The organism is Agromyces sp. NSFZ, from assembly GCF_056156205.1.
In genome coordinates, this window is sequence record NZ_CM149585.1 from 4154590 (window position 1) to 4264289 (window position 109700).

General features: G+C 70.4%; 117 protein-coding genes (1 of these 117 running past the window's edge). 37 read left to right on the top strand and 80 right to left on the bottom strand.

Annotated features, from left to right (window positions below):
* The 4 genes from ACVFI9_RS19820 to ACVFI9_RS19835 form a co-directional block, all read right to left on the bottom strand.
* Positions 1 to 97, bottom strand: the 5' end (the start) of a protein-coding gene (locus ACVFI9_RS19820) for a hypothetical protein (protein WP_474763893.1). 836 nt of this gene lie to the left of the window's left edge; the window shows 97 of its 933 coding nt (coding positions 1-97); it begins with the start codon at positions 95 to 97; the stop codon falls past the left edge of the window.
* A 370-nt stretch (positions 98 to 467) separates the two neighbouring features.
* Entirely contained in the window at positions 468 to 1208 is a 741-nt protein-coding gene (locus ACVFI9_RS19825) for a hypothetical protein (protein ID WP_474763894.1), read from the bottom strand.
* 1 nt (position 1209) lies between these two features.
* Positions 1210 to 1863, bottom strand: coding sequence for an RNA polymerase sigma factor (locus tag ACVFI9_RS19830; RefSeq protein ID WP_474763895.1), 654 nt, complete (start codon positions 1861 to 1863; stop codon positions 1210 to 1212).
* 82 nt (positions 1864 to 1945) lie between these two features.
* The gene (locus ACVFI9_RS19835; RefSeq protein ID WP_474763896.1) at positions 1946 to 3313 is read right to left on the bottom strand and encodes a hypothetical protein; all 1368 of its coding nucleotides are present in this window, start codon (positions 3311 to 3313) and stop codon (positions 1946 to 1948) included.
* A gap of 181 nt (positions 3314 to 3494) precedes the next feature.
* Between ACVFI9_RS19835 and ACVFI9_RS19840 the strand changes: the two genes are divergently transcribed.
* Positions 3495 to 4682: a molybdopterin-dependent oxidoreductase gene (locus ACVFI9_RS19840; protein ID WP_474763897.1), complete on the top strand. Its 1188-nt coding sequence runs from the start codon at positions 3495 to 3497 to the stop codon at positions 4680 to 4682.
* Positions 4679 to 5143 carry a hypothetical protein gene (locus tag ACVFI9_RS19845; protein ID WP_474763898.1) on the top strand — a complete coding sequence of 155 codons (465 nt, stop codon included), beginning with the start codon at positions 4679 to 4681 and terminating at the stop codon, positions 5141 to 5143. Before ACVFI9_RS19840 ends, ACVFI9_RS19845 begins: the two co-directional genes overlap by 4 nt.
* Here the strand turns inward: ACVFI9_RS19845 and ACVFI9_RS19850 are convergent.
* The 3 genes from ACVFI9_RS19850 to ACVFI9_RS19860 are packed head-to-tail and all read right to left on the bottom strand — an operon-like array spanning position 5113 to position 7099.
* Positions 5113 to 5796 (bottom strand): class I SAM-dependent methyltransferase, encoded by a 684-nt coding sequence (locus ACVFI9_RS19850; RefSeq protein WP_474763899.1) that lies wholly within the window; start codon positions 5794 to 5796, stop codon positions 5113 to 5115. The genes ACVFI9_RS19845 and ACVFI9_RS19850 overlap by 31 nt on opposite strands.
* A complete protein-coding gene (locus ACVFI9_RS19855; RefSeq protein WP_474763900.1) occupies positions 5793 to 6434 on the bottom strand; it encodes a TIGR04282 family arsenosugar biosynthesis glycosyltransferase in 642 nt (213 codons plus the stop codon). Before ACVFI9_RS19855 ends, ACVFI9_RS19850 begins: the two co-directional genes overlap by 4 nt.
* Positions 6431 to 7099 (bottom strand): glycosyltransferase family 2 protein, encoded by a 669-nt coding sequence (locus ACVFI9_RS19860; protein ID WP_474763901.1) that lies wholly within the window; start codon positions 7097 to 7099, stop codon positions 6431 to 6433. The genes ACVFI9_RS19855 and ACVFI9_RS19860 overlap by 4 nt, the downstream gene beginning before the upstream one ends.
* 105 nt (positions 7100 to 7204) lie before the next feature.
* Here ACVFI9_RS19860 and ACVFI9_RS19865 point away from each other — a divergent pair, with 105 nt between their 5' ends.
* Positions 7205 to 7948: a response regulator transcription factor gene (locus tag ACVFI9_RS19865; RefSeq protein WP_474763902.1), complete on the top strand. Its 744-nt coding sequence runs from the start codon at positions 7205 to 7207 to the stop codon at positions 7946 to 7948.
* On the top strand, positions 7935 to 9080 hold the full coding sequence (locus tag ACVFI9_RS19870; RefSeq protein ID WP_474763903.1) for a sensor histidine kinase: 1146 nt from the start codon (positions 7935 to 7937) through the stop codon (positions 9078 to 9080). The genes ACVFI9_RS19865 and ACVFI9_RS19870 overlap by 14 nt, the downstream gene beginning before the upstream one ends.
* On the opposite strand, the gene ACVFI9_RS19875 is transcribed toward ACVFI9_RS19870, so the two are convergent.
* Together ACVFI9_RS19875 and ACVFI9_RS19880 are read right to left on the bottom strand one after the other, a co-directional pair.
* Positions 9070 to 10146: an NAD-dependent epimerase/dehydratase family protein gene (locus ACVFI9_RS19875; RefSeq protein ID WP_474763904.1), complete on the bottom strand. Its 1077-nt coding sequence runs from the start codon at positions 10144 to 10146 to the stop codon at positions 9070 to 9072. The genes ACVFI9_RS19870 and ACVFI9_RS19875 overlap by 11 nt on opposite strands.
* Positions 10143 to 10940: an MTAP family purine nucleoside phosphorylase gene (locus tag ACVFI9_RS19880; protein ID WP_474763905.1), complete on the bottom strand. Its 798-nt coding sequence runs from the start codon at positions 10938 to 10940 to the stop codon at positions 10143 to 10145. Before ACVFI9_RS19880 ends, ACVFI9_RS19875 begins: the two co-directional genes overlap by 4 nt.
* A gap of 173 nt (positions 10941 to 11113) precedes the next feature.
* Between ACVFI9_RS19880 and ACVFI9_RS19885 the strand changes: the two genes are divergently transcribed.
* Together ACVFI9_RS19885 and ACVFI9_RS19890 are read left to right on the top strand one after the other, a co-directional pair.
* Positions 11114 to 11779 carry a dienelactone hydrolase family protein gene (locus ACVFI9_RS19885; protein WP_474763906.1) on the top strand — a complete coding sequence of 222 codons (666 nt, stop codon included), beginning with the start codon at positions 11114 to 11116 and terminating at the stop codon, positions 11777 to 11779.
* Positions 11776 to 12687 (top strand): cation diffusion facilitator family transporter, encoded by a 912-nt coding sequence (locus ACVFI9_RS19890; protein WP_474763907.1) that lies wholly within the window; start codon positions 11776 to 11778, stop codon positions 12685 to 12687. Before ACVFI9_RS19885 ends, ACVFI9_RS19890 begins: the two co-directional genes overlap by 4 nt.
* A gap of 87 nt (positions 12688 to 12774) precedes the next feature.
* Here the strand turns inward: ACVFI9_RS19890 and ACVFI9_RS19895 are convergent, their stop codons facing one another.
* Together ACVFI9_RS19895 and ACVFI9_RS19900 are read right to left on the bottom strand one after the other, a co-directional pair.
* Positions 12775 to 13419 carry a DUF305 domain-containing protein gene (locus ACVFI9_RS19895; protein ID WP_474763908.1) on the bottom strand — a complete coding sequence of 215 codons (645 nt, stop codon included), beginning with the start codon at positions 13417 to 13419 and terminating at the stop codon, positions 12775 to 12777.
* 84 nt (positions 13420 to 13503) lie between these two features.
* Positions 13504 to 13977, bottom strand: a complete 474-nt coding sequence (locus ACVFI9_RS19900) for a hypothetical protein (RefSeq protein ID WP_474763909.1) — start codon at positions 13975 to 13977, stop codon at positions 13504 to 13506.
* A 118-nt stretch (positions 13978 to 14095) separates the two neighbouring features.
* Between ACVFI9_RS19900 and ACVFI9_RS19905 the strand changes: the two genes are divergently transcribed.
* Positions 14096 to 14221, top strand: a complete 126-nt coding sequence (locus ACVFI9_RS19905) for a hypothetical protein (protein WP_474763910.1) — start codon at positions 14096 to 14098, stop codon at positions 14219 to 14221.
* A gap of 101 nt (positions 14222 to 14322) precedes the next feature.
* Positions 14323 to 14478 carry a hypothetical protein gene (locus ACVFI9_RS19910; protein ID WP_474763911.1) on the top strand — a complete coding sequence of 52 codons (156 nt, stop codon included), beginning with the start codon at positions 14323 to 14325 and terminating at the stop codon, positions 14476 to 14478.
* 32 nt (positions 14479 to 14510) lie between these two features.
* On the opposite strand, the gene ACVFI9_RS19915 is transcribed toward ACVFI9_RS19910, so the two are convergent.
* The 11 genes from ACVFI9_RS19915 to ACVFI9_RS19965 form a co-directional block, all read right to left on the bottom strand.
* Positions 14511 to 15125: a DUF2202 domain-containing protein gene (locus ACVFI9_RS19915; protein ID WP_474763912.1), complete on the bottom strand. Its 615-nt coding sequence runs from the start codon at positions 15123 to 15125 to the stop codon at positions 14511 to 14513.
* A 40-nt stretch (positions 15126 to 15165) separates the two neighbouring features.
* Complete coding sequence (locus tag ACVFI9_RS19920) at positions 15166 to 15732, bottom strand: DUF4395 domain-containing protein (protein WP_474763913.1); 567 nt, start codon at positions 15730 to 15732, stop codon at positions 15166 to 15168.
* 11 nt (positions 15733 to 15743) lie between these two features.
* Positions 15744 to 15899 carry a hypothetical protein gene (locus tag ACVFI9_RS19925; protein ID WP_136708963.1) on the bottom strand — a complete coding sequence of 52 codons (156 nt, stop codon included), beginning with the start codon at positions 15897 to 15899 and terminating at the stop codon, positions 15744 to 15746.
* Positions 15900 to 16116: 217 nt separating this feature from the next.
* On the bottom strand, positions 16117 to 17775 hold the full coding sequence (locus tag ACVFI9_RS19930; protein ID WP_474763914.1) for an FAD-dependent oxidoreductase: 1659 nt from the start codon (positions 17773 to 17775) through the stop codon (positions 16117 to 16119).
* 68 nt (positions 17776 to 17843) lie between these two features.
* Entirely contained in the window at positions 17844 to 19376 is a 1533-nt protein-coding gene (locus ACVFI9_RS19935; protein WP_474763915.1) for a multicopper oxidase family protein, read from the bottom strand.
* A 62-nt stretch (positions 19377 to 19438) separates the two neighbouring features.
* On the bottom strand, positions 19439 to 21172 hold the full coding sequence (locus ACVFI9_RS19940) for a SulP family inorganic anion transporter (RefSeq protein ID WP_474763916.1): 1734 nt from the start codon (positions 21170 to 21172) through the stop codon (positions 19439 to 19441).
* Between the two features lie 96 nt (positions 21173 to 21268).
* Positions 21269 to 21646 (bottom strand): thioredoxin, encoded by a 378-nt coding sequence (trxA, locus tag ACVFI9_RS19945; protein WP_474763917.1) that lies wholly within the window; start codon positions 21644 to 21646, stop codon positions 21269 to 21271.
* Positions 21647 to 21730: 84 nt separating this feature from the next.
* Positions 21731 to 22141: an NUDIX hydrolase gene (locus ACVFI9_RS19950; RefSeq protein ID WP_474763918.1), complete on the bottom strand. Its 411-nt coding sequence runs from the start codon at positions 22139 to 22141 to the stop codon at positions 21731 to 21733.
* A complete protein-coding gene (locus ACVFI9_RS19955) occupies positions 22138 to 22917 on the bottom strand; it encodes an FAD:protein FMN transferase (RefSeq protein ID WP_474763919.1) in 780 nt (259 codons plus the stop codon). The genes ACVFI9_RS19950 and ACVFI9_RS19955 overlap by 4 nt, the downstream gene beginning before the upstream one ends.
* Before the next feature lie 6 nt (positions 22918 to 22923).
* Positions 22924 to 23391 carry an FMN-binding protein gene (locus ACVFI9_RS19960; RefSeq protein ID WP_474763920.1) on the bottom strand — a complete coding sequence of 156 codons (468 nt, stop codon included), beginning with the start codon at positions 23389 to 23391 and terminating at the stop codon, positions 22924 to 22926.
* Positions 23391 to 24788, bottom strand: coding sequence for a ferredoxin reductase family protein (locus ACVFI9_RS19965; RefSeq protein WP_474763921.1), 1398 nt, complete (start codon positions 24786 to 24788; stop codon positions 23391 to 23393). The genes ACVFI9_RS19960 and ACVFI9_RS19965 overlap by 1 nt, the downstream gene beginning before the upstream one ends.
* A gap of 119 nt (positions 24789 to 24907) precedes the next feature.
* Here ACVFI9_RS19965 and ACVFI9_RS19970 point away from each other — a divergent pair, with 119 nt between their 5' ends.
* From ACVFI9_RS19970 to ACVFI9_RS19980, 3 genes are all read left to right on the top strand, one after another.
* A complete protein-coding gene (locus ACVFI9_RS19970; protein ID WP_474763922.1) occupies positions 24908 to 25219 on the top strand; it encodes a hypothetical protein in 312 nt (103 codons plus the stop codon).
* A 103-nt stretch (positions 25220 to 25322) separates the two neighbouring features.
* The gene (locus ACVFI9_RS19975) at positions 25323 to 25694 is read left to right on the top strand and encodes a rhodanese-like domain-containing protein (RefSeq protein WP_474763923.1); all 372 of its coding nucleotides are present in this window, start codon (positions 25323 to 25325) and stop codon (positions 25692 to 25694) included.
* A 14-nt stretch (positions 25695 to 25708) separates the two neighbouring features.
* Entirely contained in the window at positions 25709 to 26194 is a 486-nt protein-coding gene (locus ACVFI9_RS19980; RefSeq protein WP_474763924.1) for a hypothetical protein, read from the top strand.
* On the opposite strand, the gene ACVFI9_RS19985 is transcribed toward ACVFI9_RS19980, so the two are convergent.
* From ACVFI9_RS19985 to ACVFI9_RS20005, 5 genes are read right to left on the bottom strand one after another with little or no spacing between them, the layout of a single operon-like run.
* Positions 26181 to 26567: a hypothetical protein gene (locus tag ACVFI9_RS19985; protein WP_474763925.1), complete on the bottom strand. Its 387-nt coding sequence runs from the start codon at positions 26565 to 26567 to the stop codon at positions 26181 to 26183. The two genes, ACVFI9_RS19980 and ACVFI9_RS19985, sit on opposite strands and share 14 nt — an antisense overlap.
* Positions 26564 to 28438: an alkyl/aryl-sulfatase gene (locus ACVFI9_RS19990; RefSeq protein ID WP_474763926.1), complete on the bottom strand. Its 1875-nt coding sequence runs from the start codon at positions 28436 to 28438 to the stop codon at positions 26564 to 26566. The genes ACVFI9_RS19985 and ACVFI9_RS19990 overlap by 4 nt, the downstream gene beginning before the upstream one ends.
* Positions 28439 to 28462: 24 nt before the next feature.
* The gene (locus ACVFI9_RS19995; protein WP_474763927.1) at positions 28463 to 28825 is read right to left on the bottom strand and encodes an alpha/beta fold hydrolase; all 363 of its coding nucleotides are present in this window, start codon (positions 28823 to 28825) and stop codon (positions 28463 to 28465) included.
* 51 nt (positions 28826 to 28876) lie between these two features.
* Positions 28877 to 29623 (bottom strand): phosphatase PAP2 family protein, encoded by a 747-nt coding sequence (locus ACVFI9_RS20000; protein WP_474763928.1) that lies wholly within the window; start codon positions 29621 to 29623, stop codon positions 28877 to 28879.
* Positions 29620 to 30414 carry a phosphatase PAP2 family protein gene (locus ACVFI9_RS20005; RefSeq protein ID WP_474763929.1) on the bottom strand — a complete coding sequence of 265 codons (795 nt, stop codon included), beginning with the start codon at positions 30412 to 30414 and terminating at the stop codon, positions 29620 to 29622. Before ACVFI9_RS20005 ends, ACVFI9_RS20000 begins: the two co-directional genes overlap by 4 nt.
* 324 nt (positions 30415 to 30738) lie before the next feature.
* Here ACVFI9_RS20005 and gadC point away from each other — a divergent pair, with 324 nt between their 5' ends.
* From gadC to ACVFI9_RS20020, 3 genes are read left to right on the top strand one after another with little or no spacing between them, the layout of a single operon-like run.
* The gene (gene gadC / locus ACVFI9_RS20010; protein ID WP_474763930.1) at positions 30739 to 32217 is read left to right on the top strand and encodes a glutamate/gamma-aminobutyrate antiporter GadC; all 1479 of its coding nucleotides are present in this window, start codon (positions 30739 to 30741) and stop codon (positions 32215 to 32217) included.
* On the top strand, positions 32214 to 32663 hold the full coding sequence (locus tag ACVFI9_RS20015) for a hypothetical protein (protein WP_474763931.1): 450 nt from the start codon (positions 32214 to 32216) through the stop codon (positions 32661 to 32663). Before gadC ends, ACVFI9_RS20015 begins: the two co-directional genes overlap by 4 nt.
* Positions 32660 to 34015 carry a M20/M25/M40 family metallo-hydrolase gene (locus ACVFI9_RS20020; protein WP_474763932.1) on the top strand — a complete coding sequence of 452 codons (1356 nt, stop codon included), beginning with the start codon at positions 32660 to 32662 and terminating at the stop codon, positions 34013 to 34015. The genes ACVFI9_RS20015 and ACVFI9_RS20020 overlap by 4 nt, the downstream gene beginning before the upstream one ends.
* Positions 34016 to 34105: 90 nt before the next feature.
* Here the strand turns inward: ACVFI9_RS20020 and ACVFI9_RS20025 are convergent, their stop codons facing one another.
* Entirely contained in the window at positions 34106 to 35440 is a 1335-nt protein-coding gene (locus tag ACVFI9_RS20025) for an APC family permease (protein ID WP_474763933.1), read from the bottom strand.
* A 138-nt stretch (positions 35441 to 35578) separates the two neighbouring features.
* Between ACVFI9_RS20025 and ACVFI9_RS20030 the strand changes: the two genes are divergently transcribed.
* Positions 35579 to 36160 carry a YdeI/OmpD-associated family protein gene (locus ACVFI9_RS20030; protein WP_474763934.1) on the top strand — a complete coding sequence of 194 codons (582 nt, stop codon included), beginning with the start codon at positions 35579 to 35581 and terminating at the stop codon, positions 36158 to 36160.
* A gap of 13 nt (positions 36161 to 36173) precedes the next feature.
* On the opposite strand, the gene ACVFI9_RS20035 is transcribed toward ACVFI9_RS20030, so the two are convergent.
* From ACVFI9_RS20035 to ACVFI9_RS20055, 5 genes are all read right to left on the bottom strand, one after another.
* Positions 36174 to 37640, bottom strand: coding sequence for a DUF2252 domain-containing protein (locus ACVFI9_RS20035; RefSeq protein WP_474763935.1), 1467 nt, complete (start codon positions 37638 to 37640; stop codon positions 36174 to 36176).
* 2 nt (positions 37641 to 37642) lie between these two features.
* Positions 37643 to 38482, bottom strand: coding sequence for a class II glutamine amidotransferase (locus ACVFI9_RS20040; protein WP_474763936.1), 840 nt, complete (start codon positions 38480 to 38482; stop codon positions 37643 to 37645).
* A 22-nt stretch (positions 38483 to 38504) separates the two neighbouring features.
* Positions 38505 to 39062, bottom strand: coding sequence for a dihydrofolate reductase family protein (locus ACVFI9_RS20045; protein ID WP_474763937.1), 558 nt, complete (start codon positions 39060 to 39062; stop codon positions 38505 to 38507).
* A 32-nt stretch (positions 39063 to 39094) separates the two neighbouring features.
* A complete protein-coding gene (locus ACVFI9_RS20050) occupies positions 39095 to 40354 on the bottom strand; it encodes a serine hydrolase domain-containing protein (RefSeq protein ID WP_474763938.1) in 1260 nt (419 codons plus the stop codon).
* Between the two features lie 163 nt (positions 40355 to 40517).
* Positions 40518 to 41879 carry an ATP-dependent DNA helicase gene (locus ACVFI9_RS20055; protein ID WP_474766327.1) on the bottom strand — a complete coding sequence of 454 codons (1362 nt, stop codon included), beginning with the start codon at positions 41877 to 41879 and terminating at the stop codon, positions 40518 to 40520.
* Between the two features lie 143 nt (positions 41880 to 42022).
* Here ACVFI9_RS20055 and ACVFI9_RS20060 point away from each other — a divergent pair, with 143 nt between their 5' ends.
* Positions 42023 to 43069, top strand: coding sequence for a hypothetical protein (locus tag ACVFI9_RS20060; RefSeq protein ID WP_474763939.1), 1047 nt, complete (start codon positions 42023 to 42025; stop codon positions 43067 to 43069).
* A gap of 53 nt (positions 43070 to 43122) precedes the next feature.
* Here the strand turns inward: ACVFI9_RS20060 and ACVFI9_RS20065 are convergent, their stop codons facing one another.
* From ACVFI9_RS20065 to rpmB, 5 genes are all read right to left on the bottom strand, one after another.
* The gene (locus tag ACVFI9_RS20065; protein WP_474763940.1) at positions 43123 to 45090 is read right to left on the bottom strand and encodes a bifunctional copper resistance protein CopD/cytochrome c oxidase assembly protein; all 1968 of its coding nucleotides are present in this window, start codon (positions 45088 to 45090) and stop codon (positions 43123 to 43125) included.
* A 103-nt stretch (positions 45091 to 45193) separates the two neighbouring features.
* Positions 45194 to 45481 (bottom strand): HU family DNA-binding protein, encoded by a 288-nt coding sequence (locus ACVFI9_RS20070; protein WP_474763941.1) that lies wholly within the window; start codon positions 45479 to 45481, stop codon positions 45194 to 45196.
* A 366-nt stretch (positions 45482 to 45847) separates the two neighbouring features.
* The gene (rpsN, locus tag ACVFI9_RS20075; RefSeq protein WP_474763942.1) at positions 45848 to 46153 is read right to left on the bottom strand and encodes a 30S ribosomal protein S14; all 306 of its coding nucleotides are present in this window, start codon (positions 46151 to 46153) and stop codon (positions 45848 to 45850) included.
* Between the two features lie 3 nt (positions 46154 to 46156).
* Entirely contained in the window at positions 46157 to 46324 is a 168-nt protein-coding gene (gene rpmG, locus ACVFI9_RS20080; RefSeq protein WP_021760158.1) for a 50S ribosomal protein L33, read from the bottom strand.
* A complete protein-coding gene (gene rpmB / locus ACVFI9_RS20085; protein ID WP_056727420.1) occupies positions 46324 to 46560 on the bottom strand; it encodes a 50S ribosomal protein L28 in 237 nt (78 codons plus the stop codon). Before rpmB ends, rpmG begins: the two co-directional genes overlap by 1 nt.
* A gap of 362 nt (positions 46561 to 46922) precedes the next feature.
* On the opposite strand from rpmB, the gene ACVFI9_RS20090 reads away from it, so the two are divergent.
* Positions 46923 to 47315, top strand: a complete 393-nt coding sequence (locus ACVFI9_RS20090; protein WP_474763943.1) for an MmcQ/YjbR family DNA-binding protein — start codon at positions 46923 to 46925, stop codon at positions 47313 to 47315.
* A gap of 28 nt (positions 47316 to 47343) precedes the next feature.
* Here ACVFI9_RS20090 and ACVFI9_RS20095 read toward each other — a convergent pair whose 3' ends face one another.
* The 5 genes from ACVFI9_RS20095 to ACVFI9_RS20115 are packed head-to-tail and all read right to left on the bottom strand — an operon-like array spanning position 47344 to position 51399.
* Positions 47344 to 47748, bottom strand: coding sequence for a Fur family transcriptional regulator (locus ACVFI9_RS20095; protein ID WP_474763944.1), 405 nt, complete (start codon positions 47746 to 47748; stop codon positions 47344 to 47346).
* A complete protein-coding gene (locus tag ACVFI9_RS20100; RefSeq protein WP_474763945.1) occupies positions 47745 to 48587 on the bottom strand; it encodes a metal ABC transporter permease in 843 nt (280 codons plus the stop codon). The genes ACVFI9_RS20095 and ACVFI9_RS20100 overlap by 4 nt, the downstream gene beginning before the upstream one ends.
* On the bottom strand, positions 48587 to 49459 hold the full coding sequence (locus tag ACVFI9_RS20105) for a metal ABC transporter permease (protein ID WP_474763946.1): 873 nt from the start codon (positions 49457 to 49459) through the stop codon (positions 48587 to 48589). The genes ACVFI9_RS20100 and ACVFI9_RS20105 overlap by 1 nt, the downstream gene beginning before the upstream one ends.
* A 52-nt stretch (positions 49460 to 49511) precedes the next feature.
* Complete coding sequence (locus ACVFI9_RS20110) at positions 49512 to 50330, bottom strand: metal ABC transporter ATP-binding protein (protein WP_474763947.1); 819 nt, start codon at positions 50328 to 50330, stop codon at positions 49512 to 49514.
* A gap of 4 nt (positions 50331 to 50334) precedes the next feature.
* The gene (locus tag ACVFI9_RS20115) at positions 50335 to 51399 is read right to left on the bottom strand and encodes a metal ABC transporter substrate-binding protein (protein WP_474763948.1); all 1065 of its coding nucleotides are present in this window, start codon (positions 51397 to 51399) and stop codon (positions 50335 to 50337) included.
* Positions 51400 to 51517: 118 nt separating this feature from the next.
* Between ACVFI9_RS20115 and ACVFI9_RS20120 the strand changes: the two genes are divergently transcribed.
* The gene (locus tag ACVFI9_RS20120; RefSeq protein ID WP_474763949.1) at positions 51518 to 52003 is read left to right on the top strand and encodes a GNAT family N-acetyltransferase; all 486 of its coding nucleotides are present in this window, start codon (positions 51518 to 51520) and stop codon (positions 52001 to 52003) included.
* A gap of 18 nt (positions 52004 to 52021) precedes the next feature.
* Here ACVFI9_RS20120 and ACVFI9_RS20125 read toward each other — a convergent pair whose 3' ends face one another.
* From ACVFI9_RS20125 to ACVFI9_RS20140, 4 genes are all read right to left on the bottom strand, one after another.
* On the bottom strand, positions 52022 to 53518 hold the full coding sequence (locus ACVFI9_RS20125) for a dihydrolipoamide acetyltransferase family protein (RefSeq protein ID WP_474763950.1): 1497 nt from the start codon (positions 53516 to 53518) through the stop codon (positions 52022 to 52024).
* Positions 53519 to 53591: 73 nt separating this feature from the next.
* The gene (locus ACVFI9_RS20130) at positions 53592 to 54575 is read right to left on the bottom strand and encodes an alpha-ketoacid dehydrogenase subunit beta (RefSeq protein ID WP_474766329.1); all 984 of its coding nucleotides are present in this window, start codon (positions 54573 to 54575) and stop codon (positions 53592 to 53594) included.
* Between the two features lie 92 nt (positions 54576 to 54667).
* Positions 54668 to 55801: a thiamine pyrophosphate-dependent dehydrogenase E1 component subunit alpha gene (locus tag ACVFI9_RS20135; protein WP_474763951.1), complete on the bottom strand. Its 1134-nt coding sequence runs from the start codon at positions 55799 to 55801 to the stop codon at positions 54668 to 54670.
* Positions 55802 to 55817: 16 nt separating this feature from the next.
* On the bottom strand, positions 55818 to 56981 hold the full coding sequence (locus tag ACVFI9_RS20140; RefSeq protein ID WP_474763952.1) for a histidinol-phosphate transaminase: 1164 nt from the start codon (positions 56979 to 56981) through the stop codon (positions 55818 to 55820).
* Between ACVFI9_RS20140 and ACVFI9_RS20145 the strand changes: the two genes are divergently transcribed.
* Complete coding sequence (locus tag ACVFI9_RS20145) at positions 56980 to 57363, top strand: phage holin family protein (RefSeq protein ID WP_474763953.1); 384 nt, start codon at positions 56980 to 56982, stop codon at positions 57361 to 57363. The two genes, ACVFI9_RS20140 and ACVFI9_RS20145, sit on opposite strands and share 2 nt — an antisense overlap.
* Here ACVFI9_RS20145 and ACVFI9_RS20150 read toward each other — a convergent pair.
* The 3 genes from ACVFI9_RS20150 to ACVFI9_RS20160 form a co-directional block, all read right to left on the bottom strand.
* Entirely contained in the window at positions 57338 to 58840 is a 1503-nt protein-coding gene (locus tag ACVFI9_RS20150; RefSeq protein ID WP_474763954.1) for a hypothetical protein, read from the bottom strand. The genes ACVFI9_RS20145 and ACVFI9_RS20150 overlap by 26 nt on opposite strands.
* The gene (locus ACVFI9_RS20155) at positions 58837 to 59166 is read right to left on the bottom strand and encodes a hypothetical protein (protein WP_474763955.1); all 330 of its coding nucleotides are present in this window, start codon (positions 59164 to 59166) and stop codon (positions 58837 to 58839) included. The genes ACVFI9_RS20150 and ACVFI9_RS20155 overlap by 4 nt, the downstream gene beginning before the upstream one ends.
* A gap of 119 nt (positions 59167 to 59285) precedes the next feature.
* Positions 59286 to 60203, bottom strand: a complete 918-nt coding sequence (locus tag ACVFI9_RS20160; protein WP_474763956.1) for an aminoglycoside phosphotransferase family protein — start codon at positions 60201 to 60203, stop codon at positions 59286 to 59288.
* Positions 60204 to 60291: 88 nt separating this feature from the next.
* On the opposite strand from ACVFI9_RS20160, the gene ACVFI9_RS20165 reads away from it, so the two are divergent.
* Both ACVFI9_RS20165 and purB read left to right on the top strand, forming a co-directional pair.
* Complete coding sequence (locus tag ACVFI9_RS20165; RefSeq protein ID WP_474763957.1) at positions 60292 to 60819, top strand: low molecular weight protein-tyrosine-phosphatase; 528 nt, start codon at positions 60292 to 60294, stop codon at positions 60817 to 60819.
* Positions 60816 to 62195: an adenylosuccinate lyase gene (purB, locus tag ACVFI9_RS20170; RefSeq protein ID WP_474763958.1), complete on the top strand. Its 1380-nt coding sequence runs from the start codon at positions 60816 to 60818 to the stop codon at positions 62193 to 62195. The genes ACVFI9_RS20165 and purB overlap by 4 nt, the downstream gene beginning before the upstream one ends.
* A gap of 48 nt (positions 62196 to 62243) precedes the next feature.
* Here the strand turns inward: purB and ACVFI9_RS20175 are convergent, their stop codons facing one another.
* The 4 genes from ACVFI9_RS20175 to ACVFI9_RS20190 form a co-directional block, all read right to left on the bottom strand.
* The gene (locus tag ACVFI9_RS20175; RefSeq protein WP_474763959.1) at positions 62244 to 62516 is read right to left on the bottom strand and encodes an ABC transporter ATP-binding protein; all 273 of its coding nucleotides are present in this window, start codon (positions 62514 to 62516) and stop codon (positions 62244 to 62246) included.
* The gene (locus ACVFI9_RS20180; protein WP_474763960.1) at positions 62513 to 63100 is read right to left on the bottom strand and encodes an HdeD family acid-resistance protein; all 588 of its coding nucleotides are present in this window, start codon (positions 63098 to 63100) and stop codon (positions 62513 to 62515) included. Before ACVFI9_RS20180 ends, ACVFI9_RS20175 begins: the two co-directional genes overlap by 4 nt.
* A gap of 128 nt (positions 63101 to 63228) precedes the next feature.
* Complete coding sequence (locus ACVFI9_RS20185; protein WP_474763961.1) at positions 63229 to 63894, bottom strand: response regulator; 666 nt, start codon at positions 63892 to 63894, stop codon at positions 63229 to 63231.
* A gap of 17 nt (positions 63895 to 63911) precedes the next feature.
* Complete coding sequence (locus ACVFI9_RS20190) at positions 63912 to 65894, bottom strand: sensor histidine kinase (RefSeq protein ID WP_474763962.1); 1983 nt, start codon at positions 65892 to 65894, stop codon at positions 63912 to 63914.
* A 153-nt stretch (positions 65895 to 66047) separates the two neighbouring features.
* Between ACVFI9_RS20190 and ACVFI9_RS20195 the strand changes: the two genes are divergently transcribed.
* Entirely contained in the window at positions 66048 to 66986 is a 939-nt protein-coding gene (locus tag ACVFI9_RS20195) for a CPBP family intramembrane glutamic endopeptidase (protein ID WP_474763963.1), read from the top strand.
* Between the two features lie 59 nt (positions 66987 to 67045).
* On the opposite strand, the gene pntB is transcribed toward ACVFI9_RS20195, so the two are convergent.
* From pntB to ACVFI9_RS20220, 5 genes are all read right to left on the bottom strand, one after another.
* Positions 67046 to 68389, bottom strand: a complete 1344-nt coding sequence (pntB, locus tag ACVFI9_RS20200) for a Re/Si-specific NAD(P)(+) transhydrogenase subunit beta (protein ID WP_474766331.1) — start codon at positions 68387 to 68389, stop codon at positions 67046 to 67048.
* Positions 68390 to 68497: 108 nt separating this feature from the next.
* The gene (locus tag ACVFI9_RS20205; RefSeq protein ID WP_474763964.1) at positions 68498 to 70054 is read right to left on the bottom strand and encodes a Re/Si-specific NAD(P)(+) transhydrogenase subunit alpha; all 1557 of its coding nucleotides are present in this window, start codon (positions 70052 to 70054) and stop codon (positions 68498 to 68500) included.
* A 379-nt stretch (positions 70055 to 70433) separates the two neighbouring features.
* Positions 70434 to 71810: an aminomethyl transferase family protein gene (locus ACVFI9_RS20210; RefSeq protein WP_474763965.1), complete on the bottom strand. Its 1377-nt coding sequence runs from the start codon at positions 71808 to 71810 to the stop codon at positions 70434 to 70436.
* A 122-nt stretch (positions 71811 to 71932) separates the two neighbouring features.
* Positions 71933 to 72607 carry a response regulator transcription factor gene (locus tag ACVFI9_RS20215; protein ID WP_474763966.1) on the bottom strand — a complete coding sequence of 225 codons (675 nt, stop codon included), beginning with the start codon at positions 72605 to 72607 and terminating at the stop codon, positions 71933 to 71935.
* Complete coding sequence (locus ACVFI9_RS20220) at positions 72604 to 73845, bottom strand: sensor histidine kinase (protein WP_474763967.1); 1242 nt, start codon at positions 73843 to 73845, stop codon at positions 72604 to 72606. Before ACVFI9_RS20220 ends, ACVFI9_RS20215 begins: the two co-directional genes overlap by 4 nt.
* Positions 73846 to 73950: 105 nt before the next feature.
* Between ACVFI9_RS20220 and ACVFI9_RS20225 the strand changes: the two genes are divergently transcribed.
* From ACVFI9_RS20225 to ACVFI9_RS20245, 5 genes are all read left to right on the top strand, one after another.
* Positions 73951 to 74424, top strand: coding sequence for a GNAT family N-acetyltransferase (locus tag ACVFI9_RS20225; RefSeq protein ID WP_474763968.1), 474 nt, complete (start codon positions 73951 to 73953; stop codon positions 74422 to 74424).
* Between the two features lie 301 nt (positions 74425 to 74725).
* The gene (locus ACVFI9_RS20230) at positions 74726 to 74848 is read left to right on the top strand and encodes a hypothetical protein (RefSeq protein WP_474763969.1); all 123 of its coding nucleotides are present in this window, start codon (positions 74726 to 74728) and stop codon (positions 74846 to 74848) included.
* Between the two features lie 42 nt (positions 74849 to 74890).
* Positions 74891 to 76327 (top strand): MBL fold metallo-hydrolase, encoded by a 1437-nt coding sequence (locus tag ACVFI9_RS20235; RefSeq protein ID WP_474763970.1) that lies wholly within the window; start codon positions 74891 to 74893, stop codon positions 76325 to 76327.
* A 9-nt stretch (positions 76328 to 76336) separates the two neighbouring features.
* Positions 76337 to 76639 carry a rhodanese-like domain-containing protein gene (locus ACVFI9_RS20240; protein ID WP_474763971.1) on the top strand — a complete coding sequence of 101 codons (303 nt, stop codon included), beginning with the start codon at positions 76337 to 76339 and terminating at the stop codon, positions 76637 to 76639.
* A gap of 73 nt (positions 76640 to 76712) precedes the next feature.
* Complete coding sequence (locus ACVFI9_RS20245; protein WP_474763972.1) at positions 76713 to 77501, top strand: sulfite exporter TauE/SafE family protein; 789 nt, start codon at positions 76713 to 76715, stop codon at positions 77499 to 77501.
* A 12-nt stretch (positions 77502 to 77513) separates the two neighbouring features.
* On the opposite strand, the gene ACVFI9_RS20250 is transcribed toward ACVFI9_RS20245, so the two are convergent.
* On the bottom strand, positions 77514 to 78803 hold the full coding sequence (locus tag ACVFI9_RS20250; protein WP_474763973.1) for an MFS transporter: 1290 nt from the start codon (positions 78801 to 78803) through the stop codon (positions 77514 to 77516).
* Positions 78804 to 78820: 17 nt separating this feature from the next.
* Here ACVFI9_RS20250 and ACVFI9_RS20255 point away from each other — a divergent pair, with 17 nt between their 5' ends.
* Positions 78821 to 79591, top strand: coding sequence for an ArsR/SmtB family transcription factor (locus tag ACVFI9_RS20255; protein WP_474763974.1), 771 nt, complete (start codon positions 78821 to 78823; stop codon positions 79589 to 79591).
* Between the two features lie 90 nt (positions 79592 to 79681).
* Here the strand turns inward: ACVFI9_RS20255 and ACVFI9_RS20260 are convergent, their stop codons facing one another.
* The 5 genes from ACVFI9_RS20260 to ACVFI9_RS20280 form a co-directional block, all read right to left on the bottom strand.
* Positions 79682 to 80446: an ABC transporter permease gene (locus tag ACVFI9_RS20260; protein ID WP_474763975.1), complete on the bottom strand. Its 765-nt coding sequence runs from the start codon at positions 80444 to 80446 to the stop codon at positions 79682 to 79684.
* A complete protein-coding gene (locus ACVFI9_RS20265; protein WP_474763976.1) occupies positions 80443 to 81243 on the bottom strand; it encodes an ABC transporter ATP-binding protein in 801 nt (266 codons plus the stop codon). Before ACVFI9_RS20265 ends, ACVFI9_RS20260 begins: the two co-directional genes overlap by 4 nt.
* Positions 81240 to 81614, bottom strand: coding sequence for a DUF1048 domain-containing protein (locus ACVFI9_RS20270; RefSeq protein WP_474763977.1), 375 nt, complete (start codon positions 81612 to 81614; stop codon positions 81240 to 81242). Before ACVFI9_RS20270 ends, ACVFI9_RS20265 begins: the two co-directional genes overlap by 4 nt.
* Positions 81615 to 81616: 2 nt before the next feature.
* Positions 81617 to 81970, bottom strand: coding sequence for a PadR family transcriptional regulator (locus tag ACVFI9_RS20275; protein ID WP_474763978.1), 354 nt, complete (start codon positions 81968 to 81970; stop codon positions 81617 to 81619).
* A gap of 207 nt (positions 81971 to 82177) precedes the next feature.
* On the bottom strand, positions 82178 to 82840 hold the full coding sequence (locus ACVFI9_RS20280) for a DUF2238 domain-containing protein (RefSeq protein WP_474763979.1): 663 nt from the start codon (positions 82838 to 82840) through the stop codon (positions 82178 to 82180).
* A gap of 110 nt (positions 82841 to 82950) precedes the next feature.
* Here ACVFI9_RS20280 and ACVFI9_RS20285 point away from each other — a divergent pair, with 110 nt between their 5' ends.
* From ACVFI9_RS20285 to ACVFI9_RS20295, 3 genes are all read left to right on the top strand, one after another.
* The gene (locus ACVFI9_RS20285; protein ID WP_474763980.1) at positions 82951 to 83670 is read left to right on the top strand and encodes a hypothetical protein; all 720 of its coding nucleotides are present in this window, start codon (positions 82951 to 82953) and stop codon (positions 83668 to 83670) included.
* Between the two features lie 103 nt (positions 83671 to 83773).
* Positions 83774 to 84643, top strand: coding sequence for an alpha/beta fold hydrolase (locus ACVFI9_RS20290; RefSeq protein WP_474763981.1), 870 nt, complete (start codon positions 83774 to 83776; stop codon positions 84641 to 84643).
* A gap of 53 nt (positions 84644 to 84696) precedes the next feature.
* Positions 84697 to 85272 (top strand): dihydrofolate reductase family protein, encoded by a 576-nt coding sequence (locus tag ACVFI9_RS20295; protein ID WP_474763982.1) that lies wholly within the window; start codon positions 84697 to 84699, stop codon positions 85270 to 85272.
* Positions 85273 to 85331: 59 nt separating this feature from the next.
* On the opposite strand, the gene dnaB is transcribed toward ACVFI9_RS20295, so the two are convergent.
* The 7 genes from dnaB to ACVFI9_RS20330 all read right to left on the bottom strand — a co-directional run bounded on the left by dnaB (position 85332) and on the right by ACVFI9_RS20330 (position 91951).
* A complete protein-coding gene (gene dnaB, locus ACVFI9_RS20300) occupies positions 85332 to 86705 on the bottom strand; it encodes a replicative DNA helicase (protein WP_474766332.1) in 1374 nt (457 codons plus the stop codon).
* Positions 86706 to 87262: 557 nt separating this feature from the next.
* Complete coding sequence (gene rplI / locus ACVFI9_RS20305; protein ID WP_474763983.1) at positions 87263 to 87715, bottom strand: 50S ribosomal protein L9; 453 nt, start codon at positions 87713 to 87715, stop codon at positions 87263 to 87265.
* Positions 87716 to 87726: 11 nt separating this feature from the next.
* Entirely contained in the window at positions 87727 to 87987 is a 261-nt protein-coding gene (rpsR, locus tag ACVFI9_RS20310) for a 30S ribosomal protein S18 (RefSeq protein WP_022889097.1), read from the bottom strand.
* A gap of 71 nt (positions 87988 to 88058) precedes the next feature.
* Positions 88059 to 88580: a single-stranded DNA-binding protein gene (locus ACVFI9_RS20315; RefSeq protein WP_474763984.1), complete on the bottom strand. Its 522-nt coding sequence runs from the start codon at positions 88578 to 88580 to the stop codon at positions 88059 to 88061.
* A gap of 5 nt (positions 88581 to 88585) precedes the next feature.
* Entirely contained in the window at positions 88586 to 89005 is a 420-nt protein-coding gene (gene rpsF / locus ACVFI9_RS20320) for a 30S ribosomal protein S6 (protein ID WP_474763985.1), read from the bottom strand.
* A 284-nt stretch (positions 89006 to 89289) separates the two neighbouring features.
* Positions 89290 to 90300, bottom strand: a complete 1011-nt coding sequence (locus ACVFI9_RS20325) for a hypothetical protein (protein ID WP_474763986.1) — start codon at positions 90298 to 90300, stop codon at positions 89290 to 89292.
* 217 nt (positions 90301 to 90517) lie between these two features.
* Positions 90518 to 91951: a CCA tRNA nucleotidyltransferase gene (locus ACVFI9_RS20330; RefSeq protein ID WP_474763987.1), complete on the bottom strand. Its 1434-nt coding sequence runs from the start codon at positions 91949 to 91951 to the stop codon at positions 90518 to 90520.
* Positions 91952 to 92058: 107 nt separating this feature from the next.
* Here ACVFI9_RS20330 and ACVFI9_RS20335 point away from each other — a divergent pair, with 107 nt between their 5' ends.
* The 6 genes from ACVFI9_RS20335 (at position 92059) to ACVFI9_RS20360 (ending at position 100098) form a co-directional block, all read left to right on the top strand.
* On the top strand, positions 92059 to 94524 hold the full coding sequence (locus tag ACVFI9_RS20335; protein ID WP_474763988.1) for a DUF6049 family protein: 2466 nt from the start codon (positions 92059 to 92061) through the stop codon (positions 94522 to 94524).
* Positions 94517 to 96142, top strand: a complete 1626-nt coding sequence (murJ, locus tag ACVFI9_RS20340; RefSeq protein ID WP_474763989.1) for a murein biosynthesis integral membrane protein MurJ — start codon at positions 94517 to 94519, stop codon at positions 96140 to 96142. The genes ACVFI9_RS20335 and murJ overlap by 8 nt, the downstream gene beginning before the upstream one ends.
* Before the next feature lie 101 nt (positions 96143 to 96243).
* The gene (trxB, locus tag ACVFI9_RS20345; RefSeq protein ID WP_474763990.1) at positions 96244 to 97218 is read left to right on the top strand and encodes a thioredoxin-disulfide reductase; all 975 of its coding nucleotides are present in this window, start codon (positions 96244 to 96246) and stop codon (positions 97216 to 97218) included.
* A gap of 40 nt (positions 97219 to 97258) precedes the next feature.
* A complete protein-coding gene (trxA, locus tag ACVFI9_RS20350) occupies positions 97259 to 97582 on the top strand; it encodes a thioredoxin (RefSeq protein ID WP_474763991.1) in 324 nt (107 codons plus the stop codon).
* Between the two features lie 219 nt (positions 97583 to 97801).
* Positions 97802 to 99124: an aminotransferase-like domain-containing protein gene (locus ACVFI9_RS20355; RefSeq protein ID WP_474763992.1), complete on the top strand. Its 1323-nt coding sequence runs from the start codon at positions 97802 to 97804 to the stop codon at positions 99122 to 99124.
* Between the two features lie 17 nt (positions 99125 to 99141).
* Positions 99142 to 100098, top strand: a complete 957-nt coding sequence (locus ACVFI9_RS20360; protein WP_474763993.1) for a D-alanine--D-alanine ligase family protein — start codon at positions 99142 to 99144, stop codon at positions 100096 to 100098.
* Positions 100099 to 100203: 105 nt separating this feature from the next.
* Here the strand turns inward: ACVFI9_RS20360 and ACVFI9_RS20365 are convergent, their stop codons facing one another.
* From ACVFI9_RS20365 to rpmH, 8 genes are all read right to left on the bottom strand, one after another.
* Positions 100204 to 101187 carry a ParB/RepB/Spo0J family partition protein gene (locus ACVFI9_RS20365; RefSeq protein WP_474763994.1) on the bottom strand — a complete coding sequence of 328 codons (984 nt, stop codon included), beginning with the start codon at positions 101185 to 101187 and terminating at the stop codon, positions 100204 to 100206.
* On the bottom strand, positions 101177 to 102121 hold the full coding sequence (locus ACVFI9_RS20370; protein WP_474766334.1) for a ParA family protein: 945 nt from the start codon (positions 102119 to 102121) through the stop codon (positions 101177 to 101179). Before ACVFI9_RS20370 ends, ACVFI9_RS20365 begins: the two co-directional genes overlap by 11 nt.
* Positions 102122 to 106206: 4085 nt before the next feature.
* Positions 106207 to 106836 carry a 16S rRNA (guanine(527)-N(7))-methyltransferase RsmG gene (rsmG, locus tag ACVFI9_RS20375; protein ID WP_474763995.1) on the bottom strand — a complete coding sequence of 210 codons (630 nt, stop codon included), beginning with the start codon at positions 106834 to 106836 and terminating at the stop codon, positions 106207 to 106209.
* 16 nt (positions 106837 to 106852) lie between these two features.
* The gene (locus tag ACVFI9_RS20380) at positions 106853 to 107347 is read right to left on the bottom strand and encodes a Jag family protein (RefSeq protein ID WP_474763996.1); all 495 of its coding nucleotides are present in this window, start codon (positions 107345 to 107347) and stop codon (positions 106853 to 106855) included.
* Between the two features lie 3 nt (positions 107348 to 107350).
* A complete protein-coding gene (gene yidC, locus ACVFI9_RS20385; RefSeq protein WP_474763997.1) occupies positions 107351 to 108307 on the bottom strand; it encodes a membrane protein insertase YidC in 957 nt (318 codons plus the stop codon).
* 9 nt (positions 108308 to 108316) lie between these two features.
* Positions 108317 to 108730 carry a membrane protein insertion efficiency factor YidD gene (gene yidD / locus ACVFI9_RS20390; RefSeq protein WP_474763998.1) on the bottom strand — a complete coding sequence of 138 codons (414 nt, stop codon included), beginning with the start codon at positions 108728 to 108730 and terminating at the stop codon, positions 108317 to 108319.
* 1 nt (position 108731) lies between these two features.
* A complete protein-coding gene (gene rnpA / locus ACVFI9_RS20395; RefSeq protein WP_474763999.1) occupies positions 108732 to 109130 on the bottom strand; it encodes a ribonuclease P protein component in 399 nt (132 codons plus the stop codon).
* Between the two features lie 7 nt (positions 109131 to 109137).
* Complete coding sequence (gene rpmH / locus ACVFI9_RS20400; protein WP_022889115.1) at positions 109138 to 109275, bottom strand: 50S ribosomal protein L34; 138 nt, start codon at positions 109273 to 109275, stop codon at positions 109138 to 109140.
* Positions 109276 to 109700: the final 425 nt, after the last annotated feature.

Here is a 109700-nt window from a genome sequence, read left to right on the forward strand (position 1 = left end):
CCCGGAGCCGTCCGCGGCTCGCCTCGTGGAACTCGTGCTCGCTGACGCGGAATGCGGCGCCGTGCAGATACGGGGCAAGCGGGGCACGTCGGGTCATCCGCCCACCCTGCCGAACGCGGAGCCAGGACGGACGCCATTTTCCACAGGCGTCGCGTCGCGTCAGGCGTCTGCTCGGTCAGGCGTCTGCTCGGCGAGGTGTCTGATCGGTGAGGTGTCTGATCGAACGGGCGCGATTGCAGGGTCGCACCCTGCAAACGCGACTTCTCGATGTGAAGCGCCGGGGCTGCGGAGATCGCGCCTCGTCGAACGGGCGCGGATGCAGGGTCGCACCCTGCATCCGCGACTTCTCGATTCCGGGGCGCCGGCGCCCCGACCGGGCGCGGCCCGACGATCGATTGCCCCCGGACGAGAATCGGACCCCCGCCGTCACGGCGAGGGTCCGACTCCCGGGGGAACCTGTGGGGGCGTCAGTCGCCCGCGGGGGCCTTGCCCTGGCTCTTCTCGTCGGCGATGTCACCGGCGCCCTCGGATGCATCCTGACCGGCCTGGCTCTTCTCCTCGGCGGTCTCCTGCCCGACCTGCGCGTGCTCGCCGGCCGTCTCCTGACCGGTCACGGCGTGCTCGGCGGCGTTCTCGAGGCCGGCCTGACGCTTCTCCTCGGCGTTCTGGAGGGCGGCTTCGCGCTTCTCCTCGCCCTTCTGGCGCGCGTCCTCGGCGGTCTGCTGGCCGAACTCGCTGTTCTCGAGCCCAGTCTCGCTGACGTTGTTGCCCGGGTGACCGGTGACCTCGTTGAAGACCACCTGCACCGGCTCGGGCAGCACGCCCGCCGCGCCCGCGGCACCAGCGCCGCCGACACCCACGAGCGCCGCAGCGCCCGCTCCGATGGCGATCTTCGCCGCGAGCCCGAGGCCCATCAATCCGCTCAGTGCCACTCTTCTTCTCCGTGTTCCCGGCGTCGACACCCGGGTCGCGGGTGCCGTCGCCGAAGTCGTTGCGTACAGTTCTTCTGCCGAAGGCGTGAGCCTCGCCACTCTCTCGAGGTCGAGGCGGGCCGCCAGCGCAGCCGAGGGCTGCGGTGGCGGCTCGAGCGAGTCACGCCGGAACGCCGCGACGGCGTGTGCCACGACCGCGAGGTCGTCGCGAGCTTCGGGTTCCTGCCCGCGCATCACGACCGCAGCGTTGTCGTCGGTGATCCGGTGTGATCTCATCTCACTCCCTGCTATCGACGGATGCCGCTCCAGGGGTACGGCCTCGGGCGAATTTCTTTCGCAACGACTCGAGCGCCCTCCGTTGCAGGGCCTTCACGGCTCCTTGGCGCTTGCCGAGCACCTCGGCCACCTGGTCGACCGTGAGGTCGCCGATGATGCGCAGCACCATGACGTCGCGCTGGTCGGGCGGCAGCCCGTCGAGCAGCGCGCGTGTCGAGGCATCCGAGAGCTGCTGCATGGCCGCCTGCTCGGCGCTCGGGCTGCGCCGCTCGTCGAGCTCGACGCTCCACTCGACGTGCTGGCCCCGGCGGGAGCGGCGGCGGAGCTCGTCGACGAGGCGCCGGTAGGCGATCGTGAAGACGAAGGTGCGGAACGCGGCCGCGTCGCCGCGGAATTCGTGCAGTTCGTCGAACACCGTGAGGAAGACCTCGCTCGTGAGGTCTTCGGGCTCGAGCGACCCGCGGGCGCGGAGGAATGCCACGACGGCGGGAGCGTGGTCGACCCAGAGATTCGTGCATGCCCACTGGGCGCCCGACTGCGCGGCGAGGAGCACCGCCTGGAACGCGTCGTCGGGCACGGCCTCGGAGGGTGCCGAGCGTGGCGCCGACCTCGGACGGGAGGTCGCGCGAGACAGTGCGCTCTCTGGGTCAGCCATGTCGGGGATCGAGTGTAGGGGACGGGCCTGAGGCGCGGCGGCGATCATCCACAGCCGGCACTCAGCCCTCACCCCTCAGCCCTCACCACCCGGTGTGCAGCAGGTGCTGCACGACGAGCGCGAACCCGAGCTGCCCCGCGAATCCGAACCGGCGCCACCGCATGGAGAGCAGCGCCGTGCCGAGCAGGAGCCACGGCACGAAGGGGAGCCAGATGCGCTCGACCTCGGCGCGGCTCATCTGCGAGAGGTCGGCGGCGAGCACGATGAGCGTGCCCGCGAGGGCGAGCACCACGATCGCGCGCTCGGCTCCGCTGAGGTGCCGCAACCGGATGCCGCGCCGCACCGCCACGGCGATCGAGGCGCCGACCAGCGGGCCGGCGCTCACCGCGAGCGCCGCGAGGTCGGCCCAGATCCAGTACGTTCCGGGCCGTCGGGTGGCGATGCCGTCCCAGTAGCGGTCGACGAGCACGGGGTAGGCCTCCCACCACGCGAAGCCGAACGCCGCGAATGCCAGCACCACGGCGAGCGCCGCGCCCGCCGCCCACGGCAGCGGCCACCAGTTCCGGGCCAGGAACAGCACCGCCAGCGCGAGGATGGCGAGCAGTGGCAGTCCGTACGAGAGCATGACGCAGTACCCGAGGAGGAGGCCGGCGACGACGCTCCATCCTGCGACCCGGCCGCGCCCGGACGCCGTCGCCGCGTACCCGAGCGCGCACAGGCCCCACGCCGCCACGGCCGCGAACATGCCATCGGCCGACACCGCCATCCAGATCGCGGCGGGCCCCATCACGAGGAACGGCGCCGCCCGCCGGGCTCCCTGCTCCGCGCCGAGCCGGCGCAGGAGCAGCAGCACCGCGACCGGCGTCGTGGCGGCGACGAGCAGCACGGCGAACCCCGCGGCGAGCCCACTGCCGAGCCCGAGTCGAACGAGCCCGACGAAGACGAGCAGTGCGCCCGGCGGATGGCCGGCGAGGTGCACGGGCCAGTTGTCCGTGGCATCGAGCGGGATGCGCGAGACATACTCGCGCAGGGTGGCCGGGACGTCGCTGACCTCGCGGGCGGTGCCCAGGTACTCGTACGGCGTGTCGAGGATGACCCCGATGCCGTCGAGCCCGTCGACCAGGGCGAGGCTCGTCAGCCAGAGCGCGCCGACCACGAAGCTCCCCGCGAGGAGCGCCCACCACGGCGCCCGCGCGCCCGCGGTCATGCCGGAGACGGATGCGGCGAGCGCGAGCACGACGGCCGGAAGCGTTCCCGGTCCGGCCCGCGGCATCCACTCGGCGTGCAGCGGCGGGAAGGACCGCACGTGCACGTCCTGCCCGAGCAGCACCGGCACGAGCATGGCGAGCGCGATGAGCGCCACGGCGACGCCCAGCCCGATCCACGGCACGGCGCGCTCGGCGCGCGCCGGGTGGGCGGATGCCGCGGCCATGGCGCTCGGCGCGGTCATGCCGCTCCTCGGGGCTGGTCGGCGGCGTGCATGCACGTCCCCGACGCTATGGTCGTCGGCCCCTCGCCCGCCGCGGCGAACCCTTACGAATCGAGGAACTCGGGTGACGCGGCATCCGCCCGTTCGTGAACCGTAACTTCCGGGCGACGCGGCGACTCACCGCCGGTGCTCGACTGGTCGCATGGCAGACCTCACCGGACGCGCCGCCGCACGGCTCGCCGCCGCGATGGAGCCGCACGCACGCCGCGTGCAGGCGACGGTCGACGACCCCGTGAAGTCGCCGCGTACGGCGGTCGTGATCGGGCGGCTCCTCGCCGCGGCCTTCCTCGTGTGCTTCGTCACCGGGATCTACAGCCACCTGCTGCAGGACCCACTGCCGTGGCTCCCGTTTCCGACCCGTCCCGCCGAGCTCTACCGGTACACGCAGGGCGCCCACGTGATCAGCGGCATCGCCGCGGTCCCGCTGCTGCTGGCGAAGCTGTGGACGGTCTACCCGAAGCTCTTCACCTGGCCGCCCGTGACGTCGCTGCCGAACCTGTTCGAACGCGTGTCGATCGCCGCGCTCGTAGGCGCCGCGCTCGTCGAGGTCGCGATCGGCCTGCTCAACATCGTGCAGTGGTACCCGTTCCCGTTCTCGTTCCGCGCGGTGCACTTCGCGCTCGCGTGGGTGGTCATCGGCAGCCTCGCCGTGCACCTCGGCGTGAAGCTGCCCGTGATCGCGCGCGTCTGGCGCCGTCGTCGGGTCGAACGAGATCCGGATGCCGCGGGCCGGTTCATCTCCCGCCGCACCTTCGTGGGCGGGGTCGCCGCGGCGACCGCCTCGGCCGTGCTCCTCACGGCGGGCCAGACGGTCGACGCGCTCGCGCCGTTCAACGCGTTCGCGCCGCGGCGCACGGGCGTCGGCCCCCAGGGGCTGCCCGTCAATCGCACCGCGGCGCAGGCGGGGGTGACCGCGACCGCCGTCGCGCCCGACTGGTCGCTCGACGTGATCACGCCGGCTGGGGTGCGCGCGTTCACGCTCGACGAGCTGCGCCGGATGCCGCAGGCCGAGGCCGTGCTGCCGATCGCGTGCGTCGAGGGCTGGAGCCAGTCGGCGTCGTGGCGCGGGGTGCGGCTCGTCGACCTGCTCGCCGAGGTGGGCGCCGATCCGACCGCGCCGCTCGTCTTCACGAGCCTGCAGACCCGGGGATCGTTCGGGCGCACCGAGATGCCGGCCGAGTACGCGCGGGATCCGCTCACGCTCATCGCACTCGAGCTCAACGGTGCCACGCTGCACCTCGACCACGGCTACCCCGCCCGGGTGATCGCGCCCGGCCGTCCGGGCGTCATGCAGACGAAGTGGCTGCGTTCGATCGAGGTGACGGCATGAGGATCGCGCGCGTGCTGCTCGTCGCGGCGGGGCTCGCGCTCGTCGGCGTGGGCGGCCTGGTGCTGCTCGCCGACGTGCCGCCGTCGCGCTGGCTCGGGGTCGTCGTCTGGGTGGGTGCGGCGATCGTGCTGCACGACGGGGTCGTCGCACCCGTCGCCGTGGCGGTCGGGCTCGGCGCGGCACGCGTGCGCGACCGCGTCGGTCCCGCAGGCGTCGCGGTGGCCCAGGCCGCCCTGCTCGTCGGCGCGATCCTCACCGCGATCGCGCTGCCGGCGATCATCGCGCAGGCGCGAGGCAACGCCAACCCGACGATCCTGGTGGGCTCGTACCTGCCGGCGCTCGCGGCCGCGTGGGCCGTGCTTCTCGCCGTGGCGGCCGTCGCCGTCGGTTGGTCGGCGGCTCGCGTCCGGGTTGCGGCTCGCGTCCGGGGTCAGGCGGGGATCGCCACGCGCACGAAGTGACGCCCTGCCGACTCCCACTCCTCCACCACCTGGAGGCCCGCGAGTTCCGCGGCCTCCGCCATGGCGAACCGGCCGAGGCGCGCCCATGGGAAGGGCTCGCTCTCGTTGCCGTCCTCGTCGACGACCGTGCACATCGCCCGCACCGACAGCTGCGGGTCGGCGTCGATCTCCACGACGATCGAACCGAGCGGGGCGAGGAGTTCGCGACACCGTGCGAGCAGTGCACCGGGGTCGCCGCCGATGCCGATGTTGCCGTCCATGAGCAGGATCGTCTGCCAGCGTCCCTCGAGCGGAACGCGGTGGAACACCGACCGGAGGAGCGCCAGGCTGCCGTCGAGACGGGTGCGGGCGACGGCGTGCGGTGCCACGTCGATCCCGAGTGCCGGAATCGACCGGGCGGCCGCGGCACGCACCATCCGGCCCGGACCGCAGCCGACGTCGAGCGTCGGCCCGGTCGCGCCGTCGAGCGCGGTGAGGTCGGCGGGGGTCGCGGCCCGGAGCCAGCTGCCGACGTCGAAGTGGAACGGGCCGTGCGTCCCGTCGATGCTGCGCAGGGCGAGCCGGCCCGGGCGGCCACGGGTGAGCACGCGCTCGTACGGCGCCGCACGGCCCGCGCCGAAGACCGCGCCGTGGGGCACCGCCGGCGCGCTCACGCCGACCGTCCGAGCGTGAGGCGGCGGAACTCGCGCGCGAACCGGGTGCCCGGTGCGGCAGCGGCGATGACGGATGCCTCCGCCACGGTGTCGACATCGGCGAGCACCGGGAGGGTCCCCACCGACAGGCCCGCCCGCTCGAGCCGACCGCGCTGCACGGCGCCCGTGTCGGCGCGCGACATCCCGACGCCGCGGATGACGTCGCCACGCGGCTCGCGCATGGCGAGCGCCCAGAACCCACCGTCGGCCGCCGGGCCGATCCAGGCATCGGGAGCAGCCGGATGCGGCGACTCGAGCGCCATCAGCGCCGCGGCGACGTGCTCTGCCGCGAACTGCGGCGTATCCATGCCGACGAGGAGCGTCGGCTCGGCGAGCGCGTCGAACACGTTGGCCAGTCGGGCGTCGAGCGCGCCGCCCGACTGCGTGAGGATGTCGAAGCCGCGCGCGGCGGCCGGCGGCTCCGTGCCGTCGAAGTACAGCACACGTCGCGCGACGGACAGGGCGGTGACGGTCGCGAGCGTGTCGTCGAGGCTCGCCGCCGCGAGCTGCGCCGCCTCCACCGGAGCGAACGGCGGGCTCAGTCGCGTCTTCACGCGCCCGGGGAGGCACTCCTTCGCGATGACGACGACCGCGGTCACCGTGGCACCTTCGCGAGGACCCTGGTCATGTCGCCGATCGCGGTGATCGTGCCCCGCAGCGTGCCCGTGACCTTCGACCTGCCCTCGCGTGGCGCGTACGGCACGTCGACCTCGCGGATCCGCCAGCCGGCGGCGGCCGCCCGCAGCACCATCTCGAGCGGGAAGCCGCTGCGCCGGTCGCGAAGTGCGAGTGCCCGCAGCGAGGCCGTGCGCGCCACCCGCATGGGGCCGAGGTCGTGCAGCCGGGTGCCGGTGCGCTGCGAGATGCGTGCGGCGAGCACCCGGTTGGCGAAACGGGCGTGCGGCGGCCACGCTCCCGGCGTGGTCGGACGGCGGCGTCCGAGCACGAGATCGGCCTCGTCCCGGTCGACCAGCGCGACGAGGCGAGGCAGCTCGACCGGGTCGAGCGAGGCGTCGGCGTCGCAGAACGCGACGAGCGGGGCATCCGCCGCATCGAGACCGGCCGCGGCGGCCGAGCCGAACCCACGCCGGGGCTCGGTGACGACGACCGCGCCGAACTCGCGCGCGATGGCGGCGGAGTCGTCGGTCGAACCGTTGTCGACGACGATGGCACGCACGCCATCGGGCAGCCGGCCGAGGACCCACGGCAGCGCGCTCTCCTCGTCGAGGCAGGGGAGCACGAGATCGAGTCGAGTGGTCGGCATGGTTCGACGCTAGGCCGGGCGCCCGGCGCCGGACCGTGGCAACTCTTACGGAACCCGGACGGATGCCGCGAATCCCGCGTCGCTCGCCTGCCGCGGACGTAGTGTGTGAGCGTGTCCGCCCCTTCTCCGATCGGCAACGAGGACCTCGTGGGTCGACGCGTGCTGGTCGTCGACGACGATCCCACCGTCGCCGAGGTCGCCTCGAGCTACCTGCGTGCCACCGGCTTCGTGGTCGAGGAAGCCGGCGACGGCTTCGCGGCGCTGAACGCCGCCGCGCGGTTCGCGCCCGACCTCATCGTGCTCGACCGCATGCTGCCCGGCATCGACGGGCTCGAGGTGTTCCGGCGGCTCCGTGAACGCATCGCCACGCCGGTGATCCTGCTCACCGCGCTGGGTTCGGAGGATGACCGGATCGCCGGTCTCGAGGCCGGCGTCGACGACTACCTCGCCAAGCCCTTCTCGCCGCGTGAGCTGGTGCTGCGCGTGCAGTCGGTGCTGCGTCGTTCGATCGACGAGTTCACGCCCGAGTCGGCGCTCGAGTACGGCGGGTTCCGATTGGATCCCTCGTCCCGCGTCGCGACGAGGGACGGTGCCGAGCTGCACCTGACGGTGCGCGAGTTCGACCTGTTCGAGTTCCTGCTGAAGCATCCCAACCAGGTCTTCAGCCGCGAGGACCTGCTGCGCACCGTGTGGGGCTGGACCTACGGGGATCTCTCGACGGTCACGGTGCACGTGCGCCGACTGCGGGAGAAGATCGAGCGCGACCCACGCTCGCCGGCGATGCTCACGACCGTGTGGGGCATCGGATACCGGTTCACGATCGGGGGTGCCCAGGATGCCGTGGTCTGATCTCGTCGCGATCGCCGGGATCGCGCTCGCCACCACGGCGGTCGTCGCCGGGCTCGGTGTGGTCGCACTGCTCGCGCTGCGACGGACGTCGGTGGTCGTGCAGGTGTGCGTGCTCGTGCTCGCGGCCATGGTCTCCGTCGTCGCCGGCATGGTGGGCGTGGCGAACCAGATGTACCTCTCCGAGCACGACCTCACGGTCGCGGTGGCGGTCGCCGCGATCTCCGGTGTCGTGTCGCTCGCGCTCGTGGCGGTGCTCGGGTGGCTCGTCGCACGCAACTCACGCGCGCTGTCGCACGCCGCACGCCGCATCGCCGATGGCGAGCGGCTGGAGTCGGCGGGCCGGTACTCGAACAGCGAGCTCAACGCCCTCGCCGACGAGCTCGTGGCGACGAGCGCGAAGCTCGCCGAGTCGCGCGAGCGCGAGCAGCGCATCGCGGCGTCGCGCCGGGAACTCGTCGCGTGGATCTCGCACGACCTTCGCACGCCGCTCGCCGGCATCCGCGCAATGGCCGAGGCGCTCGAGGACGGCATCGCCCCCGATCCCGCCCGCTACCACCGCCAGATGCGCATGCAGGTGGACCAGCTCGCGAGCATGGTCGACGACCTGTTCGAGCTGTCGAAGATCGACGCCGACGCGCTCCACCTCTCGCTGAAGGAGGTGTCGCTCTCCGACGTCGTGAGTGACACGGTGGCCGACCTCCGCCCGGCCTCTCGCGGTCGCGACATCCGCATCGAGGCGCCGCTCGCCGAGGACCTCGTGGTCATGGCCGACCCCCGCGAGCTCTCACGGGCCATCGGGAACCTGCTCATGAACGCCATCCAGCACACGCCGGAGGGGACGCCCATCTCGGTGTCGGTCGGCCTCGTCGACGATCGCGCCATGGTGTCGGTCATCGACGAGGGCGGCGGCCTCGACGAGGCCGACCTCGAGCGCGTGTTCGAGCCCGCGTGGCGGGGGTCGAAGGCCCGTACGCCGTCCTTGCATGACGGCGCATCGGGCGGGGCCGGCCTCGGACTCGCCATCGTCAAGGGCATCATGAGCGCGCATCGCGGCGAGGTCGCGGTGCGCAACGTGCCGGGTGGATGCCGCTTCGACCTGTTGCTCCCTCGAGACGCGCCGCTCACCGCGTGACGGTCGGCGGGCCGCCGGCGGCGAGCTCCCGCAGCCCGTCCTCGATCGAGACCGACGCCCGCCAGCCGAGCTCCCGGTACGCCCTCGCCGACGAGGCCGTGATGTGCCGGACGTCGCCGAGGCGGTACTCGCCGGTGACCACGGGAGCGGGTCCCCCCATGATGCGGGCGAGCTGCTCGGCGACCTCGCCGATGGTGGTCACGGCCCCCGACCCGACGTTGAACGCGCGCATGGCGCCGGGGGGCTGCGCGGGCAGCCCGTCGATGGCCGCGAGGTTCGCGCGCGCGACATCCGTCACGTGCACGAAGTCGCGACGCTGCCGGCCGTCCTCGAAGACCCGGGGCGGCTCGCCGCGCTCGATCGCCGAACGGAACAGCGCAGCGACACCGGCATAGGGGGTGTTGCGGGGCATGCCCGGGCCGTAGACGTTGTGGTAGCGCAGCGCGATCGCTGCGCCGCCGGTGGAGCGGGCCCAGCTCGCGGCGAGCTGCTCCTGTGCCAGCTTCGTGAGCGCATAGACATTGCGGGGGTCGAGCACGTCGTCCTCGTCGACGAGGTCGGGTGCGAGCGGCTCGCCCGTCTCGGGATCGCGTGGCTCGAATCGGCCGGCGTCGAGGTCGGCGTCCGCGCGCGGCGACGGTCGGCGACGGCGGCCGGCCGCGTCGTGATAGGCGCCCTCGCCGTAGACGACCATCGACGAGGCGAGCACCAGTCGTGCGACGCCCGCGCGCGCCATGGCGGCCACGAGCTCGGCGGTGCCGGTCACGTTCGACGCGACGTAATCGGGGGCATCCTGCAGGTCGACCCCGAGGCCCACCTTCGCGGCCTGGTGGCAGACCACGTCGACGCCGCGCAGGACGCGGTCGAGCGTATCGGGGTCGCGGACGTCGCCGCGCACGGTCTCGACCCCGTCGATCTGCCCGGCCGATCGAGCGGGCGCACTCGTGGCCGCGTGCACGTCGGGCCGCAGCGAGTCGAGCAGGCGCACCTCCTCACCGCGCGCCGTGGCGAGGCGCGTGATCGCGCCTCCGATGAACCCGGCGCCACCGGTGACGAGCAGGGTCATGGCGCCACCGGCAGCGCGCGCAGGGTCGCGACCGCCTCATCGTCGATGAGTGGGCGAGGCGAGTAGCCTGCGGGGATCGAGCCCACGACCCGCTCGATCGCGGCCACCAGGCGTGGCCTGGCTGCAGCCAGCCGACGGAACACCAGCTCCGCCGTGACGGCATCGGGGTCGCCGGCCGACGCGCCGCTGTCGGTGTCGGTCACGACGCAGACCGTCACGGTGCCGATGCCGATCTCCGCGGCGAGCACGACCTCGGGACACAGGGTCATGTTCACGAGGTCCACTCCGGAATCGCGCAGGATGCGCGATTCCGCGGCGGTGGAGAACCTGGGGCCCTGCACCACCGCGACGGTCGCCCGCGGTGCGGCATCCGGAATCGCCTCGATCGCGACCGAGCGCAGGGTCGGGCAGAAGGGGTCGGCGAACGGCAGGTGCCGCACGAGCTCGCCGTCGAAGTAGGTGTCGGCACGACCGAAGGTGCGGTCCACGAGTTGGTCCGCGACCGCGAACGTGCCGGGCGGAAACGCCCGGTTCAGCGAGCCGACGGCAGCGGTCGAGACGACGGCCTGCACGCCGAGGCTGGCGAGGGCCCACAGGTTGGCTCGCGCGTTGATGCGGTGAGGCGGGACCGTATGCCGCGCACCGTGGCGCGGGAGATAGGCGACCGGGCGCCCGGCGAGCTTGCCGACGGTCACGCTCGCGGCACCGAACGGCGTGCGGATGCTGCGCGCCGCCCCCTCCTCGACCAGTGCGCCCATACCGGTGCCGCCGATCACGCCCACGATGTCCGTCATCAGTCCACCCTGTCGCGGGCCGGCCCGGCCGGGATGGGCTGTTCCTTACGATCCCGTGACGCGGATGCCGGGCCGAGCCGTCCCGGCCGGCCGGGATCCCGCAGGACCTTCGACTCGGCGACGGAGCCCGGGACGGGGTAGCGTTCCCTGCGCACGATTGAGGGGACGGCATCATGGGCAACCCTGGAGACGACGGCATCCGCGAGCTCGAGGTGCGGATCCCCGATCGCGGCGTCGAGTTCGCCGCCACGATGGCCGTGCCGTCCGAGCCGGCCGGATTCGTCGTGTTCGCCCACGGCAGCGGCAGCAGCCGGCACAGCCCGCGCAACCGGTTCGTCGCCGAGACCCTTCAGCACGCCGGTTTCGGCACGCTCCTCGTCGACCTCCTCGCCGTGCAGGAGGAGGCCGACCGGGCGAACGTGTTCGACATCGACCTCCTCGCCGACCGCCTCGTCACGGCGGTGCGCTGGCTCGGCGAGCAGCCCGAGGCTGCGCGGCATCCGGTCGGCTTCTTCGGCGCGAGCACCGGCGCAGGGGCCGCGCTCGTGGCCGCCGCCGATCCGATGGTGGACGTCGCAGCGGTCGTGTCCCGCGGCGGGCGACCCGACCTCGCCGGGCCGAAGCTGGCCGGCGTGCGGGCGCCCACGCTCCTCATCGTCGGCGGGGACGACCGGCAGGTCATCGAACTCAACCGCATCGCGCTCGCGCAGCTCACCTGCCCTGCGGAGCTCGAGATCGTGCCGGGCGCCACGCATCTCTTCGAGGAGCCCGGCACGCTCGAGCAGGTGGCCGAGCTCGCGCGCGACTGGTTCCTGCGGCACATCGGATCCGCGGCGTGACCGGCTCCGTCGCCGTTCGTCGAGACCCGGCGGGGCTGTACCGCTTCATGTACCTCTCGATCGGCGCGGCCGTCCTGACCATCGCGCTCAAAGCCACCGCCGCCCTCATCACCGGATCGGTCGGCCTGCTTTCGGATGCACTGGAGTCGAGCGTCAACCTCGTCGCCGCGGTGCTCGGGCTCATCGTGCTGCGCGTGGCGGTGCGCCCGCCCGACCCGACGCACCAGTTCGGGCACGGCCAGGCCGAGTACCTCTCGGTCATGGCCGAGGGGGCGATGATCGTCATCGCGGCGGCGGCGATCATCTGGAGCGCGCTCCAGCGCCTGCTGCACCCCGCACCACTCGACCTGCCCGGCCTCGGACTCGTCCTCGCGACCGCGGCATCCGTCGTGAACCTCGTCGTCGGCCTGGTGCTGCAGCGCGTCGGCCGCCGACGGCGGTCGATGACGCTCGTGGCCGACGGCAAGCACCTGATGACCGATGTCTGGACCTCGGTCGGCGTGCTCGTGGGCATCGCACTCGTCGCCTTCACGGGCTGGGTCGTCCTCGACCCGATCATCGCCCTCCTCGTCGGCGCCAACATCCTCTGGACCGGGTACCGTCTGCTCCGGCGCTCGGTGAGCGGTCTGCTCAGCCGTGCGATCCCGCGGGAGGAACGTCGTCTGGTGGAGGATGCGCTCACCCGGTTCGCGTCAGCGCACGGCGTGGAGTTCGCGCCCATCCGCACCGTCGAACTGGGTCGTCGGCGCCTCGTCCAGGCGGTGATGCGAGTGCCGGGCGACTGGACCGTGGAGGTGGCGCACGACCTGGCTCGCGACCTCGAGGACACCGTCGAGGCGCTGCTCCCCGAGACGGAGACCATCGTGCACGTCGAGCCGCAGACCGTCGGCACCGACGGGACGCGGTGAGCTTCAGCGCGCGGTCGCGGGCAGGTTTCGGATGCCCCGGGGTGCCGATCCAGTCGACCGGCACCCCGGCGCGGCCGGGCCCCGCGGTCAGCCGGCGAGCATCGCCTCCATGCGCTCGATCTCGGCCGTCTGGCTCTCGACGATGGCCTCGGCGAGCGCCCGCACCTCGTCGTTGTCGGAGTCCTCGATCATGTGCGTCATCTGGATTGCGCCCTCGTGGTGCTCGATCATGCCCTCGAGGTAGAGCCGGTCGAACTCGGCCCCGGTGGCGTTCTCGAGGGCCGTCATGTCCTCGTCGCTCAGCATGCCGCCCATCCCCATGCCCATGTCGGACGGGGAGTGGCCCATCGACGTGCCGGCGCCGGCCTCGTCGAGCCACCCTTCCATCTGCTCGATCTCGGGCGCCTGCGCGTCGCGGATCTGCTGGGCGAGCTCCCGCACGTCGGGGTCGGTCGACCGTTCGAGCGCGAGGTCGGACATGTCGACGGCCTGCTGGTGGTGGGGGATCATCATCTGGGCGAACATGATGTCGCCGGGGCTGAACTCGTCGGAGTCGTAGGCGCCGCCCATCGGGCCCTGGCCCGACATGTGGTCGTCTCTGCCCCGGTCGTCATCCCCCGGGTTGCCGAGGTTGATCGTGCAGCCCGTCAGGGCGAGGCCTGCGGCGAGCGCGAGCGCGAGCGCGAGCGCGAGCGCGGCCGAGACGGCAGCGCGGTTCTTGCGTGTGAACATGGTGGTGCTTCCTTACATCGGTTGAGGGTCTCTCGGTGGCCGTCTGCGAACGAGCGGATGCCCCGCCCGCGCGCACGACGCGCATCACGTCCTCGAGATCCCCAAGCGGTGCAGGTCGACGTCGGTCGATGACCGGGCGCGCAGGTCACGCCGGTCCGCGGCAGCGGGCGCGCGTCTCGGTGGGATGCCTCGTGCCGGCAGCATGGGGCACCTGCGGGCGAACACGGCCAGCGACAGCACGGCCAGGCCCGCGACCAGCACGATCGCCCCGACCAGGCCGGTCTCGTCGCCCAACTCGCTCGACGGACCGGCCGAGGCGAGCGCCTCGATGAGGGTCGTGCCGGAGTGGCCCGCGTGGGCGGCATCCGAGGCATCCGACGCGAGCGCCGGAGTCGTCATCACGGTGCCGTCCGCCATGACGTGCGTCGCGGCATCCGACGCGGCGGGCGCGATGCAGACGGCGTGATACACCGGGGCGAGGGCGAGCAGGAGCGCCACCACGACCCAGGCGACGGTCGTGGCGATCCTCGGCGGATGGCCCATGAGGTCATGCTGCATCGCCCCCCTATGCGGACGCTGGGAGGCGCAACGAACGCTCACAGGACCTTCGGCTCGGGCTCGCGACATCCGCTGGACGTAGCGTGACGGCAGGACGCAGAGGGATCGGAGGCCGAGGATGCGCACCGACCGCATGGATGAGATCCGCGCGCTCGCGCGGCCACTCGTCACGACCGCAGACCTCGACCCGCTCGTCGACGCGGTCGGAGACGCGCGGTTCGTGACCGAGCCGTCAGGCTACTGAGGCCCAGGTACAGGATGGGAACAGGTCATGACCGCATCGTCGAACCCGACCGCGGAGCCGCCGTCGTCTGACGCGGCCGCACGACGCGCGGTGCGCAACGCGTGGATCTCGGTCGCCGCGATCCCGGTGGCGTTCGTGGCCGCGTTCGTCGTCGGCGAGGGCTCGGACGCACCGAGGCCCTCATCGCCGCGATCATCGGGATCGTCGCTGCAGCGTGGGCGATCATCGGCAACCTGCTGCCGCTGTTGTTCGCCTGATCGCCGTTCGATCGTCGGTGATCGTCGGTCGCTCAGGCCTGGCGCTCGAACGACCGCAGGTGGTTCTCGGAACCGGCCAGCAGCCGTTCGAGCACGTTCACCACGTCGGCTTCGTCCTCGGCGGCGATGGCCGCGCTGAGGTCCGTGATGTCCTTCTCCTCGATGAGGATGCCGACCTGGATGGCCTCCTCGAGGCTCGTCGACCCGCGCGCGATCAGCTCGTCGTACAGCGCCTGCAGGTCGGGGTCGGTGAAGACTCCGACCTCGGCTGAACGCGGATCGGTGATGCCGCGGTCGGCGAGGAGGGGAGCGACGAGCTCCTGGTGGGTGCTCTCGCTCTCGGCGATGTTGGCGAAGGTGCCGGTGCCCCACTGCTCGCCGAGCGTGACGTACACGTCGTGGGCGAGCTTCTCCTCCTCGATGAGGAACAGCAGGGCGGTGGTCGTGTCGTACGGTGCCGGCGCCTCGGGCTCGGGGGTGACGAGCGTGTCGGGGCCCGCTGCCTCGACGGGTGTCGCCGAGATCGTGGCCGGGGTGGCATCCGGAACCACCTGCGGGCTGTTCGCCAGCGCGATGACCGTGCCCACCCCGGCGAGCGCCAGGGCACCGGCCGTGACACCCCCGATGATGAGGGACTGCTTCTTCATGATCGTGCCTCCTTCGTTCGAGGCCGGCGCGTCGCGTCGGTCACTGCAACACCGTGTGGCGCTCGCCGCGCTTCGGCGGCACGTAGGTGCAGGTGTCGCCCGCGCAGAGCTGCGGCTTCTGCCTGCTGAACATTCGCTGGAGTTCGCAGCCCACGCAGATGCCGAAGGCGCTCTCGATGAAGAGCAGCCCCACGCAGACGCCGCACATCGCGAGCTGGATCTCGGCGGGGACGCCGAGGAAGCCCATGGCCGTGCACGAGACGAACGCGAGCACGAGTCCGATGATCCAGGCGAGCTTCTTCTGCTGCGCGCCGACCCATTCGGGCCGCTGGCGCCGCACGATGAGCGACCCGATGACGAGGCTCGGCGTGTTCCTCGTACCGACGAACAGCCGCATCGACATGTCGAGCAGGAACGTCATGCCGAACGCCCGCAGGAGCTGCAGGTCCCCGGTCAGCGCCCCCGTCATGACGGCGATGATCCCGAACAGGAACAGCAGGCCGGCGGATGCCCGGACCGCACGCTCGTTGACGACCGGGATGTCGATGCCATCGACGAACTCCCCGATGACCGGGCGGTCATCGGCGGAGGTCGCGAGCGTCGACACGGTTCGTCACCTCACTTCGAGAAGAGACGCGAGAAGAAGCCGGGCTCCTTCGCGTGCCCCTCGCAGCGCTGACTGCGCGGGACGCCTCGCATGACCTGGTCGACATGCTGGCCGCAGCCGGCCCACGTCGTCTTGCCGCACTTCCGGCACGTCACTGCACTGCACATGGATGTTCTCCTCGGGTTCGGTGGGGGTTCGGGGGCCGGGCTCGGCGACTACTCGTGAGAGCCGTCGCACCATTCCGCGGCGGGGACGTAGTCCTTCACGCTGTCCACGTGCTGGCCGCAACCGGCCCAGGTGGTCTTTCCGCAGGTGCAAGGAACGGGGCTGCACATGATGGGTTCTCCTCGGTGTGTTGGTGGGTGGGTGATGGGTGGATACGGTCTAGGTGACGAGCTCGGGAACCGCCGAACGCGCCTGCGTGCCGGCGCTCCAGGTCAGGTAGCCGCCGTCGAGGTTCACGGCCTCGCGGCCGAGCTGCGCGAGCAGTCGCACGGCGGTGTGGCCGCGCTGGCCGACCTTGCAGTGCACGATGAGGCGACCTTCGGGCAGTTCGCTCTGGCGAGACCGGATCTCATCGAGCGGGATGTTGATCGACCCGGGGATCGCGCCGTCCGCGACCTCGCCGCGGGTGCGCACGTCGACGAGGGTCGCGCCGGCGTCGAGCTCGGCCTCGAGCTCGTGCCACTGGATCGAGGGCGTGAGGCCCTCGGCCGCGTTGAGCGCGACGTAGCCGAGCATATTGACCGGGTCCTTCGCCGAGGAGAACTGCGGCGCATACGCCAGCTCCAGGTCGGCGAGCTCCGACGCCGTGATGCCGCCGGTCATGGCCGTGGCGATCACGTCGATGCGCTTGTCGACGCCGTCGCCCCCGACGCCCTGTGCGCCGAGGATCTCGTCGGTCGCGGCATCCACCACGAGCTTGAGCGACATCGACTCGGCACCGGGGTAGTAGCCGGTGTGCGAGGCGGGGTGGGTGTGGAAGACGCGGATGTCGCGACCGGTGCGGCGCAGCAGCTTCTCGTTCCAGCCGGTGGCCGCGATGGTGAGCCCCATCACGCCGACGACCGCCGTGCCGAGCGCGTCGCGCACGTGGATCCGCTTGCCGGTGATGGCGTCGGCCGCGAGGCGACCGTGGCGGTTCGCGAGGCCGGCGAGCGCGACGAGGCGCTGCTCGCCCGAGATCGCGTCGGTCTTCTCGACGGCGTCGCCGATGGCGAAGATGTGCGGGTCGCTCGTGCGCAGCTGGTCGTCGACCCGGATGCCGCCGCGCTCGCCGATCTCGAGGCCGGCGGCTGCGGCGAGGGAGGTGTCGGGACGCACGCCGATCGAGGCGAGCACGAACTCGGCGGAAACGACGGAGCCGTCGGAGAGGATCGCGGTGTCGGGACCGAGTTCGGTCACCTGCGTGCCCAGGCGGATGTCGACTCCGGCGGCGAGGAGTCGGTCGGCGACGGGGCCGGCCATCTCGGGGTCGAGGGGCGGCAGCACCTGGTCGCCGAGCTCGACGAGCGTCACGGCGAGGCCGCGGTGCACGAGGTTCTCGACCATCTCGAGTCCGATGAAGCCGGCGCCGATGACGAGCGCGCTGTTCGGCGCGATGGTGAGCTCGGCCATCGCGGCGTCGACGTCGTCGATGTCGCGGAGCGTGAGCATGCGCTCGCCGCCGGGGAGCGGCGGTCGCACCGGCGTGGCGCCGGGCGAGAGCACGAGTGCGTCGTACCGCTCGTGGGTCTCCGCGCCGCTGGTGAGGTCGCGGACGTGCACGGTCTTCGCGTCGCGGTCGATGGCGACGGCCTCGGTGCGCACGCGCACGTCGAGGTTGAAGCGGCTGTGCAACGAAGCCGGCGTCTGCAGGAGCAGGCTCTCGCGCTCCTCGATGACGCCGCCGAGGTAGTAGGGAAGGCCGCAGTTCGCGAACGAGACGTGGCCGCCGCGCTCGACTACCGTGATGTGGGCGCCCTCATCGAGCCGGCGCAGGCGGGTGGCGGCGGACATGCCGCCGGCGACTCCGCCGATGATGAGGTAGCGCTTCTGGGTCATGCGTCCATCGTACGGATACCCCGGGGGTATTGTCAAAATACCCTCAGGGTATGCGAAGGAAGGGGCGGTCACGCCGTGCGGATCGTCCCCATCATGCCGAGGTCCTCGTGATCGAGGATGTGGCAGTGATAGACCGTCTTGCCGGTGATGCCCTCGAACGCGATACGCACCACGGTGCGGCTCCTCGCGGGCACCTCCACCACGTCGCGCCAGTCGATGCCCTCGACGGGCCGGCCGGCGACCTGGAGGAGTTGCATCGGCCAGACGTGCAGGTGGAACGGATGATCCATGGGGCTCTGGTTCACGATCGTCCACTCCTCGAGGGCGCCGTGGGCGACCTCGGTGTCGATGCGCTCGTGATCGAACTCACGGCCGTCGATCGCGAATCGGATGCCTCCGGCGCCCGGGCCCATCGCGAGGGTGATGGTGCGCGTTCCCGTCATCTGCTCGCCGCGGAGGTCTCTCGTGGTCGGCAGGGGCACGGTGAGCTCGGGGGCCGTCACCTCCGCGCCCGCCACGGTCATCGTGAGCAGGTCGGCGCCCGTCGTCGCGCTCGGCGGACTTCCGAACGCACCCATGCCGCCCCGGTCGAAGGGCAGGGTCTGCAGCACGCTCGCCCCCTCCACAGCGGTCACCATGAGGTCGGCGCGGTTCCCCGGGGCGAGCACGAACTCCTCGACGTCGCGGGGCACCGCGTACCGACCGGCGTCGACGCCGAGCAGTTGCATGCGCTGACCGTCGAGCCGCAACCGGAGGAATCGCGACGGGCACGCATTCACGATGCGCCAGCGTTCCCGCTCCCCCGGCCTGGCGACCACCGTGGCGCCGAGCTGTCCGTTGACCGTGATGACATCTCCCTCGCGACCCAGCGTGCGCTCGGCAGCGGATGCCACGTGCACGACGTCGCCGTCGAACCCGATGTCGTGGATGACGAGGAGACGCTCGCGGGTGGCCGGGACCGGGTCCTCATCGTCGACGATGATCGCGCCGTACAGGCCGGCGAACAACTGCTCGGCCGTGGTGCCGTGATCGTGCGGGTGGTACCAGAACACGCCGGGTGGGTGGTCGCCGCCGAGCACGTACTCGTAGTCGAAGGCGGCCCCTGGCTCGATCCGCACGAAGACGTTGTCGCTGTTGCCCTCGGGCGAGACGACGAGGCCGTGCGTGTGCAGGTTGGTCGGCGCATCCAGCTCGCTGCGGAAGGCGAGCGAGATCCGGTCGCCCGGTCGCACCCGCAGGGTCGGGCCGGGAATGGTGCCGTTGAAGGTCAGCGCCCGCACCTGCCGACCCGCCACGACGACGTCAGTCAACGCCGCGGTGAGGGTGAGCTCGAGTCTGCCGTCGGAGCTCTGGAGCACTTCGGGCTCGGCGAGCGTCCCGAGGTCGACCGGTGGCGGCGAGGCAGTGGGCGACGCGGTCGTGTCGGGCCGCTCCGTCGTCGGAGACGGCACCGGCTCACCCTGCCCTCGACCCCACAGCAGGAGGCCGGCCCCGGCGAGCGCGGCCGCACCCACACCGACCCCACCCAGGATCAGCGCGTTCCGGCGCGTCACCGGCATCGCGGGGCGAGCGGGATCGGGCGTCGGGTTGACCTCGTCCATCGGGTCACCTCCGGCTGCAGACTATCGGCGGCGGTGCGGACCACCCGGGACCTTGGCCCCCACTACTCCTCCGCGTCCTGATCCCACTTGGTGCCCTCGAGGTCGCGGCGGAGGGTGCCCGTCACGTCGTCGACGGCGGCGCCGACCGTCGGCGCGAACCGCTCGGGCGGGAAGCGATCTTCGAGGCCGTAGGCCCTCAGCACGTCGATGACGGGGTCCTTCATCTCGGCGAGCACGAGCGTGATGCCGTGCGACCGGAGGAAGTCGTCGAGTTCCACGAGCTCGTCGATGGCGGTCGTGTCGACGTCGGTGATCGGCTCCGCGGCGAGGATGACGGTGTGGATGCCGGGCCCGGCGTCGCGCACGCGCGTGCGCACGAAGTCCTCGAAGATGCCGCCGTTGGCGAAGAACAGCGGCGCGTCGAAGCGTAGGATGAGCACTCCGGGAATCCGTTCGCCCTCGGGATATCGCGAGAGATCGTGGTAACCACGCAGACCGGTCACCCGTCCGAGCTCGGCGCGGTAGGGGCTCCACGAGTGGATCACGAACGCGAGCAGCGACAGGGCGATGGTGACGCCGATGCCCTCGAGCACGCCGAAGACGAGCACGCCGAGGAACGCCGCCGCCGAGAGCAGGGCGTCCATCCGGTCCATGCGCATGAGGCGGATGAACCCGCGCACGTCGATGAGACGGGCCGCGGCGGCGATGACGACCGCGGCGAGCGTGGCGGCGGGCAGGTACTCGGTGAGGCCGGGTACGAGCAGCATGAACGCGACGATGAGCACCGCACCCACCACCCCGGTGAGCTGCGACTTCGAGCCTGCTTGCTCCGCCACGGGCGTGCGCGACGCGGACGCCGAGATCGGGAATCCGCCGAACATACCGCCCGCGATGTTCGCGACGCCGATCGCCGCCATCTCGCCGCTGCCGCTCACGGTCTCGCCGCGCCTCGCCGCGAACGTGCGGGAGAGCACGGCCGTGTCGGTGAAGGCCACGAGGGCGATGCCGGCCGCGGGCAGGGCGAGCGCTGCGACATCCGCCCACTCCAGGCCGCCGAGGGCGGGTGCCGGAAGCCCCTGCGGCAGTGCGCCCACCACGGGCAGCGCTCCCGAGACGCCGAGGATGGCCGTGAGCGCGGTCGCCGCGATCACGGTGACGAGGACCCCCGGCACCGGGGACCGGAGCCACGTGAGCAGCACGATCACGGCCAGCGAGCCGACGCCGAAGGCGAGCGCGATCGGCTGGACTCCGCCGCGCGCGATGCCCTCGACGATCGAGACGACGTCGCGGAACAGCGAAGCCGAGTCGATCGAGAACCCGAGCAGCTTCGGCACCTGCGAGGTGATCACGAGCACGGCGACGGCGTTCAGGTAGCCGACCCTGATCGGCTTCGAGATGAGGTCGGTCACGAAGCCCAGGCGCAGGATGCCGCCGAGCAGCAGGATCGCGCCCACCATGATGGCCAGCAGCCCGGCGAGCGCGACGACCCGTTCGTCGTCGCCGAGCGCGAGCGGAAGGATCGCCGCGGCGATGATCGGCGCGAGCGCCGAATCCGGGCCCAGCACGAGGATGCGGCTCGGGCCGAACACCGCGTACGCCAGCAAGGGCACGATGGTCGCGTAGAGGCCCGTCTCGGGCGGAAGGCCCGCCACTTGGGCGTAGCCCATTCCGGCGGGGATGAGGAGCGCCGTGACGACGACCCCGGCCCGCAGGTCGGGCCAGAGCCAGTCGCGCCGGTAGTGCAACGCCGTCTCGACGCCGGGCGGCAGCCACCGCCTCCAACCCTTCGCGACCATGTCACTCCTCGCGCTCCATCATCGCGGATCGCGAGGTCGCCGCACAGGACGGCGGCGATGCCGCGCCGTGCGTGCGCATCGGCGCGGCGACGGATGTCACGCGGTGGCGGCTGCGGCGTCCTGTGCGTCGAGGGTCTTGCGCACCTCGTCCATGTCGAGGCCCTTCACCGCGGTGATGAGCTGCTCGAACTGCGCGGCGCCGAGCGCGCCGGGCTGGGAGAAGACGAGGATCTGGTCGCGGAAGGCCATCAGCGTCGGGATGGACGTGATGTTCGCGGCCGCGGCGAGCTGCTGCTCGACCTCGGTGTCGACCTTGCCGAACACGATGTCGGGGTACTGCTCGGAAGCGGCCTCGAAGACGGGTGCGAACATGCGACACGGACCGCACCACGCAGCCCAGAAGTCCACGAAGACGATGTCGTTGTCGGCGATCGTCTTCCCGAAGGACTCGACCGTCAGGTTGGTGGTTGCCATTGCTCTGCCTCTTGATGGTTCGGTGGGTCGGGATTCGACCCTCGTACCGAGTGTAGCAATACCCCCTGGGTATTTATTCCGAGCCTATTCCGACCGCCGGCGGGCGAGGAGTTCCCGCAGGCCGCGAGTGAGCTCGAGCGTCGCCAGTTCATCGGGTGCGGCCCAGCGCACCGCGTCGGCATCGTCGGCCGCGACCGGTACGCCGCCGCCGTACTCGGCGACGAAGCTGTGGATCTCGAAGACGCCGCCGTCGGGTGCGGCGCGCTCCATGACGACGGCCGGCGAGGCGACCCGCACCCGCAGGCCGGTCTCCTCGAGCACTTCGCGTGCGGCGGCATCCTCGAGGCGCTCACCGGGCTCGACGCGGCCGCCGGGCAGGGTCCATCGGCCCGCCTCGGGAGGCCTCGACCGCTGCACGAGCAGGATGCGGCCCGAGGCATCCGTCACCAGCGCACTCACCGCGAGCACTCGGCCCGCCGACGTGCCCTCGATCATCGCACGATCCGTTCCCGGCAGCGCAGGTTCGCGGCGAGCGTTCCATCCGCGAACGCGGCGAGGACGCCGACCGGGTGCTCCTCGGTGACCGAGTCGAGGGTCGCCCGTCCTCCGGCCACGATCGCGGTCGCCAGCACATCGGCGGTGACGATGTGCGGCGCGAGCACGGTCGCCTGCGTGATCACGTCGTGCGGGTCCGTGTGAGCGTGCGGCGGCGTGCTCCAGATGTGCGCGCCGCGCTCGCTCGTTCCCGACGTGGCCACGGCAGGCAGGTCGGGGTCGCAGCGCACGTTCGTCAGCAGGCGCACGCGATCGGCGGGATCGACGACGCCGGTCGCCCAGAACCCCCGCCGTGGCACTCCTGCCGTGAGCACGTCCCCGCCCGCGTTCACGCTGTACGCGTCGAACCCGGCCGACCGCAGCACCTCTCCCGCCGCCGCGATCGCCTCGGCCTTCACGACGCCCGAGAGGTCGACGACGCCGTCGGGCCGGTGCGGGGTGAAGGCGCCCCCGGTGCGATCACGCCAACCGACCGCCGCCGCATACACCTCACGTACCCCGCGGCTCGCTTCAGCCAGCCGAACCTCGCCGCGTGCGATGCGCGAGAGCTCCGAATCGCGCCGGTACAGGCTGAAGGTGCGCTCGAGGGCGTCGAAGACGTGGCGAGCCCCGGCGACCGCGTCATCGAGGCGGTCACGAGCGGCCGGGGCATCCGCCTGCTCGACGACTCGGACGCTCACGGTGGTGCCCATGGCGACGAAGGTGTGCACGCCCATCGCCGGCTACCCCGTGAACCCGGCCGCGTCGAGGGCGGATTGCACCGACGTGCGATAGGCCTCAGAGGTGAACGTGGCACCCGTCACGTTCTCGACCGCGGTCGACTGCGCCGCGAGGATCTCCTCGCGCAGGATCGGCGCGGCGCGGGCGCTCACCTCCACCGACGTCTCGCTCGAATCCGTGAGCTTCAGTGCGATGACCTCGGCGATCGCGTCACCGTCGATGACGACCTGCACCTGGACTGCGCCGTACTTCGTCTCGATGACCGCCCCGTCGATCGTCACCGGACCTGGCGCGGCGGTCGGGGCATCCGTCGCCTCGCCGGTCGCCCCGCCCGTCGGCTGCGGAACCGTCGGCGGCGCCGCCGTCGGCGCAACCTCGGCGGGAGCCAGGAGACCCGCGCCCACGAGCCATCCGGCACCGAGCGTCACGGTCGAAGCGGAGACGAGGATCACGGCACTCGATCGTCGCATCACCAGTTGAACCTCTCGGTGTGTATCTGCCGTCGCCGAAGCCCCGCGGAACGAGCGTCGGCGATCACGAGCTCCGCCCAGACCGCCGGCCCGCAGACGTACACGTCGGCCGCGGCGAGATCGGGCACGAGCGTCGCGAGCGATTCGTCGGCCAACCCATCGGGAAGCCACGTGCGCACGCGCGTCGCCGGCGGGCCGACGATCTCGAGCAGGCGAACCGACGGGTGCGCTCGCATCGCCTCGAATTCTCGCCGGAGGTAGAGCTGGCTGTCCTCGTTCGCCCTGAGGATCACCGTCACCCTGCGCGCCCTCGTCACCATGCCATCGGCGATTGCGCGGATCGGGGTGATGCCGATGCCGGCTCCGAGCAGCACGGCATCGGGGCTGGTGCGGGTCGCGGTCGTGAAGAGCCCGTACGGCCCCTCGAAGAACACGGGAGTCCCCGGCTTCATGGTGAGCACGCGTCGGCTGTCGTCGCCGAGGTCGCGCACCGTGATGCGAAGGTTCCGCCCGTCGGGGGCCGCCGAGAGCGAGTACGGATGCCCCTCCCAGCGCAGCCCTGGCGACCAGAACCGCCAGATGAAGTACTGTCCGCCGAGACCATGCAGGTGGTCGAGGTCGTGGCCGGTCATGATGACGGATGCCACGCCCGGCGCCTCGTGGACCACCTCCACCACTTGCAACCGGTACCGCGCATTGCGGGCGAGCGGAAGCATGATGCGGAAGATCAGGATGGCCCCGAGCACGCCGAATGTGACCGCGAGCCAGTACCCCCTCGCCCACGTGCCCTCGGCGAACAACCCGCCCTGCGAGAACTGGTGCGGCAGGGCGAGGAGCACCGCGGCGTAGGTCACGAGGTGCACCAGGTACCAGAACTCGTGCGTCACCACGCGGCGCACGATGGCGATCGACGTCGCGACGACGAGGATGAAGCCGGCGAGCGCGGCGAACGCCTGGGGCAGATCCTGCATCGACGTGAGCATGGACACGCCCTGGGCGATGGGGTCGCGGCCGAGGGCCAGGCCGTATCCCCACATCAGGAGGAGCGCGTGCGCGAGGAGGAGATACAGGGCGGGCTTGCCGAGCCAGCGGTGCGCGGCCAGCGTACGGTCGGTGCCGAAGGCCCGGTCGAGCAGCGGGATCCGAGCGACCAGCAGGAGCATGATGAACACGACGTTGCCGCCGACGAGCCCGGCGACGATGCCGAGGCCGGTGGGCACATCGCGCAGGTGGGTGAAGTACGTGGCTCCGCCGTCGGCGAGGAAGAGGGCCAACACCACGACGGTCGAGAACCACGCGAGGCCCTCGAGGAGGTCGGCGAGGCGCAGGCGGTTCCGGTGCCGGCGCTGCAGCAGTGCGAGCGGCGGCATGGACGGTTCACGTGCATCGGCGGCCACGCCGGACATCTCGCCTCCCCCAAGCGGTCGAGCGGACTTGGCGTCATCCTACGACGGGCGTCGTCGCGACCGTGAGCCACCTCACACTGCGATTCCGGCGCGCCGACGATACTGGGGACATGACCACGTCCCGCGTCGCCACCTTCCATCCCGCGTGGGGAGCGGTCGCGATGACGTCGAGCGGCGTCACGCTCGTCTCGCTCCTCGACCCGTGGCCAGGCACCGGCGTCGACAACGTCGTGGGCGCGGTGACGCTCGCGCTCGCCCTGATCGTCGCGATCGCCCTCACCGTGGAGCTCGCCCGGCACTGGGAGCTGGCATGGCTCGGCGTCGCGGGCGCCGTGCTCTGGATCGTGCTCATCGTCGCCTTCGCGGCGGCGACCGTCGTGACGCTGGTGCGCCTGCGATCGGGAGCGATCTTCCATCGCTGAGGCGCGCCGGCGTCTCAGCGATGATCCTTTGAAAATACCCCCGGGGTATTTCTGTTATCGTGGATGCGTCGTCCTGAACCCCGCATGCAAGGAATCCCCGCTCATGAAGCTCCTCTCCCGCCTGCTCGCCCCCCTCGCCGTGGCCTTCGCCGTCGTCTTCGGCGTCGCGGCCTGTGCCCCCACGACTGAGTCGATCGAGGTGACGGCCGATACCGTCGTCATCGACGTGCGCACGCCCGCCGAGTACGCCGAGGGCCACCTCGACGGCGCCGTGAACCTCGACGTGCAGTCGCCCGAGTTCGACTCCCTCGTCTCGCAGCTGCCCACCGATGGCGAGTACGTCGTCTATTGCCGATCGGGCAACCGCTCGGCCGCCGCGATCGACCGCATGGAGACCCTCGGGTTCACGTCGCTCGTGAACGCCGGCGGGGTCGACGCCGCGTCGAGCGCGACCGGGATCCCGATCGTCAAGTGAGTCGAATGGTCCGCGTGCCGCTCGCCGAGCTGCGGTCCTGGCCTCCCTCGCGCGGGTGGATCGCGGTCGGAGCGGGGTTCGGAGCGGCCGCGCTGCTCGTCGTGACCGGAGGTCTCACGACCTCGGCCGCGACCGTGCCGTGGTGGACGTGGGTGATCATCGCGGCCGGCGCGGCGGTGTTCGGACTCGTCGTCGCCACCTTCCGCGGAGCGCCGGTCGGCGCCGAACCCGTCGTCTGCGACCTGCGCTGGCCCGTGCTCGGGTTCGTGGGGCTGTCGCTCGCGACCGAGCAGGTCACCGCCGTGCCGATGATCGACCCGCTCGTGCGGCCCGTCGTCGCACTCGCGGCGCTCGCCGTGCTGGTCTACGGGCTCGTCGACCGGATGTCCCGCGAGCGCCGCATGATCGCCGAACGGCGGCGTCTCGAGGCCGGCGGCGAGTCGGCCGAGGGCATCACCTGCACCACGTGCCCGCCGCTGTTCCCCGTCACTCGCCGCTGACGGCGAGCTCCGCGAGCGCCTGCACCCCGCCGGCCCGGTAGCTCTGCCAGTCGCGGCTCTCGCCGCCCCCGGGAATGGGCCGCTGCTCCCAGTCCGCCCGCAGTCCCGCCGCGGCATCGGTGATCTCCTCCGGGCTCGAGTCCGCGTCGATCCGGCGCAGCAGCTCGCCCAGCGCCGCGATGCGCCCCTCGTGGAACTTGCCGGCGGGATACGAGCGGCCGTCCTTGGCGATGGCGCATGCCGAGGTGTCGCCGAGGAGCATCGACAACTCCTCCGCGGCCGCGAGACGGCGGCGCTTGATGTCAGCGCGACCGATCACGTCGCCCCCGTTCGCCTCGCCCCCGTTCACATCGCCCATGTCGCCCGGCCTCACGGCGTGATGATATCGAACGACGGGTCGCCCGTGTCGAGGACGCCGACCATGGTCTGCAGCGCCGACGCGTCGCCGCTGAGCTCCAACCCCGGCGAGGTGGTGTCGCCGCCGAGGAGGGCGATGAGTCGCCGTTTCGTGGTGGTGACCGTGAGGTCGGCGGATGCGGCATCCGCTGCCCGCTCGACGTAGACGAGCACGCCGTTGCGCAACGTCAGGCGGTAGTTCGACTCGAGGTCGGTGAAGGTGAAGTCGAGCGCGAGCCGGAGATCCCATGCGGCCGGCCCGTCGACCGAGATCGCGATCGAGTCGAAGAGCTGCTCGGGGCTGAGCTGCACGAGGATGGCCGACGAGTTCGTCCCGGTCGGCGTGCCGAAGTTGCCGAGGCGCAACTCGGTCGCCCCCGAGAGGAAGAAGTTCCGCCAGGTGCCGTTCTCGGAGCCGTATGCCAGCTGTTCGAGGGTGTCGGCGTAGAGCTCACGGGCGTCCGCGTGCCGCTCGTCGACGAACACCGCGTGGTCGAGCAGCGTCGCGGCCCAGCGGTAGTCGCCGGCCTCGAACGCGGCACGGGCGACCTCGACCACACGATCGATGCCGCCGATGGCGTCGACGTAGCGCATCGCGAGTTGCGTCGGCGTGTGGGCCCAGAGCCTGGCCGGATTGCCGTCGAACCAGCCCATGTAGCGCTGGTAGATCGCCTTCACGTCGTGACTCACCGAGCCGTAGTAGCCCCGCGCGTTCCATGCGCGTTCGAGCACCGGGGGCAGCTCGATCATCTCGGCGATCTCGGTGCCGGTGTGGCCCTTGTTGAGGAGCCGCAGCGTCTGGTCGTGGAGGTACGCATAGAGGTCGCGTTGGGTCGCGAGGAACTCCGCGACCTTCTCGCGGCCCCAGGTCGGCCAGTGGTGCGAGGCGAAGACCGTGTCGGTGCGGTCGGCGAATCGCTCGATCGCCTCGGTGAGGTACCCCGACCAGACGTGCGCGTCGCGCACCAGGGCGCCGCGCAGTGTGACGAGGTTGTGCAGGGTGTGGGTGGCGTTCTCGGCCATGCAGAGCGCACGGAACCGCGGGAAGTAGAAGTGCATCTCGGCCGGCGCCTCCGATCCCGGGGCCAGCTGGAACTCGATCTCCACCCCGTCGACGATGTGGGTCTCCCCGGTCGCCCTGATGTCGAGCGTCGGCACGACGAGTCCGACGTCGCCGGTCGACGTCGTCTGTCCGAGGCCGGCACCCACCTGCGATCGGGGTCCGCGCTCGAGGACGGCTCCGTACATATAGCCGGATCGCCGCGTCATCGCCGTGCCCGCGTACACGTTCTCCTGCACCGCGTGCGTGAGGAACCCCTCCGGCGCGATCACGACGACCCGCCCGGCGTCGACGTCGGCCTGTGTCGTCACGCCGAGGACCCCGCCGAAGTGGTCGATGTGGCTGTGCGTGTAGATCACGGCGACCACTGGACGGTCGCCCCGGTGGGTCCGGTAGAGGCCGAGCGCCGCGGCCGCGGTCTGCGTCGAGATGAGCGGGTCGATGACGATCACCCCGGAGTCGCCCTCGACGAACGTGACGTTCGACAGGTCGAGTCCGCGCACCTGGTAGATGCCGGGGACCACCTCGAAGAGCCCCTGTCTCGCAACGAGCTGCGACTGCCGCCAGAGGCTCGGATGCACCGTGGTCGGCGCTTCGCCGTCGAGGAACGAGTAGCTGTCGCCGTCCCACACGACGCGTCCGTCGGCGGCCTTCACCACCCCGGGCTCCAGCGCGCCGAGGAAGCCACGGTCCGCGTCGGCGAAGTCCGCGTCGTCGCCGAACGGCAGCGACTCCAGCGCTGCCCGGTGGGCCGCCTCGATGGCCGGTTCGGCCGGTTTTGCCTGCATATGGGTTCCCTCCCCGTGGGATGATCATCCGACTCTGCACCAGGCGGAGGCGCTCACGCGGGACCAACGGCCCGCATCCTGCACGCGGGGACACGCCTCGAGCGGACCGTCGGGAAGGAACCGGGCGTCGTACACCCGACGGAAGCCCGACTCCTCGCTGCCCCACGACACCTGGATCAGCTCCCCGAGCGCGGCCAGCTCGCGACGCTCGGTCTCGTTCGCCCTCGCCCACGTCGCCCGCGCGCAGGTGCCGAACACGACGACGTGGCTCACGCGCTCCGGATGCCGCGCCGCGTACGTGATGGCGATCGGCCCGCCCTGCGATATCCCCAACAGCGGGAACCGCTCCAGCCCGAGGTCGTCGACCACGGTCTCGAGGTCGCGCACCCAGGCGTCGAGCGCGAACGGGCCGGGAGACCCGTCACCCCACTTCGGGCGTCAGGCGCCCTGCGCGCGGGGGTGCTGCTCCAGCCTCTGCCAGATCGGCGGGTGGGGCATCCGGTTCTCGCGGTAGAGCCGCTCGGCGAACAGCGCCGCCCACACGATCAGCGCGGCGCCCGCGCCGAGGAGCATGCCGCCGACCACGTCGGAGACCCAGTGCGCGCCGAGGTACATGCGGCTCCCCATCATCAGCAGGGTGTACACCGCGCCGGCGACCCAGACCCACGTGCGGAGGAAGATCAGGCCGAGCGCCATCGCGATCACGGCCGCGTTCGACGCGTGGCCCGACGGGAACGACCCGAAGTCGGGATGCACCAGGATGTCCTCGGGACGCACTCGGCCGACGAGCACCTTGACGGCCTGCGTCGCCAGCCCGCTCGCCAGGATCGCGGCGACGAAGAACCCCGCCGCCCACGGCCGGCGGAAGACGAGCAGCCCGAGCACGACGATCGCGGGCACGACGAAGCTCGAGACGAGGCCACTGCCGAGCCAGTCGAGCGCGAGCGCCACCGAGGTGACCACCGGGGTGCGGGCATCCGCGACGGCGCCCATCAGGGCGGATTCGAACTCGAAGGGCTCACGCGCCTGGTTGATGACGATCACCACGCCGACGGCGACGACGACGGCCAGCGCGATCGTGCCGGTCCACACCCAGTGGCGGCGGCTGACCCGCACCGGCGCCGGTGCCTGATGCGTCTGCGGCGTACCCGCCTCCTGCCGCGGCGTCGACTCGTCGGTGCTCATGTCGTCCGCCCCTCCGATCCGATCGTCTCGTCGCCCGACTCCACCGCGGCCGCTTCCTCGGGCGTGCCGGTGCGCACGGTGCGCCACGTGTCGACGGCGATCACGATGCCGAGCACCACGAGCGAGAGGAAGATCGATCCCACCGCATCGGTCGCCCAGTGGTAGCCGAGGTAGATACGGCATGCGGCGGTCAGCAGGACGATGACGGATGCCGCAATGAACGCGAGAGTGGTGATCACGGGCCGCCGGTGACGGGAGAACACGAGATACGTGCCGATGAAGAGGAAGTCGGCGACGCCCATCACGTGCCCGGACGGGAACGAGGAGGTCGGGTCGTATCCGATCATCATCTCCTCGGCCGGCGGACGGTCCCGCGCGATGATCGGGGCGAGGAGCTGCACGAGGATCACGCCGAGGATCATGCCGCCCGCGAGCAGGATCGGCCGCCATGCGTGCTTCGCGAGCAGGCCCCAGGTCACCGTCGTCACGAGGATGATGATCGGCATCGCGATCGGACCGAAGACGATCGACAGCACGATCATGAGCGTGGTCAACCACTCGTCGCGACCCGACTCGAGCCAGCGCTCGACCGGCGCGTCGATGAACGACAGGTCGTCGGCCTCGAGGATCGAGTCGAGCGTGATGAAGAAGCCGGTGAGACCCACGACGAACAGGACGCCCGCCACGATGTAGAGGTTCCGCTTGCCGGACCCCACGACCACGCGTTCCTCGACCATGAACCGCTCGTGGAACCGGCTCATGCGCCCTTCTCGTTTCGCCGTCTCGGTCACGTGCACCCTCCTCACCCGGTCCGAGGCGCGACGCTCCGCCGGGATGCCCATGATGACATGGGGGCCCGTCCGGCCGAAGGGGGTTGCGCGGGGGCCGGCGTCGGTGCAGGAGGCGCGCGAGATCCGGGGTGCGCCGCACAAGCGCCTCGCCGAGGCTCGGCGTGTTCGATGGTCTTTAGTCCCGAAGCACAGGAGTCCGCGGGCGCTACGGTGCTCTCGTCCGGTTGGGGAGTCGTCTTGGGGGGCGATCATCATGACATTGATGTCGGGATCCATCCGCGCGCGAGGCGTGACGCCGTGCGTGCGAGTCCACACGAGGCTCCGATGAGCGCCGCAGACGCCTCGGCCGACCTGCCGCGGGCGGCGGGGATGTCCCGCGCGAAGGCACCCGCCATCACCTACATCTCGTGGGTGGCGCTGGCCCTCATGACCACCGCCTCGGTCGCGAGCCTCCGGCCCGCACCGACCATGGCCGTCTACGGCCTGGCGGCGATCTTCCTCTATCTGGTGCCGGCCATCGTGTTCCTGCTGCCGACCTCGCTCGTCTCGGCGGAGCTCGCCTCCGGCTGGGAGGGCGGCATCTACAAGTGGGTGTCGACCGGCATCTCGAAGCCGATGGGCTTCCTCGCCGTGTGGTGCCAGTTCGCCATGACGATCTTCTACTACCCGAGCCTGCTCGGGTTCGTGGCATCCACCCTCGCCTACGTGATCAATCCCGACCTCGCCAGCAACGGTGTATGGACGGCGCTCGTGATCATGGTCTGCTACTGGTCGGGCGTGTTCATCTCGTCGCGCGGCACCAAGGGCGTCGCGGGCCTCGCGAGCGGCGGCCTGATCATCGGCACGCTCATCCCGGGCGCACTGCTGGTCCTGCTCGGCGCCGCGTTCCTCGGCCAGGGCAACCCGTCGGCCGCCCCGATGACCGCGGAGAACCTGCTGCCGCAGTGGGCGGGCCTGGCGAGCCTCGTGCTGATCGTGAACAACTTCCTGTCGTACAGCGGCATGGAGATGAACGCCGTGCACGTGTCGTCGCTGAAGAACCCGGGCAAGGAGTACCCGAAGTCGATGTTCCTCGCGATGGGACTCGTGCTCCTCATCTTCATCCTCCCGGCACTGGCCATCAGCTGGGTCGTCCCGGCCGAGGAGCTCTCGCTCACCGCCGGCGTCATGCAGGCCTTCGACGCGGTGCTCGCGGTGTTCAACTGGCAGTGGCTCACGCCGATCATCGGCATCGCGCTGGTGGCGGCCTCCCTCGGCGGCATGCTGACCTGGCTCGCCGGGCCGTCGAAGGGCCTGCTGCTGATCTCGCGGGAGGAGGGGTATCTGCCTCCCTTCCTGCAGCGGCTGAACAAGCACGGCGTGCAGCAGAACCTGCTCGTCACGCAGGGCCTCGTCACCACGGTGATCGCCCTCGGCTATGCCCTGATCCCGGATGTCTCGAGCGCGTACTGGATCTTCTCGGTGATCACCACGCAGGTGTACCTGATCATGTACCTGCTCATGTTCGTCGCGGCCATCCGGCTGCGACGCAGCCATCCCGATCACCCGCGCGGCTACCGGGCGCCGATGCTCATCGGCCTCTGCGGCGTCGGCTTCGCCGCCTCGCTCGCGGCACTGCTCGTCGGATTCATCCCGCCGTCGCAGTTCGGCGGCGGCAACCCGTGGATCTACTTCGTGATCGTCGCGGGCGGAGCACTCGGGCTGGGCCTGCTCGTGCCGTGGCTGTTCTACAGGTTCCGCAAGCCTTCGTGGAAGCTGCCCGATGCGACGACGGCGACGGAGACGGAGGTGTCGGGCTCATGAGCACCCAGACGGAGCAACAGCCCAAGCGCGAACGATCGGTGCTCTACATCGTGGTCGTGGTCGTGCTGGTGGTTCTCGCCGTGATCGCCCTGATCATGTTCCGGTCGGCCAGGCAGACGGCCGAGGCCGAGGACAAAGCCCAGGAACTGATCCAGGCGCTCGAGGATGCCGGTGCGGAGTCGACGCCATCCGTCGAGATGATCTCGCGCGTCCTCGGTGATGACGGCGACGTGGTCTGCGCGGATCCGAACGGCGCGCTGAACCGCGCGGCCCTGCTCAGCCTCCTCTCCAACGGCGCGGGCGGTCCCGGCATTCGCCCCGTGATCGCCGAGAGCCGGGCGGTGCAGGGCGTGCTGCTGATCGTCGAGGTCTACTGCCCCGACGAGCTCGAGGACTTCCAGGAGTTCGTCGACAGCCTCGAGACCGTCGACACGAACGGCGGATGATCGTGGACCTGCGTTCCCGGGTCGGCGAGTCGATGTCGCCGGCCCGGGCCGAACTGGCCGAGTTCGTCGCCCTCCGATCCGTCGCCGACCCGCGCCAATTCCCGCCCGAAGAGTGTGAGAAGGCGGCGATCTGGGTGCGCGACCGGTTCGCAGCGCTGGGATTCGCCGACGCCCGGCTCGAGCCCACGCCCGACGGCAGCAAGGCCGTCATCGGGTCCCGGGCCGGCTCCGATCCGAATGCCGCGACGGTGCTGCTCTACGCCCACTACGACGTGCAGCCGCCACTCGACGAGTCCGCCTGGCGCACGCCGCCGTTCGAGCTCACCGAGGTCGACGGTCGTTGGTACGGCCGCGGCGCCGCCGATTGCAAGGGCAACATCCTCATGCACCTGCTCGCGCTGCGGGCGCTCGGCGATGACGTGCCGGTGAACCTGAAGCTCGTCGTCGAGGGTTCGGAGGAGCAGGGAACCGGCGGGCTCGAGGCGTTCGTCGCCGCGAACCCCGACCTCCTTCGCGCCGACGCCATCCTCGTGTGCGACACGGGTAACGCCGAGGTCGGGCTGCCCGCTGCGACGGTGACCCTGCGCGGCATGGTCAATGTGGTCGTGAGGGTCCGGGCGCTCGCCTCGGAGGTGCACTCCGGCATGTTCGGCGGCCCCGCTCCCGACGCGCTCGCCGCGCTCATCGCGATCCTCGCGTCGCTGCGCGACTCGGCCGGCAACACGACCATCACGGGCCTCGACGCGTCCCGCGGCTGGGATGGTGCGCCGTATCCGCCGGAGCAGTTCCGCTCGGATGCCGGCGTCCTCGACGGCGTCGGCCTGCTCGGCGACGGCAGCGTCTCCGACATGCTCTGGGCCCGTCCGGCCGTCACGGTGCTCGGCATCGACTGCCCGCCCGTCGTCGGGTCGACCGCCGCGATCGTGCCGCACGCCGCGGCCAGGCTGAACCTGCGGATCCCACCGGGCACGGAGCCCGGCGAGGCCCACACGGCGCTCGAGGCGCACCTGCGTGCCGCGGCTCCCTGGGGCGTGCACGTCGAGGTCGAACTCGAGGCGGAGGGCTCGCCGTTCGAGGCACGCGTCGACGGGCCGGCGTACCAGGCAATGGCCGCGGCCATGCAGGAGGCCTACGGGACGCCGATGACGAAGCTCGGCCAGGGCGGGTCGATCCCGCTCTGCAACGTCTTCGCCGACACCTACCCCGGCGCGGAGATCATCCTGATGGGCGTCGAGGAGCCGCTCGCCCTCATCCATGCGCCGAACGAGAGCGTCGACCCCACCGAGATCGAGCGGCTCGCCCTGAGCGAGGCCCTGTTCCTGCAGCGCTACGGCGCGACCCGCGGCGGCTGACCGTGAACGATCGAGTGGGCGGATGCGGCGGCATCCGCCCACCGTCATGTGCGCGTCACGCACACCTCGCACGCGGCATCCGCACGATCCTCAGGCCGCCGGCTGCTCGGGCGCCTCGGGCACGGGAGGCGTCGCGGGCGCGTCGGGCTGCCGAGGACCGCGGATGCGCTTCCACACGAGGTCGACCACGGTGGCGAGCACGACGATCGCGACCAGGGCGATCGCGGTGGCAGGTTCGTTGACGAGCGTGGTCGTCACGAACACCACGAAGGTGCCGAGGGTCGCCACGAGCGCGACGATGAGCACGACGAGGCTCGCGCCCGTCTTCCGGTAGAGCCGGAAGTGCGAGATCGTCACCGCCGAGAACACGAGGAGCGCGACGGCGCTGCCGATCGACGCGATCTTGTTGAGGTCGAAGAGCGTCACGAAGAGGATCGTGAGCGCGGCAACGCCGAGCAGGCCGACCGGTGCACGGCCGACCGATCGGCCGAAGAAGGGCGGGAACTGGCCGACCGAGGCGAGATGCTGCGTCATTCCCACCGACGGGTAGAGACTCGCGTTCACCGCGCCCGCCGTGGAGAACAGCGCCGTGATCACCATGAGCACGTAGCCCCAGTCGCCGAGCACCGGACGGGCCGCTTCGGCGAGCGCCGTCGTGCCGTAGTCGACGACCTGCTCGGCCGTGAGCGTGCCGAAGACGCCGAGGGCGACGGCGACGTAGACGGTCGTGGCGATCGCGAGCGCGAGGTAGACGGCGCGGGGCAGTTCGCGCTTCGGGTTCGGGAGGTCCTTCGCGGTGAACGTGATGACGCCGAAGCCGAGGAACGCGAAGAACGTGAGGGCGACGCTCGCGATGATCTCGCGCACGCCGGGGTAGCCGGCCGGATCGAGCAGGGCCGGGTTCCAGTTGGCGATGGTGACCACGGCGAACACGGTGAGGATGCCGAGCACGATCTTCACGATCACGGACTGCACCCGGGCGACCGCGTTCGAGCCCACCGCGTTGAGCGCGGTCATCACGAGCACGAGCAGGACTGCCCAGATCTTCGCCCAGGTCGCGTCGTCGCCCGTGAAGACCGAGCTCGCGTAGCCCCCGAACGACGACGCGACCATCGCGGCCACGATCGAGCCCGTGACATAGAACAGCCACGCCACGATGCCCGCGAAGTGCCCCTCCCCGAAGCCGCGGGCGATGAAGGCGAGCAGCCCGCCGCCCGACGGGAACGCGGCACCGAGCTTCGCGAACGAGTAGCCCTGCAGGCCCGCGATCGCGCCGGCGATCAGGAACGACAGCCAGACCGCCGACCCCGCGACGGCGCCGGCCGCGCCGAGCAGGGCGAAGATGCCCGCGCCGACCATCGATCCGACGCCGATGAACGTCGCCTGGGCGACCGTCATCCGCTTCTTCCCGTTCGTTGCCGACATGGGCGAACTGCTCTCCTCCTCGCCGGGATGCCGCTGGCCGACGTCTGTGGGGAGGCTACGCGTGGATGCGCGAGGAGCTCGGGCCTTTCGGCCCACACGTCGCGGTTCCGGCTCCGCACGGCTCGCTATCCTGACGACATGGGCCGCCTGAGCGACGCCGAGCACCTGCACTTCGAGACGCTCGAGGAGTGGCACGCCTGGCTGGCCGAGCATCATGCGGACTCGACGGGGGTGTGGCTGGTGTCGTGGCGCACGCACACGCGGCGCCCGCGCATCAGCTACGACGACGCCGTGCTCGAGGCGCTCGCGGTGGGGTGGATCGATGGCCAGGCGAAGACGGTCGACGACGAGCGAGGGGCGCAGTGGTTCGCACCGCGACGACCGTCGAGCGTGTGGGCGCGCAGCAACAAGCAGCGGGTCGAGCGCCTCGAGGCCGAGGGCCGCATGCAGCCGGCCGGCCGCGCCGCGGTCGAGGCGGCGAAGGCGAACGGCATGTGGAACGTGCTCGACGACGCGGAGCGGCTCATCGAACCGCCCGAACTCGCGGCCCGGCTCGACGCCGACCCCGTCGCCAGGGGGAACTGGGACGCGTTCCCGCCGTCGGCGCGCGAGATGGCGCTCGGCTGGATCGCCCTCGCGAAGCGCCCCGAGACGCGCGAGCGGCGCATCGCCGAGACCGTGCGCCAGGCCGCGGCGAACGTGCGGCCGGGCGCCCGCTGACGAGTCAGGCGAGTCAGGCGAGCTCCGCAGCCTCCAATCGACCGGATGCCACGGCGTCGGCGAAGGCGGCGAAGTCGCGTTCGTTCTGGTCGGCGTAGTCGGACGCGAACTCGGCGAGCGCGCGATCGAACCGGTCGCTCGACCCGAGATACGCGGCGATCGCCACTCGGTCGCCCGAGCGTGCATGCGCCCGCGCGAGGGTCTCGCCGCACACCCGTGCATAGAGCCTCGCCCCCGCCGGAACCATGACGTCGGGATCGACGCCGCCCTTCCAGTCGTTGAGCTGTCGGAGGTAGAAGTCGCGGGCGACGCCATCGTGCCCCTCCACGCGCTGCCAGCCCAGGAAGAGGTCGCTCGCCGCCTGCATGAGTCGCTGCCCGCGGACCACGCGCTCGCCGCGGTGCGAGTACTCGCTCGGCGCCAGGTACCGCTCGAGCACCGAGGCCTCGGCCTGCTTGGCCTGGAGCAGCAGCGGGTCGTCGTCGTCGCGTCCGCGCAGCAGCACGATCCATGCGCGGGTGCCCACGCTGCCGACTCCCACGACCTTCCGGGCCATGTGCACGTAGCTGAACTCGGCGATCGGATGCCGTGCTCCCGGGAGGGTCGACCGGTAGTCGCGGAGGATGCCTCGAATCGCCTCGATGTCGTCCTCGTGGGTGCGGCCTGCGGGGCGCAGGTCCTCGAGGGGCACGATGAGCGGCGGGTCGGCGACGATCCGCAGGTTGCCGTCGACGTTCCGCACCAGCTTCGAGAAGGCGCGCATGCTGTCGCGGCTCCGTGCCTTCGCGATCATCCGGTCGGTGCGCTTCACCTGGCGGTCGGCCGCGCGACGCGCGTCCCGCTCGGCACGCACCCACGCCGCCACCTGATCGGCGTCGAGGCGGTCGTACCAGGCGTCGAGCACCCGGGACTCGGCGGCCCGCGTCATCCGTTCCCGATATCCCCGCACGACGTTCCGATCGACCGCCTCGCGTTCGGCATCGGTGAAGCCGCGGTGGCGACCGGCCACCTCGAAGCTCGCGACGAGGCGCTTGAGGTCCCACTCCCATGGCCCCGGCAGGGTCTCGTCGAAGTCGTTGATGTCGAAGAGCAGCCGCCGTTCCGGGGTGCCGAACAGCCCGAAGTTCGCGAGGTGGGCGTCGCCGCAGAGTTGCACGGTGAGGCCGGAGATCGGCGTCGCCGCGAGGTCGGATGCCATGAGCAGGGCGGCGCCCCGGTAGAAGGCGAACGGCGACGCGAGCATGCGGGCGTGCCGGATCGGCACGAGTTCCGGGACGCGGGTCGCCGCCTGCTCCTCGAGGAGTGCCACCGGGTCGGGCCGGCCGTCAGGTGCGTGCCAGCCGGCATGGGACGACCTGGGCACGGCCCGTCGCGCCGCCCGGCCCCATTCGGCCCGCGCGGCGAAGTCCGTCGGCGGCGGCGCGTCGCGTGGCTGCTCGTTGATGTGGCGGCTCGTCACCGGCCCGAACGGGATACTCATGATCAGTCGTCCGCCAGGAACGGCTGGTGGCGGAACCCGTCGGGCTCGAGGATCGCCGCCGTCGACTCCGGCACCTCGACGAAGACGCCCGGCACGTCGGAGAGCGGTTCCGAGACCACGAGGCGCGCCTGGTCGCCGAATTGCTTCAGGCGTTCGACATCGGGATACATCTGCCGCAGCGTCGGGATGTCGGCGGAGTGGAAGAGCGAACGCGTCCGCCCCTGCGACGAGTACCGGAACGCCCACACCCGCTCGCCGTCGGACACCGCGATCGTGCCCTGCCACGGGAACTGCACATCGTGCTCGTGCCCGATGGTCTCGACGGCGCGGATCGCACGGCCGACGGCCGCGATCGGATCGTCGGCGAGGCCGAGCGTGAGCGCGAGGTGGAAGAGCACCTCCGAGTCGGTCGTGCCCATGACGTTGGGATACAGCGACGGATCGATCGCGAGCGTGAGGTCGCGCTTCACCTTCCGCCACCCGGCGATGGCGCCGTTGTGCATGAACATCCAGTTCTCGTAGCGGAACGGGTGGCAGTTGGTCTGCTGGATCGGCGGTGCGGTGGCGGCGCGCACGTGCGTGAAGAAGAGCGGCGACATGATCGCCCGCGTGAGCTCGCGGAGGTTCTGGTCGTTCCAGGCCGGTTCCGTGCTGTGGAACAGCGCCGGCTCCGTTCCCGCCGGCGCGTCGGTCGGATACCACCCGAACCCGAAGCCGTCGCCGTTCACCGGCTCCGCGCCGAGTGATGACTCGAGCGATTGCGCGACGATCGAGTTCTTCGCGTCGAGCACGATGGTCGAGGGTCGCAACGGCTCCCCCAGGTACGCCAGCCACCTGCACATGGATTCTTCCCCCTTCTGCGGATCACCCGACCCGATATCGCAAGAACACCACCCCGCTGTCGAAGCGTCGCTCCTCGAGGAGCTCGAGCGACAGCCGAACGCCGTCGGGCAGGAACCGGGTCCCGCCGCCCACCACCACGGGGTGCACGAACAGGCGGATCTCGTCGACGAGTCCCGCCCGGAACGCGTGCGCCGCGAGGCCGGGACCCGAGATGGAGACGTCCCGCGTCGAGCTCTGCACGAGGTCGCGCACCGCGTCGGCATCGAAGCTCCGCTCGAGGCGCGTGCGCTTCGTGCCCGTCTCATCGAGCGTCGTCGAGAACACCACCTTGTCGGCCGTCTGCCACACCGACGTGTACTCCCGCTCCTCGGGCGATCGGCCGGGCTCCTCGTGGGCGTGCTCCCAGTACCGCATGACCTCGAACATCCGTCGCCCGTAGAGGTAGGTGCCGATCGAGCGCTCGAGGTCGTTCACGAACGCGTGCACCGCGGCATCCGGAGCACCCCAGCTGAAGTCGCCGCGCGTGTCGGCGATGCAGCCGTCGAGCGAGATCAGGCCGCCCGTGATCAACCTGCCCACTCGAACCTCCTCCGTCCCGCGCCGTCGGCCGCTCAGCCCGAGGGAACCGGCTCGGGCGTCGCCTCAGGCGTGCTCGGGCACTTCGCCAGTTCCTGCATCCTCGCGGTCGCCTGCTCGACCGACCAGGGCAGTTCCACCAGGGGACGCTCCCGCTCGGGTGCCGGCTCGGCCTTCGAGCCGATCGAGGCGAGTGCGAAGGCCACCTCGCGCACGAACTCCGCCCCCGACGTGGAGTTGTTGAGGGCGACGACCACCGTGAGGCCGCTCTCGGGGTCGGTGAACGCGGCCGTGAGCGCCCCGGTGCTCTCGCCCGCGGTACCGCGCATCGGTCCGTACTGGAATCCGCCGATGCCCGCGGCCTGCCACGCGGGCGCGGTCCCCCCGAGCGGCAGCGTGGTCCACTGCGCGCGGGCCGTGTTCTCGGAGAGCAGCGCACCTGTGGCGAACGCCTGCGCGAAGCGGCGGGTGTCGTCGAGGTTCGACAATGCCCCCGCGGCGGCGCCGCCCATCGAACTCGACTGCGCCGAGTCGTCGACGATGACCGCGCAGTCGATCGAGCCGTCCTGCCCGATGCGCGCCGAGTAGGCGCCGATCGCTCCCTCGAACTCGGTGACCTGGGCTTCGGGCAACGAGGTGGCGTCCATGCCCAGCCGGTCGAAGACGTACTGCGACGCGAGCTCCGACCAGGTGCGACCGGTGCTCCGTTCGAGCGCCAACGCCAGCAGCAGGATGCCGGTGCGCGATTCCCGCACCTGCTCCCCCGGCGCGCTGGTCCTCGAGATCGCGAGCCCGTTCGACAGCAGCTCGGCCGGCGGCCACGGGCGCTCGGGGTTCGCCACGAAGTGGCTCCGGAGCCCCGGGTAGTAGTCGGCGATGCCCGAGGTGTGCCGGCAGAGCTGCTCGAGCGTGATGCCGTCGAGGCGTGGGATCCAGTCGACGTACTCCTCCACGTCGTCGCCGAGCGAGACCGCGCCCTCGTCGGCGAGTGCGAGCAGCACCGTGCACGTGATCTCGGTGGTGACGGTCGCCAGGTGGAATGCGTCGTCGGCCTGCACTTCGGCCGCGCCCTCGTCGTGCGATGCTGTTCCGGATGTCCCGACCCACTCGCCCGCCCACGGGGCCCACACGCCGGCGAGGCCGCCGCTGGATCCGCTGAGTTCGACGGCCTGGTCGAGCACCGCCTGCATGCCGGTCGCGACCTCCTCGGCGAACGCCGTGTCGGCCTGGTCGAATCCGGCGGCAGGATCGATGACGCCGGGCGTGCAGCCCGAGAGAGCCAGAGTCGCGGCCATCGCGGCGACGAGTCCTGCCCGCCTCCGTGACCTCCCCCGACGATCAGCCACCGTGCCCCCCTAGCCGTGTGTCCGCTGCGATTCTAACCTGCACAGGAGGTGACGCCGTACGCGGCGGCCGGTGGCGTGGCATCGCGTGGGGCGCCGGGGCTCACGCGCGGGCTCACGCGGGAGTTTCGGCCCCGATCTCGCGCACCGCCCCGGACATGAAGCGCTCGACGTCGCGGTCGACCATGATGTCGCTCGGGCGCAACGGGCGGGCGAGGTAGAGGCCCTCGAGGCTCGTCAGCCGCGAGAGCGCCACGTAGGTCTGGCCCGGGCTGAACACGCGCGAGCCGAGGTCGACGATCGCGGCGTCGTAGCTGGCCCCCTGCGACTTGTGGATCGTCACCGCCCACGCGAGCCGCAGCGGGAACTGCGTGAACTCGGCGACGATCTGCCGCTCGAGCGTCTTGCGGGCGGGATCCCACGTGTACTTGTACTTCTCCCACGTGACCGGTTCGACCTCGTGCTCCTCACCGTCGATCTCGACGCGCACTTCGCGGGCGAGCGAGGTCACCGTTCCGATCGTGCCGTTGACCCATCGCGGGCCGTCGCCGCGGACGGCGGTGTCGTTGCGGAGGAACATCACCTGAGCGCCGAGCTTCAGCTCGAGCAGCTCATCGGCGGGGAACGTGCGCCCGCCGAAGTCGCCGTTCACCTCGGCCTCGTTCGCGAGCGACTGACCGGGCAGCCGGTGCAGCTGGGTGCGGTTGATGCGGTTGACGGTCTCGTTGGTCGTGGCGAGCGTGATCGCGCCCTGCTCGGGCAGCGGACGACGCGCGCCCGCGTCGTTGAGCACGCCCGCGATCTCGGCCGTCACCCAGCCATGCCGCACCGCGTTGAGCATGTGCTTGAACGCGTCGTCGTGCTGGCGATGGATCTCGCCGAGTTCGTAGATGCGCAGGTCGGCCTCCCGCCAGACCTTCGCGTCGAAGAACCACATCGAAGGGTACGTGTCGGCGAAGAAGCGGCGCTCGTCGCCGGATCCCGGCACGGGCGCGAGCTGGTAGGGGTCGCCGAAGAGCACCACCTGCACGCCGCCGAACGGCTCATGCGGCCGTTGCCTGGCCTGCCGCAGCGAGCGGTCCATGGCGTCCATCAGGTCGGCGTTCACCATCGACACCTCGTCGATGACGAGCGTGTCCATCGCGTTCAGGATCTTCCGCACGGCGTCGTTCTGGTCGATCGCCTGGTCGGCGATGACCCCGATCGGCAGGCGGAACAGCGAGTGGATGGTCTGCCCGCCGACGTTGAGCGCGGCCACGCCGGTCGGCGCGCAGATCACGATCTGCTTCTGCGTGTGCCAGTTGAGGTGGTTGAGCAGTGTCGACTTGCCGGTTCCGGCCCGGCCCGTGACGAACACGTGCTCGCGCGTGCCCTCGATGGCCTGGAACACTGCGGCCTGTTCTCGGGTGAGGGTCACGTTCTGCACGGGGAGGCTTTCGAGCGGCGGTCGGATGCCGCGAGTCGGCGTCGCGGCCATGGCGCCCATGCGGGCGTGCTCCCACTGTAACCTCGCCGGCTGCGGCCTCCGCCAGCGGCAGCCCGCCTGTGGATCCGCCCCGCGGCGGCCGGTCTGTGGAGGTGCTCCGGGAGCGACGGCTGCCGCCCGCCTAGACTGTCGGGGTGGGGAGCCCTGGCGTGCGCGACGGTCGGCTGTCGCTCATGTCGGTGGCCGGCTGGGCGATGCTCGCCGCGCTCCTCGTCGCGGCGTTCCTGGCGGCCCTCGGCGGACTGAACCAGACCATCTACGGCTCCTCGAGCTTCGTCGAGCGGTACCTCACGGCGATCGCCGACGACGACATCGCGACCGCCTCGACGACGCCCGGCGTGGCCCTCGACACGGAGGAGCTCGCGGCCCTGGGGCTGCCGGCCGACGTGTCGACGGCCATGTTCCGCTCCGACGTCATCGAGTCCGGCCCCGAAGACGTCCGCATCCTCAGCGACGTCGCGAATCCAGACGGCAGCCATTCCGTCACCGCCAGCTACCGCCTCGACACGACCATCGTCGAGACCACGTTCGACGTGCGACCGCTCCCGCCGCTCTACGGCCTGCTCAGCCGATGGGAGTTCGCGGTCAGCCCCCTCGCGGTCGTCGACGTCACGGCGGCGCACCACCCGATCTTCACCGTCGGCACCCTCGAGCTCGACACTCGGGCCCACAAGACCGGCGACGAGCTCACGGCCTTCACCCAGGTCGCGCCGTACCTCGCGATCGCCCCGGCGGTCTACGAGTTCGGCTACCAGTCGACGCTCCTCGAGGCCGTCCCCGTCACCCTCCCGGTCCCGCCGTCGGCACGCACGGCGGTCACCGTCGACTCCATGCCGACCACCACGTTCGTCGAGCGGGTGCAGAACAAGGTCGACGACTACCTGCAGCAGTGCACCAGCCAGCCGGTGCTGCAGCCGGCCGGATGTCCCTTCGGCATCGAGATCGATGACCGCGTCGTGAGCGAGCCCGTATGGACGATGGCGACGAATCCCGTGGTCACGCTCGTGCCCGGGGAGACCGCGTTCGAGATGCCGCCCACCGAGGGCGTCGCTCACATCTCGGTGGAGGTGCAGTCGCTCTTCGACGGGGAGTTCTCGACCCTCGAGATCGACGAGCCGTTCCAGCTGTCGCTCACGGCGAGCATCCGACCCGACGGGAGCATCGCGATCCAGCTCACGTAATGGCGGGGTCGCCGGCCGCGTGGCGCCGCTCGGAGCGCGGGCGTATCGGAACCCTACGAGCCCTGGCGGTCGTGCTCGGCGATCGCGGCGAGCCGCGCGTTGTACTCCTCGAGCTCCGCGTCGCCGGTGCGGTCGGCGTGGCGGTCGAGGCGCTTCGACTCCTTCTCGTCGCTCCGTGCCCACTGCATCGCGACCGTGATCGCCAGGGCGACGGTCGGGATCTCGCCGACCGACCACGCGATGCCGCCCCCGACCTGCTGGTCGGCGAGGGCGTCGGTGCCCCATCCCATCGCGCCGTACCAGTCGGCGAGCAGGAGCCCGGTACCCGACATGATCGCGAGCCCGAAGAACGCGTGCAGCGCCATGGTGCCGAGCAGCACCACCAGGCGGAAGGGGAACGGCAGCCGGTACGGCACCGGGTCGATGCCGATGAGCGACTGCACGAACAGGTACCCGGTGATGAGGAAGTGCACGATCATCCACTCGTGCCCGATGTGGTCGAACATCGTCCATCGGAAGAGCGGCGAGTAGTAGAAGATCCAGAGCGAGCTGGCGAACAGCACCGCAGCGACGATGGGGTTCGCGATGACGGCCGCGTACTTCGAGTGGACGGCGAGCAGGATCCACTCGCGTCCGCCTCGCGATCCGTCCTTCCGTGGATGGATGCTCCGGGCCGCGAGCGTCACCGGGGCGCCGGGCACGAGCAGCACCGGCACCGCCATGGTGAGCGCCATGTGGGCTCCCATGTGCGCCGAGAACAGGTAGCCCTCGTAGACGTTCACCCCCCCGTTGGTGATGTAGGCGAGCACGAGCAGCCCGGCGACCCACAGCACGGTGCGGTAGACCGGCCACGCGTCGCCGCGGCGACGCAGCCGCAGCACGCCCGCGACGTAGAAGAAGATGCCGAAGCCGCACAGCAGCAGCCAGATGAGATCGGGCTTCCACTCGGTGACGTAACGCCACCAGTCGGGCCACGGGGGAAGCGGCTCGCCCGTGAGGAACTCCGCGGGCGTGCGGGCGAGCGAGCCGGGATCCTCGGCGACCGGCGTCGCCGTGCGGGCGAGGGCGGCGGCGACGCCCGACGCGAGTCCCATGAAGGCGAGCTCGGCGACCACGAGGATCCAGAAGGTGCCCTGACCCGCGCCCCGGAGCATCCGGCCGATCAGGAACCGGCGCTGCACGGCGCCGAACAGGCCGATGGCGATGAGCGCCGCCACCTTCACGACCACGAGCACGCCGTACGGGCTGCCGAGGTCGTCCCACGTGCCGACCCGCAGGGCCGCGCTCGTGTAGCCCGACAGGGCGACGACGATGAACGAGATGAGCGCGACCGTCGAGTACCGCGCGAGCACCACGGGCAGGCGCTCGGTGCCGAGTTCGCGGCGCAGCAGCACGATGGTCACGAGGCCGCCGACCCATGCCGAGACGAACACGAGGTGCAGCCCGAGCGCGGTGATCGCGGCGTCGTGCCCGGCCGCTCCGGCGGAGTGTCCCTGCTGCGCCATGGGCACGAGCGGGACGACCGCGAGCACCGAGACGAACACGAGCGCGGTGTGGTTGCGCACCGCGAAGCACAGCACGGTGACCGCGGCGGCCACGAGGGTCGTGGTGAGCCACGCGCGACCGAGCTCGATCTCGGTGACGAACTGGCCGAGCCCCTGCCCGAACGCCTCGCTGAGTTCGAACGGCGCGCCCGTGACCACGAGGAAGGTGAAGATCGCGGTGGCGGCACTCGCGACCGTGAGCACCGCAGCGGATGCCGCGGCAACGTCGAGCGCGAGGTCGAACTCGCGCCGCTTGGGGCTGAGCGCCCACACCGCGAGCACGAGCGCGCCGATCATGCCGGCCGCGCCGAGGTTCACCAGGAGCTTCGCGACCGGCAGGCCCCAGCGGGCGAGGGGACCGGGGTCCTGGATGGGCAGCGGTGCGGCGCCGCCGCCGAACGCGAGGGCCGCGAACGTGGCGGCGAGCGCGACGGCGAGGAGCACGGCAGGACCGAGCACGCGGACGGAGCGGGGCACCGAACCAGCCTAGACGGCCCGCCCGAGCGTGCGCTCCGAGCGTGCGCGGGGACGACGGAGGGGCGCACGACCACGGCCGTGCGCCCCTCGCGAGCGTCGGATGCTACTTGACGGCAGCCTTGAGCTTCGAACCGGCCGAGACCTTGACCGAGTGACCGGCAGGGATGTCGATCGTGGCACCGGTCTGCGGGTTGCGGCCCGTGCGCGCGGCACGCGAGGTGCGCTCGACGGCGAGCCAGCCAGGGATGGAGACCTTGGTGCCCGACTTGACGGACTCGGCGAGCGCGTCGAAGAGACCGCCGAGCACGGCGTCGACGGTGGCCTGGCTCTGGCCGGTCGACGCAGCGATCTTCGCGACGAGCTCGGTCTTGTTCAGCGACTTGTCAGCCATTGAATGTCCTCCTCGGACTTCCGCTGTTTCGGTACAGCTATCTATGAGTTCTCGGGAACGATCGTTCAACCGCCCCCGTGGCCGATCGGGCCGCCTCGAATGTAGCAGAGAACCGCGGAATCACGCGGATTTCCGGGTCTTTTCGGACTTTCTCGGAGCCGGCGTGTCGCCGAGCGGAATCCCACCGGAGGTCCATCGGAGTCCCAGCGGAGTCCCACCGACCTCCCACGTTCCCGTTCCCGCGCGGTGTGCCCGCTGCGACGGCCACGCGGCGCGGGAACGGAAACATGCGGCCGGTCGGGCGTGCCCGAAGACGACGAAAGGGGCGCCCCTTCCGGGACGCCCCTCTCGGTGAAGCGGGGGTGGCTACCAGCTCGACTTGGTGATGCCGGGCAGCTCGCCACGGTGCGCCATGTCACGGAAGCGGACGCGCGAGACGCCGAACTTCGTGAGCACGCCGCGGGGGCGGCCGTCGATGGCGTCACGCGAACGCACGCGCACCGGCGAGGCGTTGCGCGGCAGCTTCTGCAGGCCGACACGGGCGGCCTCGCGGCTCTCGTCGGTGCCGTTCGGGTCGACGAGCGCCTTCTTCAGCTCGGCGCGCTTCGCGGCGTAGCGGTCGACGACCACCTTGCGCTGGTCGTTGCGCGCGATCTTGCTCTTCTTCGCCATGTCTTAGCGCTCCTCTCGGAAGTCGACGTGCTTGCGCACCACAGGGTCGTACTTCTTGAGCACGAGACGGTCGGGGTTGTTGCGACGGTTCTTGCGGGTCACGTAGGTGTACCCGGTGCCGGCCGTCGACCGGAGCTTGATGATCGGACGGATGTCCTGCTGCTTCGCCATCAGAGCTTCACCCCACGTGCCTGGATGTCCTTGATGACGGCCTCGATGCCACGGGCGTCGATCACCTTGATGCCCTTGGCGGACACGTTCAGGGTGACGTTACGACGAAGCGACGGCACGTAGTAGGTCTTCTTCTGCACGTTCGGGTCGAAGCGGCGCTTCGTCCGACGGTGCGAGTGCGAGATGTTGTGTCCGAAGCCGGGAACGGCTCCGGTCACCTGGCACACTGCTGCCATTGGTCTTTCCTCCAATACCGAGGGGCGGATGCCCCTCCCAAGGTCTCTTGTCTGCAGACGCGCCCTCATCCGCTTGCGCGGTTCGATACTGAGGGAGTGTCCACGGTCTGAGCGGTGGAAGCGCCCAGCCAAAGATCCAGCTTACCAGACGTCCTGATCGCGCTTGAAATCGAGCGGATGCGGCATCCGGATGCCGCGGGCCGGATGCCGTGGGCCCGGGCACGCCGTCTCATGTTCCCGTTTCCACGCAGGGTGCCCGCTGCGCCGGGCACGCGGCGCGAGAACGGAAACATGGCGAGTTCGAGGCCGCGTCCGCCGGACGGGGGCTGCGGCGCGGCATCCGGAGGCGTAGCCTCACCCGCATGGCCGCGTGGGACGACGTTCGCGAGTTCGCGCTCGCCCTGCCGGGCACGAGCGAGCGTGTCTCGCGCGGGAACGCGCAGTGGAAGGTGAACGGGAAGGGCTTCGTCTGGGAGCGGCCGCTGCGCCGTGCCGACCTCGAGGCGCTCGGCATCGCCGCCCAGGAGGGGCCCGTGCTCGGCGCTGCGACCGAGGACGAGGCGGTGAAGCTCGCGCTCGTCGCCGAGGACCCCGCGGTGTTCTTCACCACGCCGCACTTCGACGGCTACCCGGCCGTGCTCGTGCACCTCGACGCCATCTCACGGCGGCGCCTCGGCGAGCTCGTGGCGGAGGCGTGGGCCGCGAAGGCACCGGTCGCGCTCGTGCGCGACCACTTCGAGCACGAGCCCGATTGAGCGGGCGAACTCGACGCCCGTGCCCCGCTCAGCCCCGCTCGTCTGCGGCGAGTCGGGTGCAGTTCGCGCACAGCCCGAACACGTCGACGACGTGCGCGGCGCCGGTGAAGCCGTGCTCCCCGGCCACCTTCTTCGCCCACGACTCGACCTCGTGCGCCTCGATCTCGACCGTGAGCCCGCAGTTGCGGCAGATGAGGTGGTGGTGATGGCCGGTCGTCGTGCAGGCCCGGTAGAGCGCCTCGCCGTCGGGCGACTGCAGCGAGTCGGCCTCGCCGCTCGCCGCGAGATCGCCGAGCGCGCGGTACACGGTCGCGAGCCCGATGGGCGATCCCGAGGCGTGCAGCGTGGAGTGCAGCGCCTGCGCGCTGATGAAGCCCTCGGTGTCGTCGAGGGCCTCGCGAACGGCTTCGCGTTGCCAGGTGTTGCGTTTCATGCGGTGCGTGCGTCCTCTGCGGTCTCCACAGGTATGGCGACTCGGTTCCACGGTAGTCCGCGCAGCTTGGAGATCGCCAAGGCGAGCGCGAAGAACGCGGTCGCGGCGAGCGCGATGCTCGGCCCTGCCGCGACGGCGAGCGCGCGGGACGCCAGCAACCCCACGACGCCCGACGCGGCACCGATCACGGGCGCCGCGAGGAGGATGCCACGATAGGTCGGCACCACGAGCCGGGCGGCGGCGGCCGGTGCGGCGATCAGCGCGATCGCGAGGATCGCCCCCACGGCCGGCAGCGCGCTGACCACGGTGGCGGCGGTGAGCCCGAGCACGAGGACCTCCACGGGCCACTCCCGGTTCCCCGCCGCTCGGTAGCCCGCGGTGTCGAAGGTCGAGAACATGATCTGCCGGCCGAAGGCCGCGACGACCAGCACGGAGACGAGGGCGACGGATGCCGCGAGCACCAGGTCCCCGTCGGTCACCGTGAGGATCGACCCGACGAGCAGCGATTCCGCCCGCACCGGAAGGCCGGGGAGGAGCGCCTGCAGGATCGCGCCCGCCGCGAACCCGCCCGTGAGCACGATGCCGGCGGCCACCTGCGCGCCCTGATGCCGCACGCGCGCGATGCCCGCCATGACCCCGACGAGCACGACGGATGCCACGGCCGCGCCGACCGGCACGCTCGCACCGAGGGCGGCGGCCGCGACCGCACCCGGGTAGGTCCCGTGCGTCAGCGCCTGCGCGAAGAACGTGCGCCGCCGGAGCACCACCAGCGCGCCGACGAAGCCCGTTCCGGCCCCGATCAGGATGGCCGCGACCAGCGCGCGTTCGAAGTACCCCATCAGCGCACCGCTCCGGATGCCGCCGCCACGCGGTCCCCGATCAATCGGGCCGCGAGCACGACGGCGTATCCGACGATGAAGACGGCGACGATCGTGCTGCCGGCCGGGAGGTCGACGCCCCCGCCGACGGAGGCTGCGAATCCGACGGCGAGTCCGAGCCACGCGGCGACCGCGGCGAACGACGCGGCGGCGGGGAACAGCCACCACATGCGCCGGGTCATGAGCCTCGCCACGGCGCCCGGCACGATGAGGATCGCAAGCACGAGGAGCGTGCCGATGGTGCTCGCCGCGGCGACCACCACGAGGGCGACGGCGGCGTTGAGCACGAGGTCGAGCGCGAGTCCGGATTCGCCTGCTGCCCGGCTGCCGGCGCGGTCGAAGGCGCGGAACAGCTGCTGCCTGACCGTGACGAGCACGGCGGCGGCCGCGATGAGCGTGACGACGACGAGGGGGAGCACCTCATCGGGCGGGATGGTGAGGACGCGGCCGAACAGCAGCGTCTCGAGCTCCCCCGCGTAGTCATCGCTCTTCGAGACCACGATCACGCCGACGCTGAACGTCGCCGTGAGCACGATGGCGATGGCGGCATCCGACGTGATGCCGGCGCGATCGAGCCAGGTGAGGATCACCGCGGCGGCGAGCGCGGCGATGGCCGCCCCTGGCAGCAGCCCGGCGGTCCCGCCGAGCACGAGGCCGATCGCGAGGCCGGGGAAGACCGCGTGGGTGAGGCCGTCGCTGATGAACTCGAGTCCGCGGAGGTTGACGAGCACGCCGACGATGCCCGCGACGATCGCGAGCACGAGCATCACCAGGAGCGCTCGAGCCATGAACGGGATCGCGAAGGCGCCGAACAGTGCGTCGAGGGGGTTCATCCGGCACCACTCCCCCACCCGCCGCGGCGGCCGGGGCATGCCGCTCGGGGCATCAATGCTCCTCGTGGCCGGGAACCACGAGGGTGTGCTCGTCGAGCTCGACCTCGACGCCCTCGAAGCACTCCTGCACGTTGTCGAGCGTGAGCACCGAGTCGACCGGGCCGAAGGCGAGCTGGCGGCCGTTCACGAGCACCACGTGGTCGCAGACGAGCCGCGCGAGCTCGAGGTCGTGCGTCGAGACGAGCACGGCGACACCCTCTCGCTTCAGGGCGTGAAGCGTGTCGATCAGCGCGTCCCGGTTCGACTGGTCGAGCCCGTTGAACGGTTCGTCGAGCAGCAGCAGGCTGGGCTCCCCCGCCAGGGCCCGCGCGAGCAGGCCGCGTTGGCGCTGGCCTCCCGACAGTTCGCCGAAGCGCCGCCTCGCGAGGTCGGCGAGGCCGACGGTCTCGAGCGCGCGGCGCACCGCAGCGCGGTCCTCGCGGCCGGGCCAGCGGAGCAGCCCCAGCCGTCGATACCGACCCTGCATGACCACCTGCTCGAGGCTGATCGGGAAGTCGGGGTCGAGCTGGCTCGACTGCGGAAGGAACCCGATCAGGCGGTCTCGGGCGCGCTCCTCGCGCGAGGAGTCGGCCGGGACATCCGTGGTCGCGCTCGGTGCAGCCGCCTTCGCGCCGCCGACCTCGATGACGCCGGCGGTCAGCGGCACGAGCCCGAGGATGCCGTGGAGCAGCGTCGACTTGCCGGCGCCGTTCGGCCCGATGAGCGCGACGGCCTCCCCCGGCCCGATGCTGAGATCGAGCCCGCTGACCCCGCCCCCGCCCCGGTGGGTGAAGGCCGCACCCTCGAGGCGCAGCACCGCTGAGTCGCTCATGCCGTCATCCTTGCAGCACGGCCGGGAGCGCGGAAGGCTCGACGCCCCACGACTCGAGGATCAGGCGCGCGTTGTGGACCTGGCTGCCGAGGTAGGTCTCGCCCTCGGACCCGGGCGCACCGAGTGCGTCGCCGTAGAGGGCGTCGTCGCCGGAGTAGACCGTGACGTCGGCTTCGCTCGCGATCGTCTCCGCGGCCTTCGGCGAGATGGATGCCTCGGAGAAGACGGCGAGCACGCCCGTCGATCGGATGTCCGCGACGAGGTCGTCGATCTCGGCCGCACTCGGCTCGGCGTTGTCGTCGAAGCTCGGGATGATGCTGCCGACGAAAGTGATGTCGTAGGCGTCGAGGAAGTACGTGAAGGCGTCGTGGTTCGTGACGAGCAGCCGCTGCTCGACGGGCACCTGCGCGACGTTCGCCTCGATCCAGCCGTCGAGCGCGTCGAGCTGCTCGAGGTAGGCGGTCTCGTTGGCCTCGACGGCGTCGGGATCGACGCCGTCGACGGTGCGGAGTCCGTCGGCGATGTTCTCGACCATGTGCTCGGCGAGCTCGGGGTCGGTCCAGATGTGCGGGTTGCCGTCGGCGTGGTCATGCTCGTCGGCGTGCTCATCGGTGGCGTCTTCGGCGTGCTCGTCCGTCGCGTCTGCGGCGTGCTCGTCGTCGTGATCGCCGGTGCCGTACAGCTCGATGCCCGTGCTCGCATCGATGAGCACGCCGTCGAAGCCCGAGGCGCTCACGGCGTCGTCGAGCCAGCTCTCGAGCCCGCCGCCGTTGATCACCAGCGCATCGGCATCGGCCAGGGCGAGCAGCTGCGCGGCCGACGGGTCGAAGCCGTGCGCGCTCTGCCCTGCGGCGAGCAGTTGCGAGACCTCGGCCGTGTCCCCCACCAGTTCGCGCGTGAAGTCGCCGACCTGGGTGGTCGTGGCCACGATGGTCGGGCCGCCGGCTCCTTCGCCCGGGTCGCCCGACGTCGCGCAGGCCGACAGGCCGAGTGCCGCCGCGGTGACCAGCGCGCCCGTGCTGAGCACGGTGCGGGCGCGGCGGACATTGGACACTGCAGGTCGGATCATGCTTCCACGGTAGACCTTATTGATAATGATTGTCAAAACCATCTGCGGACTGCGGGCCGCTGTCAAGACCTGTGGAGTGTGCTGGCGAGTGTCGCAGGGACGTGCGACCATGAGGCACGTGGATACGACGACGACCCCCCTCACGTTGCATCCGTTCACCCTCGCAGATGCCGAGCGCGTGCTCGCCGGAGAGGTCGACCCGCATGACGGCTGGGAGGGCGGCTACGCGTTCACCGACGAACCCGAGCTGCTCCGCGAGTTCGTGCAGGCGGTTCGAGAGACGGGCGACCCCGCGCCATTCGGGCCCTACCTGGTGCGGCGCGGCAGCAACGGCGCCGCCATCGGCGGCGTGAACCTCTTCGGCCCGCCCGACGACGACGGCGCGGTCGAGTTCGCGTTCGGACTCGTGCCGGCGGTGCGCGGGCAGGGCCTCGCGCTGCACACCGTGCTCGAGACGATCGACCTCGCGCGCTCGACGGGCGCCGCGATCGCCCGTGCGGCCTGCGAGATCGCGAACCTCCCGGCACGCCGGGTGCTCGAGAACGCGGGTCTGGTCGAGGTCGGTCGCGAGGCCGACACCGTCACGTACGAGATCCGTCTCTGACCGCTGCGGCCGCCAGGCTCACTCGAGGAGGAGCGCCGGCTCCTCGATGATCGACGCGACGTCCGCGAGGAAGCGGCTGGCGACGTCACCGTCGACCACACGGTGATCGAACGACGCGCCGACCGTGGTGACGAACCGCGGACGCACCTCGCCGTCGACCACCCACGGCTTCTGCTTGATGGTGCCGAGGGCGACGATGCCGACCTCGCCCGGGTTGAGGATGGGCGTGCCCGTGTCCATGCCGAAGACACCGATGTTGGTGATCGTGATGGTGCCGTTCTGCATCTCGGCGGGCTGAGTGCGGCCCTCGCGTGCGGTGAGCGTCAACTGCTCGATCGCGGTGGCGAGCTCGGCCATGCTCATGGCCTGCGCCTCCTTGATGTTCGGCACGATGAGGCCGCGGGGGGTCGCCGCCGCGATGCCGAGGTTGACGTAGTGCTTGACGATGATCTCGTCGTCGGTCCACTGCGCGTTGACCGTCGGATTGCGCCGCACCGCCCAGATCATCGCCTTCGCCATGATGAGCAGTGGGGAGACCTTGACGCCGGCGTAGTCGGGCGAGGCCTTGAGCCGCTTGACGTACTCCATGGTGCGAGTGGCGTCGACATCGACGAAGACGCTCACATGCGGCGCCGAGTATGCGCTCTGCACCATGGCCTGCGCAATGGCCTTCCGAACGCCCTTCACCGGGATCCGGTCTTCGCGAGCGGTCGGCCACTCGGGGGTCTGGATGTTGCGGAAGACGCTGACCTGGCTGGCCTCCCTGATCACGTCGTCGCGCGTGATATCGCCGATCGGACCGGTCGGACTGACGCGCGAGAGGTCGACGCCGAGGTCCTTCGCGAGCTTGCGGATCGGCGGTTTGGCAATGACCGGGATGCCGGATTCCGATCGCGGCATGGACGGAGCGGGAGCGGCCACAGTCGAGCCGGCGGCAGCGGTCGCAGCGGCGCGCGGGGGAGCCGGGGGCGCCGGGGCCACCGGCGGCGCGGGGCGCGGGGCGGCGAGGTGCTCGTGCGCGCCACCAGGCGACGGATGCCGCTGCCGACGGGTCGCGGTGTGTCCGGAGGATCCGTGGCCGACGAGCACCGCTCCGCCCCCCTCGCCCGCGATGGGGGCGTGGGAGGCGACGGTGCCGTTCGGGGGAGCGAGCGCAGCTGCGGCGGCCGGCGCGGCTGCGACCGCAGGCGAGGACGCTGCGGCAGCGGCGGCGGCTGGCGCCGTGGCATCCGAACCGGCGCTCGGCGCGGGCGCCGAGGCATCCGGTGCCGCATCGTCGGCGTGGATCACGAGGATCGGCGTGCCGACGTCGACCGTGCGGCCCTCCTCGACGAGCAGTTCGGCGACGACGCCCTCGAACGCGCTCGGAAGCTCGACGAGCGACTTGGCCGTCTCGATCTCGACGAAGACCTGGTCGAGCTCGATGCGGTCGCCTGGCGCGACCCGCCACTGCACGATCTCGGCCTCGGTGAGTCCCTCACCGACATCGGGCAGCGGGAACCGGATCTCGTTCATGTCTCTACCCTCGCAGTCGATCTATGCCGTCGTCGTCATGCTGAAGCCGGTTGCCGGCCGGGTGCCCTGCCGCTCAGTACGCCAACGCACGGTCGACGGCCTCGAGCACCCGATCGGGGCTCGGCAGGTATTCGGTCTCGAGGGCGGCAGGCGGGAACGGCGTGTCGAAACCCGATACCCGCAGCACCGGGGCTTCGAGCGAGTAGAACGCACGCTCGGCCACCGTCGCCGCGATCTCGGACCCGACGCTGACGAACCCGTACGCCTCCTGGGCGACGATGAGGCGTCCGGTGCGGTGCACCGATTCGAGCAGTGGGCCGTAGTCGATGGGGGAGAGGGAGCGCAGGTCGACGACCTCGAGGCTCGTGCCCTCCTCCGCCGCGATGTCGGCCGCCTGCAGCAGCGTCGAGATCATCGCGCCGTGACCGACGACCGTGACATCCGTGCCCTGACGGATGACCCGGCTCGAGTGCAACGGCATGCCGGAGTGGTCCTGGTCGACGGGCCCCTTCGGCCAGTAGCGGCTCTTCGGCTCGAAGAAGAGCACGGGGTCGTTCGAGGCGATCGCCTCCTGGATCATCCAGTACGCGTCGTGGGGGCTCGACGGGCTGACCACGCGGAGGCCGGGAGTGTGCGCGAAGTACGCTTCGGGGCTCTCCTGGTGGTGCTCGATCGAGCCGATGTGCCCGCCGTAGGGGACCCGGATCACGACGGGCATCGACATCGTGCCGTCGTGACGCACGGTGAGCCGCGAGAGCTGCGTGGTGATCTGGTCGAACGCGGGGAAGATGAAGCCGTCGAACTGGATCTCGATGACGGGGCGGTAACCGCGCATGGCCAGCCCGATCGCGGTGCCGACGATGCCCGACTCGGCGAGCGGCGTATCGAGCACGCGACGGTCGCCGAACTCGGCCGACAGCCCCTCGGTCACCCGGAAGACACCGCCGAGCGGCCCGATGTCCTCGCCCATGAGGATCACCTTGTCGTCGGCCCGCATGGCCTCGCGGAGCCCCGCGGTGATGGCCTTGGCCATCGAGAGGGTCTGCACCCCTCGCATGCCTCGTTCGGCATGCTCGACGGCCTCGACGGATGACGCCGCAGCGGCTTCGGCCCGGTCGACCACGATCTGCTCCTCCTCGGTGCGCGCGGTCATGCCGTTCCTCCCTCGAAGCCCGCCTCGTACGCTTCGAGCCACGCGTGCTCCTCGACCATGAGCGGATGCGGCTCGCTGTAGACGTGGGCGAAGATCTTCTCACGCGTCGGTGCGGTGAGCGAGAGGGCCCGGCGACGGAGGTCGGCGGCAACATCCGCTGCCTCGCGATCGACCTCGTCGAAGAAGGCGGCGGATGCCCCGCGCCCCTCGAGCCAGGCCCGGTACCGGGTGATGGGGTCCCGCTCCGACCAGTAGGCGACCTCGGCGTCGGTGCGGTACTTGGTCGGGTCGTCGGCCGTGGTGTGCGCGCCCATGCGATAGGTGAGCGCCTCGATGAGGCTCGGACCCGCGCCCGAGCGGGCCTCCTCGAGCGACTGGCGCGTGACGGCGTAGCTGACGAGCACGTCGTTGCCGTCGATGCGCACGCCGGGCATGCCGAAGCCGCCGCCGCGCAACGACAGCGGGCTGCGCGACTGCCGGGAGACCGGGACCGAGATCGCCCACTGGTTGTTCTGGATGAAGAAGACCTGGGGCGTCTGGTAGCTCGAGGCGAAGACGAGCGCCTCGTTCGCGTCGCCCTGCGAGCTCGCGCCGTCGCCGTAGTACACGAGCACCGCGGTATCGGCCTCGGGGTCGCCCGAGCCGACGAGGCCGTCGAACTGGATGCCCATGGCGTATCCCGTGGCGTGCAGCGTCTGCGACGCGAGCACGAGCGTGTAGAGGTGGAAGTTGCCGTTCTCCGAGGGGTTCCACCCGCCGAGCGTCGCGCCCCGCAGGAGCGAGAGGATGTTCACGGGGTCGAGCCCGCGGATCATGCCGACGATGTGCTCGCGGTAGGACGGGAAGATGTGGTCCTGCGGGCGGGCGGCATGCGCGGAGCCGACCTGCGCGGCCTCCTGCCCATGGCTCGGCACCCAGAGGGCCAGCTGGCCCTGCCGCTGCAGGTTCGCCCCCGCGATGTCGATGCGCCGGGAGATGGCCATGTCGCGGTAGAACTGCTCGAGCATGGTGTCGGGCAGGGCCTCGACGAGGGGGAGGTACGGCTCGGCCTCAGGGGTCGGGCGCAGCTCTCCGGCTGGGGTCAGGAGCTGGACCGTCGGCGCGGTGAAGTCTCTCTCGCGGGCTGCCACCGTTCCACGGTACCCGCTACGCAGGGTGCCCTTCTTGTGAGGCCGGTACAAGCTCGCTCAGGATCCGGAGGAGGGTATCGACAGAGTCGGGCTCGCCCACCGAGACCCGGATGCCCTCGGGCGGGAACGCCCTGGTGACGAGGCCGGCGTCGAAGAGGCGCTCCGCGACCATCGTCGTCGCGTCGCCGGTGGGCAGCCAGACGAAGTTGCCCTGCGCCTGCGGAACGGGCCATCCCTGCACGATCAGCGCGTCGCGCAACTGGTCGCGGCGCCCCGCGATGATGCTCACGCGTTCGAGCAGCTCCGCCTCGACGGCCGGCTCGAGCGAGGCGAGCGCGGCGGCGCTGGCCGTGCCCGTGACGCCCAGGGGGATGGCCGTCGCGCGTGCGGCGTCGAGGATCGGCACCGGTCCGATCGCGTACCCGACCCGGAGGCCGGCGAGGCCGTACGCCTTCGAGAAGGTGCGCAGGATCACGAGGTTCGGGTACCGGCCGATGAGCGAACGCCCGTCGACCGATGCCCCGTCGGCGACGAACTCGATGTACGCCTCGTCGAGCAGCACGAGCAGGTCGCGCGGCACCCGGGCCATGAACGCCTCGAACTCGGCGGCCGTGACGATGACGCCCGTGGGGTTGTTGGGGGAGCAGACGATGACCACCCTGGTGCGCTCGGTGACGGCCGCTGCCATCGCGTCGAGATCGTGCCCGTGGTCGGGCCGGTTCGGCACGGTCACGCTCGTGGCCCCGGCGACGGTGACGAGTCCGGGGTAGGCCTCGAACGAGCGCCACGAGTAGACCACCTCGTCACCCGGCTGCGCCGCGGCCAGGATGAACTGCGCCAGCAGCGAGACCGAGCCGGCACCGACGAGCACCTCGTCGGCCGTGACGCCGTAACGGGTGGCGAGCCGCTCTCGAAGCGCGAGCGCCGTCGCGTCTGGGTACCGGTTGATCTCCTCGGCGGCACCGGCCACCGCCCCCACCACGCCGGGGAGCGGCGGGAACGGGTTCTCGTTGCTCGAGAGCTTGAAGCCGTCGGCGGGGGCCGGCCGGCCCTGGCGGTACGGCGGAAGGGCGGCGATCTCGGGGCGAAGGCGGACACTCGCCCCCGTGGGCTCCGGTGCGGTCACGGATTCCACCGTACCCCTTCGATCGCGCGCGCCCGTCTGCCAGAGTTGGCTCATGAGGTTCCTCGTCAAGGTCATCGTCGTCGCGCTCGCCCTCTGGCTCACGACGTTCATCGTCTCGGGCGTGCGGGTCGTGCCCTACGAGGAGACGACCGTCGCCACGGTGCTCACCTACCTGCTCATCGGGCTCATCTTCGGCCTCGTCAACGCGATCGTCGGCACCTTCGTGCGCATCGTCGCGTTCCCGTTGTACGTGATCACGCTCGGGCTCATCTCGTTCATCGTGAACGGCCTGCTGCTGCTCCTCGTCGCCTGGATCAGCGACCTGATGGGCTTCGGCCTCGTGGTCGACGGGTTCTGGTGGGGTGTGCTCGGTGCCCTGGTGCTCGGCCTCATCAGCTGGCTGATCGGGCTCATCGTCCGTCCGTCGAAGGACTGAGGTCGCGGATCGCGCGCCAGTCGCTGCGTTCGCCCGACGTCCCGCCGGTGACCTCGGCGACGAGCTCGCGGAAGGCGGTCAGGCGGGCCTCGTCGGAGCCGTCGGCGAGCGCCGCCGTCTCGCGGTACCGGTCGAGCTCGTGGGCCGGCAGGAGCGCGTCGTACGAGCGGCCGGGATCGAGCACGCTCCGCGAGACGGTGACCCGCTCGGCTGACGGATGCCCCACTCCGCCGGTTGCGGGAACCAGGTCCTCCTCGTGCTCGAACGAGAGCACTCCCACGCCTTCGCGCGTCGGAGCCGACGCCACCGGACCGCCGAGATTCACCGCGCCGACGACGTTGAGCGCCGGATCGGCGGCGAGCCCGGCCGCGACGATGCCACCGCCCGAGTACCCCACCGGGAGGATCGGGTCGCTCGACCGCACCCCGGCCTCGGCCATGGCCGCGCGCACGGCGCGCTCGGTGGCTGCCGAATCCGCGCCGAGCGGACGCAGGGCGTCGGCCCAGCCGTCGTCGGCGACGGCATGGGCGTTCGAGGTATGGTCGAACGGTTCCACGCCGGCGACGACGGTCGGGTCGACCGTGCCGCCGATGTAGACGATGAACCGCGGCTCGGCCGGGTCGCCGTATCGCTCGATGCGGATCTGCGGCCGACCGGGGTCGGGCGGGGGCACCCGGTCGGCGAGATCGCCGAGACCCGTCGGCGGTTCGACACGGCTCCCGCTCGCGGCGCCCGCATCGTCGGCACGCCGCACCCGCACCGGCGCGTCCACGAGCACGCGGCCGCCGAGGCCCCCGAGGCCGGCCAGCCCGGCGAGCCCGAGCAGCACCGCCGCCGATTCCGGTGCGCCGACGGCGGTGCCGAGCGCCTGCACGATCACCGGCGGCACGGGGGCGCGGAGGGCACCGGCCGCGAACTCGTCGGCGTGGTCGCCGGCGACCGCGACGAGCCGCACGAAGGCGGGATCGGAGAGCAGGCCGCGGTGCTCGTCGAGCCATGAGGCGAGCGGCGTCGGCCCGAGGCCGGCTCGCCGCCAGACGGCATCGCCCGCCGACTGCCCTGCCGCGACGAGCAGCGCCCCGGCGATCGTCGCGGGGGCCGTGACGATCGCCCCGGCCCACGATGCGGCGAAGGCCGCGCCGAAGGTCCACAGTCCGTCGATCATGCGCTCCGTCGCGCCGTAGCGTTCGGCGGCCTCGATGAGCGCCCGGTGCAGGGCGCGCGCACGGTCGACAGCCTGACCGAGTGCGACGTCGGCGAGTTGCAGGAACCATGCGGGCGAGGTCTGGTCACGCCATCCCCCGGCCGGCTCGGCGAGATCGAGCGCACCGACGCCGCGCCGGATCACGGCGGCCTGCTCGACCCAGCCGCCGATCACGGCCTCGGCCGTGCCGAGACGCGCGGCGTCGGCGAACAGCTCGTCGACCGCCACGGCGGTCGAGCCGCCGCCCGAGACGATGAGGCCGTCGCTGCTCATCGTGCGAGCGTGCCGTTGGCCGCCTGCTCCACGTCGAGTTGCGCCTGCATCCGGCGAATGCGGTCGTCGAGCGCGGCCGTGGCGTCCGCGAGGAAGCCGAGCCCGCCGACGAGCCGGGTGCGCAGGTCGTCGAGTCCCTCGACGTAGTGGTCGGCGGCCGTGGAGCGCCACGCCCCCGAGCCGGGCGGGCAGAGCGAGGGGATCGTCAGCCGCACCTCGTCGTGCAGCGCTCGCAGCGAGACGAGGAGTCGTCGTGCCGCGTCGATCAGCTCGGGCGTCACGGTGCGGCCGGCGAGCGCTGCGGCGACTGGGGGAGCATCCTGCATGACCCGAGCCTGACGCCGCCGCCGGCCCGTGCGCGCCCACCCCGCGGCATCCGTGCGCCGGCGACATCCCGAACCGCCTGTGGAGGACGACCCGCCGCACGATCGACGTGCCACGCCGCTCAGTCGGCCAGCACCTGCTCGAGCGCGTGCGCGCCCACGCGGCCGAACGCGGTCGACGTGCCGGCCTGCTCCACGATGGCCGAGGCGAGCACGAGCGCCCAGCCGCGTGCGCGGTCCCAGGTCGCCTCGTCGACGCCACGACGACGCTCGAGCTCGGCACGGAACACGCGCCGCGATCGCGCGTCGAACGTGAGCCACGCCGTCGCGAGGTCGGTCGCCGGGTCGCCCGCGGTGAGGTCGCCGAAGTCGACGACCGCGGTGAGGAATCCGGATGCGGCCAGCAGCAGGTTCGCCGGGTGCAGGTCGCCGTGCAGCCAGACCGGCGGCCCCGACCACGCCGGTGCGCCGAGCGCGCGCTCCCACACCGCGGAGAGCCGCCCCGACCCGGGAAGCCGACCGCCTGCCAGCCGCGCCCGCACGGCCTCGTCGCGGTCGGCGAGCGGGACGCCGCGATACGGGTTCGCCGGGGCATCCGCGGGAGCGGGCGTGGCGCCGAGCTCGGCCACGAACGCCGCCAGCCCGTTCACGGCAACGCCGCGCGTCGCGGCATCGAACCGCCCGGCGTCGGTGCCGCGGAACCACGGCACGATGCTCCACGGCGCGTCGTAGCCGAGCTCGAGCGCCGGCTCGCCGACGCGCAGGGCCACCGGGATCGGCACGGGCAGGCGCGGGGCGAGTTCGGGGAGCCAGCGCTGCTCGTTCCGGATGAGCGGCACCGCGAGGCGCCGTCGGGGCATCCGGATGGCGTGGTGCTCGCCGAGGCGGAACACGACGTTGTCCCAGCCGTTCGCGACGAGCTCGACCGGACCCGCGAGGTCGGGGTGCTGCGCGGCCACGAGCCGTGCTGCGAGCCCGGCGTCGACGTGCAGGTCGGGCGCAGGGGCATCCGCGCCGTCCTGAGCCGGTCGAAGCGCCATCCCGCTCCTCCCCGATCGCGCCGACCAGCGTACCGCGAGCGCGAATCTGCCTGCTGTGCGATCAGGCGTCGTCGTCCACAATGGGAGCATGACGCGAGCGGAACCCGCGGGGGACGCCGCGCAGCTCTTCCGAGTGTCCTTCGTGTGCACCGGCAACATCTGCCGTTCGCCGATGGCCGAGGTGGTGATGCGCTCCCTCGCCGAACGAGCGGGACTCGGTGAGCGCCTCGCCATCGAGTCGGCCGCGACGGGGGACTGGCACGTCGGGGAGCGGGCCGACGAGCGCACCCTCGATGCGCTCGAACGTGCCGGTTACGACGGTACCCACCATCGAGCCCGCCAGTTCGACGCCGAGGACTTCGCCGTGCTCGACCTCATCGTCGCGTTCGACCGCGGGCAGCGTCGGATCCTGCGCAACTGGGCGCCCTCCAGCCTCGACCAGGAGAAGGTGCGGCTGCTGCTCGAGTTCGACCCCGAGCTCGCCGCGCTGCACGACGTGCCCGACCCCTACTACTCCGACTCAGCGACCTTCGATCGAGTTCTTGCGATGATAGAGCGGTCGACTCAGGCCCTCTTCCGGCAACTCGCCCCCGCACTCAGACAAGGAATCCGATGACTTCGCTGCCTCCCCAGCCGCTCAGCCCGCTCGACGGACGGTATCGCTCGGCGGTCGGCGAGCTCGGCGAGCACCTCTCGGAGGCCGGCCTCAACCGGGCCCGCGTGCAGGTCGAGGTCGAGTGGCTCATCGCCCAGACCGATCGCGGGCTCTTCGGCTCGTCGCCCCTGTCGAACGAGCAACGCACGCAGCTGCGCAGCGTCGTGACCGAGTTCGGCCAGGTCGACATCGACGAGCTCGCCTCGCTCGAGGCCACCACCCGCCACGACGTGAAGGCCGTCGAGTACTACGTGCGGCGACGGCTCGAACTGCTCGGACTCGACGGCATCGCCGAGCTCACGCACTTCGCGTGCACGAGCGAGGACATCAACAACCTCTCGTACGCCATCACGGTGCGCGACGCCGTGCAGCGGGTGTGGCTCCCGAAGCTCCGGGCCGTCATCGACGCGGTCGCCGCCCTGGCGGTGGAGCACCGCGACGCGGCGATGCTCTCACGCACGCACGGCCAGCCGGCGACCCCCACCACCATGGGCAAGGAGCTCGCGGTGTTCGCGCACCGTCTCGGTCGCATCGCGAAGCAGGTCGAGGCGACCGAGTACCTCGGCAAGTTCTCGGGGGCGACCGGCACGTTCTCGGCGCACGTGGTCGCGGCGCCGGATGTCGCGTGGCCCGACGTGTCCCGCGAGTTCGTCGAGTCGCTCGGGCTCACGTGGAACCCGCTCACGACGCAGATCGAGTCGCACGACTGGCAGGCGGAGCTCTACGGCAGGGTCTCGCACGCGAACCGGGTGCTGCACAACCTCGCGACCGACATCTGGACGTACATCTCGCTCGGCTACTTCCGGCAGATCCCGGCCGCAGGTGCGACCGGTTCGTCGACCATGCCGCACAAGGTGAACCCGATCCGCTTCGAGAACGCCGAGGCGAACCTCGAGCTGTCGAGCGCGGTGCTCGACTCGCTCGCCGCGACGCTCGTCACGTCGCGTCTGCAGCGCGACCTGACCGACTCGAGCGCGCAGCGGAACATCGGCGTCGGCTTCGGACACTCCCTGCTCGCGCTCGACAACATCCAGCGCGGCCTCCGCGAGATCGACCTCGACGCCGAAGTGCTCGCCGCCGACCTCGACGGCAACTGGGAGGTGCTCGGCGAGGCGATCCAGACGGTCATCCGCGCCGAGGTCGTCGCCGGGCGATCGACGATCACCGACCCGTACGCGCTGCTCAAGGAGCTCACCCGGGGCAAGCGCGTCGGCGCCGCCGACCTCGCCGCGTTCATCGAGGGCCTCGAGATCGGGGATGCCGCGAAGCAGCGCCTGCTGGCGCTCACCCCCGGCCGGTACACGGGTATCGCATCGGAGCTCGTCGACCGGCTCTGACCGGCCGCGCGACATCCGCGCCCGCGCGACTTCCGCGCCCGCGAGGCGTCAGCCGTGTGTGGAGGACGACGGCGGCGGCGGCACGTCGTCGGGGTCGTCGAACCCGGGATCCCGCTTCACGGCCATGGCGAACAGCGCCATCGACACGAGCACGACGATGAACACGCCACCGGCCGTGATGAGGGTGAGCATCCAGTCGCGAGTCACCATGAGCACGATGAGGCTCGTGAAGATCGCGGCGATGGCGGCGCCGCCCACGTACTCGATCGGACGCAGCACTTCGCGGCGGCTGGGCTTGTACTCGCCGGGGGACTGGCTCACGACTGCTGCTCCGTTCCGGCGGCGGCTCGTTCGGGCACAGCCGCCCACTTCGACGACAGGCCGCCGATGATGAGATAGACCCCGAGGATCACGAGGTATCCGCCGAACAGCCCGACCGCCGTCACCGAATCGGGCGGCAGCAGCAGGAACACGATCGCGAGCACCGCGGTGAACGCGCCGGTCGCGATCCAGTCGCGCGCGGCGGGCGTGCGCCCGCGCGAGCGGAGCCCGGCGTACAGCTCGACGAAGCCGGTGACCGCGGCCCACACGCTCACGAGGTAGAGCAGGAAGGCCAGACCGCCGGGAACCGTGAGGGCGATGAGGCCTGCCGCCGCCGTCACGACCGCGTTCACGGCGAAGAGCGAGCGGGTGCCCGGGACCGTGACGGTGCGCAGGGCGAGCGCGCCGACCACGAGACCCGAGACGAGCGCCCAGATGCCGAACACCATGAGCCCGAGCGCGGGCGAGTGGTCCTGCATGAACGCGATGGCCACGCCGGGGATGACGGCGAGCACGCCGCGCACGACCGGGACGACCCACAGGTGGGTTGCGCGCTCCGGGGCGGCATCGCGGGCGGTGGCCACGGCGACCTCTTTCACATCGGAGGGGGGTACCGATCCATCCTACGCGTCGGCTTCCTGCGCGGATGCCGCGAGCCCGGCGGATGCCGCGAGTCGGTCAGACGCCGAGCCCAGCGGATGCCGCGAGCCCGTCAGGTGCCGAGGCCGGCCTGCCGCGCGCGCACGACGGCCTGCGCCCGGTCGGCGACCTGCAGCTTCGCGAACACGTTGGTGAGGTGGTTCTTCACGGTCTTCGGGCTGAGGAAGAGGCGACGGGCGATCTCGGCGTTGGGGCATCCGTCGGCCAGCAGGTCGAGGATCTCCCGTTCGCGCGGGGACAGCTCGGGGAACGGCGCCGCGTCCGCCCTCGCCTCGCCGGTCGGGCCGCCGAGCAGGAACCCGCGGATTCGGCCGGCCACCCCCGGACCGTACACGGCCTCGCCTCGCGCGACCGCGCGCACGGCGTCGAGGAACTCCGCCCCCGCCTGGCCCTTCAGCACGTAGCCGCGGGCACCGGCGCGCAGGGCAGCGAACACCGAGGCGTCGTCGTCGCTCATGGTGAGCACGAGCACGCCGAGGTCGGGTCGGGCGTCGGCGAGCCGGCGGGTCGCCTCGATGCCCGAGACGCCGGGCATCGCGAGATCCATCACGACCACGTCGGGCTCGAGTTCGAGCGCGAGGGCGATCGCGGTCTCGCCGTCTCCCGCCTCGCCCACCACGGTGGCGCCGCCGACCTCCTCGAGCAGCGAGCGGAGGCCGCGGCGGAGCATGGGATGGTCATCGACGAGCACCACCCGCAGGCCCTGCGTACCCTCCATCTCGTCCTCCCCGTCGGTCACAGCGGAAGCTCCGCCCTCACGATCGTGCCACCGCCAGGGCGGTCGGAGCGACGCAGGGTCCCGCCGAGCTCCTGCGCGCGCTCCCGCATGCTGCTCGAGCCGACGCCCTCGACGACCTCGGCGGGCATGCCGGAACCGTCGTCCTCCACCTCGACGATGAGCGCGTCGGGCGTCACCTCGAGTGCCACTCGCACCGCGTGCGCTTCGGCGTGCCGCAGCGCATTGGCCACGGCCTCCTGCGCGATGCGGAACGCGGCCACCTCGACGGCGGCCGAGAGCGGAGGCAACGGATGCCGCGGCGCGAACTTCACTCGGGGACCGCTCGTGCCCGCACCTGCGCCCGCGCTCAGCGCGAGGTCCTCGAGCGCGCCGACCAAGCCGAGCTCGTCGAGCGCAGCGGGCCGCAGGTCGTGGACGATCCGTCGCACCTCCCCGACGAGCGACGCCGTGAGCTCGCGCGCGCGATCGATCGACGCGGCGGCGCGTCCCGTCGCACGAGCGCCGGCGACGTCGAGCTCGATGCCGATCGCCGCGAGACCCGGCCCGAGGCCGTCGTGCAGCTCACGGCGCAGGCGTCGACGCTCGTCCTCGCGGGCGATCGCGAGCCGCTCCCGCGAGTGCTGAACCTCGCGGTCGAGGCGCAGGGCGGCGAGCGCCACCGCGAGCGGCCGGGCGAGCTCGTCGAGCACCTCGAGATCCGCACGTGAGAGCTGTTCGCCCGGTGACCGCGGGGCGACGACGAGGGTGCCCTCGAGCCGGCCGGCGGTGCGGAGCGGGAGACGCGCGGCCGCGGCATCCGTCGCGACTGCTGCCACGTCGGCCCACGTCGAGACCACGTCGCCCGCGTCGTCGAGGATCGTCGCCGACGGCAGGCGCAGGGTCACCGCGACCGTCTCGGCGGCGCCGTCGAGCAGTTCCGAACCGCTCGCCGCGGCCTCCAGGCGCTGCGCCAGTCGTGACAGCGCCGTCGAGGGATCGCCGCGTGATCCGAAGAGGAGCCGCGCCACCGCGCGCTGCACCACGTCGCGCAGGGGTGCGAACGCCACGGCCACGACGGCGGTCGCGATGATCGGCACCACGACGCCGTCGTCGGCGGGCAGCAGCGTGTGGAACACGGCGACCACCGCGAGGTAGGCCGCCAGCAGCACCGCTCCCACGATCGCGTAGACCACCGTGCGACGCACGCCGACCTCGATGTCGAAGAGCCGGAACCGGAAGATGGAGAACGCGGTCGCGATCGGCAGGAGTGGGAGCGTCACGACCAGAAGCCAGATGCCGATGGGCGGCTCGGGCGGCAGCAGCGCATCGGCGACCACCGCGAGGACGATGAGTGCGACGGCCACGAGGATCGGCAGCAGGCGACGCCGGGACTCGCCGCTGCGGCGCACGCGCACGACGATCGCCGCGACGTTCGCGACCACGAGCGCCAGCATGACGACGAGGAACGCCGGCGCGACGATCGTCTCGGTGGCGGCGAAACCGATCGGGTTCGGCGAGACCTCGCCCCACACCCAGAGCTCGTCGCGCACCATGAGGAGGGCGACGAGCGCGGCGACCGCCGCGGCGAGCGCCTGCAGCATCGGCCTCCAGCGCGGGCTGGGCAGCCGGCCGTCGGGCAGGAGCAGGGGGAGCAGGAGGAGCGGCCCCAGCCCGACGAGGAACACCCAGTTCATGACCCAGGCGGCGAGCTGCGCGCCGGCCCAGCCCTGCGCTGCGGCGATCGCCGCGTATCCACCGACGAGCGCCTGCGCGGCGAGTCCGGCGCCGCCGACGACGAAGAGGACGCCCACCGGATGCCTCGGCCACCGCGTGAGGATGAGCGCGCCGACCACGGGGTAGCTGAAGGCCACGGCGGCGTCGAGCGCGAGGTACTCCAGCTCCTTCGCACCGCCTGCGATCGCGAGCAGGGCGCCGGCGACCACGGCCGCCGCGCTGACGATCGGGAAGGCCCAGGGCGCGCGCGTGACGGGTGGTTGCACGAGACGATCCTCTCCTCTCCGGCGGCGGGCCGGAAGGGACCCGGGTCCCGATCCGCCCGGGACCCGGGGCGGATCCACCGGCCGCCGGCGTCGGGCCCGGAACAGGACTCGCGGATCAGGCGGGGGGACCGTGCCCTGCGGTGGTCTGGAGGCATGACGAACACGACTCCCGCCGAGATGGCCGCTGCCGCGGCATCCGGCCGATCCACCTCCATCGACCGGCGCACCCGCCGGCAGTTCTGGGCCTATGGCCTGAGCCTCGCGCTCATCGTGCCCGGCCTCGTCGCCGTCGCCGTCGCGAACGGCGTCGACATGCGCAGGCTCGACGATGCACCCGTCGTCGGCCAGCTCGCCCTCTTCGGCGGCGCCTTCGCGCCGACCCTCGCCATGCTCGTCGCGTGGGCGGTCGGCCGACGCGGACCCGACTGGGGCTTCCGCCGCACGCCGTGGCGCACGCTCGGGATCGCGTGGCTCTTCTCCGTGGTCGCGGTGTTCACCGCCTACGCGGCCGGCTGGCTCACGGGCGTCGCCGGCTTCGACCCCGCCCGGCTCGAGGCCGGCACGGGCATGCCGCCGTTCCTCGCCGTCATCGTCGGCCTCGTTCCGGGCGTGCTGCCGTTCATGGCCCTCGCCCTCGGCGAGCAGCTGGGCTGGAGCTCGTTCGTCACGGCCCGGCTCGCCGCATTCCGTGGGCCGGATGTCACGGCCGTCATCGTGGGGCTCGGCTGGGCCGCCTGCCACGTGCCCCTGATGCTGTTCGTGCCCGGGGCCGTCGTCGACGGCATCCCGATGGCCTGGGCGATCACGATGTTCGCGGTCCAGTGCCTCGCATTCTCGTTCCCGATGGTGTGGCTGCGCGTTCGCACCCGGAGCATCTGGCCGGTGCTCGTGCTGCACGCCACGCTCAACGCGAGCATCTACTTCGTCGCGGAGTTCGTGACCGTGCCCACGGAGGCGAGCGAGTGGTTCATCGGCGAGGGCGGCCTGCTCACCGCGGCCGGGGCTGTGGTCGCAGCGATCGTCACCCTGCCGCTGTGGCGCGGGCGGCGCGCCGAGCGGGCGGCGCGGCTCCAGGGCGCTGTCGCCGAGTAGCGACGAGAAGACGGATGCCCCGGCGTGCAGCCGGGGCATCCGTCGTCTCGTTCGACCGGTCAGAGCGCCTTGACGATGTCCTCGACCCGGTCCTTCGCGTCGCCGAACAACATCTGGGCGTTGTCGCGGTAGAACAACGGGTTCGCCACCCCGGCGTAGCCGGACGCCATGGAGCGCTTGAACACGATGACGTTGTCGGCCTCCCAGACCCGGAGCACCGGCATGCCGGCGATCGGGCTGCCCGGGTCCTCGGCGGCCGCCGGGTTCACGGTGTCGTTCGCGCCGATGACGAGCACGACCGACGTCGACGCCAGGTCGTCGTTGATCTCGTCCATCTCCTCGACGATGTCGTAGGGCACCTTCGCCTCGGCGAGCAGCACGTTCATGTGCCCCGGCAGGCGGCCGGCGACCGGGTGGATGCCGAACCGCACGTCGATGCCACGCTCCCGCAGCTTCTGCGTCAGGTCGGCCACCGGGTACTGCGCCTGCGCGACGGCCATGCCGTACCCGGGCGTGATGACCACGCTCGAGGCGTTCTTCAGCATGTCGGCGGCGTCCTCGGCGTTGATCTCGCGGTGCTCGCCGACCTCCTCGTCGCCCTTCTTGGGCGCCTCGATGCCGAACCCGCCCGCGATGACCGAGATGAACGAGCGGTTCATGGCCCGGCACATGATGTACGACAGGTAGGCACCCGAGGAGCCCACGAGCGCGCCGGTCACGATGAGCAGGTCGTTGTTGAGCAGGAAGCCCGCGGCCGCGGCGGCCCATCCCGAGTAGCTGTTCAGCATCGAGACGACGACGGGCATGTCGCCACCGCCGATCGAGGCGACGAGGTGCCAGCCGAGCGCGAGGGCGAGGGCGGTCACGACGACGAGCAGCCACAGCTCGGGGGTGATGACGTACCAGACGGTGAGCGCCACGAACACGACGAGCGCGCCGAGGTTGAGCACGTTCTTGCCGGGCAGCACGAGCGGCGCCGACTTCATGCGCGCCGACAGCTTGAGGAACGCCACGATCGAACCGGTGAAGGTCACCGCGCCGATGAACACGCCGATGAAGACCTCGGCGTGGTGGATGTCGCGCAGCGCACCCTCGAGGCCCGGGTCCTCGAGGTGGCCGTTCCAGCCGACGAGCACGGCAGCGAGGCCGACGAAGCTGTGCAGCAGGGCGATGAGCTCGGGCATCCCGGTCATCTGCACGACTCGGGCCCGCCAGAGGCCGATCGCGGCGCCGACGAGCACGGCGACGACGAGCAGGACGAGGCCGAGCATGACGGCCGGCTCGCCCCAGCCGTCGCTGAAGGTGAGCCAGACGGTGGCGATGAGGGCGATGGCCATGCCGACCATGCCGTAGGTCACGCCGGCACGGGAACTCTCGTGGCGGCTCAGGCCGGCGAGGCTCATGATGAAGAGCAGGGCCGCGACGATGTACGCGGCGCCCGCGATGGACTCGGGGGTGAGCAGGGTTTCAGGCACAGGGGGCTCCTAGGGGACGTCGTCGTCGTGGCGTGGTCAGCTGCTTGCCCGGTCGCCCTTGGCGAACATTCCGAGCATGCGTCGCGTCACCGCGAATCCACCGAAGATGTTGATGCTGGCGATGAGGATGGCGATCGTCGAGAGCACCTGCACGACGAGCACGTCGCTCGTGACCTGCACGATCGCGCCGACGATGATGATGCCCGAGATGGCGTTCGTCACGCTCATCAACGGGGTGTGCAGCGCGTGCGCGACCTTGCCGATCACGTAGAAGCCCACCACGACCGAGAGCACGAGCACCGTGAAGTGCTGCGGCAGCGGAGCGGGCGCGAACGCGTTCACGAGGAACAGCGCGGCGATGCCGACCGCGATGAGCGCAAGCCGGCCTCCCTTGGAGAGGGTGCGCTTGGGCTTCTGAGCGACGGCGGTCGCGGCGTCCGTCGCCGTGGCCTTGGCGGCGGGCGCCGCCGAGACCTGCACGGGTGGCGGCGGCCAGGTGGTCTCACCCTCGCGCACGACGGTGACCGACCGCTGCACGATGTCGTCGACGTCGATGACGAGCTGCCCGTCCTTGCCGGGAGTCAGCAGCTTGAGGAGGTTCACGAGGTTCGTGCCGTACAGCTGCGACGCCTGCGTGGCGAGGCGCGACGCGAGGTCGGTGTAGCCGAGGATGACGACGCCGTTCGGCGTGACGACGCGCTCGCCGGCGACCGAGCCCTCGACGTTGCCGCCCATGCCGGCCGCCATGTCGACGATGACGCTGCCGGGCTTCATGCTCGCGACATCCGCCGCCGTGATCAGCTTCGGTGCAGGGCGTCCCGGGATCAGCGCCGTCGTGATGATGATGTCGACGTCCTGGGCCTGCTCGGAGTAGATCTCCGCGGCGCGGCGATCGTAGGCCTCGCTCGTCGCCTTGGCGTAGCCGTCGGTCGACTGCTCGACCTCCACCTCGACCTTGAGGTACTCGCCGCCGATCGACTTCACCTGGTCGGCGACCTCGGGGCGCGGGTCGGTGGCGCGCACGATGGCGCCGAGGCTGGAGGCCGCACCGATCGCGGCGAGACCGGCGACACCGGCGCCCGCGACGAGCACCTTCGCCGGCGGCACCTTGCCCGCAGCGGTCACCTGGCCCGTGAAGAACCGGCCGAACTCGTGCGCCGCCTCCACGACCGCGCGGTAGCCGGCGATGTTCGCCATCGAGCTCAGCACGTCCATCGACTGCGCGCGCGAGATGCGCGGCACCGCGTCGAGGGCGAGCGCGGTCACGCCGCGAGCCGACAGCGCCGCGAGCAGCTCGGGCTTGAGCGCCGGGCTCAGCAGGCCGATGAGCGTCGTGCCCGGCTTCAGCTGGGCGATCTCTCCGTCGGTCGGAGGGTTCACCTTGAGCACGATGCCGCTCGACCACGCCTCGGCATGCGGGACGACGGATGCCCCGGCCTCGACGTACGCGGCGTCGGGGAACGACGAGTCCGCCCCTGCGCCCGACTCGACCGCGACCTCGTACCCGAGGCCGATCAACTGCTTCACGGTCGCCGGCGTCGCCGCCACCCGGGTCTCCGAGCCCTGCTCGGTGACCACCCCGATACGCGTCATGTGGTTCTCCTCCTCGTCGAAGCGGCCGTCGTCGGCCACGCGACCTGTCGCTGTGTGCGTGCATGCGGCTTGGCGGGAAACGATACGCCCCTCGAGCGCGCGAGGGCGCCTCGGGGAGAGGACGTCTTCGGGTCGACCTCACACACGGAGTGCAGCGGCGCCGCCGGTCCGGAGTCCCGTGCCGGGGTGCTGCTGCACGTCGTTCAGAGTATGTCGCAGATTTCGAGGTTCATGCCGTTTCGGGCCCCGCAATGGCGAAAGATCTGAAGATCTTTCAGCTGGCAGAAAAGTGACAGCGACAGCGGCGTGCAACGTGCACGCCGCCCGAGAGCTCTTCGGCAGCTCACGGGCGGCGTGGATACGTCGGCGAGGACGGAGTTCAGGACAGGCCGCGATAGACCGACCGCGCGTAGTCGTGATACGGCGCCGGGGCGACGGTCGCCCTGATGTGCACCTGACGGTGGTTCTGGTCGACCGAGTCCTTGCGCGAGATCGGGTTCTCGCCCCACACGACCTCGACGACCGTGCCCTCCGGTACTTCGTCGTCGATCGTCGCCAGTGACATGTAGAGCTGGTCGTAGGCGACGTAGCCGGCATCCGTCGAGATGCCGACCCGCTTGCCGTCCTGCAGCACCTCGTCCATCTGGAAGAGCCCGTAACGCGCCTTCGGGAAGTCGAGGAACTTCGCCGGCGTGCCCGGCTCCAGCTGCGACCGGACGACGTCGGCGACATCCTCGGCGTTCCAGATGAGGGTCACCTTGCGGCGCTTCGGCTCCGCCGCGATCCTCTGGAGGGCCTCACGGCCGTGGAACTCGTGGTCGAACTTCACCGAACGACCGAGTCCGAGGTCGAAGGGCGTCATGTAGTAGTCGTGGATGTCGTCGGACGTCAGCGATCCGCCGATCGACCCGGCGCGGGCGGCGGGGAGCCACTCGCGATACTCGGCGAAGTCCTCGTCGAAGATGGCCGGGAACGGCGTGGGCACCCAGCCCGACTCGAGCGGTGTCGACGAGTACGCCTTCGCGCCCACGCGGCGGATGCCGAACTCCGCCCCGGCGTCCATGATGGCGTCGAGCACGACCTGGTTGTCGGCCCATGGCCCGTAGAACTCGAAGCCCGGCTGCCCGGCCATGCCGTGCCGCAGCGCCTTCACGGGCTTGCCGGCGATCGTGAAGTCGGCGATGTGGAAGAACTTCACCTCGGGCACCGGCCCGCCGAAGAGCTTCTCCATGACCTTGTTCGCCTCGGGCCCCTGCAGCTCGTAGCGGTAGAAGGTCGGGTCGACCCCGCCGCGCATGTGCGAATTGGCCTCGAGGCGGTGATGCACGTCCTTGCCCGCGGCCTCGGCCTTCTCGACGTTGAAGCGCACCCAGTCGATGAGCAGGTGGTGCCCGATGAGCACGCGCCCCTCACGGTCATCCGAGTTGTAGAACAGGATGCCGTCGCCGATGAGGTACCCGTCCGCGTTCACGGCGATGAGCTGCTTCGCGACGCCGGCGCGGAAGTTCGCGAACGTGTTCGGGGAGATCGACGAGAGCAGCTCGATCAGGTCCGAGCCGCCGAGGAAGAGCTGCGTCATGTGGTGCGACTGGTCCATGAGTGCGACGGATGTCGACCATGCGCGCTGCTCGTCGCGCCAGTTCGTGAACTCGGGCGCGACCGGGAAGGTGAAGGCCGGCCAGTTCTGGTTGCGCAGCAACTCGACGGGGTTGCCGACCCGCTCGATCGCCTGGGCAAGGCTTTCCGAAGTCATCATCGTCCTCTTCTGTGGTACCGGGGGCGCCGTCGATGGCGCCGCACGCTCGGAGTCTACGAGCGTGATTCCGGCGCCGGCCGCTCCACTTCAGTTGAACGGAAACCGGGCCGGCACAGCACCGCTCAGGCGGGGCCGACGAGACCGGTCCGATACGCGACGACGACGAGTTGCGCTCGGTCGCGCGCGCCGAGCTTGCCCATCGCATGGCTGACATGGGTGCGCACGGTGGCCGGGCTGAGGAAGAGCACCGCGCCGATCTCGTCGTTGCTGAGTCCTCGGCCCACGTGTGCAAGCACCTCTCGTTCGCGCTCGGTCAGGACCGAGAGTCGCTCGTCGGCGGCCTGGACCGCTCGCTGCTGAGTCGTGAACTGCGCGATGAGGCGCCGGGTGATACGTGGCGCGAGCAGTGCCTCTCCGTCGGCGACCACGCGGATGGCGTGCAGCAGCTCGGCGGGGCCGGCGTCCTTCAACAGGAACCCGCTCGCCCCGGCCTGCAGCGCGTCGAAGACGTAGGCGTCGGTGTCGTACGTGGTGAGGATGAGCACGCGTGTGTGCTGGAGCCCGGGCGTCTCGGCGATCGCGGCCGTGGCCTGGATGCCGTCGGACATCGGCATGCGGATGTCCATGAGGACCACGTCGGGGCGCGTGGCCCGGGCCTGCTCGACCGCTTCCAGGCCGTTCGTGGCCTCCGCGACCACCGTGATGTCGTCTTCGAGCTCGAGGAGGAGCCTGAACCCGGATCGCACGAGCCCTTCGTCGTCGGCGAGCAGCACCTTGATCGGCTGGGACGGCGTCATCCGGCCGCCCCCAACGGGGCGAGCGGCAGGCGAGCCGTGACCTCGAACCCACCGCCGGGCCGGGGCCCCGCATCGAGTTCGCCGCCCAGGAGCCGGCAGCGCTCTCGCATCCCCGTGATTCCACGACCGAGTTCGGATGCACCGGCATCCGCCGAGGCGTACCTCGATGCGAGCTGCTCGGATCCGGCGCCTCCCGGCACGGCACGTCGACCGTCGTCGGTCACCCGCACCTCGAGCATGTCGGTGCCCGGGCTCATCCGCACCCGCACGCGCGTGGGACCGACATGGCGGATCACGTTCGTGATCGACTCCTGCACGATGCGATAGGCCGCGCTCTCGACGGCGCTCGGGAGCGGTACCTCGGGCGGACGGTCATCGATCGTGATGTCGAGCCCGGCCTCGCGTGCCTTGGCGGCCAGTTCGTCGACCTGCTGGAGGCCCGGGTGCGGGACCCGCCCCGCATCGTCACCCCGCAGCACCCCGAGGATGGCCCGCATCTCGCGCAGTGCTCGCGCACTCGTCTGCTCGATCGTGCGCAGGGCCTCGCGAGCCGCATCGGGGCGCCGGTCGAGCACGTGCGCCGTGACCCCGGCCTGCACGTTGATGATGGCGATCGCGTGAGCGACCGTGTCGTGGACCTCGCGCGCGATCCGCAAACGCTCGGCGTCGACGCGCGCACGCGCCTCCTCCTCCCGGGTGCGCTCGGCCGCCTCGGCGCGCTCCTGCGCCTCAGCCGCGATGACCCGCCGCGACCGCACGGACTCGCCGAGCGCAGCGCTCATCACCGATGCCCCGATGCGGAAGAAGACCCATCCGATGGCTTCGCGTGGCTCGATATCGATCGCCGCGACGAGCCAGCCGACGGCGAGCACGGCCTGGCCCACACCGGCGATGACGATCGACCGCCGCCCGTCGCCGTAGGCGACGAGCGTGTAGATCGCCACGAAGAGCCCCAGCCACCCCGGCCCGTCGGGGAAGTCGAGGAAGTAGTACGTGAGACTCGCGAGGGCCGTGACCACGAAGACCGCCACCGGCCACCCGCGCCGCACGGCGATCACCGCGCCGCTCACGATGAGCAGCGTGTAGCCCAGATACCCGAAGTCACTGAGCGGACGCGTTCCCACATCATCCGCTGCGCTCACCATCGTGCCCTGCACCTGCGCTCCGGTGATGAACAGCGCGAGCAGCACGTCCTGCACCCACGGCGGCATGCGCAGCAACCTCGCCCAGAGCCCCATGCCGCGATCCTACGGCGAGCGCTCGCGGCGGTCATCCGCTCAACTGCGCGGGCGGCTACGCCGACGGGCGTAGGCAGGCCCGGGCATCCGCGGCAGAATGGCGGCATGGTCGAGACGGTGACCAGGGACCAGGGTGACGACGCGCTGACCGAAGCAGCGCGGCTGCTGCACGACTTCAACACGGAGTACGACGAGCCCACACCTCACCCAGACGAGCTGGCGGTGCGGCTCGGAGAACTCATCGCGGGCGGGGCGTTCACGGTGCTGCTCGCGCGGGAGCCGGTGACGCATGAGGCCGTCGGCGTCGCGGTGCTGCGAGTGCAGCCGTCGATCTGGAGCCGGGAGATGGAAGCGTACCTGGCGGAGCTGTACGTCGCGCCGAGTCGGCGGGGGCAGGGTTTCGGCCGGGAGCTCATCACCGAGGCCATGGGCGTCGCCCGTGAGCAGGGGGCTGACTACGCGTTCCTGATTACGAGCGAGGATGACCGGGCCGCCGTTCGCCTCTACGAGGCGGCGGGGTTCCGTCGAACCGAAGGCGAGGATGGTCCGACCATGATCGCGTTCGAGCGCGACCTGTAGCGCGGGCCGCCGCCGCAACGAGACGACGGATGCCGTCCGCACGTGGAGCGGGCGGCATTCGGCTCGTTCGCGACATCCGGATGCCGCGATCTCACTGCTGTCGACCCGGCCGCGAGGCGCGGCCGATCGCCCGGGACAGCCCCGTGGCAACGACCCGAGTTGACAGGAATGGATACCCCGGGGGTATTATTGGTGATACCCCGGGGGTATTGGACCCGGTCACGATGGGAGTCGCTCGATGTGCCAGCCAGTGCGGTGCCACGTGTGCGGGAAGACGACGTGGGCCGGATGCGGCCAACACGTGCAGTCCGTGAAGCGCATGGTCGCGGCATCCGACTGGTGCAACGGATCGCACACGCCCGCCGAGATCGAGGCCGCCGACTCCGCGCGTGGCGGATGGTTCGCGCGCCTGTTCGGCCGATGAACCCTTCGCCGATCGACTCGGGACCTGAGACAAGGAGCTGACATGCTGTTGGAACGCATCTATGACGAGGACCTCGCCCAGGCCAGCTATTTCGTCGGCTGCCAGGCGAAGGGCGAGGCGATCGTCGTCGACCCGCGCCGCGACCTCGACGTCTACCTCGAGATCGCGCGCAAGAACGGGATGACGATCACCGGGGTCACCGAGACCCACATCCACGCCGACTACCTCTCCGGTACGCGTGAACTGGCGGAGCGCACCGGGGCGACGATGTACGTCTCGGATGAGGGCGGCCCCGACTGGACCTACGGCCCCGCCTTCGACGACGCCGTCCGCATGAAGCACGGACACACGATCACGCTCGGCAACATCACCGTCCAAGCCGTGCACACGCCGGGCCACACGCCCGAGCACATGTCGTTCCTCGTGACTGACGGCGCACAGGCCGACGAGCCCGGATTCATGCTCACGGGCGACTTCGTCTTCGTGGGCGACCTCGGGCGTCCCGACCTGCTCGACGAGGCAGCCGGCGGCATCGACACGCGCTTCGGCGGCGCACGCGATCTCTTCGCGAGCCTGCGCGACCGATTCCTCACCCTGCCCGACTACGTGCAGGTGCTGCCCGCGCACGGCTCGGGTAGCGCGTGCGGCAAGGCGCTGGGTGCGATCCCCACGTCGACTGTCGGGTACGAACGCACGTTCTCGTGGTGGAGCCGCTACCTGCGCAACGACGACGAGCAGGGATTCGTCGCGGAGCTGCTCAGCGGCCAGCCCGACGCGCACGCCTACTTCGCTCGCATGAAGGTGCAGAACAAGGTCGGCCCGGCGGTCATCGGCGAGGTCGACGAGCTCGTCGAGTACACGCCCGAGCGCCTGCGCGCCGAGCTCGAGGCCGACGAGGTCATCTTCATCGACACCCGACACAACACGGCCGTGCACGAGGGCACCGTGGCCCGCTCGCTGAACATCCCGGGCATCGCCAAGGCCGCCAGCTACGGCGCGTGGGTGGTCGACCCCGAGATCGAGCGCCGCCCGCTCGTGCTCCTGGCCACCGACGCCGACGAGGCGGCGCAGCTGCGCGACCACCTCGTGCGCGTGGGCATCGACTCGGTCGTCGGGTTCGTCACGTCGCTCGACGGCCTCGACCTGGTCGCGCCCAAGCTGCTGCAGCCCGAGGAGCTCCCCGGGTTCGCCTACGACCTGCTGCTCGACGTACGCAACAAGACGGAGTACGCCGAGGGGCACCTGCCCGGCGCCGCCCAGCTCAGCGGCGGCCGCGTGATGTGGCACACCGACGAGTTGCCCGAGAACGGCACCATCGTGACGTACTGCCAGAGCGGCGTGCGCAACAGCGTCGCCTCGAGTGCCCTGCGCCGCGCCGGGTACGACGTCGTCGAGCTCGACGGCTCCTACCTCGGCTGGACGCGGGTCCCCGGCAACGTGCCGGTCACCGAGGCATCCCCCGTTTCGAAGGCTGCATAGGAGGCAACCATGGCTGATATCACCATTGCACAGGTCCGTGAGCGCCTCGGCGGCGCCGACCAGCTCATCGACGTGCGCGAGATCAACGAAGTCGCCGAGGGCATGGTCCCGGGCGCCCGGAACATCCCGCTCGGCACCCTGCCGTCGCGTCTGGGCGAGATCGACCGCTCCCGGCCCGTCATCGCGATCTGCCGGTCGGGCAACCGATCGCGCCAGGCGACGGAAGTCCTCAAGACGGCCGGCTTCCGCGTCGACAACATGGAGGGCGGCATGATCGCCTGGTCACGCGCCGGACTCCCGGTGGCTCGCTGACACCCCTTCCACGGCGTGGCCCGCACCTTCTGGTCGCGGGCCACGCTGCTGATCACCCAACGGAAGCCGGAACATGGAAATCGCACTCGTCATCGCGCTGCTGCTGGCCGTGCTCGTCGGCATCGCGCTCGGCCTCATGGGGGGTGGCGGGTCGATCCTCACCGTGCCGATCCTCACGTACGTGCTCGGCATGGGCCCGAAGGAGGCGATCGCGGCGTCCCTGTTCATCGTCGGGGTCACCAGCGCCGTGAGCGTCTTCTCGCATGCTCGCGCCGGACGCGTGCGGTGGAAGACCGGCCTGATCTTCGGCGCGGCCGGCATGGCTGGCGCTTTCCTCGGCGGCATCATCGGCGGATACATCCCCGGCCCCGTGCTCATGGTCCTCTTCGCCATCATGATGATCGCGACCGCGACCGCGATGATCCGCGGGCGCAGGAAGAAGACCGACGCGTCGGGGGAGCCGCAACGGAAGATGCCGATCCTTCGCATCCTCCTCGACGGGTTCCTGGTGGGTCTGGCCACCGGCCTCGTCGGTGCGGGCGGCGGATTCCTCATCGTTCCGGCGCTGAACCTGTTGGGCGGCCTGCCCATGGCGGTCGCCATCGGGACGTCGCTGCTCGTCATCACGATGAAGTCGTTCGCGGGGCTCAGCGGGTACCTCCTCAGCGTGCAGATCGACTGGCCGATCGTGCTCGCCTTCACCGCGACGGCGATCGTCGGGTCGTTCATCGGTTCGGCCCTGGCGGGCAAGATCCCCGAGACGGCGCTGCGCAAGGGCTTCGGCATCTTCGTGCTCGTGGTCGGGGCGTTCGTCATCGTCCAGGAGGCTCCCGCACTGGTGGCGCTCGTCTCGAGCGCCTGAGCTCTGGCGAAGCTACGCCGTCGCAGCGTGGTCGCGACCGCGCATGCGCACGGCGACGAGAAGGCCCGACAGCGCGGTGAGTGCGCCGACGACGGCGACGGCGACCGGGATTCCGTAGACGTCGGCGAGGATGCCGGCCAGCACGGCGCCCACCGCGAAGCCGCCGTCTCGCCAGAGCCGGTAGATCCCGACGGAGCGTGCACGCCATTCGGGGTGTGCCACGTCGCCGACGGCGGCCAGCAGGGTGGGATACACCATGGCGGTGCCCAGCCCCAGGAGCACGGCTGCGAGCAGCCAGATCTCGAACCCGACCCCGAACGCGACCATGCCGAGCCCGACCGCCTGGATGAGCATGCCGGCGACGATCAGCCACTTCCGCCCGCGCCGGTCCGAGAAGGCTCCGGTGACGAGCTGCATGGCACCCCAGACCGCCGGATAGACGGCCGCGAGGATGCCGATCTGCTGCACGGTCAGTCCACCGGCCGCGAAGAGCACCGGGAACAAGCCCCAGGCGAGGCCGTCATTGAGGTTGTTCACCATCCCGGCCTGGCTGACCGACGAGAGGGACCGGTCCCGGAAGCTGGTGAGGGTGAAGATCTCACGGTTGCTCAGTTCCCGGTGCGCGGCGGCGTGGATGCTCGTGTGGGCGGCGGCCTCCAGTCTGGCGTGGCCGTGGGTCTCGCGCACCGCGTACGCCGACAGCCCGAGTCCCAGGGCGATGTACGCGGCACCGAGGAGGAAGGGGCCGGGTCGCAGCCCGAATTCGGCGGCGATGTAGCCCGTCGCGAGGGCGGTGGCGGCGACCCCGAGGTAGCCGGCCGACTCGTTCAGGCCCATCGCGAGGCCGCGCTGGGATGGACCGACGAGGTCCATCTTCATGATCACGGCGGTCGACCAGGTCAGGCCCTGGCTGATGCCGAGGATCACGTTGGCGGCGACGATCCAACCCCAGGACGGGCCGAAGATCAGGAGCAGGGGCACGGGCACGGCGATCAGCCAACCCGCGACGAGGACGGGCTTCCGGCCGAAGCGGTCGGAGAGGGTGCCCGCGAAGTAGTTGGTGCCCGCCTTGGCCACGCCGAACGCCAGGATGTAGGTCAGCGCCGACGTGTAGAGGTCGAGCTGGAACTCCTCGACCGCCAGCAGTGGCAGCACGGTGCGTTCCTGGCCGAGGGTGCCGCCGACCAGTGCGTTGACGGCCACCAGGAGCACGAACTGGGCGAGATTGTGCCGCAGTCCGAGCGTGATGGGAGCGGCCGCGTCGGTGGCGCCCCGCGATGTCCTGGAATCCCGGTCACGCACGTGCTGAACCGCCCACGATGCTCCTTCACTGGACGAACAAGGTCGTCGCATTGCTATTCCAGATATCCATGGAATACGATCCAAGTATTCCACAGATCTCTGGAGGTGTCGTGGGCGACAAGAACGCGAAGGCCGAGCTCTTCGAACAGTTCGCCCGGATCGGGAAGGCGCTCGGGAACGGCAAGCGGCTCGAACTGCTGGATCTGCTCGCCCAGGGAGAACGGAGCGTGGAAACCCTCGCCGTGACGGCCGGGCTCGGCCTCAGCACCGCCTCAGCCCACCTGCAGGTCCTTCGGCAGGCCGGACTCGTCACGACGCGCAGGGATGGCAACCGCATCGTCTATGAGGTGGCCGGCCCCGACGTCCTCCGGCTCTACAACCTGCTGCGCTCCGTCGCGCGTGACCGTCTGGCGGATGTCGAAGTGAAGCGCAGGGCATACCTGCGGCCGGCCGGCGAACAGGCGGAGGAGGAGGTCACCCGCGAAGAACTCCTCCTCCGAGCTCGGGACGGATCGGTGACGGTGCTCGACGTACGACCCGTCGAGGAGTTCGATGCCGCCCATATCCCCGGTGCCGTGTCCATCCCACTCGAGCAGTTGCGTGAGCGGCTCTCCGAACTGCCCCAAGACCGCGAGATCGTCGCATACTGTCGCGGCGCGTACTGCGTGCTGGCCTACGAGGCGGTGGACGTGCTGCGTGCAGAAGGTCGAACCGCCTCTCGGCTGCACGAGGGAATGCTGGAGTGGCGACTTCGTGGACTGCCGGTCCATTCGGGCCTCTCGGCCTGAGACCGGTCGCACCCCGAAGCCGCCCGCCTTCCCGGAGGGGAGGTCGGGCGGCATCCGTCGCGGTCGCGACATCCGGTCACCGCTGCGGCTTCAGCCGATCTTGCGGCGGTACGCGGCGATCGCGAAGCCGTAGGCGACGACGAGGATGCCGACGAGCCAGGCGAGGGCGATCCAGATGTCACTGCCGACGGGTTCGCCGGCGAACAGGGCTCGGATCGTGTTCACGATGGAGGTCACGGGCTGGTTCTCGGCGAACCAGGCGACCGGGCCGGGCATCGATTCCGTGGGCACGAACGCCGAGCTGATGAACGGCAGGAAGATCAGCGGGTAACTGAACGCACTCGCGCCGTCGACGGTCTTCGCCGAGAGCCCCGCGATCACGGCGAGCCAGGTCAGGGCGAGGGTGAACAGGGTCAGGATGCCGGCGACCGCGAGCCAGGCGCCCACGGATGCCCCGGTGCGGAACCCCATGATGAGGGCGACCCCGATCACGATCGCGACCGAGATCAGGTTCGCCACCAGCGACGTCAGGACGTGCCCCCACAGCACGCTCGACCGCGCGATCGGCATCGACTGGAAGCGGTCGAAGATGCCGCCCTGCAGGTCGAGGAAGAGCCGATACGCGGTGTACGCGATGCCGGATGCGATCGTGATGAGGAGGATGCCGGGGAGCATGTAGTCGATGTACGACTCGTCGGATCCGGTGTTGATGGCACCGCCGAGCACGTACACGAACAGCAGCATCAACGCGATCGGCGTCACGGCGGTGGTGATGATCGTGTCAGGGCTGCGGAGGATGTGGCGCAGCGAACGACCGGTGAGGATGCCGGTGTCGGCGAGGACGTGCGTGGTCATCGTGGTTCCTTTCCTGATTCGGCGGTCTCGCTCGTCTCGCCGACGAGGGCGAGGAAGACGTCCTCGAGCGACGGCTGCTTCTCGACGTACTCGACCTCGGTGGGCGGGAGGAGGCGCTTGAGCTCGGCGAGCGTCCCGTTCTGGATGATCGTGCCGTTGTGCAGGATCGCGATCCGGTCGGCGAGCTGCTCGGCCTCGTCGAGGTACTGCGTCGTGAGCAGCACGGTCGTGCCCCGATCGGCGAGCTGCTTGATGGTCTGCCACACCTCGATGCGCGCCTGCGGGTCGAGCCCGGTCGTCGGCTCGTCGAGGAAGATGATCGGCGGGTTGCCGATCAGGCTCATCGCGATGTCGAGTCGGCGGCGCATGCCGCCCGAGTACGTCCCCGCCTTGCGGCCGCCCGCTTCGGTGAGCGAGAAGCGGGCGAGCAGGTCGTCGGCGATCGCACCAGGGTTCTTCTGGTGCCGGAGCTTCGCCACCAGCACGAGGTTCTCGCGCCCGGTGAGCACTTCATCGACCGCCGCGAACTGGCCGGTCAGGCTGATGGACTCGCGCACGTCGCCTGGCGTCGCGGCGACGTCGAAGCCGTGCACCGAGGCGGTGCCCGCGTCGGCCCTGAGCAGCGTCGACAGGATCCGCACGAGCGTGGTCTTGCCGGCGCCGTTCGAGCCGAGCAGGGCGAAGATGCTCCCGCGCGCGACGTCGAAGTCGACGCCCCGCAGCACGTGCAGGTCCTTGAACGACTTCTCGATGCCGTGCACCCGGATGGCGGGCTCGAGGGTCTGTTGCGTGGTCATTTCCGCTCCTCTCGCGTGGCGTCCTCGATCGCCTTGGTCAGCCGGGCGCGTTCCTTGTCGATCCAGCGCTTGCCGGCGTAGGCCTCGGCGAAGGCGTCGGCGAATTCGACCGGGTCGTCGCCGACGATTCTGCTGACGGGCGTCCCGTCCGCGGCGGCGCGCTCCCAGAGGTCGGCGAAATCGCCCAGCATCGTGATCATCATCTCGGTGTCGCCGTCGGTGATCCCGCCGTTGTACATCAGGTACCGCTCGAACGCCTTCGCCGCGGTGCGGTAGGGCTCGGGGAGTGCCTCGATGCGGGCCTTGTACTGCCGGTACTGCTTCTTCTGCTCGAGCGACCCGGTGAGGGTCTCGATCCACTTCGCGGCCATGATCACTTCTCTCCTTGTTCCTGCCTGTGTTGGTCGTCGGCGTGGAGCTGTTCGATATGTTCTGCGAGGAAGCTCCACGTCTCCCAGAACTCTTCGAGGTACTCGCCGCCGCGTGCGTTCAGCGAGTAGACCTTGCGCGGCGGTCCCTTCTCGGACGGGACCTTCTCGACGTCGACGAGCCCGCGCTGCTCGACCCGGACCAGGAGGGCGTAGATGGTGCCCTCGGCGATGTCGGTGAAGCCCTGCTCGCGCAGCCGCGCCGTGATGTCGTAGCCGTACGCCGGCTGCGCGGCGAGGATCGCGAGCACGATGCCCTCGAGCGTGCCCTTGAGCATCTCGGTCATCTGCTTGCCCATGAGCGCCCCCCTTCGACTATTCAGTGTTGTTGACTACCGGTACATAGTAAGCATGAGTACTAGTAGATAGCAACACTGAATACCGAACTTCTACGTCGCCTTGCGTTCGCGGCCCGTCGGCGATGAGTTCGGCGGGTCGCCGAGGCGCCGCGCGAGATTCCTCAGGAGCTCGCGGCTGCCGGGTCCTGGTTCCGTCGGGGTCGACCGTCAGTCGGTCGGTCGCGGGGGCGCGCCGGCCGCGGCGGCGGCCGCGCGTCTCGCCGGTGCCGTGTCGAGGGTCGCCCCCGCGCGGCTCGGACGCGCCGCGATCCAGGACATCGCGAGCCCGGCCAGCAACGAGCCGAAGCCGCCCCAGAGCAGGTCCCCGATCGAGTCGGTGTAGCCGACGAAGATGTCGCCGTCGATGAAGTTCTTGCCGAACCACTCGAACATCTCCCAGAACACGCCCAACGAGAGGCCGAGCGCAGTCGTGATGATGGCGGCCGACAGCATCGGCCGGGAGCGCGTCGCAGCGTCGGCGACGATGTCGAAGTGCACGAGCAGCAGGTAGCCGATCGCGGCCACGAGCCCGTTCAGCACGAAGTGCACGGGAAGATCCCACCAGCGGACCGTGACGTACAGGTCGATCACGCTGCTCCACACCGCGACGAGCGTCACGATGCCGAATGCGATGTCGAACCCGGGTCGCAGGCGCATCGCCCGGGGCAGCAGCATCCCGCCGGTCGCGAGGGCGAGGCTGACGCCGCCGAGGGGACCCCAGCCGATCGCGGCGATGGGGATGCACAGCAAGGAGACGATGCGGATGAGGTCGGCCGTGACCGCGGCCGGCCCCTCGGGGCGATGGCGGATGCCGTCCCAGAGCTCCCGCATCAGGCCTCCTCACCTCAGTGCGTCGGTGCCCTCGCCGCCACTGTATCGGCACCGCCGAGCCACTTGAATAGCCGCTTCAGGAGGCGCACAGTTGAAGGAGGGAGGTCCCCATGCGCAATGCGATGGCTCAGGAGGTCGTGCCGATCCTTTCCCCGGGCCGGCACCGTTCCCCACGGCGCGGGGCCTGTTTCATGGAGTTCGCCTCCTACCTTGCGGGCGAGCGTTGGAGCGACCACCCCGCATGTACGCACGCCACGCTCGCACATCTGGCTCGGATGGTGAACGACCGAACGAGCGACGCGGGGCGCGCCAGGCTCGCACCGCTCATCCCGACGGTCATCGGCCTGACGAGCGACGACCCACTGCTCGACGTTCTGCTCGCCGTACGGGCCGCAAGTGCCGCCCTGCCGATCGCCGCCGAGGAACGCCAGCGCTCACTGGCCGTGGCGATGCACGCTGCTCGGGAGGTCCTTGTGGATCGGCACGACCGGCTCTCCGTGGAGGCTCTGGAACTGGCGGAGGCCGCCCTGCGCGCCGCGCCCGGCGCCGACGCCTGGGCCATCCGGTTCATCGAGGACATCGGCCGTGCCCGCCCGGGCATGACCTCACGGCAGTGCAGGGACATCGTGACGAGCGCCGTCGACGGTATCGCGCGCGCGCGCACCGAGGACCCCGACGAACGACTGGTCGCGCTGCTCACCGCCGCCGTGTCGGACACGACGCGGTTCGTGGGCGCGTCGCGCGAGACGGTGCAGATCGGGAGTGAGGCGGATGCCCCGGTCAGCCCATCTGGGCAGGCACGGGCGGCGCGGTTCGGCAGTTCGCACTGATCGATCCTCGGGTCCTGCTTCTTCGACTCGCGGCATTTTCGCTGTCACCGTCGGCGAGACCAGTCGGATCCGTCGCCTGTCTGACGTGAGGAGGGGTGGCACCATGCTGGGTGCGCGCGAATCCGATCACCGGGATCAACGTTCGGCGATGAGCAAGATCGCAGTCGGATCTGCCCGGCTGGAGGTCTTCGACGAGGGCTCGGGCGAGCCCGTCGTGTTCATCCAGACCGCGCTCACCGCGGACGAGTTGTTGCCCCTGGCGGACCGGCTGCGCGACCGGTTTCGGACGATCCTCTATCACCGGCGTGGGTACGCAGGCAGCACCCCAGCAGGCCCAGGATCGATCTCCTCGGACGCGGCCGACTGCCGCACCCTGCTCGACGCGTTAGGGATTCCGCGTGCACACGTCGTCGGGCTCTCCTACAGCGGTGCGGTCGCGATGCAGCTTGCCGCGGATGCGGCGGAGAACGTGCACAGCCTGACGTTGGTGGAGCCACCGCCGGTGCACGTCGCGAGCGCTTCCGAGTTCCGCGCCGCCAACGAGCGGCTCTTCGCGGCCCGCCGAGCCCGCGGTCCCGAGGTGGCACTCGAAGAGTTCCTGACGCTCGTCATCGGCCCGAACTGGCGTACGGACATGGAGCGGCACGTGCCCGGGTCGGCCGAGCAGACGCGGCAGGACGCGCGCACGTTCTTCGACGCCGACCTGCCCGCGCTGCTGGCGTGGCAATTCTCGGCCCAGGACGCTCACCGCATCACATGCCCCGTCCTGCACGTGGGCGGCACCGACAGCGGGCCGTGGTTCGCCGAGGTGCGCCGACTCCTTCTGGACTGGTTCCCGGATGCTGAGGACGTGGTCGTGCGCGGCGCCGACCACTCGCTCGCCATCACCCATGCCGACCAGGTCGCAGCGGCCCTCGTCTCGTTCCTACAACGCCACCCGATGTCCTCGAGCGGGAAGCTGTCCCGACCATAGTCTGAGTACGGTCCGGTGAAACCGCGCAGTGCGCCTCAAGGGAGAGCGGCGAGATGAGACCACTTCGATACTCGATCAACGTCACGCTCGACGGCTGCGTCCATCACGAGGCAGGACTCGCCCCTGATGAGGAGTCGATGCGCTTCTGGACTGCGGAGATGGAACGAGCCGATGCCCTGCTCTTCGGTCGGGTCACGTACGAGATGATGGAGTCGGCGTGGCGGCGGCCCGCCACGGGCAGGTGGCCTGACTGGATGCGGGAGTGGGAGGTCCCGTTCGCCGAGACCATCGACCGGACGCAGAAATACGTCGTGTCGAGCACGCTGACCGGGGTCGGTTGGAACGCCGAACTGGTGCGAGGCGACGTGGGGCAAGCGGTTCGGCGGCTCAAGCAGGAGCCGGGTACGGGCCTGTGGGTGGGTGGCGTGACGCTCCCCCTGGCGTTGGCAAATCTGGGATTGATCGACGAGTACGTGTTCGTCGTGCAGCCGGTCCTCGCCGGACACGGGCCGAGGTTGCTCGCCGGTCTGCACGAGCGCATTCGGCTCGAGCTCGTGGACCGCCAAGAGTTCCGGTCTGGCGCGGTCGCCCAGCAATACCGGCCAGTGGCGGGCAACGGCTTGACGTGACGTGTCCTGGCACGTTGGCCATTGCCTCGCGACGCAACGGGAACTCACAGACGTGCCCGCTACACCTGCACCATGTCGGCGAACCGCGAGAAGTGCCCGTGGAACGCGACCGTGATCGTCCGCGTCGGCCCGTTGCGGTGCTTCGCCACGATGAGATCGGCCTCGCCCGCCCGTGGGCTGTCGCGCTCGTACGCGGCCTCGCGGTGCAGCAGGATGACCATGTCGGCGTCCTGCTCGATCGAGCCCGACTCGCGCAGGTCGCTGAGCGCGGGCATCTTGTCGGCCCGCTGCTCGGGGCCACGGTTCAGCTGCGACAACGCGATGACCGGCACCTGCAGCTCCTTCGCGAGGAGCTTCAGCGCACGCGAGAACTCCGAGACCTCCTGCTGGCGGCTCTCGACGCGCTTGCCGCTCGTCATGAGCTGCAGGTAGTCGATGACCACCATCTTGAGACCCACGCGCTGCTTCAGCCGGCGGCACTTCGCTCGGATCTCGACCAGCGTCATGTTGGGGGAGTCGTCGATGTAGAGCGGCGCATCGTTGATGCGCCCCCGGGTCGCGGCGATCGTGGTCCAGTCCCGCGAGTCGACGGTGCCCTTGCGCATCATCTGCAGCGGCACGGATGCCTCGGCCGAGAGCAGTCGCATGGCGATCTCGCTCTTTCCCATCTCGAGTGAGAAGAGGATCGACGGGAGGTTGTTGCCGATCGACGCCGCGCGGGCGAAGTCGAGCGCGAGCGTCGACTTGCCCATCGCCGGACGCGCGGCGACGATGATCATCTGCCCGGGGTGGAAGCCGTTCGTCAACTCGTCGAGATCGGCGAACCCGGTCGGGACGCCGGTGAACTTGCCATCGGTGTGCTTGGCCGCCTCGATCTCGTCGATGGCCGCGGTGACCGCCTCGGTAAGCGGGACGTAGTCTTCGCTCTCGGTCGACCCCGTGACCCCGTAGATCTCCGCTTGGGCCTGGTTGACGAGCTCGGTGACCTCGCCCTCGCCCGCGTAGCCCATCTGCACGATGCGGGTGCCGGCCTCGACGAGGCGTCGCAGGAGGGCGCGCTCGGCGACGATCGAGGCGTAGAAGCCCGCGTTCGCTGCGGTGGGCACCAGACTCGTGAGTGTGTGCAGATACTCGACACCGCCCGCGCGCTGCAGTTCGCCCGTCTTGGTCAGCTCGTCGGTGACGGCGATGACGTCGGTCGGCTCGCCGTGCGAGTACAGCGTGAGGATCGCGTTGAAGATGACCTCGTGCTTCGGCACGTAGAAGTCGATGCCCCGCACCGTCTCGATGACGTCGGCGACGGCGTCCTTCGAGAGCATCATGCCGCCGAGCGCGCTCTGCTCCGCCAAGAGGTCGTGCGGCGGCGTGCGATCGCCGCGCCGGGACCCGCCCTCGTCGGTCGGTTCGGCGAGCCCGATGTGCGCGATCGACAACTCGATGACCTCCCCGTTCACGGCCGGACCGGCCGCATGTAACAGCGCCCAGCAACCAGTGTGACCGGAGCCCCTGACAGGGCCTCGTCGACGTTGCGAATCCGCTGATCGGAGGGCGCGGCTTCACCATAGGGAAGCCTCACTCACAGCACAAGCCAGCCTGTGGATAACTCTGGGGAGAAACTGGGCGAAACGCCGTCGAAGATGTGCACTCAGCCTGTGGAAAACTGTGGAAATCTGGGGAATTACACCAGTTGAATTCAGTCGCCATCAGCCTTTTCCAGTTTCCACACCTGTGGGGACAAAGTTCTTCAGAACTCCGGCGGCGCGACCTGCTCACCTGTGCACAACGATGACAGGAAACTCTCGATCTCGACTTGCGGCGACCGTCGCTCGGGTGTAAGCCTGAGACATCCGACTGGCATCCGAAGCCGCGCCGTCGGCAGGGTGTCCGTGTCCCGAGCGCGGTCCGTTGAACCGGCCGGCGCACCACTTCCGAACACACGAGACGGCGGCCCGGGCCGGAGCCCGAACCGCCGTCTGCGAAGGGTCGCGAACTACTTCGCGGCGACCACCTGGAGGGTGATCGTGGCCGAGAGTTCGTCGTGGAGGCGAACGGTCGCCTCGTGGTCGCCCGTCGCCTTGATGGGCGTGGGGATCTCGATCTTGCGCTTGTCGATCTCGCCGAGGCCGGCGGCCTGAACCGCAGCCGCGACATCCGACGTCTTCACCGAACCGAAGAGACGGCCGCCGAGGCCGGCCTTGACGGCGAGCTTGACCTTGCCCGACTCGAGCTTGGCCTTGAGGGCCTGCGCGTCCTCGAGGGAGTGCAGCTCGCGCGCAGCACGCGCGGCCTTGATCTGCTCGACCTGCTTCTGGCCGCCGCGGGTCCACGGGGTCGCGAAGCCCTGGGGAACCAGGTAGTTGCGCGCGTAGCCGTTCTTGACCTCGACGACGTCGCCGGCCGTGCCGAGGCCGGTGACCTCGTGCGTGAGAATAACCTTTGCCATTGTCGTGCTCCTTAGCGGCCGGAGCCCGAGTAGGGCAGGAGCGCCATCTCGCGCGCGTTCTTCACGGCGCGGGCGATGAGGCGCTGCTCCTGCACGGAGACACCGGTGATGCGGCGGGCGCGGATCTTGCCACGCTCCGAGATGAACTTGCGAAGGGTCGCGACATCCTTGTAGTCGATGATGCCGACCTTGATCGACTTCGCCGGGGCGGCGTTCTTCGCGCCCTTCCCGCGGCTCGGCTTGCGGCGGTCGCCGCTGCTCTTTCCAGCCATTTCCAATCCTGTCTTGATGAGTTCGCGGGTTGAGCAGGCGGGAGCGCCGTCTCAAAACCCGCTGAGTGCGTTTAGAAGGGGGTCTCGTCGCCGTAGTTGGTGCCAGGCGTGTTCCAGACGTCGCCGCCGGAAGCCTGGCCCGACTGCGAGCCCGCGGGCGCGCTCGGCGCCCACGCGTCGTCGGACTGGCCGCCCCCGTAGGAGCCGCCGCCGACCGCGCCGCGGTTGGACTGGGCGCGCGTCACGGACGCGGTGGCGTAGCGCAGGCTCGGACCGATCTCGTCGATCTCGAGCTCGATGGTGGTGCGCTTCTCGCCTTCCTTCGTCTCGTAGGAACGCTGCTTGAGACGCCCGGAAGCGATGACCCGGGAACCCTTGGTGAGTGAACCCGCCACGTGCTCGGCGAATTCACGCCAGCAGCTCGCGCGCAGGAACAGCGCTTCACCGTCCTTCCACTCGTTCGCCTGACGGTCGAACGTGCGGGGTGTGGACGCGATGGTGAAGTTGGCAACCGCGAGGCCGTTCTGCGTGTAGCGCAGCTCGGGATCTGCAGTGAGGTTGCCCACCACGGTGATGATGGTCTCGCCGGCCATGGGGACTAGGCGTCCTTCTGGGCCGAGGCGGGGGCGGATGCCGCGGCAGCTGCCTTGGCGCCGGCCTTCGCGGAGGCGGCGGCCTTCTTCGCGGCCTTCTCCTCCTGAGCCTTCGCGTGGGCGGCGACCTGGGCGATCGCCTCCTCGGCGCGGAGCACCTTCGTGCGCATGACGGCCTCGCTGAGGTTCAGCTGGCGGTCGAGCTCATCGGTGGTCTTCGACTCGGCGGTGAAGTCGACGACGGCGTAGATGCCCTCGGACTTCTTGTTGATCTCGTAGGCCAGACGACGACGTCCCCAGATGTCGACCTTGTCGACGGTGCCGCCATCGTTCCGGATGACGTTGAGGAACTTGTCAAGGCTGGGAGCAACGGTGCGCTCGTCGATCTCGGGATCGAGGATGACCATCAGCTCGTACTGGTGCATGACTAACCCACCTCCTTCGGACTAAAACGGTTACAGACTCTCTGCAACAGGAGGGTTGTGCATACGTCGCTCCGAGGAGGCCGCGACTGCGGCGCACGGGCAACCTTCTGAGTGTAACGGATGCCCCGCCCACGCGCCATTCGCCCGCCCGCCCGGCCGGCCCCGACCCACCGGCCAATTCGCCGAACGCGTGCACATCCGACCAGCGCGCACGCGGACGCAATTGCGCTCGACGGATCTGCACGCGCTCGATGGGGCGGGCCCGGTCGATGGGCGGGGCCCGGTCATGGTGTCCAGCGGCGCACCACGGGGAGTCCGGCCGCGACCAGCTCCGCCCTGAGAAGGTGCGAACTGAGCGCGACACCCCACACCCATCGACTCACCTCGAGGCCGTGCCCGCGGCGCAGCCGTCGCTCCCGCTCCTTCTCGAGCCACACGACCTCCTCGGCGGTCATTCCTCGGAGATACTCCTCGCGGTGGTACTTCACGAACCCGTCGAACTCGCCCGCGATCGCATACTCGGGCCAGTGGAAGTCCGTGACATCCTCGCCGCCGTCGGACCGCGCGAAGCTCACTTGCAGCTCGGGCGGTGGGAAGCCGAGCAGGTGGATCTGAGCACGACTGAGCGATTCACCGGGTGACGCGGCTCGCGGATCCCCGAAGTCGACCGCACGTCGCGCTAAACGGATGCCGCGTGCACCGGCCGCCCGGTCGAGGCGCGCGACGAGCGCGGCGCGGTCCACCGGAGCGATGACGTCAGGCTCGTGGTCGACGAATCGATCGCCGTCGAACGCCACGGCGAGCGGCTGGTAGCGCCCCGCCAATGCGGCATCGATGCCGGTGACCGCCGAGGCGAAGCCGCGGGTTCGCGTGAGATCGAAGACGGTTCGATCGGGACTCGTAAGTGTGAACCCGCCGTATTCAATGACATCGCCCTCGCCCAGTCGCTCCCGGTGCCAGACCACGCCTCGCTGGTTGCGGGGCGCCGATCCGGTGCCGGAGACCAGGTGCACGGCTTCAGGACGGGCCCCGATGATCGGGATGCCGAGCACGATCGCAGCGGACTCGTGCGTGAGGACCACGTTCTGTCTCCGAGTGCGCACCCCTGCGGCGACCCGCATGAGCGCACGCCGGTCGTGCCCGGCGGCCTCCCACTCGGCGCTCTCGACGTGGATGCCGGCGCGAACGCGCACGAGCCGGCCGGCCTCGACAGCACGCTGTACCCACCGGTCGCCGGTGGTCGAGACGCGTTCCTCCGACGTCAGTATGAACTGCGGCATCCCGGATGTCTCCATCGCACGATACTCGGCCCGCCCGCGGGCTCGAATGCCTCGGGTTCCTCGCTCTGTGGAGACCCCGGCACTCCCAGCGGCTGTGGAGGACGACCCGCGTCGATCCGGCTTCCCCAAACGCGTGCACATCCGACGAGCGCAATTGCGTCCGCGTGCGCGCTCGTCGGATCTGCACGCGCTCGGCGAGAGGAGGTGAGGAGGGAGAGGGATGGGGACGAGGTCAGGAGGAGGGCCGGGCCGCCCACCAGGCGCGCAGGCGCTCGGCCGCGGCATCCGGCCCGATGGGCCCCTCGTCGAGTCGCACGTCGAGCAGGAACTTGTACGCCTCGCCGACGACCGGTCCCGGCTTCAGGCCGAGGAGCGCCATGATCTGCTGCCCGTCGAGCTCGGGGCGCACGGCGGCGAGCTCCTCCTCCTCGGCGAGCACGGCGATGCGCTCCTCGAGGTCGTCGTAGGCGAACCCGAGCCGGTCGGCCTTCCGCCGGTTGCGAGTCGTGACATCCGCCCGGGTGAGGATGTGCAGCCGTTCGAGCTGGTCGCCCGCGTCGCGCACGTAGCGGCGCACCGCCGAGTCGGACCACGCGCCATCCGTGTACCCGAAGAATCGCAGGTGCAGCTCGATGAGGCGCGAGACGGCGGCGATCGTGTCGTTGTCGAAGCGCAGCGCGCGCAGCCGTTTGCGCGCGAGCTTGGCCCCGATCACGTCGTGGTGGTGGAACGACACCGCGCCGCCCGGCTCGAGCCGACGCGTGGCCGGCTTTCCGATGTCGTGCAGCAACGCCGCGAGCCGCACCACGAGGTCGGGGGAATCGAGACGGCCGCGCGAGACCTCGTAGTCGATCGCCTGGTCGAGCACGGTGAGCGAGTGCTCGTAGACGTCCTTGTGGTGGTGGTGCTCGTCGATCTCGAGTCGCAGCGCCGGGATCTCGGGGATGAACCGCTCGGCGAGCCCCGAGTCGACGAGCAGGCGGATGCCGACGCGTGGCGCCGAGGTCATCAGCAGCTTCGACAGCTCGTCGCGGATGCGCTCGGCCGAGATCCGCTCGATCTGCGGTGCGAGCGCGTACATGGCGGCGCGCGTGCCCTCCTCGACCTCGAAGCCGAGCTGGGACGAGAAGCGCGCGGCGCGCAGCATCCGCAGGGGGTCGTCGCCGAACGACTGCTCAGGAGCGGCCGGCGTGCGCAGGATGCCCGCGATGAGGTCCTCGACGCCGCCCGACGGGTCGACCAGTGTGAGCTCGGGGAGGCGCAGGGCGAGCGCGTTGACCGTGAAGTCGCGCCGCGTCAGGTCGTCGTCGAGCGTCGAGCCGAAGACCACCTCCGGCTTGCGGGATGCCCCGTCGTAGGCGTCGGAGCGGTAGGTCGTGATCTCCACCGTCTCGCCGGCGATCTTGGCGCCGATCGTGCCGAAGTCGCGGCCGACGTCCCAGTGGGCGGTGGCGATCGGCTTCACGATCGCGAGGATCTCGTCGGGCGTGGCATCCGTCGTGAAATCCAGGTCGCTGACCTTGCGGCCGAGGAACGCGTCGCGCACCGGGCCGCCGACGAGGGCGATCTCATGGTCGGCAGCCTCGAACGCATGGGCGAGCGCGGCGACGGTCGCCGAAGCGGCCAGCTCCTCGAGCCGGTCGAGGGCCGCCGCGACACTCTGCATCCCCCCATGTTAAGCGGCTGCTTCACGTCGTCCCGTGCGCGGGCAGGTGTCGGGGTGGCTGTGGACGTCGAGCGGATGCCCCGAGCCCACGCCGTAGAATCGCCTGCATGGTGGCCGAGGTGAGACCTGCGCGCCGCGCCGGCTCCACCACTCCCCGTTCGAGCCGGCGCGGCCGTGCCATCGTCGTCGGCATCGGCATCGCCGCCCTCGTCGGCGTCGCCGCCGCTCCGATCGCCGCCAGCGCGGGCGTCGACCCCGCAGGCCTGCAGGCGGTGTTGAACCTCGCGGGCGCGGGCGCCGACCCCGACCCTCAGGTCGTGACCTCGGCGGGCTCGGCGACGCCGCAGTCGGCGACCGCCGAAGACGAGGGACTCAGCCTCCGCGTCACGCCGACGATCTCGACGAGCGTGTCACTGGCCGGTCCGGTCACCGTGTCGGTCGAGATCGAGAACGCGACGGGCGAGGGGCTCGCCGCCGGCGTGCTGCGACTGGTTCGGTCCGACGACTCCATCGACGACGAGGACGAGCTCGCCGACTGGCTCGAGACCGGCGGTGCGGCGGGCGACGGTGCCGGGCTCCGCGATACGGCCGCCACGCTCGCCGAGGGCGAGGCCCGCGCGGTCAGTGCGGGCGGTACCGCGCTCGTGTCCTTCACGATCCCGCCGGAGCAGCTCGCCGACCTCGCCGGATCCCCGATCATCGGGCTCGGCGCCGAGCTCGTGGTGGGCGACGCCGTGGTGGCGGTCGGTACCGATGCCTACCCGAACGCCGACGTACCGACGACGGGCTCCGTGGCGGTCGCGCTCATCGCACCCCTCACGGTTCCCGTGGCCGATGACACGACGGGCATCATCACGGCCGAGCAGCTGGAGAACTGGACCGGCCCCACCGGCCTGCTCACACGCCAGCTCGACGCCCTGGCGGGCCGACGCGTGGCCATCGGGCTCGACCCGCGCATCGTCACCTCGATCCGAGTGCTCGGCACGAGTGCGCCCGCCTCCGCCACGGCGTGGCTGCAGCGACTGGCCACGCTCACCAACGAGATCTTCCCGCTCGCCTACGCGGATGCCGACCTGGCCGTGCAGTCGCAGATCGGCCTGCCGGCTCTCCTCGAGCCGACCACGTTCGCCGACGTGATGGATCCGGCGAACTTCACCGCGCCCGCCGGAGGCGACGGCGCCGGCGATGCCGGAGTCGACGACGCAGGGGACGCCGACGGCGCCGCCGACACAGCCGAGCCCACGGCTCCGCCGACCGAGCCGCAGACCCCCGACGCCGTCCCCACCACCGAGGAACTCCTCGACTGGCCGTACACCCGCACCGACCTCGCCTGGCCGGCCGACGACACCGTCGCTGCGGGTGATCTCGCCTACCTCGCCGCATCCGGACTCACGACCACCGTGCTCGCACCCACGAACGTCGAGCCCGCCGACGGCATCTCGTCGGCATCGGCACTCATCGACGGGTCGACGGCGCTCGTCGCCGACGCCGGCCTCACCGGCCCGCTCCGGGCGGCGGCACACGCGCAGACGGAGGCCGAGTGGCGGGCCGCGACCGGCCGGCTGCTCGCCGAACTCGCGCTCGACGCGGAAGGGGCGCGCACCACGGTGCTGGCGACGTTCGACCGCGGTGCGCCTGCTGTCGCCGACCGCATGTCGGCCGTGATCGACGAGGTCGAGGGCTCACGCTGGTCGACGCTCGCCGGGCTCGCCGATGCGATCGGCGCGCCGCCCGAGCCGCGCACCCTCGTCGACGGGGCGGAGGCCACCGACCGGCGGTCCACGGTCGCGCGCATGATCGCGGTCGAAGCCGATGTCGCCGCCTTCTCCAGCGTGCTCGCCGAACCCGACCTCGTCACGGCGCCCGCGCGACGAGACCTGCTGTCGATCCTCGGCGTCGCCTGGCTCCAGCAGGGCGATACCTGGAGTGCCGCAGCCGGGGAGTGGTTCAGCCAGCAGCGCGGCATCGTCAGCTCGGTCTCCGTCGTGCCGTCGAGCCCCATCAACGTGGTCTCCACCGAGACCGGCGTGCCCACCACCATCGACAACGCCCTGCCGTATCCCGTCACGGTGCTCGTCGAGGTGGAGCCCTCCAACGGCCGCCTCATCGTCTCGGATCGCGTCCAGGTCACGGTCGGCCCCGAGTCGCGCAGCACCGTGAGCGTCCCGGTCGCAGCCGGCGTCGGCAACGGCGACGTCTCGCTCGTGGTGTCCCTCACCTCACCGACGGGCGTCCCCATCGGCACGCCCGTGACGATCCCCGCGAACGTGCAGGCCGACTGGGAGGGACTCGGGGCGGCCATCCTCGCGACCATCGTGGTGCTCGTGTTCGGCATCGGCATCTGGCGCAACATCCGTCGCCGTCGGCGTGCTCGAGCGGAAGCGGCTACGGATGCCTCCGCCGCCGCCGACGCCGAGGCATCCGCCGACGACGCCGAGGCATCCGGAGTCGACGCCGAGGCATCCGGAGTCGACGCCGAGGCATCCGGAGTCGATGCGGCACCGGCGGAGGCGCGGCAGGAACCCGCCACTCGGGCCGCCGACGCCGAGACCGAGGACGGTACGCGTGGGTGACGGCATCGGGCGCGCGAGCCTCTTCCTCGCGTCCGGCACGATCGTGTCCCGCGTGCTCGGCTTCGTGAAGGCCATCGTGCTGGCGAACGTGATCGGCCTCGTGGGCAGCGGAAGCGCCGACGCGTTCGCGGTCGCGAACCAGCTGCCGAACACCATCTACGTCGTGGTCGCCGGCGGCGTGCTGAGTGCCGTGCTGGTGCCGCAGATCGTGCGCGCCGGCCTGCACGACGACGGCGGCCACGCCTACATCAACCGACTCCTGACCCTGTCGCTGGTGCTGCTGGCCCTGGCCACCGTGGCCGCAACGCTCGCCGCACCGCTGTTCACGCTGCTCTACGGCACGCAGCTCTCGTCGGAGACCCGCGACCTCGCCACCATCTTCGCCTACTGGTGCCTGCCGCAGATCTTCTTCTACGGCCTCTACACGCTGCTCGGCGAGGTGCTGAACGCACGCCGGTCGTTCGGCCCGTTCACCTGGGTGCCGGTGCTGAACAACCTCGTCGCCATCGCCGGCCTCGTCGTGTTCATGGCCCTGTACGGTGCCGACCCCAACGGTGAGCGTTCGCCCGGAGCGTGGGATTTCCCGATGATCGCCCTCCTCGCCGGCTCGGCGACGCTCGGCATCGCGGTGCAGGCGGTCGTGCTGTTCTGGTTCTGGCGCCGCATCGGCCTCCGGTATCGTCCCGACTTCCGTTGGCGCGGGGTGGGTCTCCGCGATGCCGGCCGCATGGCGTCGTGGACGTTCGGGATGCTCCTGCTCACGACCTTCGCGGGCATCGTCGAGACGAACGTCGTCGGCATCGCGTCCGGTCAGGGAGCCTCCGTCGCCGCACTCGGCAACGCGTGGCTCATCTTCATGCTGCCGCACTCCGTGATCACGGTGTCGATCGCGACGGCCTACTTCACGCGGATGAGCGAGCACGCCTCGGTGGGCGACACCGACAAGGTGCGAACGGATGTCTCGAGCGCCATCCGCGGGGTGAGCCTGATCATCGTGCTGGCCGCGATCGTGCTCGCGATGTGCGCCTATCCGTTCGCGACGGTGTTCACGGGCCAGGCGTCGTTCGACTCCCGTCTCGCATTCGGCAACGTCATCGCGGCCTACGTCGTCGGGCTCGTGCCGTTCAGCTTCCTGTTCATCGTGCAACGCGCGTTCTACGCACTCGGCGACACGAAGACGCCCTTCTTCTTCACACTGTTCCAGGTGGTGCTGTTCAGCTCGGGCGCGCTCCTGCTCGTCAACGTCGCCATCGACTGGATCGCCATGGGCATCGCGTTCCTCACCTCGGCCGCCTGCCTGGCGCAGACAGTGCTCGCGACGCTGCTGCTGCGTCGCAAGCTCGGCGAGCTCGACGGCTGGCGCATCGCCTCGAGTTTCGGCCGCTACGCGATCGCCGCCGTGCCGAGTCTCGTCGTGGGCTTCGTCGTGCTGGTCGCCCTCGGCGGCCTGTCGAGCACGGGCTTCGCGATGTCGGGCATCGTGGCAGCGGTCGTCTCCATGGTCGCCATCGGCGGAGCGATGTCGATCGTGTACTTCGGCGTGCTCTGGCTGATCCGCTCACCCGAACTCCAGGGCTTCGCGGGGCCTCTGCTCGACCGCGTCACCCGCCGACGCTGAGACAGGGCGCCGGAATACGCGCCGCCTAGACTGTGTTCACCATGTCGTGGCATCCGTCAGCACGGACTGCCCGATGGAAGGCAGTGATCAGAGGAGTGGCCTTGCGCGACATCATCATCATCGGATCGGGTCCCGCCGGATTCTCGGCGGCGATCTACGCCGCGCGCGCTGAGCTGAAGCCCCTGCTCATCGCCAGCTCGGTCGAGATCGGCGGCGAGCTCATGAACACGACCGAGGTCGAGAACTATCCCGGCTTCCCCGACGGCATCATGGGTCCCGACCTGATGGCGAAGTTCCAGGCCCAGGCCGAGCGCTTCGGCACCGAGGTCGTGTACGACGACGTCATCGAGCTCGAGCTCGACGGACCGGTCAAGCGCGTGAAGCTCGGCAACGGCGGCGTCGAGGAGGCGCGTGCGATCGTCTACGCGACCGGCTCCGCCTACCGCAAGCTCGGCCTCCCCGAGGAGGAGGTCCTCTCCGGGCACGGCCTCTCGTGGTGCGCCACCTGCGATGGCTTCTTCTTCCGCCAGAAGACGATCGCCGTCGTCGGTGGCGGTGACTCGGCGATGGAGGAGGCGACCTTCCTCACCCGCTTCGCCGACAAGGTGTACGTGATCCACCGTCGCGACGCGCTCAAGGCGTCGAAGATCATGCAGCAGCGCGCCTTCGACAACCCCAAGATCGAGTTCATCTGGAACGCCGAGGTCACCGCGATCCACGGCGACACCCAGGTCAACGGCGTCAGCCTCCGCGACACCGTCACGGGTGAGGTGCGGGGTCTCGACCTCGACGGCCTGTTCGTCGCGATCGGCAACGACCCGCGCACGCACCTCGTGCACGGCAAGCTCGAGCTCACCGCCGAGGGCACCATCGCGGTCGAGGGCCGCTCGACGCGCACCTCGGTTCCCGGTGTCTTCGCCGCCGGCGACGTCATCGACCCGCACTACCGTCAGGCGATCACCGCTGCGGGCACGGGTGCGTCGGCCGCCCTCGACGCCGAGCACTACCTCGCGTCGCTCGGCAACGAGAACGCCGCCGAGGCCGTGATCGAGAACGAGTTCGCCGTCGTCGAGTGACGCTGACGCTGCATCCGCTGTCCACCAAAGGAGAAACGCAATGACTGCACGCGCAGTGACCGAGGCCACCTTCGAGCAGGAAGTCCTCAACAACGACAAGGCCGTCCTCGTGGACTTCTGGGCCGAGTGGTGCGGCCCGTGTCGCGCCGTGAGCCCGATCCTCGACCAGATCGCGACCGAGCACTCCGACAAGCTCGACATCGTCAAGCTCAACGTCGATGAGAACCCGAACCTCGCGATGAAGTACCAGATCACCGCGATTCCCGCGTTCAAGGTGTTCGAGAAGGGCGAGGTCGTGAAGACCGTCATCGGCGCCAAGCCGAAGCCCGCCCTCGAGGCCGACCTCGCCGCCTTCATCTCGTAGCCGGCGACCTCGCGATTCCGAAGACCCGTCCGGTTCCGACCGGGCGGGTCTTCGTCGTTCGGGGGCCGCGGCGGGTCTTCGTCGTTCGGGGGCCGCGGCGGGTCTTCGCCGTTCGGGGGCCGCGGCGGGTCTTCGCCGTCGGCGGCCGCTCGTCGTCACGGAACAGGGACCGCCGAACCCAGCAACTAGCATGAATATCCTGAGCAGAACGGAAGCGATGTGACCTCTGACGGCGTCCCCCAGCGGACCGGTAACAATCTCGACCCCTGGTACGCGAACTACGCCGAGCGAGCCGCCGGGCTCGCCGCCTCAGAAGTCCGAGCTCTCTTCGCCGTCGCCTCCCGCCCGGAGGTGGTGTCGCTCGCCGGCGGCATGCCGTTCGTCTCCGCACTTCCCCAGGAGCTCATCGTCTCGTCGATGGAGCGCGTCATGCGCGAGCAGGGCCCGGTGGCCCTTCAGTACGGGTCGGGACAGGGGATCCCCGCACTGCGTGAGCACATCCTCGAGGTGATGGCGCTCGAGGGCATCCGCGGCACCGTCGACAACGTCGTGACCGCGACCGGTTCACAGCAGGCGCTCGACCTCGTCGCGAAGCTCTTCATCGATCCGGGCGATGTGATCCTCGCCGAGGCGCCGAGCTACGTCGGTGCTATGGGCGTCTTCCGTTCGTATCAGGCGAGCGTGGTGCACGTGGCGATGGACGAGCACGGACTCATTCCCGAGGCCCTCCGCCAGACCATCGCACACCTGCGTGGCCAGGGCCGGCGCATCAAGTTCCTGTACACGATCCCCAACTTCCACAACCCGGCGGGCGTGACGCTCTCTGCGGAGCGTCGGCCGGAGATCCTCGAGATCTGTCGCAGCAACGAGATCCTCGTGCTCGAGGACAACCCGTACGGCCTGCTCCACTTCGACGAACCGGCACCGGATGCGCTGCGCTCACTCGACGAAGAGGGTGTGATCTACCTCGGTTCCTTCTCGAAGACGCTCGCGCCCGGGTTCCGGGTCGGGTGGGCGCTCGCGCCCCATGCGATTCGCGAGAAGCTCATCCTCGCGGCCGAGTCGGCCATCCTCTCGCCGAGCTCGTTCAGCCAGCTCGTCGTGTCGGAGTACCTCTCGACGACCGACTGGCGCGCGCAGATCGACACGTTCCGGGGCGTGTACCGCGAGCGCAAGGACGCGATGATCGAAGCGCTGGGGGAGTACCTGCCGCAGCTCAGCTGGACCAACCCCAACGGCGGCTTCTACGTCTGGGTCACGATGCCCGATGTGCTCGACTCGAAGCAGATGCTGCCTCGCGCGGTACGTGAGCTGGTGGCGTACACGCCTGGCACCGCCTTCTTCGCCGACGGCCGCGGTCGGCACGCCATGCGATTGTCGTTCTGCTACCCGACGCCCGAAGCCATCCGGGTGGGCATCCGTCGGCTCGCCACCGTGGTCAATGGCGAACTCGACCTGCTCGACACCTTCGCTGGCACCGGCTCCCTGCAGCTGCCCCCGAGCTCCGGTTACGAGTCCGCTCCGCCTTCCGACCTCAAGTAGAGGAGAACTCCCAGATCATGAGCGATTCCAATGGACTCTACGTCGTCGTGCTGGCGGGCGGTATCTCGCACGAGCGCGATGTCTCGCTGCGCTCGGGCCGACGCGTGGCCGACGCGCTGAGCGAGGCAGGCCACCGGGTCGAACTTCGCGATCCCGATGCCGGGCTGCTTCCGTTCCTCGCGCACGAGCGGCCCGACGTGGTGTTCCCCGCCCTGCACGGGTCGAGTGGGGAGGACGGCTCGCTGCTCGATCTGCTTCGCGCACTCGCCGTGCCCACGGTCGGGTCGACAGGGTCCGCCGCGCGGCGGGCGTGGTCGAAGCCCGTCGCCAGTTCGCTCGTGGCTGAGGCCGGTATCGCGGTTCCCGAATCGATCGTCCTCTCGCATGAGGCATTCCGCGAGCTCGGAGCGGCGAGCGTGTTGCGGGTGGTGCGCGGGGCTCTCGAGGGCGACCTCGTGGTGAAGCCGGGATCGGGCGGGTCCGCGCAGGGGGTCACCATCGTCGGCGACCCGAACGACCTGCCTCGCGCCATGGTGGAGGCGTTCACCTATGACGAGGTCGCGGTGGTGGAGCGCCGGGTCGTCGGCACGGAGATCGCCGTCGCCGTGGTCGACCTCGGTGAGGGCCCGCGCGCCCTCGTCCCCGTCGAGATCGAGCCGACCGACGGGGTGTACGGATTCCAGGCCCGCTACAACGCGGGGGAGACCACGTTCTACGCGCCTTCGCGCCTGAGTGACGAGATCTCGGCACGGGTGTCGGATGCCGCGGTGCTCGCGCATCGGACGCTCGGGCTCCGAGACCTCTCACGCGTCGACTTCATCGTGGACGAGGAGGGCGTGCCCTGGTTCCTCGAGGCCAATGTCATCCCCGGGCTCACCGAGACGTCGCTCGTACCGCTCGCGATCGAGGCGTCACAGACGGATGCCGCTTCGGTGTATGGCGGACTCGTGCGCGCGGTCGCTTCGCGGAGCTGACCTCAACCGGATATCCCCAGGCCCTCAAGTGCACCGCCCGGGCTCACGGACACGTGAACCCGGGCGTTTCGGTTCGTCAGGAACCATTCTGCGGGGCTGGAGTGCTCACACGCCCTCGAGTTCCTCGCCGAGATCCACGAGGATGCGGCGGAGGTCCTGAACGGTTGCGAAATCGATGCTGATCTGGCCTTTTCGGGCCCCGAGTGCGATCCGAACGCGGGTGTTGAGTCGGTCGCCGAGTCGGCCGGCGAGGTCGTCGAGGAAGTCCTGACGTTTCCCGGCGGCCGGCTTGGTGCGCGACGGTTTCGGAGTGCTCGTCGCCAGCGCCTCGGCCGCGCGCACCGACAGTTCCTCATTGACGATCTTGTCGGCGAACCGCTGCATCTCCTCGGGATCGTCGCCGATCGAGAGGATCGCACGCGCGTGGCCCGCGCTGAGCACGCCGGCCGCGACACGCAACTGCACCGCCTCGGGCAGGCGCAGCAGGCGAAGCGTGTTCGTCACCTGCGGCCGCGAGCGCCCGATGCGGGACGCGAGTTCCTCCTGGGTGATGCCGAAGTCGGAGAGCAACTGCTGGTAGGCCGATGCCTCTTCAAGCGGGTTGAGTTGCGACCGGTGGAGGTTCTCGAGGAGCGCGTCGCGCAGCATCGCTTCGTCAGCCGTGTCCTTGACGACGGCCGGGATGGTGTCGAGTCCCGCCTCCTTGGTGGCGCGCAGTCGACGCTCGCCCATGACCAACTCGTACTTACCGGGCTCGGTCGGATGCGGGCGTACCACGATCGGCTGCAGAACGCCGAACTCTCGGATGGAGTGCACCAGTTCGGCGAGGTCCTCGGGGTCGAAGACACTCCGGGGTTGCTGCGCGTTGGGGACGATGTCGTTGGGGTCGAGCCGCGCGAGTCGCGCGCCCGGCACGGTGATCAGGCCCTCGGCGGTGGCCGCCTGTTCCACCGCGGCGATCGCCGTGGCGGGGGTCGATTCGGCATCCGGGAAGAATACGTCGACGGGTCGTACAGGCCGACTCGCGTCGTCACCGCTCGGGATCAACGCGCCGATGCCGCGGCCGAGTCCGGTTCGTTTAGTTGCCATTCGAGAGTTCCTTCGGGTGGGAGACGTACCGGTGGGCGATCTCCGCAGCCGCCTCACGGTAGGACAACGACCCCGTCGAGCCGAAGTCGTAGCTGATTACGCTCTGCCCGTAGCTGGGTGCCTCGGACACGCGGACGGATCGGGGGATGATCGTGTCGAGCGTCTGGGTGGGGAAGTGGTCGCGCACCTCTTGTGCAACCTGTTGGGCGAGGTTGGTGCGGGAGTCGTACATCGTGAGCAGGATCGTGGTGAGGCGCAACTCGGGGTTCAGGTGCTTCTCGATCAGCTCGATATTGCTCAGCAGTTGCGAGAGACCCTCGAGCGCGTAGTACTCGCACTGGATCGGAATCAGCACCTCGCGGGCGGCGACGAAGGCGTTGATCGTGAGCAGTCCCAGCGACGGCGGGCAGTCGATGAAGACGTAGTCGTACGGATCTTCCATTGCGGCGAGGTGGGTGTCGAGCGCACGCCGAAGGCGCTGCTCGCGAGCGACGAGCGAAACCAATTCGATCTCGGCCCCGGCGAGGTGGATCGTTGCCGGGACGCAGTCGAGGCGCTCGTGCTCGGTCGACGGACGCACCACGCTGGCGAGCGGCAGGTCGGCGACGAGCACGTCGTAGACACTCTGCTGATCCGACCGGTGGTCGACCCCGAGCGCCGTCGAGGCGTTGCCTTGGGGATCAAGATCGACGACGAGCACGTGTGCCCCGGAGCGGGCCAATGCGGCAGCGAGGTTCACGGCCGAAGTGGTCTTGCCGACGCCACCCTTCTGGTTCGAGATGGTGAAGATGCGTGTTTCCTTGGGCAGGGGTAACACGGCTTCATCAAGCGCGAGACGCCGGCGAGTCTCGTCGGCAAGTTGATCGGCCAGGGGAGTTCCTCCGTACTCGGGTGCCGTTTCACGTGAAACGGTGGGCGCCGGTGGGCGGGCGATCGTTTCACGTGAAACGTCGACACCCTCACCGGTCGTGGTTGCAGCAATTGAGGCCTCGGCGGGCCATGGCGCGTTCAAGGGCCGTGGGCCGACGGCCTCGTCGGTTGAATCAGGCACCTGCTCGACGTGGTCAGGTGGCGTTCGGTGCGGGTCCGCGTCGACCGAGTCGGCGTCCGGCTGTGTCGTGAGTGCCTGCTTTGAAGTCGGTCGTGCGGCCATCGGACCACCGTCGGACGCACCCATCGCGGGTCGCTCGTCAACGTCCGGAGTGCGAACAGGGGACGCCGTGGTGATCTGCCCCTCGGCCATCACGCCCATCGATGCTGGGTCGACCGACTTCTCGCTCGCCATCGAAGTCGCACCCTCAGCACCGGCGTCGCGCTCAGCTGCTTGTCGCTCGACCGCGGTGGCGACGGACGTGGAAGCGTGAGGGACCGATCCGTTGCTGCCGGGCGTGCCCTGCGCCACTTCTTCATCCGCTTCGTGTTCTGTCGTTGCCCGCATCTCGACCGGTGTGCCCTGCGGTGGCTCCTCACCGGTGGGAGTGACATCGGGCGAACCGACGGCGGCCTGAACTGGCGCAGCTGGGGAGGCAGGAGGGGGCTCGGCCTGCGTCGTCGTGCGAGTCGGCTGAAGCGCGGAGACGGTGTCCGCCGCCGCGTCACCGACGATCTCGCGAATGATGTCCTCGAGGAGCCGGTCGGCTGTGGATCCCGAGGCTGGTCGTGAACCACCAACGGTGTCCAGTGGTTCGGACTCGTCGGTGAGGGCGGCCGCGGTTGCCGCATCCCAGTCGATGCTCGCACTCGAGGGATGCGTCGGCCAGCTGACATGTGCGGCGATCGACGGATGAGTCGGCTCACTCGGCTCCTCGATCGAGGGAGCGTCGGCGGGCCTCAGTGTGTGCAGCTCGGGCCCCGACGCGGCGGCCGGCTCAGGCCCGCGCTCGCTCGACGGCGCCGGATTCGACGCCGCGGCGGCGCTCTCGGATCTGCCTGGGGTATCGCCTGCGTGTTGGGTCACCGGCACGATCCCTCGAGCCTCCGGACTCCACTGCGCGGGGTCATCCACGGCCATCGACGGCGGCGTGGGGGCCGGACGACTCTCGAGTTGTTCGCGAGCAGCCTGGAGTTCGGCTCGATCTGAGCTGATGTGAGTGGTGCCGATCTCGTCGGCGTCGGGCTGATGACGCTTGCGATGAAACCATCCGCGTCCTCCGCCCTGTGCCATCTGCCACAGCTCCCGCCCGATCGTCGTGTCGCGCATCGGTCGATGGGGCTCGGCCGATCCGAGACTCAAGCCTAACCGGCACCAGCGACGGCAGAAGCAGTTGGGCGCGGAGATGCTGATCCTCGCCCGAGATTCGTGCTGTGGAGGACGGGTGAGGATGTTTTCGGGAGCGGTGTTGTTCTGATCGCGATGCCATGGGTGGTCTCAGGGTGGTCGCGTCGGACCGCTCCTTGGAAATGTTTCACGTGAAACGTTGGCGCCACCTACGCGTGGGGGTTTCCCCTGCCGAACCCGCACGTGCCTGCGCGCATCCGGCACGCGCTGTATCCAGCGTCGGGCGCGCGCGCGAGCGAGACGCCGCGTCAACCCGGCTACGGCGACAGGGACGGAAGTTGATCGCGGCGGCAGCCCGCACGCGATGCCATCGACGGACGAACCGACGGTCGGCGGAGTGCCGCGCAGGACCGCGGGGGGGTTCGGTCGGGGGATCGCGCAGGTAGGTCGACGTGAATGGACCCGGTACGGGTCGGCGAACATGCATCCCGGAGTTGACACGGCCCGGGGGAGTTGCGCGCACCCTCGCTTGAGAGCATGGCACGGGCGTCGGTCGACCAGGGTCGGTGTCCCCGGACGCCGTCGCGCCGCGGCCTCGCCGTCGCTGCCCAACGCGAGCTCGGCCCTGCGCGACCGGCGGAGCGCAGACGGAACGGGGAGCGATCCGAGTGGGGTCGAGTGAACTGCTGGTACGGGCATGCTGAGATCGGTGAAGATACTGCCGCCCACGCCGCCTCGCCGCCGTCGATGGACCGAGGTGTCGACCTGAGCTCACGGCGATCTCGTGCATACAGCGAGTATGGGGCGGGCGCCGCTGCGGAGCGCGGTCCGATGCTGAGTGTGCGGGGGGCGGCTTGAGGACACGGTCGCGGGCGTGGTCTCGGAAACCGCCCTCGCCCTGCAGCGATTCGCGGTCACCGCTCTCTGACGACCGGCTCGGCCCGCGAGTGGGCGGCGGGGTCTCGCGGCGGCGCGTGATGCACGGTCGAGCGTGTCACCCTCGGAAGTGAGGCCGCGGTCGTGCACCGGGCAGAACGCGGATGGCGGAACGAAGCCTCCATCGATGTCGGACGCCCCCGCGATCTGGCCTTGCTCGACTGCCGCACGTAGCTGAACCATCCGAGAATCCGCAATGGATGGATTAGGAGACCGGCCCGAATATGCTCTCGACGATCCACGAGCAGGAACGAAGCAGGGGCGCAGCCGGCGGTGATTCCAGTCGCGGCACTCGGAGCGACGTGCGCCGCACGAACGCCGCGCACCGGCCAGCAGGTCGAGACGGCTCGGTGAGCCGGCGGCGGTGCAGCCCCACTGGTCGACGCGATGACGATTCACGCCGTCACCTCGGGCCATTCGCGATCACAGGCGCCCGAGAGGATGTGCTGCGTGCGCACGTGTGGCCGTGGCGGGTCGGTCGGGGAGCGCCGTGGGCCGCAGGTGGGGCGATCCCTTCCGGTACGCACCGGCCACTCGTGTGGGTTCGAGTGGGCCTGTGCGCTTCATGCGCTCCGGGAGGCGAGGAGTGGATGCGAATGAACCGCGTCGAGCACGACGGACTCCGCGTCGGGTCCGATCGTCGCGAGTCGTCAGGATCATCGCGGGCTGCGCGCGCTCACTGACGTCGATCGTTCCGCATGAGCCCGACTCACTGAGAGGACCGCATGGAAGGGCATCGGGGCACTCCACCGCCGTCAACGGCGCAGTTCGGCTGGCCAAACTCGGAGCATCCATCGAGTCGACGGCGGTGTGCGGCGCCGACCCGGGCGTTCGCGCACAGGTGCCACGGTGCCGGACGCCGTCGGCGGCGTTCAGCACCTCATCGCAGAGCTTTGGGAGTCCGCATGCTCCGCCGCAGCCGCGGCCCAGCATCCCGGCACGTCAGGTCGACTCGCTGGACTACGGCGCCACGTCATGAAGCTCGCGTCCCCTCACCGCGGCCATCGATCGACTCAGTGCACAGGGATTGCACACGCACAACCGGCAGTACTGATGCACGCCTCCTCGGCGTCGAATCCGAGGGCGGTACCCGGCACCGATCGGGTCGCCTGTGCCCATCTCGCATGACTCGCACGGCCCCGCTCGGACGCCGTCGTCCTGTCGCCGTCACCGCCACTGCACCGGCCACGAGCCGATGTCCCCCGGGCACTGTCTCACGTGAAACATCTCGGGACCGCCAACGCAGGGAACGGCATGGTCTGACGTGGCTGTCACCTCGGGCTCCTGTGTGCCCGCCCCACCCGGATGAAAGCGGCATGGGCCCCCAGTTCGTGCGGTCGCAACAACCCCGAACGTTTCACGTGAAACACTCACGCTTCGCTGGACCAGGACGTGCACCGTAGATCGGCGTCGAGTCGCGACGTCTCGCAGTGCCCCGATTACACGCGGCTCTCCGAGATAGCCCGGGCACAGGACGGCCGGCCCCGATAGTGACCGTATCGCGCGCGGCAGTTCGGAACATCACCCCGAAAGAGGCGCCGCACCCGACGACACGACAACCGGCGATCGCCGGCGCACAATCGGCCGGTCGGCGTACCCGACGTGGTGAAAGCGCGCGTCGAACCTTCGCCTGATGGCAGAGCAGCAGCGAGGTCCGCGGGTGCTCCCGTGGCTCGAGGCGAGAGTGCTCGGGCTCGTGACGGACCGCATCGCGCCGCCGAATGGATCTGTCGCAGTGCTACGCCGACCGGGCGCGGGCGCTGCGCCGCGACCAGCTCTCGCGCCCTTTGCAACAACGGCCCGCGCCGCCGAAACGACATGGCCCGACCTCTGCGTGTCGCGCGATCAGATCGCTCGCGGCGAACTCAGCCGACAGTCGCGCGGAAGACGCGGGTGACGTCGTCGACCAGGCCCTCGCCGAGCACCACGACCTCGACGTCGTGCAGATGATACTTGCGGATGGCCTTCTCGGCGGCCGCCATCTCGGCGTCAACGCCCGCGCCCTTCATGAGCACGAGCTCGCCGCCGGCGCGCACGAGGGGTGCGCTGATGGGGATGAGTGTGCGCAGGGCGCTGACCGCGCGCGCCGTCACCTGATCCATCGCGCCCTTCAGCTTCGCCTCCTCGGCCCGGGAGCGAACGACATCGACGTTGTCGAGTTCGAGCTCAGCGACCTGGCACTCGAGCCAGGCCACCCGGCGCTCCATCGGTTCGATGAGCGTGAACGAGACATCCGGGCGCAGGATCGCCAGCACGAGGCCAGGCAGCCCGGCACCGGAACCGATATCTCCGACCCGACCCGGCCTCAGCAGCGGTGCCACCAGTGCGCTGTTCAGGATGTGCCGGGTCCACAGCCGCGGCAACTCGAGCGGTCCGATGAGGCCGAGCTCCTCACCGTGTCGGGCGAGCGCCTCGGTGAACTGCCGACCCTTGCCGAGGTGTTCGCCGAAGATCCGCTGCGCGACGGGCGGCTCGGGTTCGAGTTGATCCGTCATCGTTTCACGTGAAACGTCAGGCCCCGCGCGTGATCACGGTGTGACGCTCAGCGCCCTCGCCTCGTGACTCCGAGTGGAAGCCGTGCTCGCTCACCAGGTCATGCACCAGCTTGCGCTCGTACGACGACATCGGGGGGAGGGCCGCCTCGGCAGCGCCGCCGTCGATGCGCTCGATCGCCCGGGCGACAAGCGTCGACAGCTCATCCCGGCGCGCGTCACGTGAGCCGCCGATGTCGAGGATCAGCCGGGAGAACACGCCTGTCTTCGTCTGGACCGCGAGCCGCGTGAGCTCCTGAAGCGCGCTCACGGTGTCGGGCTTGGACAGGACGTTGAGGTTCGCTCCGTCGCCCGCATTCACGGAGATGTAGGCGCGGCCGTTGCGTGCGTCGATGTCGATGTCGCCGTCGAGGTCGCAGATGTCGAGGAGTTCCTCGATGTAGTCCGCGGCGATGTCGCCTTCTTCTTCGAGTTGGGCGACCGAGCGGTCCTCGTCGTGGTGCACGTTCGTCATGGGTTACTTCCCGCCCTGCTTCTTCGAGCGCGCCTTGCTGATCGGCTGCTGGCGCTGGGTCTTCTTCGGTTCCTCGACGGCGATCGCGCCCTCGTGCTTCTCCTCGACGACGAGCTTGCCTTTCTTCGCGAGGCGAGCCTCACGAGCGCGGGCGGCCTCGCTGCCCGGCGTCGGCATGTTGCGGATCACGACGAACTGCTGACCCATGGTCCAGAAGTTCGACACGAGCCAGTAGAACATCACGCCGAGCGGGAAGGCGACACCCGAGAAGGCGAAGACCAGGGGGAGAAGGTACAGGAGGATTCGCTGCTGCCGGAACATGGGGCTCGCCTTGGTCTCGGGCGACATGTTCTTCGAAACGATCTGCAGCTGCGTGATGAACTGCGAGGCCGTCATCAGCACGATCATCACGGCGGCGACGACCATGACCTGCCATGGTCCGCCGGCGTTCATCGCGTTGATGAAGGTCGAGTTCAGCGGAGCGCCGAGGAACACCGCGTTGGCGAACGAGTCGGCGAGCTCCTGGCTCATCGCGCCGACACCGGCCTGGTCCTTCACCGACGCGTCGTTGAGCACCGAGAAGAGGCCGAAGAAGATCGGCATCTGCAGCAGGAGCGGGAGACACGACGACAGCGGGTTCGTACCGGTGCGCTTGTAGAGGTCCATGGTCTCTCGGGACATGGCCTCGCGGGAGAACTGGTCCTTCTTGCCCTTGTACTTGTCCTGGATCTTCTTCAACTGCGGCGCGACTTCGAGCATCCGCCGCTGGCTCTTGATCTGCCGGACGAAGATCGGGATCAGCGCCGCACGCACCACGATGACGAGACCGACGATGGAGAGCACCCACGTGACGCCGGCGTCGCCGTCGAGTCCGAAGAACGTCCACATCGAGTGGAACGAGACGAGGATCAGCTCGATGACCCATTTGATGGGCCAGAGGATCAGACCGATGAAGTCCATGGGCGCGGGTCAGTCCTTTCGGGACAGGGTGGGGGAGGAGATCGTGGGTGCGACGTCGATCAGGTCGTGCGCGCGCTGATGCGCCAGACGTGCGGCCGTGGCATCCGCTTCGGCCTTGGGGAACATGCCGGCGGGTACCACCCAGCCGAACGTGGTGACGGCGTACCGATGGTGACGAGCGGGTCGGACGTCATCGATGCCGCCCGCCGTCCAGGGGTTGCACCGCAGGATGCGCCAGGCGGTCAGCACCGAGCCGACGATGAGCCCGCGCTGCTGGACCGAACCAAGGCCGTAGGCGGAGCACGAGGGGTAGTACCGGCAGACGTCGCCGTACAGTGGGGAGATCACCGCGCGGTATGCGCGCAGCAGCAGCACACCGAGGTTTCGAGGAACCAGCAGCAGGAAGAAGAGGAGGTTGCGCATCTCAGGCGCCCTTCGCGATGCCGGCGACGCCCGATGCGTTCGGAGTCCCGAGTACGGTACGGGCCTTCGGCGCGCGTCGACGCAGCGCATCGAGCACCTCGGCCCGGAGCGTCGGCCACGCGGCCTCGGCAGCGCCGGGCAGGGCACGAACCACGACATCGATGCCGCGGATGCCGTCGGCGAGCGCTTCGTGGCAGGCCGCCTTGAGACGACGGCGCACCAGGTTGCGGCGCACGGCGATGCCGACCTTCTTGGAGACGATGAAGCCGAAGCGTGCGTCGGTGCCCGACTCCCGCGAGCGCACGTAGCTCACGGTGTGGGCACCGACGACCTTCGCACCGCGGCGCACGATGACTCGATAGTCGTCGGCGCTCGTGATGCGATTGGCTTTGGCGAGCACCGAGCGACTAGGCGGAGAGTTCGGTGCGCCCCTTGGCGCGGCGGGCCGAGAGGATGGCGCGGCCGGCGCGAGTGCGCATGCGGAGACGGAAGCCGTGCTTCTTGGCGCGACGACGGTTGTTCGGCTGGAAGGTACGCTTGCTCATTCTTCTTCTCCGGCTTTCGGATCTCCGCGCCGTGGTGCGATGGATGCGCCGGCGGGAAAACTGGGTGCCCAAAGGGCTGGGGTCAACCTATTAAAACTACGGCCTCGAGGTCGTGTGGTCAAACCAGGCGAACCTCGCGCCGACCATAGCGCAAACACGACAGTATCTCGCGCGCCTTCGCATCCCCTGTGGATCGACACGCCCGCGGTGTCGAATCCCTCCTCGAGCATTTGTCCCCGGGGTCGACATTCGCTACCGTGTGAGACCAGTTATCCCCAGCCTGGCACGCGGAATCTCGGGCCTCTTCCCGAATCTGCCAACAGGGCGTGGATAACGCTGTGAACACTTCGTCTCGCGCCGCTTGCTGCGTCGATCGGGGGATCGATGAGCGGCACACGACGGCACCTGAGCGAATGCGGGGAACG

Bases quoted from the DNA above. Each gene is read 5' to 3' on its own strand.
- ACVFI9_RS19925 (WP_136708963.1), bottom strand. From the start codon at position 15,899: ATGTGCAGTGCAGTGACGTGCCGGAAGTGCGGCAAGACGACGTGGGCC.
- ACVFI9_RS19875 (WP_474763904.1), bottom strand. From the start codon at position 10,146: ATGACCCTGCTCGTCACCGGTGGCGCCGGGTTCATCGGAGGCGCGATC.
- rpsN (WP_474763942.1), bottom strand. From the start codon at position 46,153: ATGGCGAAGAAGAGCAAGATCGCGCGCAACGACCAGCGCAAGGTGGTC.
- ACVFI9_RS20160 (WP_474763956.1), bottom strand. From the start codon at position 60,203: ATGGCGCTTCGACCGGCTCAGGACGGCGCGGATGCCCCTGCGCCCGAC.
- ACVFI9_RS20185 (WP_474763961.1), bottom strand. From the start codon at position 63,894: ATGGAGGGTACGCAGGGCCTGCGGGTGGTGCTCGTCGATGACCATCCC.
- ACVFI9_RS20155 (WP_474763955.1), bottom strand. From the start codon at position 59,166: ATGCAGGATGCTCCCCCAGTCGCCGCAGCGCTCGCCGGCCGCACCGTG.
- ACVFI9_RS19905 (WP_474763910.1), top strand. From the start codon at position 14,096: ATGCGCACCGACCGCATGGATGAGATCCGCGCGCTCGCGCGGCCACTC.
- ACVFI9_RS20365 (WP_474763994.1), bottom strand. From the start codon at position 101,187: ATGGCAACTAAACGAACCGGACTCGGCCGCGGCATCGGCGCGTTGATC.
- ACVFI9_RS19830 (WP_474763895.1), bottom strand. From the start codon at position 1,863: ATGGCTGACCCAGAGAGCGCACTGTCTCGCGCGACCTCCCGTCCGAGG.
- ACVFI9_RS19970 (WP_474763922.1), top strand. From the start codon at position 24,908: ATGACCACGTCCCGCGTCGCCACCTTCCATCCCGCGTGGGGAGCGGTC.
- rpmG (WP_021760158.1), bottom strand. From the start codon at position 46,324: ATGGCGAAGCAGCAGGACATCCGTCCGATCATCAAGCTCCGGTCGACG.
- ACVFI9_RS19880 (WP_474763905.1), bottom strand. From the start codon at position 10,940: ATGACGGACATCGTGGGCGTGATCGGCGGCACCGGTATGGGCGCACTG.
- rpmH (WP_022889115.1), bottom strand. From the start codon at position 109,275: ATGAGCAAGCGTACCTTCCAGCCGAACAACCGTCGTCGCGCCAAGAAG.
- ACVFI9_RS19915 (WP_474763912.1), bottom strand. From the start codon at position 15,125: ATGAAGAAGCAGTCCCTCATCATCGGGGGTGTCACGGCCGGTGCCCTG.
- ACVFI9_RS20030 (WP_474763934.1), top strand. From the start codon at position 35,579: ATGGGCCGCCTGAGCGACGCCGAGCACCTGCACTTCGAGACGCTCGAG.
- ACVFI9_RS20110 (WP_474763947.1), bottom strand. From the start codon at position 50,330: ATGAGCGACTCAGCGGTGCTGCGCCTCGAGGGTGCGGCCTTCACCCAC.
- ACVFI9_RS19885 (WP_474763906.1), top strand. From the start codon at position 11,114: ATGGGCAACCCTGGAGACGACGGCATCCGCGAGCTCGAGGTGCGGATC.
- ACVFI9_RS19955 (WP_474763919.1), bottom strand. From the start codon at position 22,917: ATGGGCGTGCACACCTTCGTCGCCATGGGCACCACCGTGAGCGTCCGA.
- ACVFI9_RS20140 (WP_474763952.1), bottom strand. From the start codon at position 56,981: ATGAGCCAACTCTGGCAGACGGGCGCGCGCGATCGAAGGGGTACGGTG.
- ACVFI9_RS20095 (WP_474763944.1), bottom strand. From the start codon at position 47,748: ATGAAACGCAACACCTGGCAACGCGAAGCCGTTCGCGAGGCCCTCGAC.
- ACVFI9_RS20020 (WP_474763932.1), top strand. From the start codon at position 32,660: ATGATCGTGGACCTGCGTTCCCGGGTCGGCGAGTCGATGTCGCCGGCC.
- ACVFI9_RS20330 (WP_474763987.1), bottom strand. From the start codon at position 91,951: ATGCAGAGTGTCGCGGCGGCCCTCGACCGGCTCGAGGAGCTGGCCGCT.
- ACVFI9_RS20040 (WP_474763936.1), bottom strand. From the start codon at position 38,482: ATGTGCAGGTGGCTGGCGTACCTGGGGGAGCCGTTGCGACCCTCGACC.
- pntB (WP_474766331.1), bottom strand. From the start codon at position 68,389: ATGAGCCTCGCCGGCCTGAGCCGCCACGAGAGTTCCCGTGCCGGCGTG.
- ACVFI9_RS20325 (WP_474763986.1), bottom strand. From the start codon at position 90,300: ATGGAGACATCCGGGATGCCGCAGTTCATACTGACGTCGGAGGAACGC.
- ACVFI9_RS19975 (WP_474763923.1), top strand. From the start codon at position 25,323: ATGAAGCTCCTCTCCCGCCTGCTCGCCCCCCTCGCCGTGGCCTTCGCC.
- ACVFI9_RS20210 (WP_474763965.1), bottom strand. From the start codon at position 71,810: ATGATGACTTCGGAAAGCCTTGCCCAGGCGATCGAGCGGGTCGGCAAC.
- ACVFI9_RS20115 (WP_474763948.1), bottom strand. From the start codon at position 51,399: ATGATCCGACCTGCAGTGTCCAATGTCCGCCGCGCCCGCACCGTGCTC.
- rpsF (WP_474763985.1), bottom strand. From the start codon at position 89,005: ATGCACCAGTACGAGCTGATGGTCATCCTCGATCCCGAGATCGACGAG.
- ACVFI9_RS19895 (WP_474763908.1), bottom strand. From the start codon at position 13,419: ATGTTCACACGCAAGAACCGCGCTGCCGTCTCGGCCGCGCTCGCGCTC.
- ACVFI9_RS20270 (WP_474763977.1), bottom strand. From the start codon at position 81,614: ATGGCCGCGAAGTGGATCGAGACCCTCACCGGGTCGCTCGAGCAGAAG.
- yidD (WP_474763998.1), bottom strand. From the start codon at position 108,730: ATGCGCAACCTCCTCTTCTTCCTGCTGCTGGTTCCTCGAAACCTCGGT.
- ACVFI9_RS19940 (WP_474763916.1), bottom strand. From the start codon at position 21,172: ATGGTCGCGAAGGGTTGGAGGCGGTGGCTGCCGCCCGGCGTCGAGACG.
- rpsR (WP_022889097.1), bottom strand. From the start codon at position 87,987: ATGGCTGGAAAGAGCAGCGGCGACCGCCGCAAGCCGAGCCGCGGGAAG.
- ACVFI9_RS20225 (WP_474763968.1), top strand. From the start codon at position 73,951: ATGGTCGAGACGGTGACCAGGGACCAGGGTGACGACGCGCTGACCGAA.
- ACVFI9_RS20035 (WP_474763935.1), bottom strand. From the start codon at position 37,640: ATGAGTATCCCGTTCGGGCCGGTGACGAGCCGCCACATCAACGAGCAG.
- gadC (WP_474763930.1), top strand. From the start codon at position 30,739: ATGAGCGCCGCAGACGCCTCGGCCGACCTGCCGCGGGCGGCGGGGATG.
- ACVFI9_RS20255 (WP_474763974.1), top strand. From the start codon at position 78,821: ATGCTCCTTCACTGGACGAACAAGGTCGTCGCATTGCTATTCCAGATA.
- ACVFI9_RS20260 (WP_474763975.1), bottom strand. From the start codon at position 80,446: ATGACCACGCACGTCCTCGCCGACACCGGCATCCTCACCGGTCGTTCG.
- trxA (WP_474763917.1), bottom strand. From the start codon at position 21,646: ATGGCAACCACCAACCTGACGGTCGAGTCCTTCGGGAAGACGATCGCC.
- ACVFI9_RS19930 (WP_474763914.1), bottom strand. From the start codon at position 17,775: ATGACCCAGAAGCGCTACCTCATCATCGGCGGAGTCGCCGGCGGCATG.
- ACVFI9_RS19840 (WP_474763897.1), top strand. From the start codon at position 3,495: ATGGCAGACCTCACCGGACGCGCCGCCGCACGGCTCGCCGCCGCGATG.
- ACVFI9_RS19835 (WP_474763896.1), bottom strand. From the start codon at position 3,313: ATGACCGCGCCGAGCGCCATGGCCGCGGCATCCGCCCACCCGGCGCGC.
- ACVFI9_RS20295 (WP_474763982.1), top strand. From the start codon at position 84,697: ATGAGACCACTTCGATACTCGATCAACGTCACGCTCGACGGCTGCGTC.
- ACVFI9_RS20195 (WP_474763963.1), top strand. From the start codon at position 66,048: ATGACGAACACGACTCCCGCCGAGATGGCCGCTGCCGCGGCATCCGGC.
- rplI (WP_474763983.1), bottom strand. From the start codon at position 87,715: ATGGCAAAGGTTATTCTCACGCACGAGGTCACCGGCCTCGGCACGGCC.
- ACVFI9_RS20315 (WP_474763984.1), bottom strand. From the start codon at position 88,580: ATGGCCGGCGAGACCATCATCACCGTGGTGGGCAACCTCACTGCAGAT.
- ACVFI9_RS20130 (WP_474766329.1), bottom strand. From the start codon at position 54,575: ATGCGAGGGGTGCAGACCCTCTCGATGGCCAAGGCCATCACCGCGGGG.
- ACVFI9_RS20105 (WP_474763946.1), bottom strand. From the start codon at position 49,459: ATGAACCCCCTCGACGCACTGTTCGGCGCCTTCGCGATCCCGTTCATG.
- trxA (WP_474763991.1), top strand. From the start codon at position 97,259: ATGACTGCACGCGCAGTGACCGAGGCCACCTTCGAGCAGGAAGTCCTC.
- ACVFI9_RS20235 (WP_474763970.1), top strand. From the start codon at position 74,891: ATGCTGTTGGAACGCATCTATGACGAGGACCTCGCCCAGGCCAGCTAT.
- ACVFI9_RS20380 (WP_474763996.1), bottom strand. From the start codon at position 107,347: ATGACGAACGTGCACCACGACGAGGACCGCTCGGTCGCCCAACTCGAA.
- ACVFI9_RS20265 (WP_474763976.1), bottom strand. From the start codon at position 81,243: ATGACCACGCAACAGACCCTCGAGCCCGCCATCCGGGTGCACGGCATC.
- ACVFI9_RS20360 (WP_474763993.1), top strand. From the start codon at position 99,142: ATGAGCGATTCCAATGGACTCTACGTCGTCGTGCTGGCGGGCGGTATC.
- ACVFI9_RS20125 (WP_474763950.1), bottom strand. From the start codon at position 53,518: ATGAACGAGATCCGGTTCCCGCTGCCCGATGTCGGTGAGGGACTCACC.
- ACVFI9_RS20145 (WP_474763953.1), top strand. From the start codon at position 56,980: ATGAGGTTCCTCGTCAAGGTCATCGTCGTCGCGCTCGCCCTCTGGCTC.
- ACVFI9_RS20290 (WP_474763981.1), top strand. From the start codon at position 83,774: ATGCTGGGTGCGCGCGAATCCGATCACCGGGATCAACGTTCGGCGATG.
- yidC (WP_474763997.1), bottom strand. From the start codon at position 108,307: ATGGACTTCATCGGTCTGATCCTCTGGCCCATCAAATGGGTCATCGAG.
- ACVFI9_RS20000 (WP_474763928.1), bottom strand. From the start codon at position 29,623: ATGAGCACCGACGAGTCGACGCCGCGGCAGGAGGCGGGTACGCCGCAG.
- ACVFI9_RS19990 (WP_474763926.1), bottom strand. From the start codon at position 28,438: ATGCAGGCAAAACCGGCCGAACCGGCCATCGAGGCGGCCCACCGGGCA.
- ACVFI9_RS20055 (WP_474766327.1), bottom strand. From the start codon at position 41,879: ATGGCCGCGACGCCGACTCGCGGCATCCGACCGCCGCTCGAAAGCCTC.
- ACVFI9_RS20215 (WP_474763966.1), bottom strand. From the start codon at position 72,607: ATGACGCCGTCCCAGCCGATCAAGGTGCTGCTCGCCGACGACGAAGGG.
- ACVFI9_RS20280 (WP_474763979.1), bottom strand. From the start codon at position 82,840: ATGCGGGAGCTCTGGGACGGCATCCGCCATCGCCCCGAGGGGCCGGCC.
- ACVFI9_RS19935 (WP_474763915.1), bottom strand. From the start codon at position 19,376: ATGGACGAGGTCAACCCGACGCCCGATCCCGCTCGCCCCGCGATGCCG.
- ACVFI9_RS20025 (WP_474763933.1), bottom strand. From the start codon at position 35,440: ATGTCGGCAACGAACGGGAAGAAGCGGATGACGGTCGCCCAGGCGACG.
- ACVFI9_RS20220 (WP_474763967.1), bottom strand. From the start codon at position 73,845: ATGGGGCTCTGGGCGAGGTTGCTGCGCATGCCGCCGTGGGTGCAGGAC.
- ACVFI9_RS20015 (WP_474763931.1), top strand. From the start codon at position 32,214: ATGAGCACCCAGACGGAGCAACAGCCCAAGCGCGAACGATCGGTGCTC.
- rsmG (WP_474763995.1), bottom strand. From the start codon at position 106,836: ATGACGGATCAACTCGAACCCGAGCCGCCCGTCGCGCAGCGGATCTTC.
- ACVFI9_RS20165 (WP_474763957.1), top strand. From the start codon at position 60,292: ATGACGCGAGCGGAACCCGCGGGGGACGCCGCGCAGCTCTTCCGAGTG.
- ACVFI9_RS20050 (WP_474763938.1), bottom strand. From the start codon at position 40,354: ATGGCCGCGACTCTGGCTCTCTCGGGCTGCACGCCCGGCGTCATCGAT.
- purB (WP_474763958.1), top strand. From the start codon at position 60,816: ATGACTTCGCTGCCTCCCCAGCCGCTCAGCCCGCTCGACGGACGGTAT.
- ACVFI9_RS20100 (WP_474763945.1), bottom strand. From the start codon at position 48,587: ATGGGGTACTTCGAACGCGCGCTGGTCGCGGCCATCCTGATCGGGGCC.
- rpmB (WP_056727420.1), bottom strand. From the start codon at position 46,560: ATGGCAGCAGTGTGCCAGGTGACCGGAGCCGTTCCCGGCTTCGGACAC.
- ACVFI9_RS19870 (WP_474763903.1), top strand. From the start codon at position 7,935: ATGCCGTGGTCTGATCTCGTCGCGATCGCCGGGATCGCGCTCGCCACC.
- ACVFI9_RS20245 (WP_474763972.1), top strand. From the start codon at position 76,713: ATGGAAATCGCACTCGTCATCGCGCTGCTGCTGGCCGTGCTCGTCGGC.
- ACVFI9_RS19900 (WP_474763909.1), bottom strand. From the start codon at position 13,977: ATGCAGCATGACCTCATGGGCCATCCGCCGAGGATCGCCACGACCGTC.
- ACVFI9_RS19845 (WP_474763898.1), top strand. From the start codon at position 4,679: ATGAGGATCGCGCGCGTGCTGCTCGTCGCGGCGGGGCTCGCGCTCGTC.
- ACVFI9_RS20335 (WP_474763988.1), top strand. From the start codon at position 92,059: ATGGTGGCCGAGGTGAGACCTGCGCGCCGCGCCGGCTCCACCACTCCC.
- ACVFI9_RS20275 (WP_474763978.1), bottom strand. From the start codon at position 81,970: ATGGGCAAGCAGATGACCGAGATGCTCAAGGGCACGCTCGAGGGCATC.
- ACVFI9_RS19860 (WP_474763901.1), bottom strand. From the start codon at position 7,099: ATGCCGACCACTCGACTCGATCTCGTGCTCCCCTGCCTCGACGAGGAG.
- ACVFI9_RS20090 (WP_474763943.1), top strand. From the start codon at position 46,923: ATGGCCGCGTGGGACGACGTTCGCGAGTTCGCGCTCGCCCTGCCGGGC.
- ACVFI9_RS20150 (WP_474763954.1), bottom strand. From the start codon at position 58,840: ATGAGCAGCGACGGCCTCATCGTCTCGGGCGGCGGCTCGACCGCCGTG.
- ACVFI9_RS20205 (WP_474763964.1), bottom strand. From the start codon at position 70,054: ATGACGCGTATCGGGGTGGTCACCGAGCAGGGCTCGGAGACCCGGGTG.
- ACVFI9_RS20070 (WP_474763941.1), bottom strand. From the start codon at position 45,481: ATGGCTGACAAGTCGCTGAACAAGACCGAGCTCGTCGCGAAGATCGCT.
- ACVFI9_RS19960 (WP_474763920.1), bottom strand. From the start codon at position 23,391: ATGCGACGATCGAGTGCCGTGATCCTCGTCTCCGCTTCGACCGTGACG.
- ACVFI9_RS19825 (WP_474763894.1), bottom strand. From the start codon at position 1,208: ATGAGATCACACCGGATCACCGACGACAACGCTGCGGTCGTGATGCGC.
- ACVFI9_RS19950 (WP_474763918.1), bottom strand. From the start codon at position 22,141: ATGATCGAGGGCACGTCGGCGGGCCGAGTGCTCGCGGTGAGTGCGCTG.
- ACVFI9_RS20240 (WP_474763971.1), top strand. From the start codon at position 76,337: ATGGCTGATATCACCATTGCACAGGTCCGTGAGCGCCTCGGCGGCGCC.
- ACVFI9_RS20285 (WP_474763980.1), top strand. From the start codon at position 82,951: ATGCGCAATGCGATGGCTCAGGAGGTCGTGCCGATCCTTTCCCCGGGC.